The following is a 115,343-nucleotide window of genomic DNA, read 5'->3' as shown; positions in this document are numbered from 1 at the left end:
CTGCCCCGGTGGCACCGATGGCCTCGACCGGCGAGGTGCTGATCTCCTCGATGGCCTCGTAGAGCAGCTTGCCGATGAAACCGACCGAGCGCAGCGCAATGGCGATGATGCCGGCCAGTACACCGGGGCCGAGCATCGCCACCAGCAGCATTGCCCAGATCAATGAGTTGATCGAACGCGACGAGACGATGATCAACAGCGCGGCGCTTCTGATCAGCGGCGATGGCGTGGTGTTGCGTGCCGCCAGAAACGCCAGGGGAAACGCCAGCATTACCCCGAGGGCGGTGCCCAGGGTGGCGATATTGAGCGTATCCCACAGCGGCCTGAGCAACTCGGGCGTGTAGTCCCACTGCGGCGGCACCATGCGCGCCAGCAGCGACGCGCCCTGGCTTCCGGCGTCCGCCACGAACTCCCACAGGGTGCTCTCGGAGATGAACCGCGCGCACCAGACGAACAGCAATGCGCCGGCGAACCAGGCGAGCCAGTGGCCCCATTGCTGGGCGGTGGTGCGGCGGCGCCATTGCGGCTCGGCCGTCTCGGCATGAATGATCGGCATGAGGATAACGCCTTACTGAAGCCAGCGACGTACGTAGCCGGAGAGATATTCCGAGGCCAGCACGATGGCGATGATGATCAGCAACACGGCCGCCGCCGTGCTGTATTCGTAACGATCCATGGCCGTGGCGAGCGTCGCACCGATACCGCCGGCGCCGACGATGCCGATGACCGCCGATTCGCGAAAGTTGATGTCCAGGCGATACAGCGAGAGCCCGATCAGACGCGGCAGGATCTGCGGCTGCACGGCATGGTTGAGCACCTGCAACCAGCTGCCGCCGGTGGCGCGGATGGCCTCCAGCGGCCGCGCATCGATGTCCTCGATCGCCTCGGCCAGCAACTTGGCGATGAAGCCGATGGTCGCGAAGGTCAGCGTGGCGACGCCGGCCAGGGGACCAAAGCCGAACATCACCACGAACAGGATGGCGATGATCACCTCCTGGAAGGTGCGCGACACCATGATGATCCACCGGCAGAGCAGGTAGATCGGCAGTGGCGAGAGGTTGCGCGCGGCGCCCAGGCCTACCGGAATCGACAGGGCGATGCCCAGCACGGTGGCGACCAGGGTCATGCTCAGGCTTTCCAGCAGGCCTTCGAGGATGTCGCCGCCACGGCTGGTGAAGTCAGGCTGCAGGAAGCCGGCAGCGAAGGCCAGCCCGCGCGACCAGCCTTCGGCGATACGATTCCAGTCCAGGTTGATGCTCGAGCCGGCCAGCAGCAGATACAGCAGCAGGCCGCCGATCACCAGCCAGCGCTGCCCCGTTCCCGGCAACAGCGAGGGCGGTTGCCAGTCACCGGCCCGTGCTCTGGCCAGGCGCTCGTGCGCATTCACCTGCCCGGCCATCAACTGGCCACCCGTGGCCAGCCGGAGCGCGGCATGTGCGCGGCGGGGTCGTCGTCCTGCGCCGCGTCGGCGGCATGCGCGTCCCAGTCTTCCTCGCCGTAGATACGCGTCAGCGTCGCGGCATCCAGCGCGTCGGGGGAGCCGTCGAAGACCACCCGGCCGGCGTGCAGGCCGACGATGCGGTCGGAAAACCGCCGCGCCAGCTCGACATCGTGGATATTGATGATCGCGGTCAGGCCGCGTTCCTCGCACAGTTCGCGAATCAGCCGCATGATCTGCCGGGAGGTTTTCGGGTCGAGGCTCGCGGTGGGCTCGTCGATCAGCATCAGCTCGGGATTCTGCAGCAGGGCACGGGCGATGCCGACCCGCTGGCGCTGGCCGCCAGACAGCGCATCGGCACGCTTGTCGATGGCATGGGCCAGGCCGACGCGCTCGAGCAGGCGAAAGGCCTCCTGTACATCGGCCCGCGGGTAGCGGCGCCATACACTGCGCCAGAAGCCGACGTAGCCCAGCCGCCCGGACAACACGTTCTCCATCACCGTCAGGCGATCGACCAGGGCATGATCCTGAAAGATCATGCCCATGCGCCGCCGCGCCTTGCGCAGGGCGCCACCGCGCAGCCCGGTCAGTGACAGGCCGGCGAGCAGCACCTCGCCCTCGGAGGGTTCCACCAGGCGGTTGATGCAGCGAATCAGCGTGCTCTTGCCAGCGCCGGACGGGCCAATCAGCGCCATTACCTGGCCTTTCGGCAGCGTCAGGCGGATGTCGGCCAGGGCCTGGTCGCCAGTGGCGTAGCGCTTGCCCAGCCCTTTTATCTCGAGCAGGTTCATGGCTGTGCTCTCCTCGCTACGACCTCGATCACTTGTCGCACGCGTAGCTCACGTCCATGGCCTGGTCGATCTTGCGCACCACTTCCCAGTGTTGCTGATAGGTGATGGGGATGAACTGCGCCTGGCCGGAGTTCTTGAATTCCGCCTGCAGCGCGGTGCCCTCCCAGTCGAACGTCTCGAAACCCTTGCGCACCTTGTCGGCCAGTTCCGGCTTGAGGTTGTAGACATAGCCGTAACCGGTGGTAGGGAAGGTTTGCGAGGTGTACAGCACCTTGTACTGGTCGGGCTTGACCACGCCGCGCGCCTGCATTTGCGAGAGCACCGAGTTGGCGATGGCGGCGGCGTCGTAGTCGCGGTTCACCACGCCCATGATCGAGTTGTCGTGCTTGCCGGAAAACGCGGTCTTGAAGTCCTTGTCCGCTTCCAGGTTGAACTCGGACTTGAGCAGCGCCGAGGGCGCCTTGAAGCCGGAGTTGGAGGTTGGCGAGGTGAAGGCGAGCGTGCGCCTCTTCAGGCTCGGCACATCATCGATACCGCTGCCGGCATAGGTGATGATTTCCATCTGGTAGCCGAAACCGCCATTCTCGTCGGCCATCATGGTGAAAGGCACGAAGCCGGCGCAGTTGACCGCCAGCGGCACCGAGCCGGTGTTGAAGCCGGCGATGTGCAAACGGCCGGCGCGCATGGCCTCGAGCTGGGCGGCATTGGACTGCACGGGAAAGAACCTGACCTTCTTGCCGGTCACGTCCTCCATGTGCTGCAGGAATTCGTCCCACACCTTGGCATACACGGCCGGGTCTTCCACCGGGGTGTAGGCGAAGATCAGCGTGGCCGGATCCAGCCACTCGCTGGGCTTGGCAGGCGCATCGGCGACCATGTCGTCGTTGCCGTCGGTGTAGCGCGAGGAGAGATCCGCGGCGTGGGCACTGCCCAGCACGGGCAGCAACAGGGCGGGAAGCAGTCGGCAGAAAGGGGCGCGCGGCATGGTCGTGTCCTCGGCGGCTGAAAAAGGCTTCCGGCCACCTTAGGGAGCACCCATGACACTTTTGCTGCAACGCAGCGCACCGCAAAGCCTTGCAACGAAGTGGCAATTGGCCGCTAAACCCAGCCCGCCCACTGCAGCAGCAACAGCCCCACGTTGGTGGTGACCACCGCCGCCAGCGTGGTGATCACGATGATTGCCGCGGCAAGCCGGTAGTTGCCGTTCACCGCCCGGGCCATGACGAAGCTCGACGCCGCCGTGGGGCTGCCCAGATAGAGGAACAGGATCGCCAGGTCGGCACCGCGAAAGCCCAGCGCCCAGGCCCCCAGGGTGGCGAGCAGCGGCAGCCAGACCATCTTCATCAGGCTGGAGCTGACCGCCATGGCACTGCTCTCGCGCAGCGAGGCCAGCGACAGCGTGCCGCCAATGCAGATCAGCGCCAGCGGCAGGGTCATCTGCGCGAAGTATTCGGCGGAAACCATCGTCCAGTGCGGCAGCGGCACCTTCCAGTAGGCCACCGGAATGGCCGACAGCACACCGATGATCAGCGGGTTGGTGAGGATGCTCTTGCACAGCGACCAGGGGTCGGCCTTCATGTTCGGCGCGTAGAGGTTCAGCACGATGGCCGACAGCACGTTGTAGCAGAGGATCACGATACCGCCGAGCACCGCCCCCACCGACAGGCCGTAGTCGCCGTACATGCTGGTGGCCAGGGCCAGGCCGACGATGCCGTTGTTGCCGCGGAACGCGCCCTGGGTATAGATGCCGCGATCAACCTTTGGGCAGCGCCAGATCGACCACGCCCAGGCGAGGCCGAAGCTGGCCACGGTGGCGAACACGAAGTAGCCGATCAGCGCCGGTTGCAGCGCGGTACTCAAGTCTGCCTGGACGATGCTGATGAACAGCAGCGTCGGCATGGTGCCGCGAAACACCAGGGACGAGGCGGTATCGATGAAGGGATCGTCGATCCAGCGCAGCCGCTTGAGCAGCACGCCGAGAAACAGCATGGCGAAGACGGGGGCGGTGATCGCCAGTGTCTGCTGGACTACAGCGAGCATGAGGGTCCCGAAAGGTGAAGAGGCCGTGGCAAGCACCGACGTACCTGCAGCCAGGCACGTCGATAGGCTGCTAATGATAGCAAGGCTTCAGCCCTTCGGGCGGGGGCGTGTCAGGTCGCCCCGCTCAGTGGCGAGGCGGCTCACTTCAACGCCGAACCGGGCGCTTCTGCAATTTGCGCTGCAAGGTACGGCGGTGCATGCCCAGGGCCCGGGCGGTTGCCGAGATGTTGCCTTCGTGCTCGGCCAGCACACGCTGGATGTGCTCCCACTGCAGGCGATCCACCGACATGGGGTTTTCCGGCACCAGGGTGTCGAGGTCGGCGTGCTGGGTCAGCAGTGCGGCGAGCACGTCGTCGGCATCGGCCGGCTTGCACAGGTAGTTGCAGGCGCCGCGCTTGATGGCCTCCACGGCGGTGGCGATGCTCGAGTAACCGGTGAGGATCACCACACGCATCTCGGCATCCAGCTCCAGCAGCTTGGGCAGCAGCACCAGGCCGGAGTCGCCTTCCATCTTCAGGTCGAGCACGGCGTAGTCCGGCAAATCCTGGGTGGCCAGCGCCAGGCCTTCCTCGGCGGAGGCCGCGGTGGACACACGCAGCCCGCGGCTGCTCATGGCGCGCGCCATCACGCGGGTAAAGGTGGGGTCGTCGTCGACCAGCAGCAGATGGGGCTGTTCTTCGCTTTCCAGCAGCGTTTCGTCACTCATGGATCACTCCTCAAAACATGCTCGCGGCCTGCCGGCTTGGCAGTGCGCTGCATCGACAATCCCGCGCCGGGCTCACACCCGGGCGTAGGCACGCGGCAACTTGAGCTCGGTGAGCGTGCCGCCCTCTTCATGGTTATACAGCTTCACCGTGCCGCCGGCGCGGGTCACGCTGGCCTGGCTGAGAAACAACCCGAGGCCGAAGCCCTTGCCTTTGCCCTTGGTGGTGAAGAATGGCCGCCCCAATTGCTCGGCGATGGCCAAGGGTACACCCGCGCCATAGTCGCGGATGCTCAGGCGCACCCATTGATGATCCCAGTCCAGGCTGATTTCCAGGTTGTCCGGGCAGGCATCGGCGGCATTGTTGAGCAGGTTGAGCAGCGCCTGGGTCAGGTCGGCCGGCGGCATCAGTTGCGGCGACTTGCCCACGCCCAGGCATTCGTAACGATAGCTGGCTTCAGGGCGCATCAGGTGCCAGCGATTGAGGGTGGTTTCCAGCCAACTGACCGCCGGCATTTCCACCACGGCCTGGCGACGATCCGCTTCGGCGGCGCGCACCAGCTGCTGGAGGGTTTCCTTGCACAGCTTGACCTGCTCCTGCAGCAGCGCCAGGTCTTCCTGCAGCAACGGGTTCTGGTGCTCGCGGCGCAGCTCCTTGATCAGCACGCTCATGGTCGCCAGCGGCGTACCGAGTTCGTGGGCGGCACCGGCAGCCTGGGTGGCCACGGCCAGCAGCTGCTGGTCGCGCATGCCCTCCTCGCGGCGTTCGGCGCGCAGTTTTTCCTGCTGGCGCAGCTCTTCGGCCATCTTGGCGACGAAGAAGGTGATCAGCCCCGCCGCCAGGGCGAAGCTCAGCCACATGCCGTAGACCAACAGGCTTTCGCGCGGCCCCACCGGCAGTTGCAGCGGGTGCGACCAGACCAGCAGCAGCGTGTAGGACGCCAGCGCCATGCCGCCGAGCATCATGGTGAACAGCCACGGCAGGGTCGCCGCGGCGATGGTCAGCGGTACCAGGTAATAGGACACGAAGGGGTTGGTCGAGCCGCCCGAGTAATACAGCAGCACGCTGTGGATGATCAGGTCGAAGCCCAGGTGGATGGCATACTCGGCCTCGGTCACCGGCCAGGGCCCGCGCAGGCGCAATGCGGTCAGCAGGCACAGCACCAGGGAGGCGCCCAGGGTGATGCTCAGCTGCAACCAGGGCAGTGGCAACAATTCGGATTTGTAGGCCAGGCCAACCGAACCGGCCTGCGCGGCCAGCACCAGAAAGCGAATAAGGGTCAGCCGCCAGAGGTTCTGGCGGCTGGCCGAAAGCAGTTGTACGGGGGCGAGCATCGATACTCCTCTATGGGCGGCTCTAAAAACGTTGGCGAGGCAGTCAGCACAAGGCAAAAACAGGCGAAAAACGATCGGAGTCGCGATCGACTTTACGAGTTGCAAATGAGCATTTTGAGCCTGTTTTTAACGCAGTGATGGCAACGCAGGTAGTTTTTAGAGTTGCCCTATGCTCGTTGGCGAGCCCGGCGAGTATAACCAAGCCCGTCGGCGGCCTGATGCGGCAACGCGCCGCAGTCGTACGACGATTGCCTGCCAGGCACCGGATCAGCGCAGTCACTTGCCGATGCCGGTGGTCAGAGGTGGGGTGAATATTTTTTCGATTGGCTTAACCCGAATCCCCAGCTTGCCTCGTCTAACCCCATGAACACGGTCTTTGTCCGTGCCCGCTATCGATAAGGAATCGTCATGCTGCCACTGTCCCGTCTCGCCACCGCACTGGCTTTCAGCACCGCCGGCCTGCTCAGCATCGCTGCGCACGCCGATGAGCCGCGCTACAACCAGATTTCCCTGAGCACCCAGGTCAGCCATGAAGTGGCCCACGACCTGATGCAGGTCACCCTGTACACCGAAGCCCAGCACCAGGACCCTGCGGCGCTGGCCGCCGAGATCACCCGCACCCTGAATGCCGGCCTCACCCAGGCCCGCGGCGTGCAGGCCGTCAGCGTGTCCCAGGGCAGCCGCAACAGCTACCCGGTGTACAGCGAGAAAGGCGAGGCAATCACTGCCTGGCGCGAACGCGCAGAGATCCGCCTGGAAAGCGCCGACTTCGCTGCGCTGTCCAAGCTCACCGGCGACATGCTGAAAACCCTGAAGATGGGCGGCATGAGCTTCAGCATCGCCGATGCCACGCGCAAGAAGGAAGAAGACGCACTGATCAAGGATGCCGTCGCCGCCTTCAAGGAACGCGCTCAACTGACCACCGAAGCCCTGGGCGGCAAGAGCTACAAGCTGGTCAGCCTGAACCTCAACAGCGGCGGCTTCGTGCGCCCGCCGATGCGCATGGAAGCCATGAAGGCCTCGGCGTTCTCCAGCGACAGCGTGACGCCGGAAGTCGAAGCCGGCACCAGCCAGGTGACGATGAATGCCGACGGCGTGATCGAAGTGCAGCTGTAAATGCTCGGCTCGTAATGGCTCAGGGGAAGCTGCGACCACCGTCGCAGCTTCCCCTTTTCTTTGGTTCTTCGCATTTTAGGGGAGTGCTTGGTTGACACCGGACTGGCAAATAAGTGTTCGCTGTCGATGACTTGGCACTCTCCATTAGCACGCCGCCTGGCCGTATGGGTTTCGCCCCTTACGGGCGCCTTACTTTCTTTGCTTGTGCAAAGAAAGTAAGCAAAGAAACACACCCATACATACGGCCCCGGGCTGCGCCGGGGTTCCCTCATTCCATCACCACTCCAGGGGCCCGCTGCGAAGGGCCATCCCTGGCCCATCGCAGCTCTCGCGACATCCATGTCGCTCAACCCCTTACCTGGTGATTCCACTCGGCCTCCTGAAGGGGAATTGGGCGTCGCCTGTTTGATCGCAGCTCGAGAGCAAAAGCAAAAACAGACGCCGCCGAGCTTGAGTGTGTGGAAATCTTGCAAGCTCGCGCTCCGGTCCCGTCAGGAGGCCGAGTGGAGGTGTCGTGTAGGGGGACGAGCCGCATGGACGCGGCGAGAGGCTTAATGGGCCAGGGATGGCCCATGTAAGCCGGCCCCCGGAGCGGCGCCGGAGCGAGGGAAGTTTCGCGCAGCGAAACCCGGATGTCGGGGTGCCCTTCTTTGGCACACCTTTCTTGGGCAAGCAAGAAAGGTGTGGCGCCCGTACGGGGCGCAACACAAAGGTTCAGTAGACGCGGTAATGGATAGTGCTAAGCCAGTAAGTGATACGCACACAAACTTGCCAGTCCGGTGTCAACCCACACTTTCCCCAAACCGTGCGAAGAACCTCTTTTTTGCCCCGAGCTTTTCGGCACAACCCGTGCATAGGCTGAAACAAGGTCTAGGCTCAAGGCAGGCTCGTCATCATCCGACATGCCCTGTTTCCAAGCAGCAGACCCCTCAGGAAAAAAACACAATAGACATGAGGTAACCATGCACAAGAACGCCTTTATCCAGGCTTTTGTCGTCGCCGGCCTGATCGCCAGCGCCCCCTTCGCACAGGCCGCCGGCAACCTGGTGTACTGCTCCGAAGGCAGCCCAGCGGGTTTCGACCCCGGGCTCTACACCACCGGCACCGACTTCGATGCGGGCGCCGAAACGGTCTTCAACCGCCTCTCGCAATTCGAGCGCGGCGGCACCTCGGTGATCCCCGGCCTGGCCGAGAAATGGGACATCAGCGACGACGGCCTGACCTACACCTTCCACCTGCGTGAAGGGGTCAAGTTCCACACCACCGACTACTTCAAGCCGAGCCGCGAATTCAACGCCGACGACGTGCTGTTCACCTTCAATCGCATGCTCAACAAGGACGACCCGTTCCGCAAGGCGTACCCCACCGAGTTCCCGTACTTCACCGACATGGGCATGGACAAGAACATCGCCAAGATCGAGAAGGTCGACGAGCACACGGTGCGCTTCACCCTCAACACCGTCGATGCCGCGTTCATCCAGAACATGGCCATGAGCTTCGCCTCGATCCATTCGGCCGAGTACGCCGCCCAGCTGCTCAAGGCCGGCAAGGCCTCGGACATCAACCAGAAGCCCATCGGCACCGGCCCGTTCGTGTTCAGCCGTTACCAGAAGGACGCGCAGATCCGCTACAAGGGCAACAAGGAATACTGGAACCCGGATGACGTGAAGATCGACAACCTGATCTTCGCCATCAACACCGACCCCTCGGTACGCATGCAGAAACTGCGCGCCGGCGAGTGCCACGTCAGCGTGTTCCCACGCCCGGCCGACCTGGAAACCCTGAAGAAGGATCCCAAGCTGCAGATGCCCGAGCAGGCTGGCTTCAACGTCGGCTACCTGGCCTACAACACCGAGCACAAGCCGTTCGACCAGCTCGAGGTGCGCCAGGCCATGGACATGGCGGTCAACAAGCAGGCGATCATCAATGCCGTGTACCAGGGCGCCGGCCAGGTGGCCGTGAATGGCATGCCGCCAACCCAGTGGTCCTATGACGACACCATCAAGGACACCCCCTACAACCCGGAAAAGGCCAAGGAACTGCTCAAGGCGGCCGGCGTTAAGGAAGGTACCGAGATCACCCTGTGGGCCATGCCGGTGCAACGCCCATACAACCCCAATGCCAAGCTGATGGCCGAAATGCTGCAGGCCGACTGGGCGAAGATCGGCATCAAGGCGCGCATCGTCAGCTACGAGTGGGGCGAGTACAACAAGCGCGCCAAGGCTGGCGAGCACGACGCCCTGCTGATCGGCTGGACCGGCGACAACGGTGACCCCGACAACTGGCTGAGCGTGCTGTATGGCTGCGACGCCATTGGCGGCAACAACTACAGCCGCCTGTGCAACAAGGAGTTCGACGCCCTGCTGAAAAAGGCCAAGGCGATCAACGACCGTGAAGAGCGCACCGTGCTCTACAGGCAGGCTCAACACCTGCTCAAGGCCGATGTGCAGAACACGCCAATCGCCCACTCCACGGTGTATCAGCCGATGAGCACCCGCGTTAAGGACTTCAAGATCAGCCCGTTCGGGATCAACTCCTTCTACGGCGTGAGCATCGAGTAATATCGCTGCCTGAATGAAAACGCCCGGCCAATTGGCCGGGCGTTTTCGTTTCCAGGAACCTGCTCATGATCTTGCGGATCGACTTCAGCACGTTGCCTGCAAAGTGGCGGGAGCGGACATTTGTAGGGTGGGCGACGCTTCACCTACGCGGCCCGACCCGTCCACCGCTCTGCAATCGCAATGGTGGATGAAAAGAGCGTCATCCACCCTACGTAGATACGTTGCGAAGGCAGCCTTTCTTATCCTGTGGGAGCAGGCGCTAAGGACGGCTCAGGCGTTCAGCCCGAACGGGTCGTCCACCGAATGGCTGGGCTGGGTAAACCAGCGAGGGCCTTCGGCCGTCATGTAGAAGTGGTCTTCCAGGCGGATACCGAATTCGCCGGGCACGCAGATCATCGGCTCGTTGCTGAAGCACATGCCCTCGGCCAGCGGCGTGTCATCGCCGCCGACCAGGTACGGGCCTTCGTGGATGTCCAGGCCAATGCCATGGCCGGTGCGGTGCGACAGGCCTGGCAGCTTGTAGCCAGGGCCAAGGCCGGCGGCTTCCAGGCTGCGCCGTGCGGCGGCGTCCACGCTGGCGCACGGCGCACCGAGTACGGCGGCGTCGAAGGCAGCCTGCTGGGCGGCCTTTTCGGTGTTCCAGAACTCGCGCTGGCGCTCGCTCGGCGTGCCGAAAACGTAGCTGCGGGTAATGTCCGAGAGGTAGCTGTGCACCTGGCAGCCGGTGTCGATCAGCACCATGTCGCCATCTTTCAGGGTCTGCGCATGCTTCACACCATGGGGGAAGGCGCTGGCCGGGCCGAACAGCACGATGCAGAAGATCGAACCCGGTGCGCCGACCTTGCGGTGTGCCTGGCGAATGAACTCGGCCACCTCGGTGGTGCTGATGCCTTCATGGAGAATGCTGGCGGCGGCCTTGTGCACTTCCAGGGTCATGTCCTTGGCGCGCTGCATCAGGGCGATTTCCGCCGCTGATTTACGCTGCCGGCAGGCCGTGGTGATCACCCCGGCATCGACGAAGCGGTAACCGCTGGTCAGCTTGCGAATGCCTTCGAACATGAAAAAAGGCAAGGAAGAACAAAGACCTACCTGAGGCGGCGCACCATCATTGGGCACCACGCCGAGGCGGCGCAGGCAACGCAGCAGCAGTGCGTAGGGGCTCTCGTGCTCTTCCCAGGTATTGATGGTGCCCGGCACCACCTGGAAGTCGCGCACGGTGCCTTCCTCGAAGGTCGGCGCCAGGTATTCCAGCGCGCCGCTGGCCGGCAGAATCGCCCCGACCATGCGCTCGCTGGGGTTCCACTTCACCCCGGTGAAGTACTGCAGGTTGCTGCCTGCGGCGATGAACAGCGCCTCGATGCCCTGTTCGCCCATCAGCGCCTGGGCCCGTTCGATACGCGCCTGATACTCCGCCTCGCCGATCGGCTGTGCGCCGGCCGTCATGTCCTGCAGGCGCGCCAAGGCCTGCTCCGGCGTGCTACCGCCCACTCCCAGTGTCATCTGCACATCCTCGTCTGGCGACGGCAACGGAGATCGCTGCCGGGTCGTTCACTGGGGCAAAATTTAAGTGCAACTTAAATTCCGGTCAAAGTATTTTTCAGTGGGACTTAAAAAGCCCGCTAATCTTCCGGCTCAACTCCGTACGCCGCCTCGCCTAGGTACAGGTATACTCGGCCCATTCGAACAACGAACCTCCACCATGTCAGCAGATCGCATTGGCGAACGCCTGCGCCGCTATCGGCGGGCCGCCGGCAAGACCCTCAATCAGGTAGCGGCCGACGCCGGCCTGACCGCCAGCTTCCTGTCCCAGGCCGAACGCAACCTCACCGGGGTGTCGATCTCGTCCCTGGCGAGCATCGCCAAGTCGCTGAACGTGCCGCTCAACGCACTGTTCGATCAGCCCGAACAGGCGCAGCCCGACTCCCACGTCGACCAGCGGGTACGCTACACCGTCGGCGGCCAGCTGCTGGCCTACGAGCGGCTGTCCAGCTCGTTTCCCGGCAACTCGATCAATGCGGTGAAGATGAATATCCCGGTGGGCTACGAGTCGGAGCTGATCGCCCACGAGGGCGTGGAGTTCTCCTACGTGCTGGCCGGGCAGATCGTCTACACCATCGAGGGTCGCGAGTATCCGCTGGGCCCCGGCGACTCGGTGCATTTCGATGCCGGCAAGCTGCATCGCCTGGCCAACGCCGCCGACGCGCCTGCCGAAGTGCTGACCATGACCACCATGGCACTTTTCGACGACCGCCCCCTCAACGAGTGATTTTCGCCCCAATTCAGGGCAATTATGCGCAATGTTAGTGCTGCTTAATTTTTGTTGACCGAAATTTCAGCATGACTTAATTTCGAGCCCGACCCGGTGAGCTATCCGCTATCACCGCATTCCGAGCTCGCGCTGAACCCAGGCGCGAACAAAAAGAAAAAGAGGTTCGCATGCGCATGTCTCTCCTGTGCAAGGCTCTGCTCACTGCAGGTCTGCTCTCCAGTGTTTCGCTCGCCCAAGCCAGCAATCTGGTGTATTGCTCCGAAGGCAGCCCGGGCGGTTTCGACCCCGGCCAGTACACCACCGGCACCGACTTCGACGCGGCCTCGGAAACCATCTTCAACCGCCTGGCCGAATTCGAGCGCGGCGGCACCAAGGCCCAGCCGGGCCTGGCCACTTCCTGGGACATCAGCGAAGACGGCCTGACCTACACCTTCCACCTGCGTGAAGGGGTCAAGTTCCACACCACCGACTACTTCAAGCCGACTCGCGAATTCAACGCCGACGACGTGCTGTTCACCTTCCAGCGCATGCTCGATCGCAACCACCCGTTCCGCAAGGCGTACCCCAGCGAGTTCCCGTACTTCACCGATATGGGCCTGGACAAGAACATCGCCAAGATCGAGAAGACCGACGACCACACCGTGGTCTTCACCCTCAACGCCGTGGACGCCGCCTTCGTGCAGAACCTGGCGATGAACTTCGCCGCCGTGCACTCGGCCGAGTACGCCGACCAGCTGCTCAAGGCCGGCAAGGCCTCGGAAATCAACCAGAAGCCGATCGGCACCGGCCCGTTCGTGTTCAGCCGTTACCAGAAGGACGCGGCGATTCGCTACAAGGGCAACAAGGAGTACTGGGCGCCTGAGCAGGTGAAGATCGACAACCTGATCTTCTCGATCAACACCGACGCCTCGGTACGTGCCCAGAAGCTGCGCGCCGGCGAGTGCCAGATCACCCTCAACCCGCGCCCGGCCGACCTCAAGGGCCTGCAGGCGGACAAGAACCTCAACGTGCCGACCGCTCCGGGCTACAACCTGGGCTACATCGCCTACAACGTGACCCGTGCGCCGTTCGACAAGCTCGAAGTGCGCCAGGCGCTGGACATGGCCGTGAACAAGCAGGCGATCATCGACGCCGTGTACCAGGGCGCCGGCCAACTGGCCGTCAACGGCATGCCGCCGACACAGTGGTCCTACGACGAGTCGATCAAGGACGCCGGCTACAACCCTGAAAAAGCCAAGGAGCTGCTCAAGGCTGCTGGCGTCAAGGAAGGCACCGAGATCACCCTGTGGGCCATGCCCGTGCAGCGCCCATACAACCCCAACGCCCGCCTGATGGCTGAGATGCTCCAGGCCGACTGGGCCAAGATCGGCGTCAAGGCGCGTATCGTCAGCTACGAGTGGGGCGAGTACATCAAGCGCGCCCACGCCGGCGAGCACGACGCCATGCTGATCGGCTGGACGGGCGACAATGGTGACCCCGACAACTGGCTCGGCACCCTGTACGGCTGCGCCTCGGTAGACGGCAACAACTTCTCCAAGTGGTGCGATGCCGAATACGACAAGCTGGTAGTCGCTGCCAAGCGGGTGACCGACCAGAACGAGCGTACCGAGCTGTACAAGCAGGCCCAGGTGGTGCTCAAGCGTGAAGTGCCGATCACCCCGATCGCCCACTCCACCGTCTACCAACCGATGCGTGCCAGCGTGAAGGGCTTCCAGATCAGCCCGTTCGGCCGTAACAGCTTCATCGGTGTGAGCAACGACTGATCGCGTACCGACCACTTCGCGGATGCCTCTGCGAAGTGGCCGGGCGATGGGTTGAAACAGCTGCGGAGCCTTGCCGTGAAAGCGCTCACCTCCAGCACCTTCGGCTTATCGACCGGTACGCATGACGCCACGTAGCCCACGTGGCGTTGAATATTTTCTGGGCATAGACGTCACGGCCTGCCGCGTGCGGGCCGTGACGTCTATGCTGACCTGATTAGCAGGGGGCACTCCATGCAATCGTTACCGCTCCGCGCCGCCCTGGCCGCCATCGTTCTCGGCGCCGCCGGCAACCTCGCTGCCAAGCCGCTGGTGGTATGCACCGAAGCGAGCCCCGAAGGCTTCGACATCGTCCAGTACACCACCGCGGTGACCGCCGATGCCTCGGCCGAGACGGTGTTCAACCGCCTGGTCGACTTCAAACCCGGCACCACCGAGATCCAGCCGGCGCTGGCCGAACGCTGGGAGGTCAGCGCCGATGGTCTGACCTACACCTTCCACCTGCGCGAGGGTGTGAAATTCCACAGCACCGATTACTTCACCCCCACCCGAGAATTCAACGCCGATGACGTGCTGTGGAGCCTCAATCGCCAGCTCGACCCCAAGCACCCGTGGCACGACAAGGTCAACGTCGGCTACCCCTACTTCGAGAGCATGGCGTTCCGGCAATTGCTCAAGTCGGTGAGCAAGACCGACGAGCACACCGTGGTCATCACCCTGAACCGCCCGGAAGCGCCCTTCCTGCGTGACATGGCCATGGCCTTTACCTCGATCTACTCCGCCGAGTACGGCGATCAACTGCTCAAGGCCGGCAAGACCGCCGAGCTCAACAGCAAGCCGATCGGCACCGGGCCGTTCATCTTCCAGCGCTACAACAAGGACGCCCAGGTTCGCTACAAGGCCAACCCCGACTACTTCCGTGGCAAGCCGCCCAGCGACCCGCTGATCTTCGCCATCACCACCGACAACAACGTGCGCCTGCAGAAGCTGCGCGCCAACGAATGCCAGGTGGCGGTCTATCCCAAGCCCGATGACGTGCCTGCGATCAAGGCCGACGCCAACCTCAAGGTCGACGAGATCGAAGCCATCGTCACCGGCTACATCGCCATCAATACCGAGCACAAGTACCTGAGCGACGTGCGCGTGCGCCAGGCGATCAATCTCGCCTTCGACCGCCAGCGCCATGTCGAGCAGCTGTTTGGCAAGGGCAACGCGCTGGTCGCGGTCAACCCTTACCCGCCAACCCTAATCGGCTACAACGCCGACAACCGCAACCCGCCCCGCGACCTGGACAAGGCTCGCGCCCTGCTCAAGGAAGCCGGCGTGCCCGAAGGCACGGTGATCACCCTGTTCACCCGTAACGGCGGTGGCCAGACCAACCCCAACCCGCGCCTGTCGGCGGAAATGCTGCAGGCCGACCTTGCCGAGGTTGGCCTCAAGGTCGATATCCGGGTGATGGAATGGGCCGAGATGCTGCGCCGCGCCAAGAACGGCGAAGCCGATCTGGTTTCCGCCGGCTGGGCCGGTGACAACGGCGACCCGGACAACTTCCTGAGCCCGCTGCTGAGCTGCGAAGCGGCAAAAAACGGTGAGAACTATGCACGTTGGTGCAACCCTAAGTTCCAGGAACTGATCACCCAGGCCCGTGGCGTGACCGACAACGATGAACGCGCCAGCCTCTATCGCCAGGCCCTGGCGCTCTACGCCAAGGACCAGCCCTGGATCAACCTGGCTCACCCGAAACTGTTCACCGCCATGCGCAAGGACGTCGAGGGCTATCACATCAGCCCCCTGACCACTAACAACTTCGCCACCACCCGGGTGAAGTAGACAAAAAATAACCGCCGGCGGTACACATGCCGGCGGGCTGCCCTGACCGGCCAATGAGGTACCTCCGACGATGTTGAGTTTTATTGCGCGCCGCCTGGGTCTGCTGATCCCCACGTTCTTTGGCGTCACCCTGCTGACCTTCGCCCTGATTCGCATGATCCCCGGTGACCCCGTGGAAGTGATGATGGGCGAACGTCGCGTCGACCCGCAGATGCACGCCGAAGCCATGGAGCGCCTGGGCCTGAACAAGCCGTTGTACGCTCAGTACCTGGACTACATCGGCCAGTTGGCCAAGGGCGACCTGGGCGAGTCACTGCGCACCCGCACCCCGGTGTGGGACGAGTTCACCACGCTGTTCCCCGCCACCCTGGAACTGACCCTCGCCGCGCTGCTGTTCGCCGGCACCCTGGGGCTGATCGCCGGGGTGATCGCAGCGCTGAAACGCGGCTCGCTGTTCGATCACGGTGTGATGGGCATCTCGCTGGCCGGCTATTCGATGCCGATCTTCTGGTGGGGCCTGCTGCTGATCATGTTCTTCTCGGTGTGGCTGGGCTGGACGCCGGTATCCGGGCGTATCGACCTGCTCTACGACATCCAGCCGGTGACCGGCTTCATGCTGATCGACACCCTGCTCTCCGACGAGGAAGGCGCGTTCGTCAACGCCCTGCGCCACCTGATCCTGCCGGCCATCGTGCTCGGCACCATTCCGCTGGCGGTGATCGCCCGCATGACCCGCTCGGCGATGCTCGAAGTGCTGCGCGAAGACTACGTGCGCACCGCCCGCGCCAAGGGCCTGTCACCGGGCCGTGTGGTGTTCGTGCACGGCCTGCGCAACGCGCTGATTCCGGTACTCACCGTGTTCGGCCTGCAGGTCGGCACGCTGCTCGCCGGCGCGGTGCTGACCGAGACGATCTTCTCCTGGCCGGGCATCGGCAAGTGGCTGATCGAGTCGATCGGTGCCCGCGACTACCCGGTGGTGCAGAACGGCATCCTGCTGATCGCCTGCCTGGTGATCCTGGTCAACTTCGTGGTCGACATCCTGTATGGATTGGTCAACCCACGCATTCGCCACCAGCGCTGAGAACCGGCCATGACCTGCTGCGCGTCGGCGATGCCGCGTCAAAATCCCTCTCGAGATGCTCATTGGCTACAGCCAACTGCGCTCTCTCGACGAATTTTTCCTTGCCTCGCGCTAGCTCGCGAGGCCATGAACCGATTCTCCGGAGTCATGATGGCAACTGATACCAATACCTCCGTAGGGTGGATGACGCTTTTCTCATCCACCATGACCGCGCCGCGGTGGACGGATAAAGCGTCGTCCACCCTACGAAATACGTCCGTAGCCTGGGTTGAGCATCGCGATACCCAGGTCGCGCTCTCCCGGGCGTCGCGTCGCTCGAACCGAGCCACGTCCCAATCCAATACCCATGAGGTGCGAGCATGACCTCGACGACCACCACGCCTATCGACCAGAGCCTGGTCTACCCCTCGCCGCTGAAGGAATTCTGGAGCGCGTTCAGCCATAACAAGGGCGCCGTCGCCGGCCTCGGCTTCATGATCCTGATGGTGTTCTGCGCGCTGTTCGCGCCGTGGATCGCGCCCTACTCGCCCAGCGAGCAGTTCCGTGATGCACTGCTGACCCCACCAGTATGGCTGGATGGCGGCCAGTGGCGCTTCATCCTCGGCACCGACGAAGTCGGCCGTGATTTGCTCTCGCGCTTGATCCACGGCGCGCGCCTGTCGCTGCTGATCGGCCTGGCCTCGGTGGTCATCTCGCTGATCCCCGGCCTGCTGCTGGGCCTGGTCGCCGGCTTCTTCCCGCGCCTGATGGGCCCGTCGATCATGCGTTTGATGGACATCATGCTGGCCCTGCCGTCGCTGCTGCTGGCGGTGGCCATCGTCGCCATCCTCGGCCCAGGCCTGATCAACACCGTGATCGCCATCGCCATCGTTTCGCTGCCCTCCTACGTGCGCCTGACCCGCGCTGCGGTCATGGGCGAGCTGAACCGCGACTATGTCACCGCCGCCCGTCTGGCCGGTGCCAGCCTGCCACGGCTGATGTTCGTCACCGTGCTGCCCAACTGCATGGCGCCGCTGATCGTGCAGGCGACCCTGAGCTTCTCCTCGGCAATTCTCGACGCTGCCGCCCTGGGCTTCCTCGGCCTCGGCGTGCAACCGCCAACGCCCGAGTGGGGCACCATGCTGGCCTCTGCGCGCGACTACATCGAGCGCGCCTGGTGGGTGGTGACCCTGCCGGGGCTGGCGATTCTGCTCAGCGTATTGGCGATCAACCTGATGGGCGACGGCCTGCGCGATGCGCTGGACCCGAAACTCAAGAACGCGATCTGAGGAGGCCGCCATGAACTTTTTCTGCACCACGGCCGCCCCCTGCCATTCGATGGAGGCCACCCGATGAGCCTGCTGGAAATCAACAACCTGAGCGTGCGCTTCGGCGACGCCAACGCCGTGCCGGTGGTCGATGGCCTCGACCTGAAAGTCGACAAGGGCGAAGTGCTGGCCATCGTCGGCGAGTCCGGCTCTGGCAAGTCGGTGACCATGATGGCGCTGATGGGCCTGATCGACTCGCCCGGCATCGTGCGCGCCGACCGGCTGGTCTTCGACGGCACCGACATGCTGAAACTCAAAGGCCGCCAGCGTCGCCACATCGTCGGCAAGGATTTGTCGATGATCTTCCAGGACCCGATGACGGCCCTGAACCCCAGCTTCACCGTCGGCTTCCAGATCGAGGAAGTGCTGCGCCAGCACCTCGGCCTCAAGGGCAAGGCGGCGCGCCAGCGCGCCCTGCAATTGCTCGAGCGGGTGGAGATTCCCGGCGCCGCGAGCCGCCTCGATGCCTTCCCGCACCAGCTGTCCGGCGGCATGAGCCAGCGCGTGGCGATCGCCATGGCGATTGCCGCCGAGCCCAAGCTGCTGATCGCCGACGAACCCACCACCGCGCTGGACGTGACCATCCAGGCGCAGATCATGGAGCTGCTGCTCGACCTGCAGCGCGAGCAGAACATGGGCCTGGTGCTGATCACCCACGACCTGGCCGTGGTCGCCGAAACCGCCAATCGGGTCTGCGTGATGTATGCAGGGCAAGCGGTGGAGCTGGGCCAGGTACCGGCGCTGTTCGACGCACCGACTCACCCGTACACCGAGGCGCTGATCAAGGCGATTCCCGAGCACAGCCTGGGCGCCACGCGCCTGTCGACGTTGCCCGGCATCGTCCCCGGCCGCTATGACCGGCCCCACGGCTGCCTGCTGTCGCCGCGCTGCCCCTACGTGCAGCCCAAGTGCCGCGAGCAACGTCCGGCCCTGGAATCCCACGAGCGCGGCGCGGTGCGCTGCTATTTCCCACTCAATCTGAATGCCGAGGTGGCGTGATGACGACTGTCCTGACCGCACGCCAACTGACGCGCCACTACTCAGTGTCACAGGGCCTGTTCAAGCCCAGCGCCACGGTGCAGGCGCTCAATGGTGTGTCCTTCGAATTGCAGGCTGGCAAGACCCTGGCCGTGGTCGGTGAATCCGGCTGCGGCAAATCCACCCTGGCGCGTGCGCTGACCCTGATCGAAGAACCTTCTTCGGGCTCGCTGCAGATCGCCGGCCAGGAAGTCAACGGCGCCAACGCACAGACGCGCAAGCAACTGCGCCGCGACGTGCAGATGGTCTTTCAGAACCCCTACGCCTCGCTCAACCCGCGGCAGAAGATCGGTGATCAACTGGCCGAGCCGCTGCTCATCAACACCAGCCTGTCGCGTGCCGAACGCCGCGAGAAGGTGCAGGCGATGATGAGCCAGGTCGGCCTGCGCCCCGAGCATTACCAGCGCTACCCGCACATGTTCTCCGGCGGCCAGCGCCAGCGTATCGCCCTGGCCCGCGCCATGATGCTCACCCCCAAGGTGCTGGTGGCCGACGAGCCGACCTCGGCGCTGGACGTGTCGATCCAGGCCCAGGTGCTCAACCTGTTCATGGACCTGCAGGAAGAGTTCAAGACCGGCTACGTGTTCATCTCCCACAACCTCTCGGTGGTGCGCCACGTCGCCGATGACGTGCTGGTGATGTACCTCGGCCGCCCGGCGGAGATCGGCCCCAGCGAACGCATCTACGAGCGCCCGCTGCACCCGTACACCAAGGCGCTGCTGTCGGCCACGCCGACCATTCACCCGGACCCGAGCAAGCCGAAGATCAAGATCGTCGGCGAGCTACCCAACCCGCTGAACCCGCCCTCCGGCTGCGCCTTCCACAAGCGCTGCCCGTACGCCACCGAACGCTGCCAGACCGAGCTGCCACTGCTGCGCCCGCTCGACGGCCGTGAAGTGGCCTGCCACCACGCCGAGCAGTTTCTCTGACTGCCCGCCGGGCGCAGCTTCACGCTGCGCCCGGTGCACCAAGAGCCTGTTCACGATCGTCCTGCCGGGCTTTATCTATTTTGGCGGCGACGTGGCGGGAGCGGCCGGTCGTTCCCGCAGGATGGGCTGGTGATTATCTGTGGGAGCGGGCCATGCCCGCGAAAAAATCACGGGCATGGACTGGGCGTCCCCGCCCGTTCCCACAGGTAAAGCAACGATGTCCGCTTCTGCCTCGAAGTTTCCCACAGGCCTGCCCAGAAAGATCGCGAGCAAGGATCTCAATAAACATCCCGCCGATACCGCCCCTGCTCCACCAGCCCCTCGACAACGGCGTCACCCAGCACCTCTCGCAGCACCTGATCCACCCCCGCCGCCATGCCCTGCAGGCTGCCGCACACATAAACCGCAGCACCATCCTCGATCCACGCGCGCAGTTCATCAGCCGCCTCGCGCAAGCGATCCTGCACGTAGCGACGCCGTGCCTGATCGCGGGAGAAGGCCAGGTCTAGGCGTTGCAGTTGGTAGCCGGCCAGCCAGGCCTGCAGCTCGTCTCGGCAGTAGAAGTCGTGCTCGGCGTTGCGCTCGCCGAACAGCAGCCAGTTGCGCGCGTGACCGGCAGCGATGCGCGCTTTCAGCAGGCTGCGCAGGCCGGCGAGCCCGGTACCATTGCCGATCAGGATCATCGGCCGATCATCCTGCGGGGCATGGAAACCGCTGTTGCGCCGCACCCGCGCCAGCAGCTGCTCGCCGACCGGCAAGTGCGCGGTGAGCCAGCCCGAACCAGCGCCCAGCTCACCATTGGCCAGATACTGCTGGCGCACCATCAGCTCCAGCACGCCATCTTCAGGTAGCGAGGCAATCGAGTATTCGCGGCTGGGCAGCGGCACCAGCGCATCGAGCAGCGCCTGGGCGTGCAGGCCGACCAGGTGACTGGCGCTGTACGGCAACTGGCGAGCGGCCAGCGCCTCGCCAAGGGTATGGCCGAGCGGCTCGATGACCACGGATTGCAGCGCCTGCAGACCGTGCTCCTGCAGCCAGCGTTGCACCTGCGCCGCGCCATTGCGCGGGAGGATTTCCAGAATGTCGCCGGCCTGCCACTGCGCCTCGGCCGGCGGCTGCAGGCCAACCAGCCAGGTGCTCTGGCCCTGGCTGCCAGGGTTCAGGCAGGTCCGTTCACGCAGTACCCAGCCATCGAACGGCGCCTGCTGCACGGCAAGCGGCTGCGCCCCCGTCAGCTCGGCCACCTGCCGCTGCCAAGCCTGCAACGCGTGCTGATCATCGCCGTCCACCTCGATACGCTCGCCAAGGCGCTGGGCGCCACGAGCGGCCAGCCAAGCGTCGACACGGCGGGCGAAGCCGCAGAACTGTGCGTACTGGCGATCCCCAAGGGCCAGCACGGCGTAACGCAGGCCGGGCAGTGCCAAGGTTGCCGCCAGCCACTGGCGCTCGACACCGCGCGCGCTGTCCGGCGCCTCACCGTCGCCAAAGGTGCTGAGTACCAGCAGCGCACGGGGCGTGGCGCTGAGTTTGGCGGTATCGATGCGCGCCAGCGGCTGCACCTCCACCGCCATGCCGGCGGCCTGCAACTGCCCGGCGGTCTGCCAGGCCAGCTGTTCGGCGAAGCCACTCTGGCTGGCAAAGCCGACCAGCCAGGGCTCACCGCCTTCGCCACCGCCAAGCGCATGCCGAGCCGCAAGCGCTGCACGCTTCTTGCGACGGCGATCCAGGTACAGCAGCAGGCCGGTGATAAAGAACAACGGCATCAACAGGCTGGCAGCCATCATCAGGAGGCGCCCGGGCATGCCGAAATACTCGCCGGTATGCAGGGCGTAGACGCTGGCCAGCAGCTGCGCCTTGAATGACTTGTCGGCGTAACGCTCGACCTGCTTGGCTTCGCCCGTAAGCGGGTCGAGCTGCATCTGGTTGAAGGCGCGCGAGTGCTCGGCATCGCGCAGCATGAAGAACACCCGCGCCGGCTGGCCGGCCGCATTGGGCAGCTGCAGGCTGTAGGCGCTGAGCGTGTCGCCCGCCGTGCGCTGGATGCCCTGCCAGAGGTTGGCGTAGTCCACCGCCGGCATGGGCTGGCCGTGCACAGGCGGGCCGCGCCGACCACGCCCTTCGGCGGCCGCACGCGGCGCATCGCTGAGCAGGCTTTCCAGCCCGCTGCGGTACCAGTCATAGGACCAGTAGAGGCCGGTCAGCGCCGCGCACAGGTACAGCGGCAGGCACCAGGTACCGACCACCGCGTGCAGATCCCAGTTGAACGCGCGGCCCTTCTTGGCCCAGTCGAAGGTCAGCCAGGCGCGCCAGCTCCACAGCTTGCGTGGCCAGCGCAGGTAGAGCCCCGACAGGCAGAAGAACACCAGGGCGATGGTGCAGGCGCCAGTGATCTGCCGGCCGCTCTGCCCCATGGCCAGGAAACGATGCAGCTGCAGCATCAGGCCGAAGAACTGCAGGCCCCGCGGATCCTCGAACAGCTCGGCGGTGTAAGGGTCGACGAAGCGCACGCCGCCACGTCGTTCACCGGGCGGCGGGGTCAGGAACACCCGCGTCGGCTGGCCGCCTTCGGTGTCGACATACAGGCCGGATACGCTGAGGCCCCCGGCCTGCAAGCGCTCGACCAGCTCGCCTGGCGGCAGCACGTCGCCTGGCTGCGCGGTCACCGTCATCTCAGGATTGATCACCAGCAGGATCTCTTCCTGAAAGCTGTACAGCGCACCGGTCACGCCCATCAGGGCCAGCACCAGCCCGGCGCTGATGCCGAAAAACCAGTGCAGTTGGAACAAGGCTTTCTTGAACACCGCAATCGACTCTGAGACTAGATGCCGCGAACGAGGGAACCGGCTGCCGGCCTGCGCATGTCTCGAGCCTGGCAATCAGGCAGGCAAATCCCCCATGGCCGAAAAGCGGCAGGCAGGACTTGGCGAAAACGAGGCAGGCAAAGGCAACCGTGCCGGAGGGGCGCGAGTCTATTCGATAACGATTGTCATGTACTAGGAATTCGCATCTTTACCAATGTAAAGATGCGCGCGGAGCAACGGCATGCGCTCAGCGCAAACGCCGAACCTCGAACGGCCTGGCCAGCACGAACAGGTCGCGGGCGATGCTTTCCGGGTACTGGTCCAGCGCCGGCGCAGCCGGCAGGTACAGCGCCACGGCATCCAAGGTCGACAGCGAGAACTCCAGCTCCATGCCGCAGGATTGGAACAGATGGAGCACCGCCTCGACTTCCGCCACACAGCTGCAGTTGACCCGGCGATCGGCGTAGAAGGCATTGAGCTGGTCGCAGACCTTCTCGGCGGCCAGGCCGGTAGCCTCTGCCTCGAGCAGCGACAGGCCGAGGGCTTCTTCGCACCTCGCGTCCAGCGCAACCAGGCCAGCAGCCGGTTTGATGATGGCGGACATGCTCGAGCCCGGCACTGCCGCACCGATCTCGATGGGAAACGGCCCCTGCACGCTCTGGTAGAAGCGAACGGCCATGGCGCCTTCGAGCATTCCCGGGATCTGTTTCATGACACCACTCTCATCACTCGCTCAACGAACGCGGCGCCATCCTGCGCCACAACGGGAGGGCATTGTCGGCGCCTAGTGTTTAAGCGATGTGACAGTGGCAATACCTTGCGACCAGCTATTCGCAATACGGCACGGCAGCGCAGCCGGATTGCCCGGCTGCGCCCATGACGATCAGACCACGCCCTGGGCCAGCATGGCGTCGGCCACCTTGACGAAGCCGGCGATGTTGGCGCCCTTGACGTAATTGATGCTGCCGTTTTGCTCGCCATGGCGCACGCAGGCATTGTGGATGGACTGCATGATGCCGTGCAGCTTCTCGTCCACCTCGCCTTCGCTCCAGTGCAGGCGCATGGCGTTCTGCGACATCTCCAGGCCGCTGACCGCCACGCCGCCGGCGTTGGACGCCTTGCCTGGGGCGAACAGGGTGCCGTGCTCGATGAACAGGTCCACCGCGTCCAGGGTGGTCGGCATGTTGGCGCCCTCGGCCACACACACGCAGCCATTGCTCAGCAGCGCGCGGGCGTCGTCCAGGTTCAGCTCATTCTGGGTGGCGCACGGCAGCGCGATATCACAGGCCAGGCCCCACGGCCGTTGTTCGGCCTGGAAGCGCAACGCGCCACCGTCCAGCTCGCGCAGGCGGCCGCGCTTGTGGTTTTTCAACTCCATCACGTCCTGCCAATGCTGCTCGCTGAAGCCCTCCTGCACAGACAGCGTGCCTTCGGAGTCGGAGAAGGAAATCACCTTGCCGCCCAGATCCATGACCTTGCGCGCCGCATATTGCGCCACGTTGCCGGAGCCGGAGATGGCCACGCGCTGGCCGTCGAAGTTGCGCCCGCAGGTCTTGAGCATTTCCTCGGCGAAATACACGCAGCCATAGCCGGTGGCTTCCGGGCGAATCAGGCTGCCGCCATAGGAAAGGCCCTTGCCGGTCAGCACCGAAGAGAACTCGTTGGCCAGGCGCTTGTACTGGCCGAACATATAGCCGATCTCGCGACCACCCACGCCGATATCACCGGCCGGCACGTCGAGGTTGGCACCGATATGCCGGTACAGCTCGGTCATGAACGACTGACAGAAGCGCATCACCTCGGCGTCGCTCTTGCCCTTGGGATCGAAGTCCGCACCGCCCTTGCCGCCGCCCATGGGCAGCGAAGTCAGGGAGTTCTTCAGGGTCTGCTCGAAGGCCAGGAACTTGAGCACACCGAGATTCACGGACGGGTGAAAACGTAGGCCGCCTTTATAGGGGCCAATGGCGCTGTTCATCTGAATGCGGAAACCGCGGTTGACCTGCACCTTGCCCGCATCATCGACCCACGGCACACGAAACAGCACCGTACGCTCCGGCTCGACCAGACGCTCGACGATGCCCGCCTCCAGATAGCGAGGGTTGGCCTGCAGGAACGGCCACAAACTGCGCAGCACTTCCTCCACCGCCTGCTGGAATTCTGGTTGGTGCGGATCGCGTTGTTTCAGGCCTTCGAGGAAATGGTCGACGGACGTGCTCATGGCAGGCTCCCTGGCGTCTTGCTGCGCCGCGCAATGAAAAGTGGCGGGACTCTAGCAAGAACGCCATGCGCTTAAAAAGGGCAAAATGACGCCTTTATGAAACTTTTTGGTGCTTTGTTATAAATACACCCTGAAAAACAGCGCCTTTTAGCCAGCCTGACAGCGCACCAAGCCAGCCTCCCTGCGCACCAAAACAATCACCCGCCCCGCACGGCTTGCCAGCTCAAGCCAAACCGCGCCAGGTACTTGCGTTCGATTTTGCGGGGCTGGCGGCGCCCCTACCTGGGGCGGGCGACATGTAGGATGGGCGCCAGCCCATCAAATGGCCACAGCGCGCAAGGTGGATGGGTGTTTATCGTGGGAACGGGCCATGCCCGTTATTTTTCGCGGGCATGGCCTAGGCGTCCCCGCCCGCTCCCACAGGTACTGCACCGATCGGTGGATCGACGGCAAAAAGACAAGAGCGGACGTTCCCAGCGTAGGGTGGATGACGCTCTTTTCATCCACCATTGCGATTGCAGAGCGGTGGACGGATGAAGCGTCGTCCACCCTACAAATGTCCGCTACCGCCACATTACGGTCATCGAAATGGAGGCAAGTCGAAACCGCGCCAAGGAAACGCAGCCATAAAAAAACGGAGCCCTTGGGCTCCGTTTTCCACAACAGCGCTTACTGCGCCAGTTTCTTGTGCCGTACCCGGTGTGGCTGGGCGGCGGCGTCGCCGAGGCGTTTCTTGCGGTCGGCTTCGTACTCGGTGTAGTTGCCTTCGAAGAAGATCACGCCGTCGTCCTCGTAGGAGAGGATGTGGGTCGCCACGCGGTCCAGGAACCAGCGATCGTGAGAGATCACGATGGCGGCGCCCGGGAAGTCCAGCAGTGCGTCTTCCAGCGAACGCAGGGTTTCCACGTCGAGGTCGTTGGACGGTTCGTCGAGCAGCAGGACGTTGGCGCCCTCCTTCAGGGTCAGGGCCAGGTGCAAGCGGCCACGCTCACCACCGGAGAGGTCCTTGACGAACTTCTGCTGGTCGGCGCCCTTGAAGTTGAAGCGGCCCACGTAACCGCGGGACGGAACTTCGTAGTTGCCGATCTTGATCATGTCCAGGCCATCGGACACCGCTTCCCAGACCGTCTTGCTGCCGTCCAGGTCGTCACGGCTCTGGTCCACGCAAGCCAGCTGCACGGTGTCGCCGATCTCGATGCTGCCCGAATCCGGCTGTTCCTTGCCCATCAGCATGCGGAACAGGGTCGACTTACCGGCACCGTTACCGCCGATCACGCCGACGATGGCGCCCTTCGGCACGCTGAACGACAGGTCTTCGACCAGTACGCGGTCGCCGTAGCCCTTGGTGACGTTCTTGAACTCGATGACCTTGTCGCCCAGGCGCGGCCCGGCCGGGATGTAAATCTCGTTGGTCTCGGCGCGTTTCTGGAATTCCTGGGACTGCATTTCCTCGAAACGCTGCAGACGAGCCTTGGATTTCGACTGGCGGGCCTTGGCGCCTTTGCGCACCCACTCCAGTTCTTCCTTCATGGCCTTTTCATGGGCCGACTGCTGCTTGGACTCCTGGGCCAGACGGTCGGATTTCGCCTCCAGCCAGCCGGAGTAGTTGCCTTCGTACGGGATGCCCGCGCCGCGGTCGAGTTCGAGAATCCAGCCGGCGACGTTGTCCAGGAAGTAACGGTCGTGGGTAATGGCCACCACGGTGCCCGGGAAGTCGTGCAGGAAGCGCTCCAGCCAGGCCACCGAGTCGGCATCCAGGTGGTTGGTCGGCTCGTCGAGCAGCAGCATGTCGGGCGCCGACAGCAGCAGGCGGCACAGCGCCACGCGGCGCTTCTCGCCACCGGACAGGTGCTCGACCTTGGCCTCCCATGGCGGCAAGCGCAGGGCGTCGGCAGCCACTTCCAGCTGGCGCTCCAGGTTGTGGCCATCGCTGGCCTGCAGGATGGCTTCCAGCTTGGCCTGTTCGGCGGCCAGCTTGTCGAAGTCGGCATCCGGCTCGGCGTAGGCGGCGTAGACTTCGTCCAGGCGCGCCTGGGCGTCCTTGACCACGCTGACCGCTTCCTCGACCACTTCACGTACGGTCTTGTTCGGGTCCAGCTTCGGCTCTTGCGGCAGGTAGCCGACGTTGATGTCCGGCATCGGCCGGGCTTCGCCGTCGAATTCCTTGTCCACGCCGGCCATGATGCGCAGCAGGGTCGATTTACCGGCACCGTTGAGGCCCAGCACGCCGATCTTGGCGCCTGGGAAGAACGACAGCGAAATGTTCTTGAGGATCTCGCGCTTCGGCGGCACGACCTTGCTCAGCCGATGCATGGTGTAGACGTATTGAGCCAAAATTCAGACCTCACTAATAAATGGCGACGATGGCGCGCACCCTATGCCAAGACGCCGCGGCAAGCAAACGCAGAAATGTCGCGCCGGGGAGCGAGCCAGGCCGTGCAGGCGGCACCTCTATCAAGAAGACGAGCCGTACGGCGGTGACCGGGCATTTTCGGCGATCTGCGCCAAACTAGGAAGAGTAGCAAGTGTGCGACATTCGTCGCCTGGGCTGGCACTTCGCCATATTTATGGCATGCTAGCCGCCCCGGGAAGCGGACGCCCCTGAACACCCTTATCGCAGCACCACCTGCCTACTCGACCCCGCCGTTGCAGGACGTCATCACGTGTCAGCCGACGAAACCATTCGCCCTCAACGCGATACCACGATCACGCCGATGCGCCGATCCCTCAAGGGCACGCTGATCGTGCTGGTGCTCGGCCTGATGGTGCTGCTGCTCTGGCAACTGCAGTTCGAATTTCGCCAGCTCAAGGACAACCAGCGCGCACTCAACCTGGCGGTCAGCGAGCAACTGGCCAAGCAGCTGAGCCTGAGCATGACCTCGATGGCCGGTGCCGGGTGCGCGGTTCTCTACGCCACCGAAGAATCCTCCCTGGCCGCGCAGCATGAGCGCTACCTGGACAACCTGCGCGTGGTGTTTCCCAGCCTGCAAAGCCTGACGCGCCTGGACGCCAGCGGCCAGCCACTGCCGGGAAGCACGCTGCCGCCCGCCGAGCGCCAGGCGCTCAGCGAACTGGTCGCCCGCGGCGGCGGCCGGCACTACTACTATGCCTTCGACCCGCACGACGAAGGGCGCCTCTTCCTGCTGCTGCACATCGAACAAGGCAACTGGGCGTTGCAGCTGCGTGCCGATGCCCTCAACGACTGGCTGCTCAAGGCGCCGCAGGAAAATGTGTCCTGGTTTCTGGAAGACACCATCAGCCAACGGGTAATCGCCGATTCGCGTGGTTTCATCGCCCGCCAGGACAGTTACCCCGCGGTCACGGCGGCCAACCAGGCGCAGACCATCCTGCTGCAGGCGCTGCCCGGTTCCGACTGGCAGCTGCGCGCGATGCTGGACGACAGCAAGGTACAGGCCCAGGTGCTGCCGGAGATGCTCGGCAAGGTTCTGCTGTTCACCCTGTGCAGCCTGCTCACCCTGTTCGCGCTGTATCGCCTGGTGCGCGAACAAGGCCAACTGCACGCGCTCAACGCCGCCTCGCGGCGCTCGCTGCAGCAGGCCGCCAGCGCCCTGGGCGCCATCGAGGAGCGGGTACTGGTCACCGACGCCAGCGGCCGGCTGACCTACCTCAACCCCCAGGCCGAGGCGATGTTCGGCCTCAACACCCGGCACGCGCGCCAGTGGCACCTGCTCGAGCTGTTGCCGCGCCTCGATCCGTTGCTGCTGCATGCCACCGCCTTCCACAGCGATCAGGGCCCCGACGTGGTGGAAATCTCCCAGCACGGCCAGCGCCGCCTGTTCACCATCAGCCGCAGCGACCTCGGTGATGCCGAGCGCCAGCAGGGGTTCGTCTGGGTGCTGCGCGACGTGACCGAGCAGCAGCAGGCCACCCGTGTGCTGCAGGAAACCCGCCGCCGCTACCAGGACATCTTCGATGGCACCGGCACCGCCCTGTGCGTGCTCGACCTCGCCGGGCTCTACCACTTCCTGCGCGAGCAGGGCCTCAACAGCGGCGCCGAACTGAAACCCTGGCTGGAGGCCCATCCGCAGCGCCATGGCGAGCTGTTGCGCCACATGCGCTTCACCGAAACCAACCAGATCGCCCTGCGCCTGCTCGGCGTGAGCAGCACCGAGCAGGCCTGGGAACAGCTGATCAACCGCGGCGCGGTGCGTGCCGATGGTTTCCGCGCCCAGCTCAGCGCCGCGCTGCTCGACGGCGGCGGCCACCTGGAACTGGAAAGCCATATCGACGGCGCCAGTGGCATGGCCCGCCACCTGTGGCTGGTCATGCGCCTGCCGGAAAGCCCCGAGGATTTGCACGCGGTCGCCCTGAGCATCAGCGACATCACCAGCCGCAAGCGCATGGAGCTGTCGCTGGTCGAGCGTGAGCGCTTCTGGTCCGAGGTGGTGCGGGCGGTGCCGGACACCCTGTACGTCACCGACCTGCCCTCCCGCACGCTGCTGTTCAGCAACCACGACTTCGCCAGCCGCCTGGGTTACGACGACAGCGCGCTAAAGAGCAAGGGCGACGATTGGTGGAAGCTGATCGTCCACCCCGATGACCACGACCTGCACGAACGGGTGCGCAACCAGCAACGCGTGCTGGGCGATGGCGTGCTCCTCGAATCGCAGCTGCGCGTGCGCCACCGCGACGGTTCCTGGCACTGGTTCAGCATCACCGAGCAGGCCCTGGCGCGCGACGCCAATGGCTGGGTCAGCCGGCTGATCAGCGTGGCCAAGGACATCACCGGGCAGATCGCCCGCAACGAATCGCTGCGCGAGAACGAGCACCGCTACCGCATGCTCGCCGAGAGCATCAGCGACGTGATTTTCTCCACCGACAGCCAGCTCAACCTCAATTACGTCAGCCCTTCGGTGCAGACCGTACTGGGCTATTCGGCCTCATGGGTACAGGCCAACGGCTTTGGCAGCCTGGCCACCAACCCGCAACAGCTGGCCGTGGTATACGCCTTGCTCGAGCGCATCCGCGGCGCCCTCGGCATACAACAGCAGATGCACGAGCTGCGTGAGACCCTCACCCCTCAGGTGTTCATCCTCGACTTCCTGCGCGCCGATGGCCGCAAGGTTCCCGTCGAGCTGCGCCTGCTGCCGATGTGGGACGACAATGGCAAGTTCGAAGGCCTGCTCGGTGTGGGCCGCGACGTGACCCAGCAGCGCCGCGCCGAGAAGGACCTGCGCATGGCGGCCACGGTGTTCGAGCACTCCACCGCGGCGATCCTGGTTACCGACCCGGCGGGCTACATCGTGCAGGTCAACAATGCCTTCAGCCGGGTCAGCGGCTACAGCGCCGAACAGGTGCTCGACCAGTTGCCCGGCATGCTCACCGCCGACAGCCAGCAGAGCACCCACCTGCATTACGTGCTCAACCAGTTGCACCAGCGCGGCACCTGGGAAGGCGAGATCTGGCTCAAGCGCCGCGATGGCGAGAACTTCCCGGCGTGGGTCGGCATCACCGCCGTGCACGACGAGGAAGGCGACCTGGTCAGCTACGTGTGCTTCTTCAGCGACATCAGCGAGCGCAAGGCCAGCGAGCAACGCATCCATCGCCTGGCCTACTACGACGCCCTGACCCAGTTGCCCAACCGCACGCTGTTCCAGGACCGCCTGCACACCGCCCTGCAGCATGCCGAACGGCACCGCGAGTGGGTGGTGCTGATGTTCCTCGACCTCGACCGCTTCAAGCCCATCAACGACTCCCTGGGCCACGCCGCCGGCGACCGCATGCTCAAGGACGTGGCCGTGCGCCTGGCCGCCTGCGTGGGCGAGGACGATACCGTGGCGCGCATGGGCGGCGACGAATTCACCCTGCTGCTGCGCTCCAGCGCCAGCCGCGACGCCGCCCTGCACCGCGCCATCCACGTGGGCGAGCAGATTCTCGCCAGCCTGGCCCAGGCCTTCGTGCTCGAAGGTCGCGAGTTCTTCGTCACCGCCAGCATCGGTATCGCCCTCGGCCCGCAGGACGGCAACGAGCCGAGCCAGCTGATGAAGAACGCCGACACGGCGATGTACCACGCCAAGGAGCGCGGCAAGAACAACTTCCAGTTCTACCAGGCAGCCATGAACGCCAGCGCCCTGGAGCGCCTGGAGCTCGAGGGCGACCTGCGCCACGCGCTGGAACAGGGCGAATTCCTGCTCCATTACCAACCGCAGTTCTCCGGCAACGGCAAGCGCCTGACCGGGGTCGAGGCGCTGCTGCGCTGGCAGCATCCCAAGCGCGGCCTGGTGGCACCCGATGCGTTCATCCCGGTGCTCGAAGAACTCGGCCTGGTGGTACAGGTCGGCGACTGGGTGCTGGCCGAGGCCTGCCGGCAGATGAGCATCTGGCACCACAACAAGATCCGCGTGCCGAAGGTCTCGGTGAACCTCTCGGCCCGCCAGTTCAGCGACGGCGACCTGCGCCAGCGCATCGAACGCATCCTGATCGACAGCCGCATACCGGCGGCGTGCCTGGAGCTGGAGCTGACCGAGAGCATCCTCATGCAGGACGTCGGCGCCGCGCTGCAGACCCTCACCGACCTGAAGAACCTGGGCCTGTGCATCGCCATCGACGACTTCGGCACCGGCTACTCGTCGCTCAACTACCTCAAGCAGTTCCCCATCGACGTGCTGAAGATCGACCGCAGCTTCGTCGACGGCCTGCCCCAGGGCGAGCAGGACGGGCAGATCGCCCGCGCCATCATCGCCATGGCCCACAGCCTGAACATGTCGGTCATCGCCGAGGGCGTGGAGACCCAGGAGCAGCTCGACTTCCTGCGCACCCACGACTGCGACGAAGTGCAAGGCTATCTGCTGGGCCGGCCGATGCCCGCCCACCAGTTCGAGGCGCAATTCTGCGGGCGCAGCCTGTTCATGCTCTAGGGTCTGCCTGAAACGGCACCAGACCCTAGTGACAGGCGCCGCTGGGTGAGCGCCACTTGTCCCGGCCATGATCACGCTTCATATGCCTGGTCGGCGCGGATGCGGTAGAATCCGCCCCCTATTTCATCCGCCCAGCTGACTTTCAGGGGATTGCCATGTTCAGCCGTGATTTGACCATTGCCAAGTACGACGCCGAGCTCTTCGACGCCATGCAGCAAGAAGCTCTGCGCCAGGAAGAGCACATCGAGCTGATCGCCTCGGAAAACTACACCAGCCCAGCGGTGATGGAAGCCCAGGGTAGCGTGCTGACCAACAAGTACGCCGAAGGCTACCCGGGCAAGCGTTACTACGGTGGTTGCGAGCACGTCGACGTGGTCGAGCAGCTTGCCATAGACAGGGCCAAGGAGCTGTTCGGCGCCGACTATGCCAACGTCCAGCCGCATGCCGGTTCGCAAGCCAATGCCGCTGTCTACCTGGCCCTGCTGAGCGCCGGTGACACCATCCTGGGCATGAGCCTGGCCCACGGCGGTCACCTGACCCACGGCGCCAGCGTTTCCTCCTCCGGTAAGCTGTACAACGCCGTGCAGTACGGCATCGACGGCAACGGCCTGATCGATTACGACGAAGTCGAGCGCCTGGCCGTCGAGCACAAGCCGAAGATGATCGTGGCCGGCTTCAGCGCCTACTCCCAGGTGCTGGACTTCCCGCGCTTCCGCGCCATCGCCGACAAGGTCGGTGCTTACCTGTTCGTCGACATGGCCCACGTGGCCGGCCTGGTGGCCGCTGGCGTGTACCCGAACCCGGTGCCGTTCGCCGACGTGGTCACCACCACCACCCACAAGACCCTGCGTGGCCCGCGCGGCGGCCTGATTCTCGCCAAGGCCAACGCCGAGATCGAGAAGAAGCTCAACTCCGCGGTATTCCCGGGCGCCCAGGGCGGCCCACTGGAGCACGTCATCGCCGCCAAGGCGATCTGCTTCAAGGAAGCGCTGCAGCCCGAGTTCAAGACCTACCAGCAGCAGGTCGTGAAAAACGCCAAGGCCATGGCCAGCGTGTTCATCGAGCGCGGCTTCGACGTGGTCTCCGGCGGCACCGAGAACCACCTGTTCCTGCTCTCGCTGATCAAGCAGGACATCTCCGGTAAGGACGCTGACGCCGCACTGGGCAAAGCCTTCATCACCGTCAACAAGAACTCGGTACCGAACGACCCGCGTTCACCGTTCGTGACCTCGGGCCTGCGCTTCGGCACCCCGGCCGTGACCACCCGCGGTTTCAAGGAAGCCGAGTGCCGCGAACTGGCTGGCTGGATCTGCGACATCCTCGCCGACCTGAACAACGACGCGGTGATCGACGCCGTGCGCGAGAAGGTCAAGGCCATCTGCGCCAAGCTGCCGGTGTACGGTAAGTAAGCCACCGCGCTGCAAACCAAGAGCCCGGCTGATGCCGGGCTTTTTTATGCCTGCCGTCCCGTTCCGAGCACGCCCGCGAACAGCAGGCACATACAGCTGCCGCAAACGAAAAAACCGCGCAAGGGCGCGGTTTTTTCGGCGGGTCTTTCAGGTGGGGATCATGCGGCTATGCCGCCGCTTCGATCACCGCGCTGCAGCGGCGGGTGCGGCAGCTGCCGTGCACGGTGCACTGGCGCCCAGGCCGGCGGTCATGCTCTCGACGTTGTTGAGCACATCGTTACCCTGGTTGACCTTCTGGGCCTTCTCCGCCGCTTCCATGCGCTGCGCGTAGGTGGTCGAATTCCCCTGGAAGCTCTGCTGGGTTTCCAGCACCGAGTTGGCAATGCTCAGCAGGCTGCGGCCCGTGGAGATCAGGTTGTCGGAGGTGCTTGGCGTGCACGGGGCGGCGCCATTGGCGGCTACCTGGGAGCTGTGCAAGCCCTGGCTTTGCGTGTTCTGCGGCAGACAGCCGACAAGGCTGACCAGTACCGGTGCCACAAGCATAGCCCCAAGCGTTCCTTTGATACCCATGTCAGTTCCCTCGGTCACTGGGCTCCGGCCCGGTGCCGAAGCGATGTCGGGGATTCTAGAAAGCGTGCCGGCCTGGCGAAATAGTACGGATGTGCTAAAGGCACTTTACCCCCCACCCACGCCTTGCACCGCCAAGCGGCGGCGGCCTATGGTGAGTGGATATCCGCAGCAGCGCACCGGGAACCGTCATGCTGGCCACCGCTTCTCCGCAATACGACGTCGAACGCGCCCAGGCGGTGGTACGCCTGGTCATCGCGCCCATAGCGCTCGGCTACACCCTGCTGATGCATCTGCGCTCGGCCATCGACAACGTCCTGGCCGGCTCGATTCTGCTGCTCGGGGCGCTGTTCATGACCGCCTCCCTGGCCCTGTGGATCGATATCCGCCGGCGCCCCGGGCACTATCCGGTGCGCCGCGTGCTGACCATGCTGGGCGACTACACCTGTATCACCGTGGCCATCGCCTTTGGCGGCGAGCCGATGCTGCCGATCTACGCCATCCTGATCTGGGTGACGGTGGGCTACGGCCTGCGCTACGGCTCCAGCTACCTGCTGGTGGCGACCATTCTCGCCACCCTGTCGCTGCTGATCATCGCCGGCACCTCGGCCTACTGGCAGTCGCAGCCCTACCTGATCGTCACCATGCTGCTCACCACCCTGATGGTGCCGGCCTATATGCACGCCCTGCTCAAGCGCTCGCGCCTGGCCGCCGAGGCCGAGCAGGCCGCCAACCGTGCCAAGTCGCAGTTTCTCGCCCAGGCCAGCCACGACCTGCGCCAGCCCATCCACTCCATCAGCCTGTTCACCGCCTGCCTGCGCGACAGCAGCCTGGACGGCGAGCAGCACCGCCTGGTGGAGAATATCGACAAGTCCCTGAACAGCGTCGCCCGCCTGTTCCGCTCGATCCTCGACATGTACTCGCTGGACAGCGGCAAAGTGGTCGCGCACCTGGAACCGCTGCCGCTGCAGGGCCTGCTGCGCCAGTTGATCCAGCAGAACACCGAAGCGGCGCGCTGGGCTGGCGTGCAGATCCGCCTGCACTGCCCGGACGTGCATGTGCTCGCCGACCAGGGCCTGCTGACCACCATGCTGCAGAACCTGCTCTCCAACGCCCTCAAGTACGCCCCCGGCCAGCCCATGCTGATCGGCTGCCGGCGGCGTGGCACCAACCTGTCCATCGAGCTCTACGACAAGGGCCGCGGCATCGCCGAGGCGCACCTGGACAACATCTTCGAGGAGTTCTACCGGGTGCGCCAAGCCCGCGACAGCGACGTCGAAGGCATGGGCCTGGGGCTGACCATCGTGCGCCGCCTGGGCAAACTGATGAACCTGCAGGTGCGCATCCGCTCCGTGGAAGGCAAAGGCACCCTGGCCGCCATCGACGGCCTGCAACTGGCCAGCGCGCCCGCCGAGCAGGCGCCTGCGCAATCCGCCAGGCCCCAGGCGCCGAGCATGCTCAACGGCCTGCGCGTGTGCCTGATCGAGGATGACCAGAACGTGCTGCTGGCCACCGCCACCCTGCTGAAGAAATGGGGTTGCGTGGTCGACACCTACACCTCGCTGCCCGAGGTGGCGGCGGAGATCGACCTGGTGGTGACCGACTTCGACCTCGGCCTGGAAGCCTCCGGTGCCGACTGCATCGCCCATGTGCGCGCCCTCGCCGCCCGCCAGGTACCGGCCATCATCATGACCGGCCACGACGTGCGCCGCGTGCAGGAAGCGGTGGGCGACGAGCAGATTCCGATCCTTTCCAAGCCCGTGCAACCGGCCGAACTGCGCTCCCTGCTGGTAGCGCTGAAACTCAAGGCTCAGGCGGCCTAGCGTAGGCCGGCCTTGGCGCCCATGGCCGCTGCCGCGGCGCGGCTACTGACATCCAGCGTACGCATCAGCGCCGACACGTGGATGCGCACGGTAAAGGGCGAGATATCCAATTCGCGGGCGATTTCCTTGTTGGCCAGGCCGCGCACCAGCAGGCGCAGCACATCCTGCTGCCGCGGCGTCAGCTGCTCCAGCAAATGCCGCGCCTCGGCGAAGGCCGGCACGCCGGGTGGCCCCAGGGTCAGCACGAACTCCCCGTCACGCACCGCCCGCAACGCTTCGGCGATCTCGTCGGGCGGTGTGGCCTTGCCGATGAAGCCATCGGCCCCCGCCGCCATCACCTCGTCGATCAACTCGCGGTTGTCGACCATCGACACGATCACGATGGAGCTGCGCGTGAAGCGCTGACGCAAGCCGCCAATGGCCTGCGGTGATTGCCCGGGGAACAGCAGGTCGAGCATGAACAGGCTGGGCGGCGCACCGGCAGTGGCCAGGGCCAGCACCTCGTCCATATCGCCGGCCTCGAGAATGCAGGCATGGGGAAACACCCGCTGCGCGATGCGGCTAAGCCCCTCGCGGAAAACCGGGTGATCATCGGCCACGATGATGCGTTCCTGTGGGGAGCGGTCGGACAATGGAGCAATAGTGGTCATCGCGTCAGACTAAAGCCGAATGCCTGTCAGTACCAGCGTCTGGTTCACAGCACGTCCCAGCCAACATCCATGACCAGGCACTGCCTGCGCATGGGGCTTGGAACGGCCGTTGGCCTGATTCGGCGCCGCCCTGGCGCCAGAACCGCCAGGACGTACCGGTATAACGGCAGCAAACGCACGCGCCGCTATCGATCGCGGCGCCGCGCCCTTCATTGCCGACGCAGGAAGTGCACGCTGAACAGCTGCGCCGGGTCACGCCACATGGCCACCGAGGCAAAGCCGCATTCGCCAGCCAAGGCACAGAAGCCGCCGGGCGTGTATTTGTACGAGTTCTCCGTGTGCAGGGTTTCGCCGGCGGCGAACTGGAACACACGGCCTTCGATACGCACCTGCTGCGCCTGCCGGCTGACCAGGTGCATCTCGATGCGCGACGCCTGCTCGTTATAAAAAGCCCGGTGCTCGAAGCGCTGCGGGTCGATGTCGCTGTCCAGTTCGCTGCGGATACGTTCGAGCAGGTTGAGGTTGAACAGCGCGGTCACCCCTGCCGCATCGTTATAGGCACGCTCCAGCACCTGGCGATCCTTGACCAGATCCACACCGATCAGCAAGCCACTGTCGGCCGGCAGCGCCTGGTGCAGGTTGCGCAGAAAGGCGCGGGCCTCGCTCGGGTCGAAATTGCCGATACTCGAACCCGGAAAGAACGCCAGCGGCCGCTGGCCCAAGGCTTCAGCAGGCAATTTCAGCGGCTGGCTGAAGTCGGCGCACAGCGCGTGCACATCCAGCCAGCGATAGTCGGCGGCCAGGCGGCGCGTGCAAATATCCAGAAACTCCCGGGAGATATCGATGCCCAGGTAGCGCGCCGGCCGCAGCGCTTCGAGCAGCAAACGAATCTTGCGGCTGGCGCCACTGCCCAGTTCCACCAGGCTGGCGTTGCGCCCGGCCAGCTCGGCGATGGCGCCTGCCGCCAGGCGCAGGATGGTTTCCTCGGTGCGCGTCGGGTAGTACTCCGGCTGCTGGCAGATCAGCTCGAACAGCTGGGAACCGCGGTGATCGTAGAAGAACTTCGGCGACATCGCCTTCGGGCTGGCCGCGAAGCCGCGCAGCACCTCCTCGCGCAGCGCCTGCTTCTCCGGGCTCTGGGATTGTGCCTGGGTACGGATTGCCAACGCCATGCTCAGAGCTCCTTGGCCAGGCGCAGGCCGGAGAACTGCCAGCGCATGGTGGGGTAGAAGAAGTTGCGATAGGTGGGCCGCACATGGTCTTCCGGGGTGGCGCAGCTGCCGCCGCGCAACACCATCTGCCCGGACATAAACTTGCCGTTGTACTCACCCAGGCTACCGCCCAGCGGCCGGAAGCCGGGGTACGGCCGGTAGGCGCTGGCGGTCCACTCCCAGACGTCGCCATACAGCTGCTGCAGCCCCTCTCCCGCCTCCGCGGCCACCGGCTGCAGGTGATCGTTCTCGACGAAGTTGCCCCACAGCGGCTCGTCCTGTGCAGCCACTTCCCACTCCTCCTCGCGGGGCAAGCGCGCCTGCGCCCAGGTGGCGAAGGCCTCGGCCTCGAAGTAGCTGAGGTGGCAGACCGGCGCATCGAGGTCCAACTCGCGCGGGCCGCCCAGGGTCAGCTCCAGCCAGGTGTCGCCCTCGCGCTGCCAATACAGCGGCGCCTGCCAGCCGGCACGCTGGATATGATCCCAACCGTCCGCCAGCCACAGCGCGGTGCTGCGGTAACCGCCAGCGCGGATGAACTCGAGATATTCGCCATTGCTCACCGGCCGGCTGGCGAGCTGGAAGGCCTCGGCGAACACCCGGTGCTGCGGTCGCTCGCAATCGAAGGCAAAACCCTCGCCACTATGGCCGACATGGCGCAGCCCGGCGGGGAATTGAATCCAGCGCAGCTCGGGCGCAGCGGCATTGCTCGGTTTGAGGTCGTGACGGTAAACCGGGCGCAACGGGTTCTGCGCCAGGATGTGCTTGATATCCATCAGCAGCAGCTCCTGGTGCTGCTGCTCGTGCTCCAACCCCAGCTCGACCCGCTGCAGCACCTCGTCGGGCAGCTCACCGCCACGCTGGCTGAACAGCTGCTCCATGCCCAGATCGACATGGCTGCGATAGGCATACACCTCGCTCACCGTCGGCCGCGACAACAACCCCCGCCGCGCCCGCTCGAAGGGCGTGCCGTGGGTCTTGTAGTAGGAATTGAAGAGATGGTCGTAGCGCTCGTCCAGCGGGCGATAGCCCGGCAGGAAGGGCTGCAGCACAAAGGCCTCGAAGAACCAGGTGACATGGGCCAGGTGCCATTTTGGCGGGCTGACATCGGGCATGCTCTGGATCACATAATCCTCGGCCTCCAACGGCTCGCAGAGCCGTTCACTGGCGGCGCGCACGCGCTGGTAACGCTGCCATAGCTGTTCGACGTGTAGCGGTGAAGTGGCGATCCTGCTGGTGCGGTCTCGCATAACACGCATCCTGTGCCGGCGCCGCGGAACGCGGCGGTTCTAAAGCCGACTGGGTGAGTGTGGGAAAGGTTCAGGAAAGTGGCTGGGTGGTGCGGATGGCAGTTACGGCGCGCGGCATAAATACAAAAGCCGCGCAGTGCGCGGCTTTAGAAATGGTGGGCCCACATGGACTCGAACCGTTTACTTCACCTTCAAAAAAACGGGTGTCACTAACGTAGCTTCACCCTTCCGATCATTGCCCTGCCTGCAAGGTTATTCGGGCGTCGACCTTGCCGGTGTCCGCACGATCAAGGTTGACGTCACTCAGACGCACGCCTTTGCTCTGCAAGTCGCTGAGCCACAACAGTAGCGGTTCGAACGGCACCTTGGCCATGGAGATCAGCAGCCCGCCGCTATCGTTGTCCAGGCGTTCCAGGGGCAAGCCGCGCTGCTGGGCGGTGGCGGTCACCAGGCCCTGCAATTGCTCGGGCTCGAGCGTCACCTTGGCAGCGCCCGCTCCGCGAACCTTGGAAGCGTTCTCCTGGATGTAGGTGTAGAGCACCTGCTGGCTCTGGTAGTACTCTCGGGCTCGGTCCAGACGTTTGACGAGCGGTTGCCAGACCATCACGTAGAGCAGCGTCAGGGCGAGGAACCCGGCCAGCACCGACAGCGCCAGGCGCTCACGGCTGGGCAGGTGCTGCCAGCGCTGGATCAGGGGCGATTGCCGCAGCTGGGCCAGCGTTTGTTCTTTCCACAAAGCCAGGGCCTTCATGCACCACCTCCCAGCACTACACGGGCGGTAATGCCCTGCTCTTCACGGCTGGCAGACCCCAATTGCACCTTCAGCCCCCCTTCCACCAGGCGCTGGCGCAATTGCTCCAGTGCGGCGAAATCCTTGGCGCGCACCTGCAAGGCCAGATCGCCACGCACCTGACTGTAATCCACCTGCACAACCGACAACGGCGACTTGGCCTCGGCAATGGCAACTGAAGCCTGCTCCAGCATGTTGATGAATCCGCCTTCACTGCGCTGGCCCTGATTCAGGTGCTCGGCGAACTGCGCTCGGAGGTTGACGATGCGCTGATCCTCGGGGAACAGCTCCTTGTACAGCGCCACACTGGCGGCATTGTAGGCATCGCCTTGGCGCTCCAGCTGCCAGGCCTGAACCATGCCGAAGCCGACGTAGCACAACGCCCACAGCCCCAGCACGGCAACGAACGGCCGCCAGATAGCCCAGGCCTTGTTGTCGCTGCGCGGCGCGAACTCGCCCTGCGCGAGATCGACTGCATGGGCGCGGCCCTGAGCGAGCAAGTGGTAAGGCGCATCGCTAATGCTGGGCTGCACCAGGGTGCCGCAGAAATTGCGAAACTGCGGCCAGCGCTCGGCCGCGACGGCCAGACGTGCCTCCAGTTCACCACCGAGCAACACGCGCTCGCCCAGTTGCAGAGCCTGCTCACCGTCCCGGGGCAGCAGATCGGCGTCCAGATAGATGGCGGCGATGTTCAGTTGCAGCGCCTGCAGGTCGTCCAGCCAGCCACCGAGCAGGGCACGGCGTATCGCAAATACTCGGTAGCGCCCGTCGCTGGTCATTTCACCAAGGGCCAGGTGGAAGAGTTCGACCTCTTCGGCCAGCAACTCCTCCACCGCGTATGGCAGTGCCTGGCGCATCCAACGCGCCTTTTGCGTAGGCAGGCCGATCAGAAACGCACTGGCCACTTCCATCGGCAATACCAGTGCTACCGGTCGCCCCTCCAGGCTCTGTGCGCACTCCTCGGCGGACAACCACTGGCCGTCGCCATTTTCGCGCTGCCAATACATCAGGCTCTGCTCGCCCAATTTGCGGCCAACGGCAGCGGGCAAGAAAAGGCAGTCCATGGTCATTCTCCAGATGGCTCGGCTACCGGGCTCAAGTAGCCCGGCTGGCCCGTGTCTCGGCGCAGCACCCGCACCACGCCCTTGGGGTCGCGTTGCAGGGTGCTGAGCAATACCAAGCGGCGGTCGCCCAGACGTACTTCGCTGCGCACCTGATAATAGGCGCTGCCCACTCCCAGGCCGGCGGCCGTCACCCCGGTGCCGGCCAGGGCCGGCTGATCGAGGAAGCTGCGCAACTCCTTGTAACCTTCACGGCCCCGCCCGGCGAGCAGGCTTTGGGCCGATGCAGGGTCCAGGCTATCGCCCAGGCTGGATAGCACCATGGCGCTGGCGGTGTTGACGTTGAGCGGCACCTTGCCTGGCAGCACCGCGACGTAAGGCAGCAAGCGGCGGTAATGCTGCTCGGTCATGCCCTGCAGCAGACGCAGCTCGGAGATGTCCTGCATCTCATGGCCGGCGGTGCGATAGGGTGGCTGCATGAGCAGATAATGATTGTCTTCTGCACCATATTCACCTGTGGGCTCCTGATCCTTGTCGAGCCAGTCGACCAGCCGCTCGGCATAGGGCTCGTCGATCTTTAGGCGCAGCAGTAGACGCTGGAAGCGTTTTACCGCCAGGTCATTACGGCGCTCGTCCTGCACCAGGCTGTTGAGGTTGAAGCGCCCGGCAAGGTCCTCGATGGCGACGCCTATTTCGCCTCCATCGATGGGAAATACCGGGAGCGGCTTGGCCCAACTTTCTAGAGGGTGGTCGATGGTGGCGCGAGGATCGACGCCCGGGGCTTTCAGATCGCGCAGCAGCACCGCCTGCCCAAGCGCCTCGCCGCCCAGGGCGTATTGCCAGGCCTGGCTGATCGCCAACTGATTGCCGGCATTGCGAATCGACAATTGCTGGCGGGCAATCAAGCCGGCGCACACCAGGGTGACGATGGTCACCACCAGCAATACGGTAATCAGGGCTACACCGCGCTGGCGCTTCACTGCGGGGCTCCGTTGTCGCCGACGCCACTTTCGCCATCAGACGGCTTCTCGGCCGGCGCCGTACCGCCCGGCTCCTCCTCGCCCGGTTGTTCGCCATCGGGCGGCTGCGCATCACGCTCTTCCTCCGCCATGGCCGGTTCCGGCAGCCGATACAGGCGGCTGAGCTCGCCGTAGTGACGGTGTTCGATCTTCACCTCGAGCGCCAGGGGCATGCGCTTTTTCGCATCTTCCGCGCTGAAATTGCCCTGGCTAGGCGGCCACTGCTCCTGCCACTGACCCTGATCGTCGAGAAACCGCAGGTTCATCGACTGCACACCGGTAAGCACCTTCTGCACCCGTGGCTGGCTATCGACCGCCTGGTCGAGCACGTTCCAATACAGGCGTTCCAGGGTTTCTCCAGCCAGGCGCCAGCGCACTCGCTGTACTTGGGCTCGCGCACCACCCAGCGGGTTGCGCCAGCCGTTGCGGCTGAACTCCAGCGCCGCATTGCCATCGCTGGCACCCAACTCGCCAAGTAACGTGGCGCGCTCGTCACCATAGGCATCGCGCACGCTGCGATTGAGGGTCTGGTTGATGTCACGATCCAGCGAGGCGAAGGCACGGCTCAGTTCGCGCAGGTCGCGCTCGTGCTGACGGGTCGCCTCATCGGTCTTCAGCACGGTGGAAAGCATGCGGTAGGTGCCCATGGCCAGCAGGGAAAAGATCGCCACGGCGATCATCACCTCCAGCAGAGTGAAGCCGCGCTGACGGCACATCAGCTACGCACCACGAGAAAACCGACCAGACTGTGCACCGAGCGCTCTTTCACCGGGCCGCTGCTGCCACGCTCGGCCTTGGGAGCCACCCATACGGTGACGCGGCGCATACCCTTGTCACTGGTGCTCTCCACTTCACTGTGGGTTTCCCACTGGCGGCCACCGTACTCCAGGCTCTTGTCTTCACGGCCCTCACCGGGCGTGGGGAATTTCAATTGCAGTTCGCTCACGCGGTTTTCGGCAATCCAGCCAGCCAGGGTCTTGGCCTCCAGTTGCTGGGCCACGATAAGGCTGCGGCTGCTGGCGGTCAGCACCGAGGCGGCTACAGTGGCGAAAATCGCCAGGGCAACCAGTACTTCAAGCAGGGTAAAACCGCGCTGACGGCTCATGGACGGTCGTCCATATCGACACTGGGCAACTGGTAGCCGTCACTCGCCAAGGCATAGGCATTGCCGCCGGCGCGGCGCTCTTCGAGGCGCAGGCGAAACGGCGAGAGCTCGCCACTGGAGAGAATCAGCAGTTGCGGCACCAGGGGTTCTTTCTTTTCCTCGCGGTTGCTGGCCAGGCCGGGCTGATCGTCCTGCACCTCAGGCTCGGGCAACTTGAGTGCTTCGCCGTCCAGCTCCAGAGTAAGGCGCAGGCTGGCCGGGGCACGGTGTTCCTTCTGGCTGTCGGCCTCGCTCCATGTACCGGAGAGGCTGTCATAGATCAGCACCTGATAACTCTCGGGCGTGACCCGCAGGCCGTATTCCTGGCCATCGAGCACGGCCTCGTCGGCCAACACGCCGATCAGCGCGGCCAGGCGCTCGGCTTCGTTACGCAACTCGCGGCTACCACTGCTGCTGCCGATGGACAGCACCGCCATGCTGACCATGGTGCCGATGATGACCAGCACCACCAGCAATTCGATCAGAGTAAAGCCGCGGGCCTGGCGCATTTATGCTCAGTTTTCCCAGTTACCGATATCGGCGTCGCTGTCGGTGCCACCCTCTTTACCGTCAGCGCCCAGCGAGTACAGGTCGAACGGGCCTTTGGTACCCGGGGCCAGGTACTGATAGGGATTGCCCCATGGATCGACCGGCAGGCGTGCAAGGTAGCCGTCCTTGTTCCAGTTCTTCGGTGCCGGATTGCCGCTGGGCTTTTTCACCAGGGCTTCGAGCCCCTGCTGGGTGCTCGGGTAGGCGAAGTTGTCGAGCTTGTACATGTTCAACGCGGCTGAAATCGCTTTGACGTCACCGCTGGCGACGGTGATCTTGGCCTGATCCGGACGGCTCATCACCTGCGGGACGATCAGCGCGGCAAGGATGCCGAGGATGACCACCACCACCATGATCTCGATCAGCGTAAAGCCCGCTTGCTTGAATCTTTTATTCACGTGTCACCCCACGAGTTGGTTAAGAGAAAGAATCGGCAGCAGGATGGCCAGTACGATCACCAGCACCACCGCGCCCATGAATACCAGCATCAACGGCTCGAACAGCCCGACCAGCATGGCGATGCGCGCGGCCAGGTCATTTTCCTGGTTACGCGCGGTGCGCGAGAGCATCTGGTCGAGCTCACCGGACTTCTCGCCGCTGGCGATCATATGCCGCATCATCGGCGGGAATTCGTTGGTCTGCTCCAGGCTGCGGGTCAGGCTGCCGCCCTCGCGCACCTTCTGCGCCGCCACCTGCACCTTGGCGCGAATGGAACGGTTGCTGATCACCTGGGAGGAAATAACCAGCGCATCCACCAGCGGCACACCGCTTCGAGTGAGGATTGCGAGAGTCGAGGCGAACCGCGCGGTATCGGTAGCCCGGGCCAGGCGACCAATCACCGGCAGGCGCAGCAACACGATATGCCAGCGCAGGCGCGTAGCGTCACGGCGCAACGCAGCGCGGGCCATCCCGGCGCCGGCCACGGCGCCGACCAGGAACAACCAGCCCCAGTTCTTCACCAGATCGCTGGCGGCGATCAGGCCACGGGTCAATGCTGGCAGCCGCTGGCCGGAGTCCAGGAATACCTTGACCACGTCCGGCACCACATAGCCGAGCAGAAAGCCGACGATGATCAGCGAGGTGGCCATCAGAATCAGCGGGTACAGCAACGCCAGCTGTACCCGTTGCCGCGACTGCTGACGCTGCTCGGTGTAATCGGCCAACTGCTCCAGGACCAGTGACAGATGCCCGGCATGCTCGCCCGCCGCCACCGTGGCGCGGTACAGTTCGGGAAATGCGGATGGGTATTCCTTGAGGCTGTTGGCCAGGCTGTTGCCCTCCAGCACCCGGGAGCGTACCGCCAGCATCATCGCCTTCACCCGTGGCGTTTCGCTCTGCTCGGCAACAGCCAGCAGTGCCTCCTCGATGGGCATGGCCGCTTGTACCAAGGTCGCCAGCTGCCGTGTCAGCAAGGCGAGGTCGGCCGCCGACAGGCCGCGCTGAAAACTCCAGCCGGCGCCGCTGTTGCGCTCCTTGTGGCTGCGGGTAGGCTTCACATCCAGCGGCGCCAATTGCTTATCGCGCAGCAGCTGGCGCACCTGGCGGGCGCTGTCACCCTCCATTACGCCCTTGCGCTGCTGGCCCCGGCTGTCGAGGGCGATGTACTCGAAGGCGGCCATTATTCCTCGCGGCTCACACGCAATACTTCTTCGACCGTGGTCACCCCGGCCAATACGTTGCGCCGGCCATCATCACGGATGCTGGGGCCGCTGGTGCGGGCGTGGCGGGTCATTTCCTGCTCGGAAGCGGCGTTATGGACCAGGGTGCGCATATGGTCATCGAAGACCACCAGCTCATAGATGCCGGTACGACCGCGGTAGCCGATCTGATTGCAGTGGCTACAGCCCTTGGCGTGGTAGAGGGTGGGCATGGTGTCCGGGTCGATGCCGAGCAGCGCGCATTCCGCGGCGTCGGCCTGGTACGGCACCTTGCATACGGGGCACAGCGTGCGCACCAGGCGCTGGGCCAGCACGCCGAGCAGCGAGGATGACAGCAGAAACGGCTCGATACCCATATCCACCAGGCGGGTAATGGCACCGATGGCCGAGTTGGTGTGCAGGGTAGAGAGCACAAGGTGGCCGGTGAGCGACGCCTGTACCGCGATCTCGGCAGTTTCCCGGTCGCGGATCTCGCCCACCATCACCACGTCCGGGTCCTGACGCAGGATCGCCCGCAGACCACGGGCGAAGGTCATGTCCACCTTGGAATTCACCTGGGTCTGGCCGATGCCCTCCAGGTGGTATTCGATAGGGTCTTCCACGGTGAGGATGTTACGTGTGCCGTTGTTCAGGCTCACCAGGCTGGCATACAGGGTGGTGGTCTTACCCGAGCCGGTGGGGCCGGTCACCAGAATGATTCCGTGGGGCTTGCGCACCACCTCTTCCATCAAACGCTGATCGCGCGGGCTCATACCCAGGTGAGTAAGAGTCAGGCGCCCTGCTTGTTTATCCAGCAGGCGCAAAACCACTCGCTCGCCATTGGCCGAGGGCAGTGTCGACACCCGCACATCCACCTCTCGCCCACCGACCCGCAATGAAATGCGCCCATCCTGCGGCACGCGCTTCTCGGCGATATCCAGCTTGGCCATGACCTTGATCCGCGATACCAGCAAGCCGGCCAACTCGCGACGCGGCTGGACCATCTCGCGCAGAATGCCGTCAATGCGGAAGCGCACCACCAAACGTTTCTCGAAGGTCTCCACATGGATATCCGAGGCGTTTTCCTTCACCGCTTCGGAGAGGATGGCGTTGATCAAGCGGATGATCGGCGCGTCGTCCTCCTGCTCCATCAGGTCTTCGGTTTCCGGCAAACGCTCCGCGAGGCTGGCCAGATCCATGTCATCGCCCAGGCCCTCCACCATCTGCATGGCAGCGGACGAGTCCTGCTGATAAGCCTCGCTCAACGCCTGGTCGAACGTAGCGATATCCACTTCCGCTACATCCAGCGGCAGCCCTGCAAAACGTAACGCCTCCCCCACCGCAGGCAATGACACCCCCGGGCGATAGACCACACGCGCCCCATCTGCCCCGAGGTGCAACAAGACCCCGTGACGCTTGGCAAAAGCAAACGGCAGGCGACGTAATGCGACCGGTTCGACGGAGGCATCAGGCGTATCGAAAGAAGGAGAAACCGACATCGCACAATCCATGTGTAAACAGCGACGGGATCGCAGGCCAAAAAGCCCGCAGGCAGCACCAGACGGGTGCTGGCTATTGGATGGCAATTAAATCACAGGTTGGGGGGCGAATAGGTCGATCACTGCACATTGCCCATCGTCGCTAACGAGCCGCTACGGCCTAAAGACAGCTCGTAGCGGCTCGCACAGCCCTTAGCTAGCTCCTTGCTCAAGCAAATGAAGGATTTCACTTTCGTCGAGCAGCTTGGCAAGTTGAGCAGCCGATACGCCATCATCGTTTACTGAGGATCGGTCTACCACCGAGCAAACTAGGACTGTCGGCACTTGCAAACTCCAGCCCACTAAACTCGGGAAGGTTGAATACCCTACCAGCAGGCGAGAAACATCTTTTTGATTAGCTAAATTGCTCACCGCACTCCCTCCTGAGGGAGTCCTTTAGATTATCAATGGCCTGCCTAGTGCCCTTGATCTATATGACGATTTTTTTAGCCCACAGTGTCAAATGTTAATCAGCAGACCATACTAATTATTCCACTCCCTACATATGTAGGGGGCGCACCAACGTGAACGCCATGCTGGTCTCACTTGACACCTTGAACCGAAAAAACCAGAACGGGCTGCTGGTGAAATTGATACACCTGGCGCGGGTGGCTTTTAGGATTCAGCGGATTCCACGACGCTGAGCGCGCCAGCCGTCATCACTCTTGCTGGTAGGATTCAGTCGGTAGCGCCTCGACTGGGGTATATATAGTCGAGACGTTTAAGCGCAGGGTTGTTGACGGGACGCTACGGCCTAGACGTAAGTCGTAGCGCTCTTTTGCGCCTGATATAAACACCCCATCTTATAAGGCGCTACTCGAAGTATGGCTCACCGGTACTCCAGTAAAAGTTGTATTTACTCTGCATACCCTTCAAATACGGGTCTATATCCACTGCCATTTGAAGAGCATGAATCAAGTCAATTCCATACACATCTATACTCCTTTCACGCAAACCGTCGAACTCAATGGTGCAACTGGCCGCACCAGGATCAAAATTAAAATCCACCGACTCCTTTTCTAAAAGGCATGGCACACCAATGTTGACGGTAAACTCTCTCTGAGCAGACTCTCCCTTCATGGAGTAAAGAAGCTCTCTTTTAGCAATTACGTTCATTATTCCCATATAAATTACTCCCACCCCATGCACTGGCGATACGCTGTATTAGCAGCCTCATAACACCTCATTCTTTTCCTAGGCTCCAAACCATAGCAAGTGTTCAGAATGCTATTTTTGAGAGCTTGACAGTTTTTTCTGTCCTCTTCAGGTTCGCACATATTGTCGCTACCGCTTGTAGACATCGGCGGCGCAAGTGGAGGAAGAGTCAGTCCTTTACCAGGAACCCAAGCTACCCCGCGAGGAGGTAAGGTTACAGATGTCTTTGGCCCGCTAACGATTGATGTCCTTACAGCTGTATTAAAAAGCCCAGACAATAGTCGCAGCGCATTCAACCCCTCAGGATCAATTACATTTATAGGGTTTCCTTCCACATATCCGTAAGTATTGAGCCCACCCGCTAACCCAATCGGATCACTCTCGACATAGCGCCCGGTCTCCGGGTCGTATTCCCTGAAGTAGTTGTAGTGCAGCCCGCTTTCACTGTCGTAGTACTGCCCGGGGAAGCGCAGGTTGATGGCCTGCAAGCCGCTGTTCGGTGCGCTGATCGCATCGCCTTCACCAAAGGCATCCGAGGCCCAGCGCCAGATTTCCTCACCGGCCTGATTGGTGGCCAGACGCGGGGTGTTGAGATGATCGGCGTGCAGGTAGAAACGTGTGCTGTTTGCTACTGCCCCGCTGGCGTTATATGTCAGGGCCAGGCCGCCGATCGGCAGGCTGTCGAGCCACAGGTAGTACTGGCTACTAAGCTTGACGCCGTTAGCGTTGTAGCGAGTTTCGCCCAGCAACTGACCATCCGGGCCATACAAAAAGGTGGTGACGCCGTCGCTAGTAAGCTTGTGGGTCCGTTGCCCGAGGGCGTTATAGCGGTACTCGGCGACCAAACTACCGCTGATCTTGACCTTGGCCAAGCGGCCTTGGGGGTCGTATTCCAGCTCGCGGGTGGCGCGATCCTTGGTCAGATTTCCCGCTGCATCGCTGCTGACAGCCTGGCCGTCGATCTGGGTCAGGCGGTTGCTGTTAGTGGCGTAGCTCAAGGTGGTGGACGTACTGTTCTGAGCCTGGCCATTGCTCAGGGTTGTCACCGTTTTAGTGGTGCGATTGCCCACGGCGTCATAAGCGTATGCCTGGCGCCGCGTGGCCTGCTCTTCCTGTGTCAGCCGATCGAGTTCGTCGTAACCATAGAGCAGGTCACCAAAGATGCCGCCCTGCAGGCTTTCGATATTGCTGTTGGCGTCGTAGCCATAGCTGGCTTGCCAGGGGCCGACACTTTGTTGAGTGAGGCGATAGTCCTGGTCATGGCTGCGCAGGAGTGTCATCCCATTGGCCCAGCTCAGGCTCTTAAGGGGGCCGAACGGCAGGTAGCTGATATCGCTGGCGAACGCAGTCGGCGACTGTGGGTTCTGAGCCGTGGTGACACCCGTGACCTGCCCTGCGCTATTGCGCGAATACGCGACGCTGATACCGCCGGGATAATCGATACGGACCAACTGATTGGCCGTGTCGTAGGCATAGGTCAGGTTGTCGTAAACGTCATTGCCGGCCACGTCGACGGAGCGAACCTGTTCGATCAGGTTGCCGCGGGCGTCGTAGACATAACCGGTAATGCCGCTGGCATCCTGGATGGCTGTCAGCCTGCCGATACCGTAATTGCCTTCGGCGGTGATGTCGTAGTGGTACTGGACATTCAACGCAGGACTGGCCGGATACTGGCGGCCGGTCAGTCGATTGAGCGCATCGTAGGTGTAGGTGGTCTTTACACCCCGGGCATCGGTCTTGCTGATGACGTTACCAGCCGCATCATGGGTGTAGGTGGTGGTTCCACTGTCCGGGCTGATCAGTTTGGTCAGGTTGCCGAGGCCGTCATATTCATAACGGGTGGTTACGCCACGCGGATCAACAACCTGAGTCAGGTTGTCCTGCGCATCGTAGGTCATGCCGGTGACACCCTCGAGCGGATCCGTGCTGGATACCAGGCGATTCAAGGCATCGTAGGCGCTGTTGGTGTCGTGCTGTTTGGGTGTACGGCTCAGCGTCGGATTATCGTTGAGGTCGTAGCCATAGCGGTGTGTCTGCCCTTCCGCACCGACCGCACGCAGCAAACGCCCCAGTTCGTCATAGGCCCAGGTCTGTTGTTGCGCCAAGGTGCCAGAGGCATCCTTAATACGCTGCGAGGTGCGGTTACCCATGGCGTCATAGCTGTAGTCGACAACCTCACCGAGGTTGTTGCTTATCTGGGTCAGCCGGCGGGCGGCGCTCCAGGTATAGGCCAACCAACTGCCGTCGCCCCGGGTTACCTTGGTGATCTGGCCAATCGCATCGTGCTCGAAACGGGTACTGGCGCCGGAAACACTGGTCGACGTCAGCCAGCCCTGAGGGGCGTACGTCAGGGTGGTGGTCACGCCATTGGCGTCCACCAGTGTTTGAGGGTTGCCGTAATTATCGAAGTTCGACAATTGGGTGGTGTGGCCAAGCGCGTTACTGACCTGGGTTAGCCGACCCTGGCTGTCGTAGCTGTAGGTGGTGATGTCATTGACATCAGTCCGCGGCCCATTGGCCGTTTCGATCAGGCCAAGGTCGTTATAGGTGTAACTCCAACTGCGTTCAGCAGCATGCCCAGCCGTAGCCAAGCAGGAAGCCAACGCAACAGCCAGCAGGCTTGCGCGATGCAAGGTTTTCATTGATCAGGTCCTTCTGAATTAACGGTTTTCGACGGTTCGACTGAGCTGTCTTCCCTGGTCGTCATATTGGTAACGCGTAATGCGGTCTGAGTCGGTAACTGCCAGCGGCAAATACAGTGATGGATGCCACTCGGTTGTTACCGTGCGAGCTTGCGCCGTGCCACTCGCCTCGGTTCGAGTGACCTCTAGGCCGCGCTCGTTGTAGCCGTAGGTGGTGACGATGCCCATGTTATCGGTTTTGGTTTTCAGAAGACCACGGTCATCGTAGGTAAAGGTGGAATTGCTACTCGGGCAATTCGGCGAAGGTTCTCCCTCGATCGCCACTACTTTTTTAATCCCATTGACTATCTGATACTGATAGTTTGTGACTTTACCTAAGGAATTAGTAACGCTGGTGGAACCATCAGCGTTATACGCAACACTTGTGTGATCAGCTCCATCCGCATGACCACTGGAAATTGCCCGTCCTGAAGCGTCATAAGTCCAGGTTGCATACCGCTCACCGTCCTCGTCAATGATGCCGGTTAAAAACCTAGAGTACATTTGGTTTTCGTACAAAAAACTCCGATTAGTAATTGAGCCAGCCTGATTCTTTTGAACACCTAGAAGCCGCCAATCACCGTCGTAAGAATACTCAACTTCCAGACCTTGAGCGCTTAGAGTAAGCGGCTGGTATTTTATATCTTGTGTAAATGTTAACTGCTCCCCAACATCACTCGTCACCGTCACATTATTGGCTGAGTAAACGAGCGAAACTGAACGCGCACTAGGAGAGCGTATCTCTACCAATCTGCCTTGCGAGTCGAACTGATAAATTTCCTGTAGATCACTCGAGTAGATCCAACGGTCGCCGACCAACTCAAGCTTCCCACGCTCGTCTGCCTCCGGCGTTGTGGTGGTACCCGACAACGAAAACAACCTCTCACGACCATCGGCTTGTATCAGGCGTATGGAATTAGCCGTCAGAACCAATCGATGAGAATAAGTATGCCGCCAGTAGCCATTGAAACTGTTATAGAAGCGGGCAAAACTCAGATTAGGAGATACGGCACTGACATAATCAACTTCAGCCTGGTACTTATTGCCAACAGCCACATTGATCGGATTACCCTGGCAGGATTCTGGGGGAGGTGCACCATTATTTTTTGACTGAATGAGCTCTGGTTCATAGGAGATAGTCATGGTATCGCTTGCCGAGCAGCCGCCCACGCTTCCTCTAACAAAAAGAAAGTTCAGTCCCGGCCGCAGAGTAACCCCAACACCTCGGCCCTCTAAGAACGAAACAGCCGCGGTAAATGAACCTGAATAATTGAAAAAGCTGGAGCCATTAAGGGTCGCCGTTACAGTGCCAAAGTCGCCCTCGGTTGCGCTTGCGCCGCCCTGACCATAGACAGTAATGCCCGGGCTGCGGACAGTCGCCCCATCACCAGGCGAGGTGAAACTTAATGTGCAAGCTTCAGAGGCTATTGGGGTGAAGCCAATGGCCAGTGCCAGTGGTAGATAACGCATGCATCCATTCTCCTTGCGTAGAGGTCTCTCACTCCCATGAGAGACGGCAAGGCACTCAATAGCAAAGCTGGAATAGAATCCCTACTCACCCGAAACAATAAGAAAAGAAACGGTCTACTCTTCCGAATAAATTTGAAATAGCTCACGTTTTCTGATGCCGCCGACAACCCCTGCCACATAGCTGTAACGACAGCCTGACAACGCTTCTCGGCAGATTCTAGCTTGGCAACGACCTTGATCCACGACACCAGCAAGCCGGCCAACTCGCGCCGCGGCTGGATCATCTCGCGCAGAATGCCGTCGATGCAGAAGCGCGCCACCAAACGTTTTCTCGAAAGTCTCCACATGGATGTCCGAGGCGTTTTCCTTCACCGCTTCGGAGAGGAGCGCGTTGATCAAAATGATCGGCGCATCGTCCTCCTGCTCCAGCAGGTCTTCGGTTTCCGGCAAACGCTCCGCCAGGCTTGCGAGATCCATATCATCACCCAGGCCCTCCACCATCTGCATAGCAGCGGATGAGTTCTGCTGGTAGGCCTCGCTCAACACCTGGTCGAAGGTAGCGATATCCACTTCTGCGATATCCAGCGGCAACCCTGCAAAACGCAATGTCTCCCCCCACCGCCGGCAATGACGCTCCCGGGCGATAAACCACACGCACCCCATCTGCCCCCTGGTGCACCAACACCCCGTGGCGCTTGGCAAAGGCGAACGGCAGGCGAGGCAGCGCGACCGGTTCAGCGGCGGCATCAGGCGCATCGAAAGAAGGGGAAACCGACATCGCACAATCCATGTGTAAACAGCGACGGAATCGCAGGCCCAAAAGCCCGGCAGGCAGCGCCAGTGGGGTACTGGCTATAGGATGGCAATTAAATCACAGGTTGGGGGGTGAATAGGTCGATCAATGCACATTGCCCATCGTCGCTAACGAGCCGCTACGGCCTAAAGACAGCTCGTAGCGGCTCGCACAGCCCTTTAGCGAACTCTTTGCTCAAGCAAATGAAGGATTTCACCTTTGTCGAGCAGCTTGGCAGTTGAGCAGCCGAGACTTCTTAGGTGCAATAGTAATAAATGCATAACAAGCTAATCCTGATGTAGAACAAAGAAAATTCAAATCAAAAACCCAAATAAATCCTCAACAACCCTTGCATACTCCTCATCAGAGCTTATGGAGTCTCGCCTGGCTGACACAAGTCGTTCAAAGTCTTGACTTCCATAACGATAAAAATCTCCTTGGAGTGGTTCATCCTCAGCCGACTCATCACCTTCTACATAGACAACCAAACATTTAAACCACTGATAGTTTCGAGTCCACCGGCTAATTTGGCTCAGGTTCACGTCGCTATCGTGCCAGCTAATTACAGCCGTCAAACCTCGGCATAACATGTTTTGCGGGAAATCAAAGTCCTGCATCAACTGAAAGAGATCGCTCCATTGAGGGGGAACATCCTCAGGGAAATCAGGGCGCGTATCTCGCATCAGAAAACAATTCAACATCGCAATAGTTTCAGCATCTGCTGCAACAATGCCAGCCATGATATTCCAAGACAAAAGTCACTCCTTAAAACGCGAGATGCTGCTCTTCAACCAAGGTGCTGCTGCAGGTGACGCGAACAATTCTTTAAGTTTTTCGACAAGTAATGCTTTTGACTCACTTAGGAAAGAAGCCTGGCTCCGCAAGACGGTAGCCAACAGATCATCCATAACTTCTTGGATATCTTCCCTTATCGACTCTGGATTTTGCACTTTGATTAGCAACTCATTAAACAGTTGCACGGCGTACAGAACGTAAAAATCTTTTTCTTCATCCGAGCTCATTAGGCGTCGCCGCGCATCATACATAAATTTGTAGATCGCGCCTACATAGATATCATTTAAATCATGGGTCAATTCTCTGCGCAATACAACGGGCAAATAAACACCCTCAATAAACAACCGCACCTTTTCATGACGATCAGGAAGAGCGCTTATATTCCTTGCCTTACGCAAAAATTCAGTCAGCACTTGCAGTTGTTGCCCTTGAGAAAACTCATGAAACAGATCAGATACCTCTTCCGCCGTTGAGTAGGGCGTCATGAATAACCTGTCGCCCCCACTTAATCCGGAACTATTAAGTGTGACACCAGAATCAATTGCAGGCAAAGCCTCGCCATAGACAAAGAACTGAGAGAATGTTTTTTGTTGCGACGCAGTAAATTGCATTTCCTTCTTCAGCAACCGCCATTGTTCTTTTCTTTCTATAATCCATTCGGGATCATCAGTCCTCCAAAGCTTTTTAAATCGCTTAAAAGGCGACTCACTTCTTGAAAAATCAGAATCAGTCGTCATGGCAGTTCACAGTAACTATCAAATGAGTCTGGCAATTCAAAATCATTAAGCATATCTTGTGCGCTATCCCCAATTAGCCCATTAGCTGTCTCTTGCAGCGACTCTTCAAGCTCTATAATAATGTCAGGTGTGATTTTGTCAATCGCATCCTGAGCATCCTTTAAATACCCTAAGTTCTTATCAACCTCATCTTGTATTTTTGCCCTAAGAGCAGTTATCTGCGCCTCAGAAATGTTTGCCGGGTCGATATTCATATAAGCAGCCCACTCGGAACCACCAATCTTTTCATATAGCTCTTTTGTTACTTCCTTAGCCTTACCTTCTCCTCCCAGCTCAGTGAAAAATAGGTGCTCCAAAGTAAATGGAACAACAGTTCCAGTCAGAGAACCGACCATAGGCCTGGTATATTTTTCCTCATGTTCAGAGATCTTATAGCCTACGGTTTTTTCAAAATTTTCACCTTTTAGTTTCGATGGCGCCGTAGTGACATACTCTTGCAAAGCCCGGAACTCCGTAGTTAACGGAGATTTAACTATTCCACTGGTATCTATCCACGGTGTCGCAGTGCTCATGTAGATCGGTTGGGGTTGAGCCGCACTGCCTTTCTTCTTAAAAGGTACAAACTTACGAGTCTCAAACCTCCACACTTGAAACCAGCTCCTGTGCCTCGCCGGCTTATATTCTTTAATATCGTTATCTTCCCAAAAGTCTTTCAACGTATTTTTTGAGGCTGCGTAATCCAAGAAATGTTGCCGGTGTCCAGATTGAGTGTATTTCAAGTTAGTCGAAGTGGACTCACCATCCCAAAGCGGAAATGCTTTCATCGTTAACTTTCTATCAGCACCTAAATAGTCTTTATTGTATCGCCAACTCTTCAACTCAACCCAGTAGCGCTTTCGCTCACCATCCCCCACCATAATCAGGTCTGGCTGCCGCTGATGCCCACGTACACTGTCCCCAAAAAAACCTTTAGTCATAACACCTACTTTGGGAGCATCGCCGCCTTTCGGGTCCGCCGTCAGTATCCGTAGATCACCCCGCTCCATAAGCTCATACATGGCGTGATACCCAGCGATGGCAACCAGCTCCAAAGCAGAACCATGCGCCTGATTGGTCAACATGCACTGCCCTCTATTCGCGTCAGCACTGTTTATATCTCCATTTTTTGACAGCGCAAGTCCTGTCATCCATTTGACGATATTTGTATCAACGTTATCTGCAACAGTTTGATCTAAAAGTTCGCAATCCACACACGCAAACTCGCCGGGACTGCGGGACTTTAAATATACAATAGCGGCAATTATCTCCTGCGGCGAAAAACGCGAATTAGTTCCATTTCGTAAGAAGTTTGCTACGTTCACTGGACCATTAGCGGCGGCTGCACGAACTGCAATTTTTAGGAATGTCAGTAAAGGTCGAGCCAGTGCCCCCGGCCCAGCCGCATGCGCCTTGGGTATCAAAGAAAAACCGCTTGAAGCTACTACTGGATTGTTTGGCAAAAACAAGGTGCGTGTTAGTTCAAACGGAGCCTCATGCAAGGCATTGATCAGCTGCCGTACATGATCAGATAGGAACTGAGCATTAGTTACAGAATTAGGCTCCAACAAAGCCCACTCATTCACAAGCTCTGCAATCTGCCTACCTGTAACACGACATGCCGAGCTTGAATACTCAAAGGGAGTTCCAACGTTCACCGTTGGTGTTACTTTGTCACAGGTCATATCAGGGCGCGGAATTGGAATCACCGGCCCGGCCCAACCGTTTCCGGGAAGGCTCATGAAACGCAGCCACGTCCAGAAATCCGCCCTATTGAGAATCGACTCAGCCACGATGCTCGCGGAAGTGGAGTCCTGCTCGATCAGCTCGCCCCATACCACCAGCCCGGTAACGAAGGACTTGAGAATGGCATCATTGCCGGTATTGGCTTGCGCAATAGCCTCGGAAAGATGCTCGGCGGCAAAGTTCAGAATCGGCTTGCTGCCATTGTCCGCGTAATACCGTTGAAAACGCCGAATGCTTGGATATAGGACTTCCAGATCAGGGCGCAAGCGCATCCAGGAAAGACTGGATATCACAACCTCCAAGGGGCCACCTTCAGCGACATCTACATATTTTCCCAGCAGAGAGGAAACGCCTTGATCGACACTGGGAAATATATCGGCGAACGACATATCTTCGGATATGTTCTGGCTAGAAATCTGAGCTAATCCGGTGACATCAGCGTACGCCTGAGCGTATTTGTGAAAGGTGGTTTTGCTGAACACATTCACAGTGATTGTTTCGCCGCTCCCGGTTTGCATGGCTACTGTAATTGGTAGCAATCCGGACTCATATTTCTGGAAGTGCTCACTCGGCGCGATCAACAAACTGGCCTGACCATTACTGCTGTATGTACCAGCGGCTGCTCCCAATTGCAGCAGTGGTTTTTGCGCATGATCGTAAAGTGCCAGGCCACTAGCCAATCCTTTAAAACCGCCGCCCACTATTATATCCGCTTGGCTTGCGGCCAGTTCATCGGCAAAACTTAACTCAACAGCATTACCGTCAATCGCGACATAGGCACTATGATCGCGAACACCAAACCCGACCTGCTGCCAGCTGTTCGTGACCAGTGCGGCGGACTGCACCTGATGCGTCAATCCATCTGCTGTTTTAACCTTTAGCTCCAGACGATTATCGCTCAGTAGCTCGAGCGTTAACCCCGGGCCTGCCTCCAAAATTTTTCCAGCGGCTTGCGGTTTTAACCAAAGATTAAAACCAGGCTGATGGGCATTCAGGGTTGAGTCTCTCTTCAACTCCCACTTACTGGATTCTCCATCGAAGACCGCAGCATAAAATCCTGCTTTGGGCGCGTCGCTGCTGCGCACCACATTCTCTCTCAACGCCCGATGACGTCCAACATCGTCATCCACCACGTTAAAAAAGCGATTAAAATAGAGTGGAACTCTATTGAGCAGATGGTATTGATCGAACGAAACGTTCCACGTCCGTCCTGACTCGCCCTTTAGTGTAAGGGTATCCTGTGCCGAGTAGGTCAATTGGTGCTGCGAATCGTCGTAAGCGTCCAACGTTTCATGGGTTATACCATTCAGACCGCTAAGTACAAATCCAAACTGTGTCGAGGCTGCGTTATCTGGCCTAGTTACGATAAATGTCCGCGTAGTCACGTTATTTAAATCTGCCTTGGCGGCAATTGTCACTTCATTACCCTTCGTAGGTGCATGGAGGGTAAAGCGTATTTCTCCATTAGAGTCGGTTCTGAACTGAGTACGCTGAATCAGGCCTTTACTCGCGCCAATATCAAGAAAAATATTGGCGCGCTCTTCTGCTCCTCCGACTACTCGCGCAATCATCTCGTATTTTTTGCCAGCTACTATGTTGTTCGGAGTATTTAAGAACTCGACCTGAAGCGGGGCAATCGAGATGGTCGCTGTCTTGTTAGCATTCAGAAATTCCGCGAATAATTCATAGCTACCCGATTTGTTGCCCCCTTTGAGTACCGCTTTGGCAACACCAGCAGTTGTTGCGGTCTCAAAGCTTTCCACCAGCGCGTTACCCGTCACCTTAAAGAAAGCAGAGGTCCCGTCAGTTACAAGATTGCCTTGGCGGTCTTTGACCGTCGCTATCACATCTACCTTTCCGTTGCACTGTACATAAGCAGTGCCACTCTGGCTCAACTGGATACTGGAGGGCTTACCTGGTATTACGGAAATTTCGAATGACTTAACAGTTGTCCCTGGGTCGCTCAGCAGTTTTCCTATAAGCCTTACGGTGTTGCCAACCCGAGGGGTTAACTTAACCTTTGCCTGAGCCCGCCCCATTTTATCAACGCGACTGGTGGCCGGAGTTACTTCAGCTTGTCCCTCGACGGACCAAATCACCTGCTCGGGCAATTGCTTTTCAGGAGGTAGATTTTCATAACCCAATAGCCACGCGGATAAATTTAAAGTCGGCTCATCCGCACTCACATAGACCTTTTCGCCATCCAGCTGATCGGTATCGTCATCTAAGTCGATCACGAACTGCATAAACGCAAATTGCCACAGGGTATTTGCCGAATCGTTATTTGCGTAAAGTCTAGCCGTGAGAAAATCATCGACATCAAGATCACCAAGGTGCTCAAAGTTATCGAAACTGATCGTCTGATCTTTACCTATTGTGGCCTTTATTTCTTCCTGGCCTACGGCTAACACGATTTCTTTGGAGCCCTCATAGCCCCAGGCCGCCAACTCAGAGAATTCTGATCGCAGAAGGCTGTAGTAGAACTGCAGGAACTGATCAGAACTGGTGAGTGTCGGCTTATCGGATTCTAGAATTTCAGTGACCTTTCTATCGGCGTCGACTCTACGCAGTTGGTTAACATTCAATTCATATAGGCTGAACTGCATCTCCGGACGATGTCGCCAAGTATACGAGGGCTCAGGGGCCTTAAGACTCAATTCAGGCATATCTTCTTTCGCTTTACGGTACGCTTGGCGGGCTAGTTCGCTGCTTTCCTCATCATGCAAAGGCACCAGCACCGGCACATAGCGTGTAGGACGGTACTTAAGGATTCCTTTGCCTGTTCCTTCGGAGGAGAAATCTGGGTTTCGGTTTTCCGGTTGCCCCGCTACCTGCAGGTACAAATGCTGCTTCGCCAATACCTTCTCTGGCAGTTGGATAACCTGCACCTGCTGCCCGGGCTTGATCTGGAACTGGGACAGGCTGTTGGCACCTACGGGAGCAAGCTGGTTGGCTGCAACGATCTTTGCAAGGCGCCCGGTATAGCCGTAGTCCGCCAGCTCTTCCGGCAGAGGGCTACCATCGGCGTCGCGCCAATCGCTGTAGATGGCGATGCTGATATCGCTGCCGAGCCCTGCCCCTTCATTACCGATGAGCTGTTTCTTCTCATCGCCCTTAGTCATGCCGGATTCGATCTTGCTTTTGCGCTCGGCCCAGATTTTCAGATTCGGTGGCCCCATCTGAATCTGCTGACTATTGAGGTTGATCAGGTTACCGCTGAGGCTGGATTGCAGCTGAAAGGTTTTGCTGCCGATGTAACCGGTCGGCCGGTTGATGGCGATGATGCGAACTTGCTCGCCGGCTTTCAGGTGGTTGGCGGTACGCTTCTGGAATTCTTCCTTGAAGCCGCCGGCGCTCTGCCATTTGGTGAAGTTGGCTTCGCCAGTGCGGCCTGCAACGGAATAGAAATTCTCCGCGGAGCCGCGCAGCTGAATGGTGAAGCGAAAGGCGCCCTGCCCGTCATCGACGCCCGAATAGGTCTTGTACAGTTCGTTCTCGTGAAGCCCTCGGCGCTCTGCTACCAGTTGGCCGTTGGATTCGCGGAATACGTAGATATCGGTGTCTGTGAGATCTTCAGTGGTGATGCTTTCCAGCAGACCGCGGTCCTTGAAGTCGGCCGTGGTATCGATCAGGCGGGTGAAGTCCGGGGCTGTTTCTTCGGTATTGGTAGGCGCACTGTCATAACGGCTGGACAGGTAGATGCCTTGTAGCTCGGCCTCTTCCACGCTAGTGGCGACGAAAACCTCTTTGGGCTTGCCTTCGACCTGCTTGGTAACTTTCTTGCCCGGCACCACGAATTCCGGCTTCTCATCCCCGTCGAAGTCATACTTCTCTTGCAGGGTGCGGGCCCTGTCGGATGTCTCGGCGCTGTAGGCGGTTGAATCGCCGACCTTGGCGCCTTTTACCGCTGCGGCACCATCGATCACCATCAGGTCTACCGGGAAGTCCATGGGCCGCTTGATTGGTGTGGCTGCAGTTGCGATGACCATCGCCGCGCTCAGGCTGTAGACGCCAAGGCCGTTACAGACGTCGTAGTCCTGGCGGGTCATGTAATACGGCATGTACGAGCCGCCACGCGGATTGAAACGCTTGTATTGCAGTTCCAGAAAAGCCGGTGTTGTGTATTCGAAAACGAAGCCCGGGCACGATGGCAAGAAGTAATTCATGCTGTACTTGCCGTTGCTGTCAGTAACCCCGTAGCCGCCAGGGATATAGCCACCCAGGGTGACGCCGACTCCAGCCATTGGCCCGTATATCTGGGCATCTCGGTCGCGGGACATGGTGTCGGAAACCTGACCATCCTTGCCAAAGAAGCCGACACGAAAGCCGATGGCGTTGGCGGTCTGCGCGAGGATGTCGCCTTCCTTCGAAAGCAGCAGGGACTTGCTCGCGGAATCGGGGGTAACGCCGTCTTTCACCGGTAACTGCAGCAGGACGAGGTCCTTGCCGTCGATAGTAAACAGCTCCTTTTCCGCACGCACGATTACGGTGAGCATGCCTTCATCCAGGTTAGGATTACAGAAATCTTTGAAGTACCGAGAAGCTAACAGCTAACAGCTAAATCAATGACTCTGACCCCAGAGATTTCTGACCCCAGAGATTTGGGTAAGCAATGCCCAGGCTGAGAGATAAAACAGCTCAGCCGGAGCGACTCATCATGAAGCGAAGCAGTGCTTCATCATCGAAAAGTTGCTCCTCGCCATCGACGAGGACCGGCGACAAACGCCAACCCCCGCGATCGAGACTAACAATTCGCAGCACTTCCCCAGACTCAATCCATAGCAATGGCGACAATACCGAACAACCCGCAGCCTCTAGTGCCGCGACCAGCTCCTGAACAGGCGAATGGTCGAACTCAACGTCCCATCCCGCTTGCAGGGTATGGCTATCCAGTCGACGGAGCAGGACCGGCTCATTGATAGGCTCCAGCACCCGGTACATAAGCCGCCACTGCATGGCAACGTCTTCCTCGAACAGAGGCTTATTCGTGCCAACACTCAACTCAAACTGTGCGGACGCTGAAGCCGCCTCGTTACGCAGCAGACAATAGAATGCGCTTTCCATCAAAAGTTATCCGCTCAGCTTCACCGACCGACTCATAGACGCTACCGAAGTATGCCTGTAATTCCGGAGCGAAGTCACATCCAAAGAACCTACGGCAAAATTCAATAAACCAAGGATCTTCGTAGGCCGACAGTTCCTCCGCTGCGCCGCGGAAAAGCGTGAACAGAAATTTGCTAGCGCCATCATCAAACTGCTCTGCGTAACGCTCAAGCAGAGCTGCGTTAAAGTTTTTTTCGATATCCGCAAACAAAACTGGGGTCAAACTTTCGGCAGATTTACCTTCGTATGCCAATAGCCAGAATACGCCCTTCAAGCGACGCTGCACCTGATCTTCTGCTGCCAAATATATTCGCTGAACATACGCAATCATATTCCAGCGGTCCAAAAGCAGTGGATATTCCTGGAGCTTTCCGACCTTTATAGGAAAGTCCATCAAATCAGTGATAGTCTCAATCGTATGCCTTGAACCAAATCTATCAAAATATCCTTTAAATTCCTCTTCATTAACACGAGGCGCACAGAGGCACAGGACCAACGGGGCAAAGGCCGGCGTCATTCCTTCCCCTCCTTCTTTCTGCAAGGCCAGCTCACCAGTGAAATGAAGAGTTTTCAGACGCGAATCAAAATCTTTAGACGAACGCCCAACGAATCGCTTACAAAATTCGTAGACCTGATTGTAAAGCTCACGCCGTTCTGCGGACTGGGCATCCTCTAGGCCTTTATATACCTGACAAATAATCTCTGACATCAATCATCCTCCGCACATACACCTGCGCGCTCCGCGACATTCTCGGCCAAGCCTTTGCCTCTTTCAATCAATTCTTCGGCAATTGTATCTTCTATATCCATCCCTAGTATTCGCTCAACGACCGAAAGATACTCCGCCCACTCTTCGTATGTTTCATAAATTGACTGAGCCTTCTTAATCGTTTCGCGAATATCGTCCAGCCCCGCCGGGTCTTTCATTAACTTCTTGACGACATTTTCCAGAATGTAATCATCAACATCCCCGACAAGATCATCAAGCAATGGATTAGAGAAAACAATTTTTAATTCAGCCTCACTCATCTTGCTATTCTGACCGAATACTGGATACATATTTGCGCGATCCGGAGGGTTGGAGAATTTTTCCTTGAGCATGTCGAGATAAGTTCCAGAATCAATGGGGTCAGTATCATTGATTCTTGTTGGCTTCTTGATATTCCGCAGACTTTCTGTCGCCACCTCGCCCCACGGGGACAGCCCGCCACCCCGTCTTGGCTTCAATTTTGGCCCTGAACCGTTCATCGCCCAAAACCCAAGCTTTGTTCGTAGCTTCACGGATCGCCGTCAGCTCCCGCTCCGGCATTCGACCACTGAACAGTGACCGGTAGGAGTTCTGCCGCTCCGAATCCGTTTTACCAAGCAGGAGATACAGAGCATGTGACGTAAGAACCTGGATCGGCTTGCCCAGGGCATTTGATTGGTAACTGGGCCAAGGGTACTCCGAGGCATGGGACACCATGCCCGCTCGCACAGGGTTCAGTTCTATATAACGATACACAGTCAACAGATAAGCGTCGATTTATATCGCCCCTCCCACAAAGTGCCCGTGCGGCCGTGGGTAAAATTGAAGTACTGAACATATTTGCGGCTCAGTGCCTGCATCAACCGACTTAACCCTTGTTCATCGCTGGGCGTGGCCAGCAAATGCAAATGGTTGGTCATCAGCACAAAGGCATGGATGGCGACCTGATATTAGTTGGAGGCCTCCTTGAGAAAGCGCATGTAGGCCTTGTAATCCTCCTCGCCGTAAAAACATGCCTCCCGATTATTGCCATTGCCACGCTGAATCACGTGCTGAGCACAGCCGGGAAAATAGAGACGGGGTAATCGACTCTCCTTGGGTCAGGGAGAAGGCGAAACCTCTTGGCACGCAAAAATCAATGACACTGATCCCATTGATTGGCTGGGAAAACGGGCCATGGCGTACTCCTCTCCTCAGGGTCAGGAAACGATAACGGCCATGACACGCCAAAATCAATGACCCTGACTCTATTGATTTATTGATCAATGCTGGCGCGTCGCCTTTTCAGAGAACCCTAGCGAGGTGACTTAGCCAAGTAAGCGGCGAGTGAATAACGAACTCACATGGCTAATTGAGGTAAATTGACGTTGCGCAGCCACCGTAGTACTACGCAACATCTTGATTCAGCAGACCTTATGGAGCACTACTTTTCCACGTCAAGATAGGTTCAGCGAGTGTGGCTTTGCTTCCTGCCGGAGAAAGCCCTCCAAAATAACGGAAGTATTTTATATATTCCAGCAAAAAAGTACGCTCGAAATTATCTGGCTCATCGGAAGTTGTAAATTCAATATAAAAATTACCATCGAATTTCCTATCCAATATCACATCAGCCTCATTGTAAATACCGCTACATGCTTCACTCAGCAAGCGACCTAACTCTAGAGCAGCCGTGCGCACTGCCCGGTTGGAGGAGGTGTCTTCAATCGTAATCCCATAACCGTGCTTACCTTTCGTAGCAGAAGTAACCTGACTCACTGTGACGGCCCGACTCAAATCATATGCCAATAGCTGCGCATTCAGTGGCTGATTCTCTCGCCAAAGCATGACTGCATTATCAGAGAGCAGGTCTTTACGCCGGAGAGACAGATAGTTCCAACCCGAACGGAACCCGCCGAGCCTCGTGATGCTCCAAGTATTAGACCACGCGAATTGTTCTATCTCACCTTCACCTTGCAACGGCAACGCAAATAGCAGCTGATGGTTTCCCTCATAATTAATAGCTACAAAAACACGAGAATTGTCGTGCCAAACGACGACATCGGCCTGACTCGTAGTCAATATTAAAGAAAAACAATGAAGCGTTTCGAGCTTGGTAGCGGCTCCGTCATACTTTAGGCGTTTAATACCCTCGCCATCGATTAATAAAAAATCTCCATCAGGCATATAAAGCACAGCGAACACAGCACCTATCACGTATAGAGATGCGGTGAACTGCTGTTGCTTTACATCATAAATCTGGTACTCAGCCGCCTCTCCACGACGAAACAAAAAAAATTTTACGGTAAAGTGGGCACGCCCGATTCGTACGTATAAGCCACTGCATATAACTTCCTGTATACATTGCCCGGCAAGATCGAAAATTGACCATTTATCCTTGTTACCCAATGCAATCGCAGAAGAGCCAAAAAAATTTTCCGCATGGAAATACGGAATCTGGAAAATAACGCGCCCACCCCATGTACGCGCTACGTAAAGATCTTGGTCGCCTTTTTCATTGAAGAACCCATAGCTCAGACTTCCGCCCAAGAAAACGTGCTTGGACGTCCACTCCCCATCTGAACCAGATATGGAGAGAGTACCGTCACCATAGCTACTGGTAACTTTTACATCATCCTGCGCAAATTTCACATATGTTTGAGCTTCTGGAACCAGCCTAAACTCATCATCCGAGACAACAATGCGCGACTCCTGGCTGTCAAAGATAAGCTCTTTACCTCTATCTTCTACGCCAAAAATACCGAGGATATTAACAATCATTTGAGGCCACCCAATATCGTTCCCAGAGATTCAACCAATGAATCTCGAACAGAATCAAAACCTCTCCCCCAAACTTTTCAAAACATAAGCTTTAAGACGCTCATCGCCTTCCAATCGATAGGGTCAGAGCCATTGATTTACCTGTTTCCTAAATCGAACACCGCATACGGAAAGCAGACCGATAACCTAAAGTCCGCCAAACGAATTTTTCAGCCTAAATTAATGACTCTGACACTTTTGATTGTGGTACTACGACACGAAAACCATGCAAACCGAAATTGCCAGCAGCATTAGCAATAAAGTGAAAAATATGACCAAGCACTGATTCCAGACTTTATGATATCTAGCCCCTTTCATTTGAGCATCTCCAAGCATGCGACCTTGAGTAAGCTTGCAAACCCCACCCAGCAGAATGGCAGAGAAGACAGGAAACATCTTGTCGTATGCACTCCCAGGGAGTGTAAGGAAAGAAAGAATCATCAGCGGAATGACAAAGCAACTTGCGACGATAGTACCTCGTGCCTTTGATATCTCGCCCAAGCGGCTGTAGTTTCTGAAAATGCCATAGAAACCCGCCAGTGGAGTGCCGAATAACGTCATAAAAGCGATTTGCCCAGGCGAATACAGAAGTGCTGCTTCAGTCACATCCGCCCCTCGACCGTGTCCCTGCTCATCACGCGACGCTTCCGTCACCACTTCTTTCTGCTGAGTCGCCTCGGTAGAATACTTGTTCTTCAAGTACTCAAGGTAGGCTTCACCGATCTGCATCTGATCTTTGATCAGCCCCTGGGAAACACCCCAGACGATAGGGGAAATGGGCTCACCATCCTGCTCGTAGTAGATCTCATGGCACAGGCCCAGAAAGGCCTCTGTCGCGTCCTTATTGTCCCTTAGATAACGGCACACGAGCAGTACGCCTCGTTTGGGCGTACATGCCAAAAGCTCAGGCGAACTCAAAAGCGTATGGGCCTCCTGCATCCGCTCGGGGAGCAAGAGACATTCGGCGGCATTAAAATCGCCTGCAAAAATCAGGACATCTCTATTGCCGCCGTCAGTATGATTCCAGTCTAGATAGGCGAGCCGTTGGCGCAATGCGGCGAATGACCGCTCACGGATCGTCTTGATTCTCTGTAGGTTCGACTCAGTTGCGGGTAGGAATGCCACATTGTCGGCTTGATCCACACCATAGGCGATTACAGGAGAGGCTGAACTTGCCTCAACGCCGTCGACGGGAAGAGGAGAGACAAGCCGATTTTGCCCAACAGCCAAACGTACCCATTCAGCAGATTTAAGCAAAGGAAGGATGTTTATCGTCATTGTTTGTTAGGCAGGGCGCTGTGGGGATATATAGGGCTTCGCCCAGTGGTTACATTGTATATATCCTGCCCCCTGAGAGAAAACCAGCCACTGATCGCCAACTTGTATTTTGTTGGTAGCTGTAGAATTTTTAGTCTGCCAGATCACCTCACCCGAATATTTATCCCAGGCCATGGGGACAGCATTGGACAGCCCATAAATCAGATCACCCTGGCAATTGAACGCAACCACTTTACAGCCAGCAGACCACAACCAAACCCTAGGCTGCTCAGTAGTTAGATCCAGGTAAAGCGCATACCCCCCGATGGAGAAAAGTGTCAGAACAACACTAGTACCACATACGCTTATACTTGAAGCACAGGCATCCGCCATTGAAAGGCGCTCAGCCTGCATATGAACTTGCACTTCCGAAAATTGTAAGTAGTTGATCTCGCGCAATAGCGCACCACTGGAGACATCAATTTGCAGCAAGGTATCGCCGACCAAAACATAGGCAAGTCCCTCACTGACTCTAGAGACAACTCTACACTGTGGGTAAGCGAGACGATAATGCTGCAACGGCAATTCAAACAAATAGCGCTGCTCCCGCAATGAGTAAACAGCAAAATCCCCATTGATGCGCTCGCCATACATTAGCTCACCCTGCCAAGGGCCAGAATAGCGTATATCCAGATCGAGATGATGAATCACGGCCTGCGCATGAACATCAATGACATCAACGCCCTGCTCAGGAACATGATAGCCATAGCCTCTATAGACTTTACCTTCCCAGTAATGCACCCATCCTCCAGGATTCCAAACCGGATTTAATCTACCTTCTGCCTCGTCGTAAACAACAGTAGAGCCATCTAAACTTAATATCTCCGGCGATGCACCGCAGATCACTAGAGCACCATCAACAATATTCAGCGATCTAGGTCCTGGTGTAGTGACATCACGAGCATATACGCTGGGCTGCTGCAAAAAATTGCCATCAAAATTATTAAGATCTATTTTCTTCAAAAAACTAGAAGGACCTAGAGCAGGGTCGGAATTTAGTGAGTAAAGGACATAAAGCACGTCTCCAAACAGGCATGTATCCAATGGCCGCTGCCCAGTTAGAGCTTTATACTTAGCTTCTTTCAGAGGAACACCAGGTAACATTTTAGATTCCCTTAGACGTCAATGGATCAATCAATTCTTCGACAACATAAAAGGTAATATCTTTCTTACAGTCGAAGGCAGGAACTACGAACGCCAAGGCGCCCTTCACATATTGATCACAAATATCTAGCACTGCCTTTTTACGATTAGCCAAACTAATTTCCCTACTAAAACCGTCGCCCATCCATTCAAAATGGAGGTGTGGTTTACCGCCTGCCCACCCATCCAAAGAATCATTCCGCGCCTCAATTATTTTAGTGTCAAAGTGCTTCCTAACCTGCTCCCGAAGATTATCAAGCTTGTATAACGAGGTATAATTTTTCACCTCGATAAACAAAGGCCCACCACTAGAAGTATTGCCTTCAAGAAAACGCCCCTCAGCATCAATCCCTTGTTTCAACGTACCGTTCTCTCCCATCGGCACAGGCTTACCAACTTTTAGTGTATCGGGCTTATTGACTCGCACAAATCCGTCACCCGGCGTCTCTCGCAGCAAATCCGGACTTGATTGCATGCGTTTGAACATCACCGCCTCTCCGTAGACACCGCGTATATTACCTACGTTCTGCGTTGCCAATTGATTAAAGGCCGCCCCACGATTAGCTTCTGGAATATGCTTCATTGCGTCCATCAACAAGTCAAATGGTGTATTACCATCCGGTAAAATCTGACTCATTTTCTCGAACTGGAATCCACCCATTTTTGATTTTATTGCTGCATCCTGCATATTTTCCAAGAATTTTAGAACCTGCGCACCCTGGCCATTTTTTACGAATCCCGCCACTACCTCAAATGTATCTCCAGACATCCGTAGAGCATCCGAGTAATCATCGGCCTTGCCTGTCATTTTCTTAGCAATAGCGGTCATCGCTTCCGCCTGCTCAGTATTGAGCCCAACTCGCTTTACAACCTCCTCAGTAGTTGCATACAGACTAGGACAAGCAGGAGCCGCATATGCGCGCGCCACCGACTGACTTAGTGGTGTTAATCGGGCATACACTCGTTCGTAAGTAAGACTGGCGGAGCCTGGAATAAGGCATGGAGCATTACGCGCCTTCCTCAGCCGAAGAAACGCCTTGAATCCCTCTATACCTCCCCCAACCGCCTTCAGCAACTCCCAGGCAGCAGTTGTTCCATTGGTTATAAGCTCAACGAACACATCCTTGAAGTCCACCAGCTGCTTGATCGCTTCTTCACGACCGCCCTGCTTGCCCAGAATCTTGGCGACCAGATCGAACGACCAACGCGCCGCTGTGCCACCAATTCGCAGGATTTGCCCTGGATCGCTGATGAAGATTTCCTTTAGAGTCTTCTTCAGAACCGTGAGCGCGCCCTTCACCGAGATCATCGCCGCAATGGAGCCTGGCGCCCCTACACCACCCGACCCCACGCTCACTGCAACCGTCACCAAGGTCAATGTGACACCGATACCCGCGAACGCCAGTTCGATCTTGTCGACTTCATCGAAACGGCCATGCATCCATAAGTAGGTCGCTTTGGTGAGCTGCCATACATCCGAGATACTGGTCATCTCGAAGAGAAACTGTGCAGCCGTCTCCAGAGCCTCCAGTGCGGGTTTACCCATCTTTTTGAGCATTTCGATTGCTTCGGCCAGTGCCTGGCCGTCGACAACCGCAATGCCCCCTTCGTGGGTGTTCGCGTTGACCACTCCTTGCGCGTATGACTTCTCGACGGGATTGCCAAACAACGTCAGGCGACTGATCACCGAGCGATAACGCAGCTCCTTGGTTTCTCTCTGCGCCACGGTCGAGTCACTCGTGATTGTGAAACCCACACGAGAGCCCAGCGTATTAAGCTTGGCGGTTCCGCCAGAGATCGAAACACGGGCCTTGCCGTCTTTATCGAAGGTAATCTGCTTCTCGGTGACGCCATCAATCAGCACCAACGATCCGCGCGAATCGTGGATCTGGCCGAGCTTGAGCTCGTTGATATTGCCCCGGAAACCGTTACCAACAACCAGGTCGTTAGCGAACCCCGAATTCTTCGGCACGCCTGGCGCCAAAACAGAATCCCGCACCGAGCCTACCCCCAGTATCAACACACCACCTTTGAGCTGCAGCCCGGCCAGGTACCATCGACCCGACTCGATTGGTGTGCTCGAGAGGACGGTAAAGTCACCTTGGTCGGTAGAAACGCGAGCTTGGAGGCGCGCAACCCCCTCGTCATCCACGATACTCAGCGAATAGCCGCTCGAGTCGTTGCTCCCCTTGCGCAGAAGTACGGTGCCCGCCTCCAGGGACGCTGCTTTGAAACGGATATTGGTAAAATAATCGGTGTTGTAATCGAGGGTGTCGTCATCACTCACCCGGAGGTGGCCGCCATCGAATTTCAAGCTCGAACCACTGCCCAGGTAGGAATCGCTTTCATCCCAAGCTACGTCACCATTCACCTTCGCCTGGAGACCGCCAATGGTATCGAGCGCAATCTGCTTACCCTGCTCGTCCAGATCAAGCCCCGCCATTGGAAACAGCGCGACAGGCTCTTGGTTAGGGGTGAAAAAACCACCTGCGCTCAGAGTTACCGTTGTGTTGGGCTTTCCATAAACGGTGGCATTGGTAGATTTAACAACTGCCTGAAGTTCCGATCCTCGAAGCGTTTCCACTTCGTATGCACTCTGTTCGCCAGTTGCAATGGCCGCGTAATCGAATCGGATGGAGCCTTCCGGGTCAGCAGGAGCGATGTTGTAGTTCAGGGTCTTGACGACACCCCCGATGTTGACTGAAACATGACCACTCGATGAAGTCTCCTCATCGATCCTGAACTGGGCTTGTGCAGTAGTACCTTCAAAGCTTTCAGGGCCGAATATCAGCCCCGCTGTGTTGCTCCAGGCGACACTAATCGCCTCTTGAGGAGCCTGATTCAGCGTTACGGTTAGCGTGCCGGACGTCCCGGGAATGAAGTTCCGCGAGGAGAGCGAAATACTGTAATCCAGTTCTTTTTTGTTGATTGTCGTGGTCGAGCTTAAGCCCCCCGTAGATAATGTTATGTCTGTGGGCAGAGTTTCCAAGCCAACTCGGTAGTCGGCTGTAATCTGCCCCTGCGCATCGACCGACGTAGTAGCTTTCTCAAGCTGCCCGCTATAGCCGGTCTGCCAACTTACCGGGGTTCCCTCCTGGACTGGATTGTTGTACTGGTCGTAAACCTTCCCTGTAAGCGTGGCTTTATCGACCCCCGAGCTCAACAGCTCCGAGGAGTCGCTCGACAGCTCAATCCTTGTTGGAGCACCAGCGACCACCGTCATGGGGCCGATCTTCAACTCCGTACCGACAGGGACGCGCTCGTCCTGTGACTCGATGACCTTAGCCGTAACCGTATGTTTGGTACCCGCAACGGTCGTAGCCGTCAGAGTGTTGTGAAAAATCCCATATTGGGAGTCCGTAACCGAATTCGTCAGTTGGCCGCCGCCGGTCACGCTCCAATGAACTTTTACATGCTTGAGATTCTGTTCGTCAGGCTGTAACGGTAAGTAGGTGACGAGGTCGACGGAGCGGCCGTCCACGCTGATGTAATCAGTGGGCGCCTGACCTAGCAAGTCAGAGCCAAATGCAAATTCCCACAGCGTATTGGCCGTGTCGTTATTGGCATACAGGCGAAGGCTCAGGTAATCGTCGGGGGAGAGCCCACCCAAATGTCCGATATTCTCGAATCGAATTTCCTGCGAAGCACCAATGGTTGCCTTTATCTCCTCCTCACCAAAGGCCAGCACCAAATTGCGCTCACCCTGGTAACTCCAGGAGTCCAACGTGCCGAATGATGATTTGATCAGATTGTAGAGAATTCCTACATAGTCGTTCGCACCGTCTATGTGAGGTTGCGAAGCATGAGAGATATCTGTACTCACGCCTTGCGCATCAACCGTGCGGATTTCCTTAACGTTCAACTCATACAAACTAAATTGCATTTCCGGCCGGTATTTCCACGCATAAATCGGCTCCGGTTTTTTCAGGTTCAGCTCGGGGTGTTCTCTATCAGCTTTACGGTAGGCCTGGCGGGAAAGTTCGGTCGTTTCCTCGTCATGCAAAGGCACTAGTACAGGCACATAGTGTGTAGGCCGGTATTTGAGAATTCCTTTACCTGCGCCTTCGGAGGAGAAATCTGGGTTTCGGTTTTCCGGTTGCCCCGCTACCTGCAGGTACAAATGCTGCTTCGCCAATACCTTCTCTGGCAGTTGGATAACCTGCACCTGCTGCCCGGGCTTGATCTGGAACTGGGACAGGCTGTTGGCACCTACAGGGGCCAGCTGATTGGCTGCAACGATCTTTGCAAGGCGCCCGGTATAGCCGTAGTCCGCCAGCTCTTCCGGCAGAGGGCTGCCATCGGCGTCGCGCCAATCGCTGTAGATGGCAATGCTGATATCGCTGCCAAGCCCTGCCCCTTCGTTACCGATGAGCTGTTTCTTCTCATCGCCCTTGGTCATGCCGGACTCGATCTTGCTTTTGCGCTCGGCCCAGATTTTCAGATTCGGTGGTCCCATCTGAATCTGCTGACTATTGAGGTTGATCAGGTTGCCGCTGAGGCTGGATTGCAGCTGAAAGGTCTTGCTGCCGATGTAACCGGTCGGTCGGTTGATGGCGATGATCCGGACTTGCTCGCCGGCTTTCAGGTGGTTGGCGGTACGTTTCTGGAATTCTTCCTTGAAGCCGCCGGCACTCTGCCATTTGGTGAAATTAGCTTCGCCGGTGCGACCCGCAACGGAGTAGAAGTTTTCCGCTGAGCCGCGTAGCTGAATGGTGAAGCGAAAGGCGCCCTGCCCGTTATCGACGCCCGAATAGGTCTTGTACAGCTCATTCTCGTGCAGGCCTCGGCGCTCTGCTACCAGCTGGCCGTTGGATTCGCGAAACACATAGATATCGGTGTCTTTAAGGTCTTCAGTGGTGATGCTTTCCAGCAGACCGCGGTCCTTGAAGTCCGCGGCGGTGTCGATCAGACGCGTGAAGTCCGGGGCTGTTTCTTCGGTGTTGGTAGGCGCGCTGTCATAACGACTGGACAGGTAGATGCCTTGTAGCTCGGCCTCTTCCACGCTAGTGGCGACGAAAACCTCTTTGGGCTTGCCTTCGACCTGCTTGGTAACTTTCTTGCCCGGCACCACGAATTCCGGCTTCTCATCCCCGTCGAAGTCATACTTCTCTTGCAGGGTGCGGGCCCTGTCGGATGTCTCGGCGCTGTAGGCGGTTGAATCGCCGACCTTGGCGCCTTTTACCGCTGCGGCACCATCGATCACCATTAGATCAACCGGAAAGTCCATGGGCCGCTTGATTGGTGTGGCTGCAGTTGCGATGACCATCGCCGCGCTCAGGCTGTAGACGCCAAGGCCGTTACAGACGTCGTAATCCTGGCGGGTCATGTAATACGGCATGTACGAGCCGCCACGCGGATTGAAACGCTTGTATTGCAGTTCCAGAAAAGCCGGTGTTGTGTATTCGAAAACGAAGCCCGGGCACGATGGCAAGAAGTAATTCATGCTGTACTTGCCGTTGCTGTCAGTAACCCCGTAGCCGCCAGGGATATAGCCACCCAGGGTGACGCCGACTCCAGCCATTGGCCCGTATATCTGGGCATCTCGGTCGCGGGACATGGTGTCGGAGACCTGACCATCCTTGCCAAAGAAGCCGACACGAAAGCCAATCGCGTTGGCGGTCTGCGCCAGGATGTCGCCTTCCTTCGAAAGCAGCAGGGACTTGCTCGCGGTATCGGGGGTAACGCCGTCTTTCAGGGGCAATTGCAGCAGGACAAGATCCTTGCCGTCGGTAGTAAACAGCTCCTTTTGCGCACGCACGATTACGGTGAGCATGCCTTCATCGAGGTTGGGCTTGCTGATCGTTTCGCCGGTGACGGTCTTGAAGGTTTTGCCTCGGTAGGCCGCAGCTGTCAGCACTTCGCCGCTGGGATAACGCTCGAGGGTGTCGCTCTTACGTTTGAGCAACGCGCGATAGGTGTCGCCAGACATGACCTGGGCACGTTCGAACGCCCCCACGGCTTCGCCAATTTCGCGAGCCTCTTTGCCGCTGCTGTTGTATTCCACATACACCGGGCGTCCCGACGGCCCAGGTACCAGCGTTCGGGTATAAACCGCTCCATGTTTGTAATACGTCTGCGGCACATATAATCCAGGAATCATGCCCAGGCTGAAAAACGCCTGCGCCGTGACAGCCCACCCGCTGAGCACCAAGCCGAATAGCAGACCCAGCAACGATACCTTGCGGCGCACTGCGCAACGCGAACGCGGGGAAGTCGACATACGCAACATATCCATCTGTCAGTGATTCCTTGAGCCGCCTCAGCGGTTCTTACTCAAACGGTAGAGCTCAGCTTGCAGCTGACGCAGGTTCATCTTTCCTTCGGCGTAAGCCTGGAGCACGGGCTGGGCCTCGATGCCCGCCAGCGCAAAGCCGAGCAGGTCGAGGTTGCCGGGCTCCAGCACGCCTTTGCTGCGGATGCGCAGGTTGTCGATCTGCCCGGCACCCACCGGCACTACGCGCCCTGCGGTGCGGTCGAGGCCGACCATGACGACGTAGGCGCCGTTCTCGGGCAGGTAGTCGTGGCTGTCGGCCAGCTTCAGGGCGGCGATGTCGACGTTGATCGGGCCTCGCACGTTGACGCCTGCCGGTTGCAGGGCGTACATCCAGAACGGCATTGCCATGGGGTCAACGGGGTATGGCAGCTCACTGAACTGCAGCATCTGCGCATGCAGGTCGCCGTCCTGGCGGCCGTCGGCGAACTCCAGGGTGGCGCTGCCAAGGTCGAGCTTCAGCTCACCGCCGAGCAAGCTCAACTGGCTGCCGCCCTTCACAGGAACGTAGGGCAAGGTGGTGTTGAGTTGAGCCAGCGGCAATTGGCCAATCTCGTTAAGCACGCCGCCTTGAACGGTGATATTACGGCTGTCGCTGCCGTAACCCCGTGTTCCTTGGCCCGGATTCAGCGACAGGCGATAACGGCCGGTAGGAATGTTCTGCTCGGCGCTATCACCGAAGCCGAAGTTGAAAGCACCGTCCTGATTGGTCTGCGTGCTGCGACCGAGCTCATCGATACGCACCTGGACGCCCGCGACCGGCTGCTGCAACTGATCCATCACTACACCGCTGATGAACGTCGGCAGCGGCCGGACGCGGTAGCGGATGCGTGCCAGGTCCTGGCCGTCGTAGGTCACGTCTACCGAGACCTCAGCGTTGTAGGCGAGGTCTTTCTCCGGGTAAAAGGCCACCACCTGACTACCAGGCAACTCAGCCAGATTGCCAACTACTGGCTGATGATCGAAGTTGACATCGACCAGTTGGTAACCCTGCGCCTGCAGCTCGCTGGTGCCGAGACCGTCGCGGTCCTCGTAGGTTTTGCCATGGGCGCTCTGGTGGACTTCGAGCTTCAGCTTGCTGATATCGATGGCCTGGTTGAAGTACAGGCTGATGAAGTCGTTGGGGTTGGCTGCGCGCTCGCCACTGGCCGGTTCGATACGCTCGATGGCCACCGGCACCTGCTCGGGAGTGACCACGGTAATGCTACGACTGCTCTGCGCCACCACTTGCCCACTGCCGTTTTGCAGCACGGCCAGCAGGCGGTATTGGCCGGCTTGCGCGGGCACCAGCAGGTTGGTGCTCTTCAACGTGGTATCGCCGGTCAGCGCGGCATCGGCCAAGGTGTCGCCGTTGGCGGAGAGCAGCAAGGCACGCGGAAGTAACTGGGCGCTCAGGTCTTCGATGCGGGCGGCCACTTGCAGGCTGATCGGCTCACCGAGGTTGAGCAGCTCGGTGCCCTCAGTGGGAATTACCCAATTGATGGCGGCCTGGCTGCTCAACTCCAGGCTGTAGGCCTGGCGAGTCTGGTTGCCGGCCTGGTCGCGGGCTTCAAGGCTCAGCTCGACGCTTTTGCCCAGCGGTAGGCTGAGGCTGGTGGCGAAACGGAATTCGCCAGCCGTAGCGCCCGGCTGCAGGGGTACATCGCTGCCGTTGATCTGGAAGCTGCCCGGGTTGGCCTCACGCAGCGTGCCTCTGACCGGATAAGGCTGCTCGCTCACCCGGTTTTCGGCAGGCAGTTCCACCAGCGGCGTGTCCAGCTGAATCACTGGAGCGGTCTGGTCGAGGCTCCAGCTCAGACGCTGGCGGGTTTCCTGGCCGCTGCGGTCGCGGGCCAACAGCTCAACGCTGTAGGTAGATTGGCCAACCGGAACGCCGAGCGTCTCCTTGAGCTCCAGCAGCTGGCTGCCGGATTCACGCAGCAAAAGGTTGCGGCCATTGAGGCTGATGCTGTCCAGCCCGGCCTCGGCATACACCTGGCCACGCAGTACGAAGCCATTGCCAGGCAACAGGCTGCCATTGGCCGGCGTGAGGCTGTCGAAGCGCGGCGGTTTGAACGTAGTTTGTGCGGTCTGATAGGTGACCTGCACGGTGCGCTGCGTGCTGCGCTGGTCAACCCAGCCCTGGATGGTGAGGGTGTTGGGGCCGACCTGCAGGTTTACCGGTGCCGATTGGAAGGCAAACTCGGTGACCTGGCTGGTGGCGCTCAGGGTGGTCGCCTGGCCATTGACCAGCACCTCCATGCGCTGGGCGGGCTTGTCGCTGCGCAGCACGCCGCGTACGACCACGGTAGCGTCTTTGATGGTGGCGCCGGCCACCGGGTAGGCGATGGTCAGGCCGATATCGCTGGCCGCGGCCAAACGCTCGACATTGCGCACCAGGCTGGCCTGGTTGCCGGCCTTGTCGTAGGCGGTCAGGGTCAGTTGGTTGGCGCCCTCGAGCAACGGCACGCTGGCCGCCCAGTTATCACCTTGCAAGGTCACGGCAAAGCGGCTGTTGGCGAAGCGGTCGGAGACAAACTCCAGACGAGCCACTCCCGCACCGGTATCGCTGACGCTGCCGCGCAGGCTGATGCTGTCTTCGTTGACGCTGACGTTGTCGGCGCCTTCGATGGTCAGTTCCGGCGGTACGCGATCCGGGAAACTGGTCGCATCGTCAGGGTTGGTACCAGTAACGATTTCATCGTCGTTGCTGACGCCATCGCCATCGCGGTCGGTGTCCTTGTTGTCGCCGATGCCATCGCCGTCGAGATCCTTCCACTCGGTCGGGTCACGCGGGAAGGCGTCCTGCTCGTTGGCAATGCCATCACCGTCGATATCGTTATCCAGGCTGTCCGGGATACCGTCCTTGTCCAGGTCCGCAGGCACGCTGGTCTTGTCGTCTGGGTTGGTGCCGACCTGGGTTTCGTAGTCGTTGGAAATACCGTCACCGTCGCGGTCCGGATCGGCGTTATCGCCAATACCGTCACCATCAAGGTCTTTCCACTCGGCGGGGTCACGCGGGAAAGCGTCCTGTTCGTTGGCTATGCCGTCGCCGTCGATATCGCTGTCCAGGCTGTCCGGGATGCCGTCCTTGTCCAGATCCGGTGGCACGCTGTTCTTGTCGTCCGGGTCGGTGCCGGCTTGCACTTCGTAGTCGTTGGAAATGCCGTCGCCATCGCGGTCAGTGTCCTTGTTGTCACCGATGCCATCGCCGTCGAGGTCTTTCCACTCGGTCGGATCATCCGGGAACGCATCTGCCTCGTTGGCTACGCCATCGCCATCACGGTCGCTATCCAGGCTGTCGGGGATGCCGTCCTTGTCGAGATCTGCCGGTACGCTGTTCTTGTCGCCCGGATCGGTACCGACCTGGGTTTCATAGTCGTTGGAGATGCCGTCGCCATCGCGGTCGGTGTCCTTGTTGTCACCGATACCGTCGCCGTCGAGGTCTCTCCATTCGCTCGCATCATCCGGGAACGCATCGACGTCGTTGGCTACGCCGTCACCATCGCGGTCGCTGTCCAGGCTGTCGGGGATGCCATCTTTGTCGAGGTCTGCCGGTACGCTGTTCTTGTCGTCCGGATTGGTGCCGACCTGGGTTTCATAGTCGTTGGAGATGCCGTCGCCATCGCGGTCGGTGTCTTTGTTGTCGCCGATGCCGTCGCCGTCGAGGTCCTTCCATTCGGTCGGGTCATCCGGCAGCGCGTCCTGGGCGTTAGGCACGCCGTCGCCGTCGCGGTCATCGTCCAGGGCATCGGGAATGCCGTCTTTATCCAGGTCCGCCGGCACGCTGTTCTTGTCGTCCGGATTGGTACCCAGCTGGATTTCGTAGTCGTTGGAAATGCCGTCGCCGTCGCGATCTTTGTCGGCGTTATCGCCGATACCGTCGCCATCGAGGTCGCGCCATTCGCTCGGGTCATCCGGGAACGCGTCGTCGACATTGAGCACGCCATCGCCATCACGATCGTTATCCAGGGTGTCTGGAATACCATCGCGGTCCATATCCGGCGGCACACTTGCCTTGTCATTCGGGTCGGTACCGACCTGTACTTCGTAATCGTTAGAGATGCCATCGCCATCGCGATCGGTGTCGGCGTTATCACCAATGCCGTCGCCATCGAGATCCTTCGATTCGTTCGGGTCATTGGGGAAGGCATCGAGTTCGTTGGGCACGCCATCGCCATCGATATCACTATCGAGGCTGTCGGGGATACCGTCCTTGTCCAGATCCGCAGGCACGCTGGCCTTGTCATCCGGGTCGGTACCGACCTGTATTTCGTAATCGTTGGAGATGCCGTCGCCATCGCGATCGGTATCGGCGTTGTCACCGATACCATCACCGTCTAGATCCTTGCTCTCGGCAGGATCGTCCGGGAAGGCGTCGAGGTCATTGGCCACGCCATCACCGTCGCGGTCATCGTCCAGGGCATCCGGAATGCCATCCTTGTCCAGATCAGCGGGCACACTGTTCTTGTCGTCCGGGTTGGTGCCAACCTGAATCTCGTACTCGTTGGAGATCCCATCGCCATCGCGGTCGGTATCTGCGTTATCGCCTATGCCGTCAGCGTCCAGATCCTTGCTCTCGGCCGGATCATCCGGAAATGCATCCTGATCATTCGAAACACCATCGCCATCGCGATCATCGTCCAAGGTATCGGGGATGCCGTCCTTGTCCAGATCCGCAGGCACGCTGCTCTTGTCATCAGGGTCGGTGCCGACCTGAATCTCGTACTCGTTGGAGATGCCGTCGCCATCGCGGTCAGCGTCCTGGTTGTCACCAATGCCATCGCCATCGAGGTCACGGCTTTCGCTTGGGTCATCGGGGAAGGCATCCTGATCATTGACGACACCATCGCCATCGCGGTCATCATCTAGGGCGTCAGGAATACCGTCCTTGTCCAGATCCGCAGGCACGCTGTTCTTGTCATCCGGATTGGTACCGACCTGGACTTCGTATTCGTTGGAAATGCCATCGCCATCGCGATCTGGGTCGGCGTTATCGCCGATGCCATCACCATCCAGGTCGCGCCACTCGGCAGGGTCATCGGGAAACGCATCCTTGTCGTTGTCCACCCCGTCGCCATCACGATCAAAGTCCAGGGCATCCGGAATGCCGTCGCGGTCCAGGTCAGCCGGCATACTGTTCTTGTCGTTAGGGTCTGTTCCCAGCTGCTCTTCGTAGGCATTGGAAATACCGTCACCGTCGCGATCCGGGTCGGCGTTATCACCGATGCCGTCGCCGTCCAGATCGCGGCTTTCGCTTGGGTCGCGAGGGAAGGCATCCTGTTCGTTGGGTACACCATCGCCGTCGATGTCATCGTCCAAGGCATCTGGAACGCCATCTTTGTCCAGGTCGGCAGGTACGCTGTTCTTGTCGTCCGGGTTAGTGCCCAGTTGCACTTCGATGTCATTGGAAATGCCATCGCCGTCACGGTCAGGGTCCGCGTTATCGCCGATACCGTCACCGTCGAGGTCTTTCCACTCGTTTGGATCATCCGGGAAAGCATCCTGATCGTTGGCGACACCATCGCCGTCGCGGTCGCTGTCCAGCGCATCGGGTATGCCGTCCTTATCCATGTCCGGCGGCACGCTGTTGGGATCGTCCGGATTGGTACCAACCTGCTCCTCATACTCGTTAGAAATACCGTCGCCGTCGCGGTCCGGGTCAGTGTTGTCACCGATGCCATCACCGTCCAAATCGCAAAGCAGGCCGAAGTCGACCTTACTCAACTGCGATGCATTGTGAGTCGCACGCGCAAGCGTATCGAGCGTCACGTTGCTGCCCACGGCAGCACCGTAAAGACGCGAGGCATATTGCTGAGTGACTCTGCCTTTGGCGTAGATAAAACCAGCCAGGGTGGAGTTGGAGCCGAGGACTACATTGCCTTCTGCCAATACCAGCAGCCGCGAGGCATCACCCGGTTTCTCGTAGGCTGTGGCGTTCATCATCGCCTGCCATGGCAACTCAAGGTTGCTGCGTACGTGCAAACGCACGGTACCGGTTCCGACCGGAACGATCTTCGCCTCGCTGCCGAGGGTCAGACGGTCGATCCAGTAATCACCTGGTGCCAGTTCGAGGGTGGCGCGATATCCCAGCTCCACATGCTTGAGCAAGTATTCGCCGGGGACGTTGAAGCGCGCCTTGGCCAGACCACTGACGCTCAGGCGCTGCCATTCCTTGCGGCTCCCGTCCAGGGTGAGGCTGCTGGCAAAGCCAACGTCCTGCCTGAACGAATTGTTGGTGGTACGAAACGCCGGCAAGACGGGGACAGAGGCTGGGGTGAAACTGGCCTGGCAATCCTGAGTACCGCAACTGCGCATGTTGGACGCGAAACCGTTATCCACTCGGCGGGTGGCCAGATAGGCCGAGGGAGCATCACGCAACTGTGCGTTCAGGGCAAAGCTGATCCGCCCGGAACTACCATGGGTTTGCAGGCCCCCAGCAAAAGCGGCAACACAGAGGTTTGGCTGTTGAGCTGGCGGCGCCACCGCTGGGATGCTCTTGGCATCCAGTGGATTGCTGCCGGCAACGCGCTCGCGCTCGTCGTCGTAGCCGTCACCATCGGTGTCGTCATCGAACAGGTCGAGGATGCCATCGCCGTCCAGATCACCGCGTTCCCGGCACTGGTTGTTCCAACTGGCGCTGTTGATCGCAGCCATGCGGGTTTCCACCCGGGCAGCGCTGCCGATATCGGCGCTACGTGCATTGACGGCCCCGCTCAGGCGTGCAGCGAAAGCCGAACTGTAGACGCCCTCGACATACACCAAGCCATTGATGACGCTAGCCGACTCCTGGGAAAGGTTGCCGCGTACGAACAGTTGCAGCCCTTCAGGGCGGCCACTGCCGTTATCCAGCGCATTGATGCTTGCCTGATAAGGCAGGCTCACCGCACTGCCGACCATGACCGTGGCGGTACCGCTGGCGACCCGCAGCTGGCTGCTGCTGGCCATATCCAGCCGGCCGATCCAGTAACGGCCCGGAGCGAGAGTAACCTTGGCGCCGTAGCCGAGGGTCAGGCGTTCGATGTAATAAGCTTGATGACGCGAGTTGAAACTCAGGGTCGCGGCGCTTTCCAGTTCGATGGCACGGTAGCGGTTGATCTCATTGCCACCGACTTCGCCATTACCCAGATAGCCCAGACGTAGATCGTGCTGGCCATTGATGACGGGGACTTTGGAAGTACTCAGATCAGCCGCTGGAACACCACTGGCACTGCAGTTCTGGCCGCCGCAACTGGGTGAGCCGAACGCATTCTGCACACGCAGGGTGGCGAGTGCCGGGCTGGGGCTGTCGGTCAGTTGGCCGCCCCACTGGAAGGTGATGCCTCCATTACCATGGGTTTGCAAGCCGGAGCTGAACACTGCCTGGCAAGACTCGGCCGCCTGTGCAACACCCGCAATCAGGCACAGCAGCCCTATAAGCAGCCGGTCACCCGCGCGCTTGCCCACCCGCATCCCCATAATGTTTGCCCCAGCCCTGCCGTCGTCCCTGATTGTTGCCGGCTTATGCGCGGCCCTGGTCTTGCACTCGTCTAGCGCGAGCTGTACTGCACATCCACTGCTTTCAACGCCTCGCTGCTCAGGTTTTTAACCACCTGTTTGAGCGCCTGGGGTGCCAGCTTTTCACGAATAGCCCCACTTACTTCCGCCAGTGGTTTGGCCGGTAGTTGCTGCTCGGCGGTGACCCGCACCAACATCAATTGCCCGTCCACATAAAGCGGCGCAATGCTGCCCGCAGCGGTGGGCTCTACCAGGCTGCGCAGCGGCTGCTCCAGCAGCTCCAGCTTCAGGCGGCTCTGCCGGTACTGCAGCGGCTTGCCGGCCTGGCGCCAGTCGGCTACCAGCTTCTGCCAGTCCTTAGCTTGAACTTGCGGACCGCTGAGCAGAGTGATCAGCTCAGTGCGCTGCGCCGGCTCCAGCTCCTGGTCGCTGGCGATGATCTCGAAGCTTTTCTCCACACCACCGCCAAACTCATCCTGATGGCGGTTGTAGTAATCGGCCACCTGTTCAGCGGTTACCGGCTCGGGGTTGGCGTGCGCCTCCAGGTAGTGGCGCACCAGCAGCTCTTCACGGTATGCCTGGGCCTTGAGATCAAGTTGCTCACGCTCACTGGCGTCGAGTTCACGCTCGGCAAGCAGCGCCATGGCCCGGCTGCTCACCAGGCTTTCGAGAATCTTGCGTTCCACTTCTTCGTTGGCGAACAGCGGCGCCGACTCTCCGAGGGTCCGCTCGATGGTCAACTCCAGCTGTGCTCGAGTAATCGGCGTCTTGTCGACGGTCACCAACGTGGCCGAAGGCTCCACCGGCACGTCGCTCAAAGCCTGCTTGCTGTCGTCCTTGCAGCCTGCCAGCAGCACCGCAAGCGCCAATGCTGCCACGGCGTACTTAACTGGCTGCACGGTTATCACCCGGCGTTTCAGCGTTGTCGCTGTCGGCCTTGGCTGAGGCTTCGGGCTGATCCTTCTTCTCGATCTTCGCTGCTGTTTTAAGCCGCTCCAGTTCGGCCGCTTTGGCTTCCTGGCGCAAGCGGTAGCGAATGTCGCCAGCCACGCTTTCGAACGGCTGCTTGATCACCTGAGGGCCTTCCAGCACCTTGACGATATGGAAGCCGAATGGCGTGACGATTGGCTCGGACAGCTCCCCCGCCTTCATGGCGAAAATGCGAGTACTGAAGGCCGGATCGATCGCACCTTCCTGCAGCCAACCGAGGTCGCCACCATGCTGGGCGGACAACTGATCCTCCGAGTACTCCTTGGCCAGCGCCGTGAAGTCTTCCTGGGAATTGGCTTTGGTATGGATGGCGCTAGCCTTGGTCAGCAAGGCTTGACGCTCGGCTTCACTCAGCCCCGGGTTGGTGCGTACCAGGATGTGAGCGACATGGATCTTCTTGGCCTGGAACTGATCAGGGTTGGTCGCATAGTAGTTACGCACCGCCTCGTCGGTTACCCGCTCCTTGAGGAACTCCTCGAAATAGCGACCGATCAGCATCTGCTTACGGAACTCGGCGACCTCGGCCTCCACCTGTTCAGCGGGAAGCAGCTTCTGCTCTTCAATCTGCCCGGCTAGCCCTTCGCGCTCCAGATAGTCATCCAGTTCGCGATTCACCAGCTGCGTATTCTGGGTGGGCACACGCTTGAACTTGAGGTAGGCGTCGAACTGAGCTTGTGTAACGGGCTGGCCGTTCACTTCGGCGATGGAATCGGAATTCGAGTCGCAGCCAGCGATGGCGATCATCACGGCGAGCACACCCAATTTATGCAGCATATTCATCCTGAGTGTTCCTCTCCTTGGGTGAGTAATGGGGCTATGGCGCGCTATATATAGCATTTAGCCATTGTGATTTGGTAATGGCTCACAATTCTTCAAGTTTGCGGGCCGCCAGATGGGTCGACAATCATCGGATGCTCATGCTGACCTGGCCATTTGGTCGCGATAGCACGCGTACCTGCCGGCAAATCGACCAGTCGGTTAACGGCGCCAGTGGCGCTATCTACATAGGCCAAGCTAACCCGAGCCGTGCCCTGAAATTCATCTTCAACAACTGCGAGCAGACCTAGGCCCCAAGGCTGACGTTCCATCGAGATGATTTTTGGAGCGGTGCCAAAGTCATCACTGAAGTGCAGTTGTGCTACTGCATAAACCTTGCCCCTGGAGTCCATACGCTGCAATTGGCAGTCATGAACGAACAATGGCTGACTACCCAAGGTGGCGATGCCAGAGCCGCATGCTTCCCGCGCAAGCATGCCAGTCCCATACTGTTGATCCGTATGACGGCTGGAGCCGATCACCGTATATGGTGTCTGGTAATAACCGCCATCGGTGGTTTGCGCGCTCACCCAGACTTTGTTGCCCTGGATGCTCATATCCATCACGTTCTCGAAGTCTGACTGATTGTCTGCAGACTCGAGCACGTCACCACTGAGGATATCGACTCGCTCAATCAGGGCCTGGGGCAGTCCATTAGACGGATTAAGACGCTGATGGCTAGTCCATACCTGGCCCTGGGCGTCAAAGTCGAATGCTGTCACTGGATTAGCCAACGTAGAAAGTCGCTCTGGCGTGCCCGTCAGCCCCTGCTGGCGATACAACGTGCTGCGTCCATCGAGATTTCGCAGTGCATAGAGTTCGAAGTCTGGCAGATCGTCACTGGATAGCGGATTGGTGCCCAGGCGAACTTCAATCTCGTCAGGGAACCCGTCACTATCACTGTCCGGGCTATTCGCGCTGGTACCCAGCGCCACTTCACGGCTATCGCATAGCAGGTCGAGGTCGGTATCCTCGCAGGCACTGAAGTTGGCCAGACGCGAGCGCTCAGCCTTGCTGATGCCGCGCAAGGCCTCTTCTCCCAGGCTGGTCAACAGCGCTTCGGTATCCTTGAAGCGGCTTTGTCCATGTTCCAGCGCGGCAAATTGCATAATACTGCGCGCCTCACCTGCTGGAATAACCAACCGGTAGCCGGTTGCAGCTTCTCGCCCATCATCGTATAGGTGCATGCTTGCTGCATTCAGCGAAGAGCGACCTGCGGAGTCGGCAAATACATTAATTAGACGGGCATCGAGTGCGTCTTTCTTGATAACCCAATTGAGGGAACTGTCATCTGTCCCCAGGTTGGCATTTCCGGAAGACGTGCTCAACTTAGCAGTTTGCTGATAGTTATATGACTGGCTAGTGATATAGCGCGGTTCTACCACCATAGGCCTATTGGTTGTATTCACGAAACGATCCACTACACGTAAATAGCCACGACCATTTTCTGGCACGTAAAATTCGCGACTGACTGCCAGTCCATCGCTGGCAGAACGCAAAGGGGTGCGCAGCGCACCTTCCGGGCTTCGAACGAAATCGCCGTTACCGATAGAGTAATCATTTAGCTGGAATAAACGCTGGTTAATTAGCTGCCAGCCGTCACGGTCTACCGCGCCAGCCTCGCCACTTTCCGTCACCCGGTAGCCCACTCCCGCTTCGGTAAATAAATACTGCTCGTCTTGTCTCAGGTCACGAAGATCGTCGCCTTGCTTCAACGGATCGGCGCCGTCTACGAATAGCTCATCACCATCATTGCGACCACCGCCGTCACTATCTACCTTATTTGGCGAAGTTTTGCTTATGCGCAGCTCGTAACTGTCGGACAAGCCATCACCATCACTGTCTCGGCTTGACGGATTAGTACCTGCATGGGACTCCTCTAAGTTGCTCAAACCATCGTTATCGCTGTCCTCGTCTGGAGCGAGATTCCCATAGAGATACTCGAACAAGTCAGTCAGTTGATCGTCATCGCTGTCCTTTTGCAGTGGATCACTACCGAATTGCACTTCTACACCATCAGGCAGACCATCATCATCGCTGTCCGCCTTCTTGGGATTGGTACCCCGCTCTATCTCATCAGCATCATTTAGACCGTCACCATCGCTGTCAGCAGCCATGGGGTCAGTGCCATAGCGATGGAATTCCTCATAGTCACTCAGACCATCACCATCGCTGTCAGCCATATGCGGATCCGAGCCTGCCTGCTGTTCTTCCAGATTACTCAGGCCATCACCATCCGGATCGGCCGTTGCTATACCTGGTTCGGCAACAAGTGGATCGAAACCGCTGTACAACTCGAAGCCGTCCCACAAGCCATCACCGTCAGTATCTCGAGCATCCGGGTTCGTACCCAACAGCATTTCGTTAGCATCGGAAAGCCCGTCCTGATCGCGGTCTGAGCGGCGTGGCAGATACCCGAGTTCAATCTTGTAGCCATTCTGCTCAGCAGGCACATAACTGATTACCCTGCCCTGCAGATGGTTGTCGGAGGTTCCTACGTAATGCTCAACTCCCGTACCATTTTGTACTAAATAGCCATGTAGACGCCTGACATCCATTCTGAAAGAAGCACCATCAGTGGACGTATTGAAGCGGCTGTAACGGGAGTACCAATCGCTCTCAAGCACGTCATAGAACCGCTCCTCGATACGCCCGTCACGATGCAGGATTACTTGAATAGTCATGGTTCCAGCATCTTTAGCAGCATACTGGCTTCGCCAGCCCAGCCATGTCAGTGTGGTGCTATCGGGGCTTTCCTTGAGATACATCTCGCCAACTTGGAAATTGCTACCGAGCGGCATGGCGTCGACAGAACCAATACGCAACCTCTGCTCATATGGCCAAACTTCGACCTTGGCAGCGGGGAAGGCAAAGCCGGGCGGAAGCATAAGCTGGATATCGCCAGCCTCAATTTGGCGCCCGAGCTCACTTTCAAGCGGCTGAGGCACTTCGCTGTCATCCATGACCAATTGCAGTTCGCCAATATCGTTCTCACCGTCACGCTCAAGCTCGACCACCTGCTGGAGACTCAACTGCACACCCAATACTTGATGCTGCAAGTCGATAATCCACTGCGATTGCTCACGACGTGCCAATGAATCAAAGCGGAAGTGGCCGTTAGCATCCGATACCTGCGTGAAAGCTGCTCCGCTACTTGCCATCGCAAGCCGTGCAGCGACAGGCCCGCCCTCACAACCATTCCCCCCACAGTTTTCACCCTGCGGGTCCATAAGAGAAACAACTACGCCAGAAACCGGGCGACCAAGGGCGTTGACCACACGGCCAGTGAGCATGGTGGGTGGTGGCTCCTCGACGACTACGCCAAGCGCCAGCTCGCTACGGTTACCACTGACATCGCTGGCGACGAGACGCAGGCCAAGGTCTCCCGGTTCATTCATGCCAATAGTGAAGCTCAGATCGCCGCCGACAGACGTGCTCTCAAGCAACTTATCGTGCTGCCACAACTCGACGGAGCGAATCAGGCCGTTATCAGTGACGCCCGCCTGAATCTGCAATTCATCACTTAGGTAGAACGGGCCTTCAGGCAAATTGGGCACAATTACAGGTGGCAGGGTGTCGGCCACGTTTGGCTCGTCATCCTGGCCATCAGGAATCGCATCCCCGTCCACATCAGGGTTCTGTGGATCGAGGCCTAAAGGGATTTCATCGGCATCTGGCATGCCGTCATTGTCTGAGTCAACAAGAGTTGGCCAGTTAGCCAAGTCTCGCAGTTCCTCCACTGTCATGCCCGACTCGACGAAGCGCGGGTCTTTCAGCTCTTCGAGAACGCGGCGTACCTCATCAGGACTCTGGTTCAATACCACATAGTGCATAAAAACTTTTCGGCCGCGTGCTGGAATCAGTAGATTTTCCACGCTAGTCCAGTAATTGTTATAACCCCTATACGGTTCCTGCAACTGGAATTCCCCACTGGGAATACCAAACAAAAGCCCAAAGCTATACCCATTGGCACTACCACCCGCGACCCTATCGTCACCAAAAACCAAGTACCCATCTTCGCCCCAATTATTTATAAGGCCACGACGTCCATCCTGATAGAACGAACCGCTGATACTCCACCGAATGGATACAGGCTCATCGGAAGGATTTTCAACGATATCCAGATATCGAATATAACTGGCACCAACAGGAGCATATATTTTGCGATGAACAAGAACATCACCATTCATAGTACCTAATGTTACTTCCTGACCACCTAACCGCAGCTGGTACTGGTTAGTCCCCGTGTAATAGCCATTGCCATTAACTGATAGACTATGAGACCAATCTAAAATATCGCCCGATGCGGAAGAAATTGAGCCGTACGTGCTTGCAATATTCCAAAACTGTTGATTTCGCAACTGCGGATAGCTGTTCCACCCGGTACTCTCGTAAGCTAAATCATCCTCGGAGATCGGTTTAAAACCCCGCCGACCTATGGCCTCAAGACGAATATCACCAATATCGCCCAGGTCAACACTATCTTCCAAAGACTCAATAACCAGCACTTTGCTGCCACGCATCGGCTGCGCACCAAACAGCCCAGTGGCGGACACATTGATTTCACGGTTTATGGTCTGCAGGCTCAGACTGAAACGACCACTGCTGTCGGTAACAGTACCTTCGCCTTCAGCACTTACCGGCATATTCATTAATGGCTGACCAAGTGAATCGACCACACGACCATTAAAGCGGATGCTAGGTGTTTCCTTAATAGCAATCTCTAGTTTGGCCTCTGTACTGTTTCCATTGCTATCAACAGCGCGCAGTACCAGATTACTTTGAGCAGCATTGGGCAGGGTCAAGTTAAATCGCTGCTCACCACCACTGTTGCGCGTTTCTAAGAGAACTCCGTCCTGGAAGAGCTCTACCTTACGGATCAGTCCGTTATCAGTAACAATCGTGGTGATTTCAAGTGCCTGACCAGCATACAGACGCTTAGCTGGCAGCGCTGCGAAACTAACGCTAGGGGCAGTGATATCGACCACCAATGGCTCACTATCCTGACCATCCAGCACACCGTCACCATCTGTATCAGGATTAGCGGGATCAGTACCCAGGCGCGTTTCATCAGCGTCACTAAGGCCATCTTCGTCCTGATCATAGAAGGCGAAGAAGTTCACCACCTTTCCGGCCAGCGTGGCATCGAGGTTGTCCAGGCCCAGGCCTTTGAGGCTGCGCAGCTTGGCAGCGGTGACCATGGCCGCGTCGTTGGAACCTTCCAGGGTAGCGAAGTGCATGATCACGCGGCGTTCGCCAGCCGGTATGCGCAGCTCGTAATCGGCTTGCCACAAACGGCCCGCGTTGCTCACATAGCTGGCGCCCTGGCGGCGGTTGCCGTTGCCGCCAAGCACGTGCAGCAGCACCGGACGTGAGGCGTTGCTGGTGTCACGCAGGGCCAGGAAGTCATCGGCGGTAGTCAGCTGGCCGTCGCCACTGCTGGTCACAACTGCCACTTGGCTGTCGTTGTTTGCGCCGTAGTAAGACTGCAGGCGCACAGTGGTGACCTGCTCCTGGGCGGTAGGGTTGTCGATGATCTCCAAGTAGCGCACGTAGGCGCCGCCGGCACTTGGTACCAGAACGCGGCGGCTGACCACCACGTTGTTGATGCGCCGCGCTTCGTAGTGGTACTCGCGGCCGTTGGCCGAGCTGGTGGCGTGGTTGTATTTGTACCCGTACTGGTAGCTATCAACATAGAGCCTGAACGCGGGGTCGGCGTTGATAGCCGAACCGGTAGAACCGGACACAGAGCCGCTGTTGTTAAACGTCCAGTTACGGTTGTTTTCGTCGTTGACGTTGCGGTAGCCGTCAATATTCGGACGGTCATCGCTGGTCAGTTTCGGATTGGTACCATCGACGAAACGTTCGTTGATATCGCGACGGCTGCCGGCATCGCCGTCAGCCAGCTTCGGATCGCTTGGCGGGCTACCCAATACCTCCCAGCCATCGAGCAGCTCGTCACCGTCAGTGTCCGAGTTGCGCGGGTTGGTGCCAGCTAGAAACTCGCCTAGATTATCCAGTCCGTCGCTGTCGATATCAGCGGTGGCCGAGAAGTTCAAAAGGTCGTTGTCAATCTCGAACTTGTCGGGTATGCCGTTGTCGTCGCTATCGGTCTTCAGCGGGTCAGTACCGTAGGTATGGATCTCAGCATAGTCATCCACACCGTCACCATCGCTATCAGCCAGGCTCGGATTGGTTCCGCGGTTGATCTCATCCTGATCGCTCAGACGGTCAAGGTCGGTATCCCACGTTAGCGGGCTGGAGTGCCAGGTCAGCACTTCCTCGCCATCGGTCAGGCTATCGCCGTCAGTATCAGCAATAAACGGATGGCTGCCAGCTTCCTGCTCTTGTAGGTTGTTCAGACCGTCTCTATCGCTATCCGCTTGCGCTTCGTTACTGTTGGCTTTCGGATCAAAGCCGTATCGCTGTTCGAATCCATCGTTGAGGCCATCGCCGTCGCTATCAGTCCTCAGAGGATCTAAACCCAGAAGTACTTCATCGATATCGACGATTCCGTCCTGATCGGTGTCCACCAAGGTTGTCCAGTTGGCAATATCGCGATGCTCCTCGATGGTCAGGTTTGATTCTTTGACGTTAGCTGCCAACAGTGCTTCAAGCACGCGCTTGACCTCGGCCCGGCTGCTGTTCTGTACCAGATAATGTTGGATGATCCGGCGACTGTGGGCTGGCACAGTCAGCTCATAGCGGACCCGATAGCCGTCGCTATCCGCTGAGGCAGATACGGGCTGAAGGGGCGCGATCTGACCACCGATCAGCAGGCCGGAAGCCGTGCGACCGCCATTGTCTGTGGCATCGTCGGAGACCAGATAGCGGTCCTGCGCGTTGAATACCTTATCGCCCGATGAAGTGGCTGTGACCGAGCGGTTTCCCTCGTTGTAAAAGGAGCCGTTGAGGCTCACCGTCACAGTGATAGCGTCTTCAGTGGCGTTCTCGAACAGCTCAAGATAACGGGCATAACTCTGGTTTTCCGGCACATAGATGCGACGGCTCACCTGCAGAGAGCCCATCGTCTGCGCCGGTAGTTCTAGCTCGCGCCCCTGCTGACGAGACCTATAACTGTGCTGCTCGCTATAATAGTTGCTGCCACTGACCGTCAGGTACGCCGCACGCTGGAATGCCCGATTGGTACCATTTTGGATAGTGCCGTAATAGGTGTTGAAGTCCCAGTAGTAGCGATTGCTTATCTCAGGGTTGTAACGCGTGTCAAAGAGATCGTAGGCCTTGTGCCGCTCTTGGATCGGTTGCACCGGGCGGCGCCCCTGTGCATCGAGCACCAGATCGGCCACCGTGGTAGTACCTCCGATTACCGGCTCTAACACAGTACTGATGGCGCCCACGGCCTGGCCACCGAACAGCGCCGATGCCTTGACCTGTGGATCCAGTAAGGTGGTGGCCGCGCTCAGGGCATAGCGGCCCTGGCTATCTGTGTTCGCGGCATGCGCATCGTCCGTGATTATTCCGCTGCTATTGGCGAAATCAATTTCGTCGACAAAGATCCAGCTGCCTGTGCCTTTGAGAGCCACACGCACGTAGCGGCTCTGGATATTCAGGCTCGATATATCCAGCCAGCGATGAGGATTGGTCGAATTGTTGCTGTTGTTGTTGTACGAACTCTGAGGTATCACCTGAGTGCCAGCACTGACCCAGTTATTGTTCACCAGTTGGAACACTTCCACTGATGGCAGCACCACATTATTTTGATTGTCTTGGGTAACGCCGACCTTAATCGTGTCGATCAGCACCGATTGGCCGAAATCGAAATCGACGTTCACCAATTGGGTGTTCCACCCCAACCACTCGTAGGCGGTGCCCTGGCCGAGGTCAATGTTGAAACCAGCCCGTCCGACCTGATCATCGATCAACTGTCGCCAGGTGTCATCCGCGTAGCTCGAGTGGGTAGCTTGGTCGAAAACATAGCTCTGCGGCACTACCTCCCTTCGAGCGTAGGCATCGATCAGTTGCACCTTGGCCCCGGCTACGGGCGTGCCGTTACCATCGACCACACGGCCAGTCATCTGGGTGCCCGCATCGGCATTAATGGCGAAGCGCTGCACGCTGGTACGGCTTTCGTTGCCATTGGTGTCGCGGGCGCTGACTTCCACGGTCAGTTCGCTGCCCTGCTCCGGCACCACGATTACATAGGCATACGGGGCTTTGTCCAGCGAGCCGACAGCCTCACCGTTGACATAGAAGGTGACGTTGCTGACTCGGCCATTATCGGTAGCGCTGGCGCTCAGGCGCAGTTGCTGGCCATGCACCAGGCTGGAACCGGTGCTCGGTGCGGTCAGCGCTACAACCGGCGGCAACAGGTCTTTGGCAGTCGGCTCGGCGTCTTCGCCATCGAGCAGGCCGTCCTTGTCCATATCCGGGTCAAGCGGGTTCAGGCCAGCCTGGACTTCGGCGCCGTCGGACAGGCCATCGCCATCGGTGTCCTTGAGCTTCGGATTGGTCAGGGTTTCGAGGATTTCCTGCTTGTTAGTCAGGCCGTCCTGGTCGTAGTCCTGCTTGCCGTCGGCCGCATTGCGCGGGTCTAGGATATCCTCGTACGGGCCTTTGATCTCGATGTAATCGGACAGGCCATCGCCATCGGTATCCGCCAGGTCCGGGCGGGTACTGTAGCTATTGATTTCGTCGTAGTCCGGGATGCCGTCGTCGTCGCTGTCGGCCTTGCGCGGGCTGGACTTGTACTGCACTTCCTGGGCATCGAGCACGCGGTCCAGGTCGGCGTCTTCGCTCAGCGGATCGCTATTATGCTGGTTGACCTCGGCACCATCGATAAGACCGTCTTCATCACTGTCGGCGCGCAGCGGGTTGGTACCAAGTTCCTGCTCCTGCAGGTTGGTCAAGCCGTCGCCATCGCTGTCCAGGTTCTGCTCGCCAGTCACCAGCGGATTGAAGCCATACTTGACCTCGAAGCCATCCAGCAGGCCGTCGCCATCGCGGTCGGCAACAAAGGCGCTGGTGCCATTGGTATATTCGTAGACGTCTTTCAGGCCATCACTATCGCTGTCCTTGAGGGTCAGCTCGTGCATCATCACCAAGATGCCCGGATGGTAGATAGTAAACAGTGGATCGTTATCGGCCGGGCGGCTCGACTCAGTCGGCGTAAAGCCGAAGTACACCTGACCGGCACCATAAGTGTAGCGGATTGCGGTCACACGCTTGTCGGCGCGGGCACCTGTGAACATGAGCGGCACGGTATCGGGCGCCAGCTTCTCCATGGGCATATACGAATGGCCGTAGTAGATGCTGTTGCGGTACGGCCACCAGGAACCGATGCGACTTTCGCCAGCTTCGGACCAGCGCAGCACCGGCGTCAAACGAATCCAGCCGCCTGTCCACACTGACTCGGCGGGCTGACCCGGAACGTCCACGAGCGCAGTATTGGAGCCGGTGTTGTAGTCCTCGCTGAACAGCAGCGTGCCGCCGTGCTGGACGAAAGCGAATATCTTGGCGCGATTACTGGAGTAGCTGCTATTGCCCCAGTTATTCCGCGAACTGTCCACCATCAGCATATCGATCTGCGACAGGTCGAAGCTTGCCAGGTTGCTCACCTGTACCGGTTCGTAGCCGGCACGTTCGATGATGAGCCGCTGCGACGGCTGGCCGGCGTTGAAGCGCGCATTGAAGTACCCAACCCGTACCTTCGGCGATACCAGGGTAATGCTGCCCACATCGGTAGTACCGCCCCAGACCGGTTCAACGTCCGCCGAGGTGGCAGTCACGCCCTGGCTGCCCAGAACGCCATTGGCGATCACCTGCACATGGCCCGGCGCAACCGGTACGCCGGTGAGCACGAAGCTGCCGTCTTGAGCGGTGACGCCGGTAACGCCGAGGGCTTCCACTTGGGCACTGGCGACTGGTTGGTTGCCGCTGTCGACGACACGACCGATCACGGTGGTCAGCGGGTCGGTGACCAGGGCAAAGGTGTGCTCGCCGCTGCTGCCCTGGTTGTTGTTGGTGTCGGTGGCGATCAGTTCCAGGCGCAGGCTGTTGGCATCGGCCGGCAGGGCCATGGCATAGGTGAATGGCGCGCTGGTGACCAGGGCGACCTGGGCACCGTTCAGGCGTACCGAGACCTTGGTGACGCGACCGTTGTCCTGCGCGTTCGGGGTAATGACCAGGTTCAAGCCTTTGATCAGCTGTTTGCCCGGGGCCGGGTTGACCAGCGTTACGGTCGGCGCCTGGGTATCTTTGACCAGCGGCTCTTTGTCTTCGTCATCACGCAGCCCGTCGCCGTCGGTGTCGGCTTTCAGCGGGTCGGTGTGCAACTGGTCGACTTCCACGCCGTCCTTGAGGGTGTCGCCGTCGGTGTCCGGGTTGTTGATCAGGGTACCCAGCAGCACTTCACGGGCGTTGCTCAGGCCGTCGTTGTCCTTGTCGCCATTACCGTCGCCGGCATCGCTCGGGTTCAGGCCCATGTCCAGTTCCAGTTTGTCTGGAATGCCGTCGCCGTCGGTGTCTTTCTTCAATGGCGAAGAGGCTGGGATATTGCTGACTTCCTGACCATCGGTCAGGCCGTCGCCGTCGGTATCCCGATTCAGCGGGTCGGTGTGGTGGGTACGCACTTCGGCGCCGTCGGAGAGTCCATCACCATCGGTGTCGTGCACACGCAACTTGGTACCGGCGGCTTGCTCTTCCAGGTTGGTCAGGCCGTCGCCGTCGAAGTCTTCCGCGCCGTCTTCGATGCCGTTGCCATTGGTATCGCGCAGGGTCGGGTCGAGGCCGACGGTTTCCAGCTCCAGTTTGTTGTTAAGCCCGTCGCCGTCGAAGTCGCTCAGCGGATCGAATACCTGCAGGCTCAGGGCATTGCCCACCACGACTGGCGCGGCCGGCGTGCCTGGCAGGGTGCCGCTCAGGGTCAGCGGCAGCAGGGCACCGTCGACCACTGTGTTGTTGGCTTGGGTGAAGAAGGCCGGCACGGTCAGGGTACGGGTCGGGCCGTAGTACCAGTTGAAGCCCTGGCTCTGACCATTCAGCTCAGCGCGGCCATTGTTGATGTTCCACCAGCTCAGGTTGTCGGCCAGCAGCATCGGCACCTGGTAGCTCTGGCCAGCCAGCAGTTTTACCGGGCCAACGGTATTGAAGAGCACGTGTGGCGCGCATAGCTGGCCGCCCTGCTCGCGTACGTCGTCGTTGCGGGCCACGCCACGCAGGCCGGAGCCGGTGGTATCGAAGCTGTAGCAGCGCCCCAGTTGCAGCACGGGCTGGGCAACGAAACTGAGGGTACGGCCATCGCTGCTCAGGGTCGCGGTGCCGTTACGCACAGCAGTGCCTTCCAGGAGCTTGATGGCGTTACCGCCGTCCAGGCGCACCGGCTCGTCGTAGTCGAAGTAGGCGCGCAAGGTGGTGCCATCACGGGCTTCGATCACGCTGCGGATGATTTCCGGCGGTTGCAGGGTAAAATTGATGCGGAACTGGCTGGCCAGGTTCAGCTGCGGCAAGGCCGCTACCGGGCCGGCCAGGCTGACGGTGACTTCTTCGAAGGTTTCGTCGCTGATAGCCAGCCACGCCTGGCCCTGCACCAGCTGCACGGTGGTGCTGCCAGCCTGGCCGTCAATCGCCGCTGCGCCACTGACACGGGCTTCAACACTAAGGTTGGCCGGTTGGCCGTCGAGCTGGCTGATACGGTTGCCGAAGCGGTCCTGCAGCATTACTTGCAGGCGCACATCCTGTTTCACGCCACGGGCCAGTACGTCGCCTTCGGCCTGGGCGCGGCCCTGGTCGTTGAGCAGGCGCAGGTGGCTGGCGGCGGCCGGCAGTACGTCCAGGGTCACTGTACTGACACCACTGTTGACAGCGCCTGCGCTGTTGTAGGTATAGCGAATCTGGTTGTTGTTGCTGCTCACCGGCATGCTGAACTGGCCAACGGTGTTGCCGGCTTGCAGGTTCAGTTGGGCGCGGCCGTCCTTGAGGGTGACGCGCACTTGCTCGACGGTCTGGCCGTTGGCGGTGGTGCTGCCAATCTGGATGCCGCTGCCCGGCGCCACATGGAATTCGCTGCTTGGCAGGGTCAATTGCAGCACGCTGGCCTGGTCGTTGAGCACATTGTTCAGCACCAGATCCTGAGCCTGGATGGTCAGGGTGGCGTTGCTGCCGGCGGCCATGGCCGGCAGGTAGCCCAGCAGCAAGTGCCGGGTCGGGCCGGCCGCTACGGCGAGGCTCTTCTCGGCACGGGCAATCTGGCTGAACTGTGGCAGGTCGGCCCACAGTTGGTAATCGCCCAGGGTACGGTCGGCGTTCAGGGTCCAGCTGGCATAGCCGCTGGCGTCACTGTTGCTGGTACCCAGGGTTTCCACATAGCCGTCGCTCAGGCGACGCAGGCGCCACTGCACCGGCTGATCCGGCACCGCACGAGCGGCAGCGTCCAGCACCTGCACGCGGTACAGCGGCCGGCCTTGTACCGCCACGGACGCGGGGTTGTCGCTGCCTTGCAGATTCTGGAAGCGCACCAGGTTCGGTGACTGGGTCAGGGCCACGTTGTAGTCCTGGCTCAGCACCTGCTGGCCCATGCGGTCGGTCAGCTCCACCTGTACGCGGAACAGATCATTCGGCAGCGCGCTGTCCGGCATACGCAGATCGCGGGCGTAGCTATCCCAGTAATTGCTGTTGGCGCACCGGAAATAGTCATTGCTGCCGCGCAGGCAACTGAACAATTCCTGACGCACATCGCCGATACGTTGCAACACGCGTAGGCTGAGGCCGCCGGTATCGTCGAGGGCTCTCAGGTTGCCCAGATTCAGACGTGCCAGGCCACCGTATACACCGCGGGTCGGCAGAGCGACTTGCAGGGCGGAGGCATTCGGCGCCTGGTCACGCACCACGCGCAGGTTCTGCGGCGCGGACTCGCTGACCTGGCCACGGCTGTCGGTAAGCACCACCTTGAACGGCTGGCTGACGCTATTCGCCACGCGCTCGGTGCGTTTGTCCTGCACGGTGAAGCTGCGACCGGCAATGCTCTGGCCAGTCACATCGTAGTGATCGGTAAAGCCATTCCACAGCAGATCCACGGCTTTCAGGGCCACATCATCCTGGGCCGACAGTTGCACGTTAAAGGTGCTGCGTTCGATGATCTGGCCTGGCAGCATCAGGTTGGTGACCTCCGGGAATGCATCATCAATCACGTTCACACGCAGTTCCGCCGTGGCCGGGTTACCGGCCTGGTCGGTGACTTCGATGTTGTACACCTGCTCACCCAGGGTGGTGGCGGCATCCTGATACGTCAGCAGATTCTTGCCAAAGGCCACGGCAACCACCTGACCATTGCGGGTCAGGGTGGCCTTGTCGAGGGCGCCGTCGGTGTCGGCCATCTGCGCCTTGATGGTGATCGGGTAGCCGCGTACCGCTTTCTTGCTGTCGAGGAATACGGCGGCGCCTTCGTAGCTGAGGCTGACGGTCGGGGCCTTGGTGTCCTGATGGCGGTAGAAGCGCTTGGCAGCCGACTCGGCGCTGTTGCCAAACACGTCCACGGCGCGGACTTTGAGGTATTGGCCGGTCAGGCTGGTGTCCAGCGCCAGGCTGGCCTGGAACGGTTCGGCCTTGCGTACGGCCACGCGCTGCCATGGGCCATTGGTGCTGGCCGAGAGCAGGAATTCCACTTGCGCCAGCGGCTGCTGGCTGCCGCTGATCTGCGCGCTGGCAATCAGCGGTAACGGCAGCCAGGAGTGTTCGTCAGCAGTCAGGCTTACGGTGAAGGGGTTGGCCACGCCGTCGCCCGGCATCAGGAACAGGTCCCGCGCCACCGACTCGCGCACCACACCAAAGACGTCTTCGCTGCGCAGGCTGAGGGCCACGCTCTGCCCGCCCGGCAGGTTGGCCGGCAGGCGCAGGCTGGTCTGGCTCAGGGCCTGTTTCAGGCTGCCGACGGAATGGCCATTGAGGCTGAAGACGGCGCTGCGCAGGCCATCGGTGTTCAGGCCCAGGTTCAAGGCCTGGGCGGGCAGCAGGCGGCTGTCGGCCAGCGGGGTGACCACAGCGGCATCGGCGGCGCCCAGGCCGTAGGGCAGCTGGAACACCTGCACGCCTTGGGTGCCCTGGCCGACGGCCAGGCGGTTATTTTCCACGCTCAGGGCGGTGCTGCGCTGGGCTAGCAGCAGTTGGCTGTCTGGTACCACCAGGCCGGTGCTCGGTTCCAGGGCATCCAGGCGTACGCCCTGGGCCTGCGGTTGTTCCAGCCACAGCAGGTTACCGGCCAGGTACAGCTGATTGATGCTGGTGCCGCTCAGCAGTTGTTTGCGTTGCCCGTTGCGCAGGTCATAGCGCCAGGCGCTGTCGCCAAGCAGGTAGAACAGGTAGTCGCCGCTGAAGGCCAGTTGGCGAACTTCACCACCCAGCTGGGCGCTGAGTTCGCGTACTGGGGTTTGCACGTCGCTACCCAGGTCGACCAGGAACACCCGGCCGCTTTCGCTGAGCACGGCAGCCTGCCGCCCACGGGCCGACAGTTGACGGAGGTTTTCCTGGGCAGTGATGAGCAGGCTGCGTTTGCTGTTCAGGTCGTTCAGCGCAGCCAGTTGCAGGCTGCCACCGGCGGACACGATCAGGTAATCGCTGCTCACGGCCAAGTCGCTGCCAGCCACATTGCTGAATACGCTACGGGCGCTCAGGGTGCTGCGATTCAGCGCCAGCACCTGCTGGGCCTGGTCTTGCAGCAGGAACCAGGTGGCGCCGCTGGCGGCTACACGGCTGGCGGCCTGGGTAAAGGCAGTTTGCGGGTACAGGCTCGATTGCCAGTTGCCGGCGCTGTTCTGACGCAATACCTGGGCGCCGAAGTTGTCGGCAGCCACGATCAGTTGACCGTCACGCAGGGCCACGCTTTCCACGGTACCGCGGGTCGGGCTGGTGGCGCTGCGGCTGTCGTACAGGCTGACGTAGCCGTCGGCACCACGGACCGGTGCAAGCACCTGGCCTTCGCTGCCGCCCAGCCACAGTTTGCCGCCGGCCCACTGCGCGGCGTCTACCGACGAGGCCACCAGCGACCAGTTGCCTACGCGCTGCTGGGTGGCGGTGTCGATCAGTTGAATGCGTTGCGGCGCCACCACCAATACCTGGCCGGGTAAGCTGAACAGCCGCTTACCGCCCACGCCCAGCTGGGTCGCGGTGCCTTTGAGACCGGCATCCAGGCGCCACAGGCGACCGGCGTTATCCAGCACCTGCAGGTAATCACCAGCACGTACCACGCTGAGCAGGCCTTCACCGGTAAAGGTGGCCAGGGTCTGACCGCTGGCAGACAGGCGTAGCAGTTGCCCGCTGGTCAGCGCCAGGAAGCCATCGCCGTCGGCCAGCAGGCCGCGTACTTCGGCGCCCAGGGTCTGGGTGCCGGTGGCTTTCAGTTGATTGCCCAGGGCATCGAACCAGTACAGGTCCCGCGCGCTGGCGCCGAGGATGCGCTCGCCCTGCACCGCCAGGTGTTGCAGCGGTGCCGCCACCGCCAGGGTGCCGGCGCTTTGCAGGTTGTTGTTCGGGTCGAGCAGGGTCAGGCCGAAACCCTTCACGCTGAGCAGCAGGTATTGCTGCAAATAATCCATGGCGGCGATATCGCCACCCAGGCGGGCACGCAGGCCACCTCCGTCATGCAGCTCGGCGCCACGGGCCAGCCACTGACCGCCCACTTGTGGCAGCAGCACATCGAACGGCACCCGCACGGCGTCGCTCTGCAAGTGCCAGCTGTCCACCACCGGGGCGCTCCAGCGTTGTTCCTGGCGGTTGCCCAGTTCGTCGTCGATCAAGGCCCGTACGCGCAGTTCTTTGAGGCCCGCCGGCAGACGCAGGGACAGGCTGTCACCGCCGCTGGCCAGCAGTTGCTCGGTGCCATTCAGAGCTTCCAGGGCGAGGCGATAACGGCCAGCGTCGACGCCAGTCAGGCGCAGTTCCACCTGGCTACCGGCAAACAGCACGCTCGGCAGGCCGCTGAGGATCGGTTGTGGCAGTTGCTGAGACGGAGCCACGCGCAGGTTCAGTTGCTGCTCGCTGTAGTGGAAGTTGCCAGCGAAATAGGCACGGGCGCGCAGGCTGTAGCTTTCCTGCACGCTGACCTGCGGCAGACGCAGGCTGAACTGGCCTTGCTGGCCGGCCACCAGCAGGCGTTGCAGCGGCTGGCCGTTGAAGCTCAGCAGTTGCAGCTCGACCCAGGCCGGCACCGCGCCCACCTGGTAGCTGAGGATCAGGTTGCTGCCTTCGGCAAAGACCTGGTTGTTGCCGGCGCCACTCAGGGTCAGCGCGGCACCCGGCTGGTTGGCCTGGGTCAGCAGGCCCAGCTCACGGCTGCCCGCGGCGTCCTGCCATTGCAGGGCGGCGCTGTCGCCCGCCGGCAGGTTCAACCAATGGAAGCTGTTGCGCAGGCCAAGCACGGCACGCTGGGTTTCCCCGGCGGCGCTCAGGCGTACGCCACTGCCATCGGCACCGGTAGCGAAACGGGCGGCCAGTGGCAGACGCGCACCGGCGGCCAGCAAGGCACCGTCGTCTGGGCTCAGGCTGGCGGCTTGTGCGCCGTTGCTGGCCACATCGATAGCCAGCTGCTGGCTACCGGCGTGGTCCTGCACGGTCAGGTTCAGGCGGTTGGCGTCGGTGGCCACCAGCCAGGCACGGCCTGCGGCAAACGGTGCGCCCAGGTAGCTGTCCAGCTCACCCTGGTAGAACAACGGCTGCGCGGCCAACAGGTTGCCTTGTTCATCGCGCAGGCTGATATCGGCGCCGCCCAGGGCGTTTTCGGCGCTGGCCGGCAGGCCCCCGACCAGCACGCCGAACGGCAGGCGCACGCTTTGTGCAGTCAGGGCAATACGGGTTGGCGCGGCGACAGCCAGTGGTTCGACCACCAGTTGTTGCGCGCCATCGGCGTTTTGCAGGCTGACCAACTTGCCAGCCACAAAGGCCAGGGCCTCGCGCTCGCTGCCCAGTGCACCGACGCGCTCGCCGCCACGCCAGGCCTGCCAGCTATCGCCGTACAGTTCTTCGCTGACTTTCAGCCAGGCCAATTCGCCATCGAATACCACCTGGCTGACCTGGCCGCCCACTGGCAGCATGGTGGCTGCCCCCAAACTCAGGCCTTGATCTGTCACGCTGACCAACTGGCTGCTGACCGCCGTGGCTGTCCAGCTCAACAGGCGGTTGCCCTGCAGGACGAAGCCGGTACGGTCGGCCAGCTCGACGCCGCCACTGCGTACCAGTTGCGGCAGCGTGCTGTCATCCAGTTGCAGCCAGTTCAGGCCTTTTTCGGTGAGCACCAGCAAACGCTGGCCATCGACCTGCACCTGACGAATTGGCTCAGCCATGCTGACCCCGATCAGGTCGGCGAAACCGGCAGCAGTCAGCGCATACCCGCCGATCTGCTGGCCGTGACGGACGAACAGCAGCTCGCCACTGCCACCCAGCAGGTCGCCGGCAATCGCTTGTTCCACGGCGGTTTGCCAGGCGTTGTCGCTCCAGCGCCAGACACGCAGGTAGTCCTGCCCATCGCGACGGATCTGCGCGGCCAGCAACGAACCGCTGTAGCTGAGCTGACGCACCTGGCCGCTGTCACGGCTTTCCAGCACGCTGTCCAGGGTGCGGATACGGTAGCCATCGCGCTGCTGGTTCTCGGCCCAGACAGCAGCCTCGGCGTGGCCCACCAGCGCGGTCAGGAAGCTGGCGCGGTAGCCGGTTTCAAGGCTGTCGCGGCGGCTGGCGGCTTGCAGGTAAGCGAGTTTTTCCAGGCTGCGGCTGGCGTTTTTCTCGTGGCCGGAACGGTCACGCAGCACGGCATCCAGGCGCAGGGCGGTGCCCTGTTCGCGGCTGTTCCATACCTGACGGGCGCTGCTGAATGGCAGAACGGCCGGGCTGGTGGCATCGCTCGGGTCGAACAGGTTGAGGTTCGACGCGTTGTTGAAATCCCCCATGGTTGCTGGCGGTGGCACTTGCAGCCACAGCTGCGAACCGGCCAGCAAGGTGGTTGGCGGTTGCAGGTCGAGGCCGATGGCTTCGCTGATGCCGGTGTCGGCATGCAGGTTGAGGGTGCGTTGGCTGCGCAAGGTCTGGCCCTGCCAGGTGGCTTGCAGACGCAGCACCAGCACGCCATCGGCGGCCACCTGCGGCATCGGCACACTGAGTTCGATGATTTCTTCGCCATCGGCGGTACGCGTGATGCTGCGCGGCGCCGGGTTGCCGGCGTGCTGCGGATCACCGGCGATATCCAGGTACAGGTTGGCCTGTTCCAGTTTGCGCACCCGCACCCGCACCCGCACGGTTTCGCCGGCCTGTACGTTCTGGCCATCAGCCGGTGCCAGGAAGCTCAGCTCCGGCGCGCCGACCTGGCTGTCATAGGGTTGCAGGGTGACCGCCGCCGGAGCACTGGCCAGGCCATTGAGGTCGATGGCGCGAGCCACGATATGCAGCGGCCCGGTGGCATCGGCAGCCACCGGCACGCGGAGGCGGTTCGGGTCGAGCAGGCGCTGGCAGTTGGCGGCATCGCTGAACACATCGCCGGCCTGGCTGTTGATGCACGCCTCGACATGATCGATGCCGTAACGGTCGTAGCTGCGCAGGATCACCTCGGTGACTTCGCCACGCGGTACGAATTCGCCATCCAGCGGCGCGATGATCGACAGCTGCGGCGGCGTGCGGTCGGACAGCAGGTCGTAGCCCACCTGGAAGTAGCGGTAGCTCTCCTGGCCGGCCAGGCCGAAGCCCACGCGCAGTTCAGCAGTCAGCGGTGCCTGTTCTTGCGGTGCGCCAGGCAGCTCTTTGAGTCGTGGGTGCAGGAAGTTGAGGCTGGCCAAGCCGCTGCTGCGGTCAAAGTTGGCGGCAGCGTAGCGGCCATCCAGTACACGGATTTCGGCGCTGCGTACCAGATCCAGGTCGCCAAGGATCTGGAAGCGCAGGTCGGCCGGGGTGCTCTCCTCCACCGGCGTCGGCTGGGTGCTGAACTGGCCAAGGGTCAGATCCGGGGCGCTGACCTGGGCGTTGAAGCGGCGCTCGCTGGTATTGCGGCCATCACTGGCACGCAGCAGCAGAGCAAAGCCTTGGTAATCGCCCTGGATATCCAGATTGAACTGGCCTTTCTGGATGGCGATCCAGTCGGTTTTCCAAGTCTGGCCGCCATCGGCGGAGACGCGGTAGGCGAAGCCGAGTTTGTCGCTGGCCTGCACGTTATCCACAGCGCTGACGCTCAAGGCATAACGGCTGCCCAGTTTCAATTGGGTAGCGGCGGTCAGCGGCTGGCCTTGCAGCAGCACTTGCAGCGAATCCTGACGCGGCGCCAGGCGGTCTTCGGCCTGGTAGCTGCCGCTGTAGGTGCCAGCCAGGGTCACGCCGTTGTCGCGGGCCAGGTTGTTGGCGGCATCACGCACCCCGGTGAGGGTCACTTGATACAGGGCGTTGGCTTCCAGCACCGCGTCGCTGCGCAGGCGCAGTTCCAGGCGGTTGCCCTGGCTGATGATCGGGTTGAAGCGGTTGCTGATGTCTTCGCTTGGCTGGGCGTGGGTGTCGTAATCCTTGAACACCTTGACCACGCTGAAACCTTGCGCGCTCAGCGGCTCGCCTGCTTCCAGCACCAGCGACTGCGAGGCGCTCAGGGTCGAGACCAGGCGTACGGTTGGCGCGGTGTCGTCAATGGCGGCCAGCCACTGGTCGGCCACGCTGTCCACGCGTTCAGCGCTGGCATCGCGCAGCAGGGCCACCTGGTACTGCCAGCCTGGCTGGCTGCGTGGGGTGACAAAACTGATGCTGCTGTCATTGAGGGTGAACGCCACCTTGTTGCTGGCGCTCGGCAAAATGCCCTGGCCAGCCGGGAACCAGTGCAGGCTCAGGCCTTCGGACAGGCCCTGGGCCTGGATAGTGACCGGCGTACCACCGGCGTCGCTGACCACCTGGCCCTGGGCATGGGCGGAGATCACCGACTCGATGGCCAGCGGCGTGACCACCGACAGCGCGGTCGGCAGCACGGCGCGTTGCTGGCCGTAGCGTACTTGCACGTTGTACAGGCCGGCCTGGTCCATTTGCAGGCTGAAGCTCAACTGATCGCCAGTGGCATTCACTTGCAGTTGTTCGCGGCCCAGCACGCGCTCGCCCACTTGCAGCTCGTCGATCAGGCTCAGCTGACGGCCACGCAATACATAGGTGCGCGCCACACCGCTAACGCTGCGGTTCGGTTGCAGGGCGTCCAGGCGTATCAGGTCGGCACCGAAGAAGTCCACGGCATCCACCAGCCATGGCAGGTCCAGGTGCACTTCTGCGCCTTTGAGCCAATCCAGCGGCGCCTGGCTGACTTGCAGGCGATACAGCCCAGCCGGTTGGTAAGCCGCTTGTTGCTGGCTGAGGGCGCGCAGTTCGCGGCCCAGTATCTGGGTGCTGGTGGCCACGGTTTCGCCCGCCAGACCGCTGACCGCCAACTGCGCTTCGCGCCAGGCGTAGTCGGCACCGGTAAAGCGCAGGCCCACCGGCTCGTTGGCCGCTGCCAGGGTCTCGGGGTTCAACGCCCAGGTGTTGTTCAGCGGGATTGCAGCATTCAGGTAGCTGCCGCCATTGCGCCATTCCAGCAGGTCGCCGTGCAGTTCCAGCTGCGCCAGATTGCCCACTTCGCTGTTGCCCACGGCCAGGCTGGCCACTTCACGGGCGCTCAGTTGCCGCTGGGCATCGACATCGAGGTCGAACACCTGCAGGCGACCGGCATCCAGCCAGGCGAGCAGTTCGCCCTGGGCGGTCAACTGGCTGATCCGGCTCGGCAGGTCGAACTCGCCCAGCACCGGCTCGCCACGGCCACGCAGCAGGGCAGCGCGTTGCACCAGTTGCAGGGTGTCGCTGCCTTGCAGGTACACGCGGGTGCCGTCCAGCCACAGGCGCTTGGCGCCGTTCAAGCCATGGTTGTGCGTGCCGAGTACCTGGCTGCCGTCGCGGGCATTGCGCACTTCCAGGCGGTCGCCGAATAGCAGGTAGGCGCCACGGCTGTCCAAGGCGATATCCACCAGACCGGCCGGGTTATCCAGGATCAGTTCACGCAGTTCCGGCCCTTGCACCTGCCCCTGGAACACACGCGTGCCGGCCTTGAGTAGCAGCACATCGCCGGCCAGACGCACCGTATCGAAGGCGACCTGACGGGTATTGGTCAACGCTGGAAGTGCTTGCGGAGCGTACAGGTTGCCGAGATCGAACACCTGCACCTGCGCCGTGTCGGTGAGCAGCGCGGCGTAGCTGTCGCTCAGGGCAATGTCGCGCAGGCTGCCGCTGGCTTGCCATTTGGCCAACAGTTGCGGCGTGCTGCCATCGCGCAGGCTGGACAACTGCACATCACGGCCAGTGACAGTGAGCAGCAGGTCGCCAGCACGGCGGTACAGGCTGACCCCGGCCAGTTGCTTCTGCACGGGTAGCTCGATGCGCAGACTGGTATCACTGGCCAGGTCATCAACGAAACCGAGGTTGCTGACGTCCACCTGCAGCGGGCCGAGATGATCCTGCGGCACGCTGAAGCTGAGCAGATCGCTACGCTCCATGCGCACATCGGCAATCTGCCGGCCATTGACGCGCACCACGGTGGCTTCGCCGAAACCACGGCCCTGCAGGCCAATGATTTCGCCGGCGTTGAAGACAAAGCGCTTGCTCTGCGCCGCCAGGGTGCCGCTCAGGCGGTCATACAGGCCGGCCTGGTCGATACGCGGATCAGCCACATAAGTAATGGCGGCGGCGCGGAACAACTCCAGGTTGCCCTGCTGCACCTGCACCCCGACCGGAAGGTTGCTGCTTGGGTTGGCCAACAGGCCCGGCAGGCGGAAGCGGATCTGGTTGTCGTCGCGGTACAGCACATCGCCGGCCGCCACACGCTGGCCGCCCACTTCGATAACGGCATTGGTGCTGAAGTCATGGCCACGCAGGGTGATCTCGGTGCCGCCGCGCCAGCTGGCCTGACGCGGAGAAATGCTGTCCAGCTGCGGCTGTAGGGCATCATCACTGACAAAGCCGAAGCGGTAGTCGTTGCCCAGCGTTTTGCCTTGCTGGTCACGCAGGGCGCCGCTGAGGCTGACCTGATAGAGCTTGCCACTCTGCAAGGAAGCGACCGGACGCAGCACCAGGCGGCCCACGCCGACCTGCGCCACCTGGCTGGCCACCGGCGTGCCGTCGAGCAACAGCTGCACCAGCTGGCTGCCGGAATCGCGCAGCTGGGCGTTGTCCAGCAGGCGGTTGAACTGCACTTCGATACCGGCATCTTTCGGCAAACGGCCCGACGGTTGCGGCTGTTGGCTGAGGATGGTGAGGTTCTGGTAAGCCAGGGTATTCAGGCTTCCGCCCAGGTAGCTAGCGGCGTCCAGGCTTGGCAGCGGGTTCTCGGCCGGGGTGCCGTCGACATAGACGAAGGCGCTGCCGGCATACAGGGCCTGGCTGCCCAGGGACAGGCTGTTGACGTTGCCGATCACACTGAAATAGTCGCGCAGGCCGATGCTGTCCTGGGTGCGGCCATTGAGCCACGAGGAAATATCGAACAGCTGCACATCGCCCTGCCCGCCCGCAACGTACAGGGTCTGACCGGCCAGTTGCAGTTGACCGGCGAACAGGCTACCGCGGCTGACCAGGTAAGTCAGTTTCAGGTCGGCGACCGGCGTGGCGTTGCTATCGGAGTCGAACACAAAGCGCTGCACGGTGGCGTTTTCGCCGCTGGACACCAGCAGGCCGCCGCTCGATACCAACAGGTCTTCGGGGGTGAACGGGTTGCCGGCCTGGTCGCGAGCGGCCACGCGGCGCAGCACGCGGAACTCGCCACTGGCCAGCTCCACTTCCACCAGTTGGCGCTGTGCTGGCAGGGTCAGCCACAGGCTTGAGCCGAACAGGCGCAGGCGCCCTGGCGTACCGCCCAGTTGGCTGGCGCTGATCAGGCCGAGGTCGACCAGTTTCAGTTCGCGGCTGATGCGGTACTGGCGCACGCCTTCCTTGCTGGCCAGGTACAACAGGTCATCGCGGGTGGCCAGGGCGGTGATGTCGCCCGCCAGGTCCAGTTCGTTGAGCTTGTTCGGTTCGGCCGGCAGGGTCAGGTCGAAGTGCAGCAGTTTCTTGCCGCCAACGGCGAACAGTTGGTGATCGTTGATCGCCAGGTCGACAAAGCCGGTGCTGCCCAGGCCGTTCGGCGCTTCGTAGTGGTATGGCTTGGTCTGGCCTGCGAAGTCGCGGCTGACGATTACCGGGTGTACCGGGTCGCTGATATCGGCCACCAGCAGGCGTGCGGCGTTGCTGGACACGCGAGCTACGCGGCCTTGGCTGTCGACCTTGTCGAAGCTGCCGCCGGTTACCGCGTAGAGCAGTTGGCTGCTGCCGTCATCGAGGCGGGCAATTGCCGATACCGGGCTGGCCATATCGCCCGGCAGGTTGACCGAGCCGGTGGGGATGCCGGTGTAGAAGTAGTCCACTGGTGACAGGCTTTGCTCGCCGTCGAACAGTTGGCTGGTCACTGCCACCTGGGCTTTGCCAAAGGTGCCGGACGGGGCGCGCACTTCGGCGCGGTTGCTGCTGAGAATCTTCAGGTCGCCGGCCAGGGCACCGGCGAAACGCACCTGCATATAGTGGTTGAAGCCACGGCCATACAGGGTTACCAAATTACCACCCTGTGGCGGGCCGGTTTGCGGCTGCAGGTCGTCGAGCTCGATCTGCGGCAGCACGGTCATCGCGCCCTGGCGCAGGTAGGCGAGGTTCTGGTCCACGCGCTGCACTTTCACCGCCAGGCTGGCGCTGACATTGCCGAGTTGCAGATCAGGCACCGCCACACGCAGCTCGCTGTCGGTAACGCTCTGGATCTGCTGGGCCTGCAGGCGGGTTTCACCCAGCCAGACTGCCAGTTGCTCAGGCGCCACACCGAACCCGCTGCCTTTGATCAGCGCTGTTTCACCACCGGTGGCATGGAAGTAATGCAGGCCCGCCGTATCGCCCACCACACGTTGTACCGCGCTGACCAGCGGCCGGATGCCGGTGCGGCGCTCCAGCTGCAGCACAAAGGCCTGACGCAGGGCATGGCCGGCCAGGTCGGTGAGTGCGGTGGTCACTTCGATGCGCAGCGGGCCCTGGTAGTCGCCCTTGAAGCGCAGATCCAACTGGCCGCCACGCAGGGTGTTGATGCCGGTCATTTCGAACGCAGCCGCCGGCAACGCCTGACCGCCCTCGCCCACAACGCGGATCACCTGCGCCAGGTGCGCCGGGTCGGTATTGATCAGGTTGTTGAAGGCAATGGTCACGCCTTCGTTGCTGCCCAGCACGGCGCCATTGCCCGGGGTACTCGAGGCCACGGCGAGGTACGGCGAGGTATTGATCTGCACGCCTTTGCCGTTGCCCTGCATGATCTGCCCGCCCACGCTGAGCAGTTCACCGCTGGCATTTTTCTGTTGCCAGTAGATGGTCTGGAACTGGCCCTGGGCGTCGGCTTCCAGCAGCAGGTAGGTATCACCGGTACCGACGCTGATCAGGCCTTGCTGCACTTGCAGGGTGATCTTGCCGATAGCTTCAGAGACCGACGACGCCGCTACAGTGCCGCGCTCGATGGCCTGCACGCGGTAGTCCAGTTGCGTGCCGAAGTCTTTGAAGCTGGCCAGGTACAGCTGCTTGTCGCGCAGGAACAATACATACAGCTCACCATTGAGCCACTGCACATCCACGGGCGCACCCAGCAGGTCCGGCTTCATGCTGCCGTCGAAGGCGATGCTTGGCAGGGGCGCCTGGGCGCCCAGCTCGTTGCGGCCAATCGGCAGGAAGCGGATATAGCCGGTTCCCAGGTCGTTGGCGGCGGCCACCGCCAGGGCGCCACGCTCGGTTTCCACGGCCAGGTCGACGGCGCGATGGTTCGGCAGGCTCAGGCTGGACACCAGCAGCGGCTTGCTCAGGTCGTTCACATCCACCACGCGCACGCCGTCGCGGTCGTTGGCCAGGTACACCAGGCTGCCCTGCACTTCCAGGCCCAGCACCGGTTCGCTGAGGCGCAGTTGCGACAGGCGGATTGGCCTCTCCCACAGGCCGATGTCGTAGATTTCCAGGCCGGCAGTCATCAGGTAGCGGTTGCTGGAAGTCGGCTGCATACCCGCCTTCACCCCGACGAACAGCCGGTCGCCGACAACTTGCGCGGCACCGATCTGCATCGGCGGATAGTTCGGCAGGATGATGCCCAGGCCCTGCGGCAGGGTGTAGGAGAGCGCGCCCACTTTGACTTCACGGGTGGCGGCGCCACTTGGCACGCGCAGGTAGACGTCGTAGATATCCGGATCGATCACGCCCGGCAGCACAAAACTGAATTGGCGCTGGTTTTCCACGTTGTCGTGCAGATCGATGCTGATGCTGCCGGCATCTTCAACGATCGGGCTGCGGCCCGTGTAGATCTCGGTATCGCCATGGCGGGCGCGCAACACCACTCTGGTGCCCGGCATCAGCACCTCGTGGCTGGCGCCAATGGTGACCTTGGCGCCGCCTTTCTTGCTGGCCGAATCCGGGCTGACGGTGAACTTGACCTGGTTCAGCGCTTGCTCGGCGCCGACCATAAAGGCCCCCAGGTAATCATTGCGCAGGCCGCCGTCATCCAGGCGCAGGTGCCATTGGCCAGGGCTCAGCGGCAGCAGGTCGAGAGCGTGCGGAGCGATTTCCAGGCGCGTAGCGCTGACCCATTGCAGCTCAACCGGGTATTGGTTGACGTAGCCCTTCACGGTACTGCTGAAGCCGCTGCCGTGAATCACCACGCGGTCTTGCGCGCCACGGTGGAAGCTGGCGTTTTCCAGGTACTGGATCGCCGGCTGGCTAGCACCACTTGGCGCCACCTTGAAGTCCACCTGATACGGCGCCCACAACCCGGCACCGCGCAGGTTGCGCGCCTGCTGCACGCGCAGACGCAGCTGCGCGCCCGGTGTCGGGGTGAAGCGCAGCACCACACGGCTGGCCGACTGGCCATCGCCGTTCAGGTTCTCGATGGTCGGCACGGCCAGGGCCTGCTCGCCATTGCTGATATCCAGCAGGCTCAAGGCACCGGCAGCACGCAGGGACTCCAGCGTCACCGGCTCGTTGAAGGTCAGTTGCAGCGCCTGCTCGCCGGCCGGCAGCACGCCGCCCTGTTTGACGCTGGCGTCCAGCACCAGCGCGCCGGGCAGTTCCAGCAGGGTCATGCCGTTGGTACCAGAGCCGGCCACCAGACGGTTATTGAACAGGTCCAGCGCTTCAATGCGCTCCTGGTTACCCGCCGAGATCACCCGTGGCTGCAGCGGCTCGCGCAGGTCGACCACCACCACGCCGCTGTCGGCAGCCACAAACAGCAGGTTGCCGGCCATGCGCAGACGTACGCCACGGCCCGCCGTGGCTTGCAGCTTCTCGTCGAGGCTGAGCAGCGTGCGCTCTTCGGGTTCGTCGCGGTTGATGATTTCCACACCACGGCTGCCAACGGCTGCCACCAGGTAACGGCCATAGGCGACCATGTCCTGCGGGTTGGCAACAAAGCTGTAGCTGCGCGTTTGCGCTGGGTCGAACAGGTTGAGGGCGCGGATTTCACCGGTCTTGCCATCTACTGGTACGCCGAGGGACTCGTCCCAGCCCGGACAGTTGGCCCACTTGGCACCACGCACCTTGCCACCGGTGAACAGCCAGCCATCGTTCAGTTGTAGCAGCGCACCGCCCTGTAGGCCGCTGGGCGGCGCAACGCGTACCGGGTCGTCGCCACTCTGGTAGTTGAGGGCGAAGAGATCGGACGGCTCCGCAACATCGATATTGAAGGTGCATTGGTCAGAATTTGGCGGCTTGGCGGTGACTTCCACCGAGGCCGCGATCAGGCCAGGGCCCTGCTTGACCACACGGCTGATCGGCGCAGACAGGTCTTCTTCCTGGATGGTTTGCAGGCCGTTCTGTTCGTCCAGGTTCAGGCGCGCCACGCCGCCCACGCCGCTGGCCACGTATAGGCGTTTGCGCCAGGTGTTCTGTTCCCACTCCACGGTGGGGCTGACGCGCAGCGAGTCGAAGCCCACGTTGAAATCCTGCGCGGCCTGGCGGTCGAGCAGTTCCTGTTCTTCTTCGGTGGGCTCAACGGGATTGAGCCCTTCCATGCGCTTGTAAATCGCGGCGGCCTGTTGCTTCAGGCTCAGGCGCAGGTTGTCGCTTGGCAGCGAAGAGGCGCCGCCGACCAGGACTGGCTTGCTGGCGTCCTGCACCGAGAACGAGGCAGCGCGGTACAGCTCCGGCAACCAGCCACCGCTGGCCAGGGTCTGCTTGCCATAGCCGTTGACCATATGGCCGCCGTTGGTGATGGCCACGCCGGTCTGTTGGTCGATCCATACATCGCTCGGGTACAGCAGCGACGGATGCAGTTCCGACTGTTTGCGCAGGCCGTAGCCGAAACCACGGTCGCCGGTCAAGCTGGCCTGGTTGCCGTAACGGTCTTCACCCAGCACATCGACTTTGCCCGGCGCGCCACGGGGCGAGGTCACGCGCATGCGGTTGCTGGCCAACACCTCGATACGGCCGACCGGCAGGCCGCCGAAGCGCACCTTGAGGCCATCCATCACGGTGTTGCCCGGCTCGAAGCCGTCACCGGTAATGGTCACCACGGTATCGCCGGCCACCGGGCCCCACAGCGGTACCAGGGCGTCGAAACGGATCGGTGCGTCCACCAGCAGGGCGCCTTCCAGCACGGTCTGCTGCCAGATGCCGTCGCGCTGCACTTGCAGGGTCAGGTTGTACTGGCCCGCAGCTGGCAAGGCCGGCACGCTGACTTTCAGCACCGCCGCAGCGGCGGTGTTATCGCGGGTCACGCCTTCGATAGACAGCGCGCGGTCACCCGCATACAGACGCACCTGCGCCAGGTTGGCCGGGATTCCCAGGGCGCTGACGGTCACCAGGCTGACAGTGTTTTGTGCAACGCGACGCGGCGTAACGGCTTCAATGGACAACGCATCATTGCGCGCGCCACGGTAGGTCAGCGGCACGCGCTGATCCTGGGCCAGGCGCTGCAATACCACGGTGTCGCTGGCAGTAATCGGTTTCACCGAGGCGAGGCCGGCCTTGGCCACCAAGGTCAGGCGCTCACCCACGGTAAGGCGGTCAACGCTGCTGGTCGGCAGCACCAGCTTGGCGTCGTTGTTGACGATCTGCACGGTGGCCGGCAAGGCCTGGCCCTGACTGTTGAGCAGCTGGAACAGGGCGCTGTTGGCCGGGTACAGGTCGATGGCCTTGTTAAAGCGCGCCATCACTTGCACGCTGCCGTCCACCTGACGGTCGAGGATGCCGTTGGCCGGGTCGACCGCGTGCAGCTTCAGCACCACGTCTGGTACCACCTGCAACAGGCTGCCCTTGCCATCCACGCCGCCCGAATGCGCCGAGTAGTCACCCGCCACCACGCTTTCCACGCTGCCGCTGGAGGTCATGCTGCGACCAGCAACCGGTTTGAGCGGGTTGGTTACATCAACCATCAGCACACCCTTGTCGCCACGGGCGACATAGAGGGTGTTGCCGTTGAAGTCGAGATCGTAGACGTAGCCGATGTCGTTGATCCGCGCGACCACGGTTGGCGAGCTCGGGTCGAGCAAATCAACCACCGCCACACCGCTGGCGCCAGCCGCCACGTAGGCGTAGCGGCCTTGCAGCGACACGCGGGTACCCGGCAGGTCGAGCTGGCCAAGGCGTTTCAGCCCCGCGTTGGCGGTCTGGCTGTACACCTGCAGGCCGCCGCTGCCAATGGCTTCCTTGGTCAGCAGACGGTTGGTGCGGTAATCAAAGGCGCCACCCACGGCGACGATCAGGCCGGCGGCGGTGCCGTCCCCGGCCTGAGTGCCGATACCGGTCTGGATGGCAATATCCAGCATGGGCAACTTCGGCGCGGCGGCCAGGCTTTGCACCAGGTAGGTCTTGTTCGGCAGGAAGGAGTCGACGATGCCCAGGCCTTCTTCACCCATGGCCAGCAAGACACGGGCGTTGCGCACACGTAGGCCGCGCACCGAGGTGCCAGGCAGTTCCAGGCTACCGATAATGGTGGTCTTGGACGGATCCAGCTCATCGAAGGCCACGGTGTACAGGCGGGCGGCATCCGGGTTGCCGGCGCCGTCCAGGTGCACCGCAGTGATGTACACACGGTCGCTGCCGCGCTCGAAGAAAGGCTCCACGCCTACGGCGATGAAGTTCGACGGCAGGGCGATACGCGAAATGATGCGGTCGTCGGACTTGTCGCCATTGCGGTCGATCAGGCGCAACAGGTCATCCGGGTTCAGCGGCTTCTGCGGGTCGGCGGTGTAGTTGCCGGCGTTGATGTCGTACACCAGAACGCCGCTGGTGCCTTGCGCCGAGAACAGCAGGCTGCCGGACGGGTCCAGCGCCATGTCGTAGATGCGCCCGCCGTCATCACGGATCTGCGATTGCGGTGGCTGTTGATAGGTAAAGGCCTGGTTCAGAGTGCCCTGCTGGCCGTTGCTCAGCTGTACACGCACATCGACGGTGCCAATCGGGCCGGCGGGCGTCACCACTTCCAGGGTTTCAGCGTCCAGCACCTTGTACTGGGTGACCGGCATAGCGCCGAAGTACACGCTCATGGCGCCGGTTTCGCTGCGGAAGCCCTGGCCTTTGATCTGCACCTTGGTACCGCCGTTGAGCGAGCCCAGGGCGGGGGTCAGCGAGCGCAGCAGCAGCGGTTCAACAAACTGCACCGCGCCGACTTTCGACGCCTTGCTGCCGTTGCCACTGACCACTTGCAGGCTGGCGGCGCCCGGCAAGCTGGACGGCGCCTGTACGCGGTAGCGAGCGGTGCCGTCTGCCAGGGTCTCGACCTGCGAACCGTTGGCGGCCTGTCCGGAGACGCTGAACTGCACCTGGCCACTGGCGCCACGCAGCACCACATCCAGCTCACCGCCGCCGACGTCGAGCATGCCCGGCGCGGTGCTGACGATCTGTACCTGGGCGCCACCGGCCACACCGGCACGCAGGCGAATGGCATGATCCAGCAAGCCACGGCTGCGGCGGCTAGACAGGTCGCCTTTGAGGATCAGGCGATAGCTGTGGTTGGCTTGCAGGCTCTGCGCCGGCTGCACGCTGAGTACGCGACCGTCGGTGCTGCGCTGCAGGGTGTACGGCAGTTCGCTGGCCGGCTGGTTGTTCTGGGCGTCGTGTTGCAGCACCAGGAACTGACGCAGCTGCTCGTCATCCAGAGCGCTCAGCGACCGGGTGAATTGCAGGGTCAGCGGGCTGTCCAGCGGCACACCGTCGGCGCCATCGGCCGGAATGGAGCGCACCAGCTCCTGGGTCAGCAAATCGACCAAGCCGAGGTTGGAAATGACATCGTCGCCCGACGCGGTATAGGTGGCGAACGCGGCGATGCCCTGGTCGGTGAGCGTCGATGGATTGACCCGGTACGGTTTCATCAGCAGCCCGGCGGCAGGCAGGCGGATACAGTACGGCAGGCCGAGGGCATCGAGCAGGCTGATGTTGTCGGCGCGGCTGAAGTCATAGAAGCCCAGGTAACCGATAGAACCTTTCTCGCAATCGGCCTTGTCGCTGCCCATCTGGGTCAGGTTGAAGGCCGTGCTGACCTGGGCACGGATACCCACACTCTCGCCCGGCACGCTGAAACCACCGGAGAGGTAACGGCCCTGTTCGCGGATAAAGGCCGGACGGCTGGCATCGTAAAGGTTCAAGCCGTTGCCGGTGACAAACTGGCTGCCGTCGGCGGTGATGCCAGTGAGCCCGGTGACGCGCGAATCGCCCAGTTGCGGCAACGACGGTTTGCTCAGGTCGAAGATCACCCGGCTGCCGCTGTTGACCACATGCAGGGCATCGCCGATCACGCTGATATCGGTAACGTTGGTCAGTGCCAGGGTACGACCATCGACGGTGGCCGAGGTGAGACGGCGCACCACACTCGGGCGCAGCGGGTCGGCGATGCTGACCACCACCACGCCTTCCTTGCCGGCGTTGATCAACAGCAGGCCCTGATGGGCGACCACCTTCTCGGCCACGGTACCGTTGGGCAGCGGCAGGCTGTAGCGAATGTCGCGGTCCTTGCCGGGCGGCTGCTCGGTGAGCACGTCCGGGTCACGGGTTTCGCGGTCGTACACCAGCAGCACGCTGCGGCCTTCGTATTCGGTGTCCAGGTACGGGAAGTCGTAGCCACGGGCGGTGACGTACAGCTGCTTCTCGGCCAGGGCCATGGCGCTGGGTTGCAGATCCTGCGGTAGGTTGTAGTACCCCAGGCCATGACGCGGTGCGGCCTCGGCGATCTTCGCCGGGTCGTACTTGACCAGGCTGATCCAGCCCGGCGCATAGTAGTGCTGCAACTGCTCGAGGTTGAGCAGATTGCCTGGGGCCTGGCCTTTCAGCTCGCCACGGCCAAGCACATAGAGCATGTGCAGCTCGCTGTCTGCAGCCAGGTCGACGATATTACCCGGTGGCAGTTTCAGCGGGTCGGGCACGTAGCTGGTCAGTTGGCCATCAGCGAGGGTTTTCAGGCGCGCATCGATTACCTCCCTGGTCATCGGCGGCTCGCTTTCCAGGCTGCGGTCCAGTTGCAGGCGGCCATAGAACAGGGCATTGCGTTGTACGTAGTGGCGACCGAGGTCGTCAGCCAGCTCGATATCGATAAAGCCGCGATAACCGCCGCCTTCGTCGTCACGCAGGTCCGGCACCAGCAGGCTCATGCGCTCGGCGCTGTACAGGCGCAGGTCATCGGAGCCGACCTTGAAGGTCTTGGCGGTGCCCGGCTCGCCGCTCTTGTAGGCGGTGAGGGTCATGCCGGAGTGGAAGCCCTTGCCCACCAGTTCGACGCGATCGTTCTTGCCGGTTTGCGCCACGCGCACCACAGCTGGCGTCAGGTGGGAAATGCTCAGCTCATCGACGAACACAAAGCCGCCGAGCACGGTGTCGCTCAGGCCGGCAGCGGTGGTGACGGTGACCGAGGCCGGGCCTGGGTAGTTGGGTACGGTTTTGGCGTAGATCGTGACGATGCCGGTGTCGGCATCCACCACACGGTTTTCCACCACCAGCGGCTCGCCACCCACGGACAGGCGTGGCTGGTCACCGAAGTTGCTACCGCGCACCACTACCTGGGTACCGCCGCGCACATCACCGACGTTGACACAGCCATGGCGCTCGGCGCTTTCACGGGTACAGATGCTGATGATGTCCGGGTACTGCGCATCAGCCGAGGCGGTGCTGAAGGTGAACACGTAATCGGAGGCCAGTGGTTGGCCAGTGACCGGTTTCAGGCCCTGCTTGATGCGCACGTAGTAGCGCTGACGCGGCAGCAGGTTCTGGCCGTCCTTGCGCACCAGCTTGATACGGCGTTTGGTGGTGTCGGTGCCACGTGGGGCGAAGGACAGATCGAACTGCACGGTGACATCACGGCCGATTTGCGCATCGCCTTCCAACACCTGTACGAAGTCGCTGAGGTTGGTGTCGCCTGGCAGCACGGCGGACAGCTCGATCAGCACCTGCGACAACTGGGTGCTGATATCGGTCTCGCCCACTTGCGGGCTGTGTTGCAGCACGGTCAGCGCCGGCAGGTCGATGCGGCCGATACCGCCCTTGCCGGCCGCCACCTGAATGGCACCACGGGCCAGGGTAA

At 60.6% G+C, this 115,343-nt stretch carries 56 protein-coding genes and 1 pseudogene (2 of these 57 cut by a window edge); 12 read left to right on the top strand and 45 right to left on the bottom strand.

The window, feature by feature from the left end; translation table 11 throughout:
* From phnE (QYS36_RS15265) to QYS36_RS15235, 7 genes are all read right to left on the bottom strand, one after another.
* Positions 1 to 556, bottom strand: partial view of a phosphonate ABC transporter, permease protein PhnE gene (gene phnE / locus QYS36_RS15265; RefSeq protein ID WP_308840288.1) — the 5' portion only. It extends 260 nt beyond the left edge of the window; the window shows 556 of its 816 coding nt (coding positions 1-556); the start codon lies at positions 554 to 556; the stop codon falls past the left edge of the window.
* A 12-nt stretch (positions 557 to 568) separates the two neighbouring features.
* A complete protein-coding gene (phnE, locus tag QYS36_RS15260) occupies positions 569 to 1,399 on the bottom strand; it encodes a phosphonate ABC transporter, permease protein PhnE (protein WP_308840287.1) in 831 nt (276 codons plus the stop codon).
* Positions 1,399 to 2,229: a phosphonate ABC transporter ATP-binding protein gene (phnC, locus tag QYS36_RS15255; protein ID WP_308840286.1), complete on the bottom strand. Its 831-nt coding sequence runs from the start codon at positions 2,227 to 2,229 to the stop codon at positions 1,399 to 1,401. Before phnC ends, phnE (QYS36_RS15260) begins: the two co-directional genes overlap by 1 nt.
* 28 nt (positions 2,230 to 2,257) lie before the next feature.
* Positions 2,258 to 3,214 (bottom strand): phosphate/phosphite/phosphonate ABC transporter substrate-binding protein, encoded by a 957-nt coding sequence (phnD, locus tag QYS36_RS15250; RefSeq protein ID WP_308840285.1) that lies wholly within the window; start codon positions 3,212 to 3,214, stop codon positions 2,258 to 2,260.
* A 113-nt stretch (positions 3,215 to 3,327) separates the two neighbouring features.
* Positions 3,328 to 4,269, bottom strand: a complete 942-nt coding sequence (locus QYS36_RS15245) for an AEC family transporter (RefSeq protein WP_308840284.1) — start codon at positions 4,267 to 4,269, stop codon at positions 3,328 to 3,330.
* A 145-nt stretch (positions 4,270 to 4,414) separates the two neighbouring features.
* Positions 4,415 to 4,975: a response regulator transcription factor gene (locus QYS36_RS15240; protein ID WP_070884366.1), complete on the bottom strand. Its 561-nt coding sequence runs from the start codon at positions 4,973 to 4,975 to the stop codon at positions 4,415 to 4,417.
* Positions 4,976 to 5,047: 72 nt separating this feature from the next.
* Positions 5,048 to 6,307: an ATP-binding protein gene (locus QYS36_RS15235; protein ID WP_308840283.1), complete on the bottom strand. Its 1,260-nt coding sequence runs from the start codon at positions 6,305 to 6,307 to the stop codon at positions 5,048 to 5,050.
* A 408-nt stretch (positions 6,308 to 6,715) separates the two neighbouring features.
* On the opposite strand from QYS36_RS15235, the gene QYS36_RS15230 reads away from it, so the two are divergent.
* Both QYS36_RS15230 and QYS36_RS15225 read left to right on the top strand, forming a co-directional pair.
* A complete protein-coding gene (locus QYS36_RS15230) occupies positions 6,716 to 7,423 on the top strand; it encodes an SIMPL domain-containing protein (protein ID WP_308840282.1) in 708 nt (235 codons plus the stop codon).
* Positions 7,424 to 8,385: 962 nt separating this feature from the next.
* Entirely contained in the window at positions 8,386 to 9,984 is a 1,599-nt protein-coding gene (locus tag QYS36_RS15225) for an ABC transporter substrate-binding protein (RefSeq protein ID WP_308840281.1), read from the top strand.
* 270 nt (positions 9,985 to 10,254) lie between these two features.
* On the opposite strand, the gene QYS36_RS15220 is transcribed toward QYS36_RS15225, so the two are convergent.
* Complete coding sequence (locus QYS36_RS15220) at positions 10,255 to 11,484, bottom strand: Xaa-Pro peptidase family protein (RefSeq protein ID WP_308840280.1); 1,230 nt, start codon at positions 11,482 to 11,484, stop codon at positions 10,255 to 10,257.
* A 199-nt stretch (positions 11,485 to 11,683) separates the two neighbouring features.
* On the opposite strand from QYS36_RS15220, the gene QYS36_RS15215 reads away from it, so the two are divergent.
* From QYS36_RS15215 to QYS36_RS15185, 7 genes are all read left to right on the top strand, one after another.
* A complete protein-coding gene (locus tag QYS36_RS15215; protein WP_308840279.1) occupies positions 11,684 to 12,250 on the top strand; it encodes a cupin domain-containing protein in 567 nt (188 codons plus the stop codon).
* A gap of 170 nt (positions 12,251 to 12,420) precedes the next feature.
* Complete coding sequence (locus QYS36_RS15210; protein WP_308840278.1) at positions 12,421 to 14,016, top strand: ABC transporter substrate-binding protein; 1,596 nt, start codon at positions 12,421 to 12,423, stop codon at positions 14,014 to 14,016.
* A 231-nt stretch (positions 14,017 to 14,247) separates the two neighbouring features.
* The gene (locus QYS36_RS15205; protein ID WP_308840277.1) at positions 14,248 to 15,843 is read left to right on the top strand and encodes an ABC transporter substrate-binding protein; all 1,596 of its coding nucleotides are present in this window, start codon (positions 14,248 to 14,250) and stop codon (positions 15,841 to 15,843) included.
* Positions 15,844 to 15,913: 70 nt separating this feature from the next.
* Entirely contained in the window at positions 15,914 to 16,924 is a 1,011-nt protein-coding gene (locus QYS36_RS15200; RefSeq protein WP_308840276.1) for an ABC transporter permease subunit, read from the top strand.
* Positions 16,925 to 17,283: 359 nt separating this feature from the next.
* A complete protein-coding gene (locus QYS36_RS15195; protein WP_308840275.1) occupies positions 17,284 to 18,192 on the top strand; it encodes an ABC transporter permease subunit in 909 nt (302 codons plus the stop codon).
* 63 nt (positions 18,193 to 18,255) lie between these two features.
* On the top strand, positions 18,256 to 19,230 hold the full coding sequence (locus tag QYS36_RS15190) for an ABC transporter ATP-binding protein (protein WP_308840274.1): 975 nt from the start codon (positions 18,256 to 18,258) through the stop codon (positions 19,228 to 19,230).
* Complete coding sequence (locus QYS36_RS15185) at positions 19,230 to 20,198, top strand: peptide ABC transporter ATP-binding protein (protein WP_111460923.1); 969 nt, start codon at positions 19,230 to 19,232, stop codon at positions 20,196 to 20,198. Before QYS36_RS15190 ends, QYS36_RS15185 begins: the two co-directional genes overlap by 1 nt.
* Positions 20,199 to 20,476: 278 nt before the next feature.
* Here the strand turns inward: QYS36_RS15185 and QYS36_RS15180 are convergent, their stop codons facing one another.
* The 4 genes from QYS36_RS15180 to ettA form a co-directional block, all read right to left on the bottom strand.
* Positions 20,477 to 22,999, bottom strand: coding sequence for a sulfite reductase flavoprotein subunit alpha (locus tag QYS36_RS15180; RefSeq protein WP_308840273.1), 2,523 nt, complete (start codon positions 22,997 to 22,999; stop codon positions 20,477 to 20,479).
* A 247-nt stretch (positions 23,000 to 23,246) separates the two neighbouring features.
* Positions 23,247 to 23,711 (bottom strand): hypothetical protein, encoded by a 465-nt coding sequence (locus QYS36_RS15175; RefSeq protein WP_308840272.1) that lies wholly within the window; start codon positions 23,709 to 23,711, stop codon positions 23,247 to 23,249.
* Positions 23,712 to 23,882: 171 nt separating this feature from the next.
* Positions 23,883 to 25,217 (bottom strand): NADP-specific glutamate dehydrogenase, encoded by a 1,335-nt coding sequence (gene gdhA, locus QYS36_RS15170; RefSeq protein WP_308840271.1) that lies wholly within the window; start codon positions 25,215 to 25,217, stop codon positions 23,883 to 23,885.
* Between the two features lie 669 nt (positions 25,218 to 25,886).
* The gene (ettA, locus tag QYS36_RS15165) at positions 25,887 to 27,551 is read right to left on the bottom strand and encodes an energy-dependent translational throttle protein EttA (protein ID WP_308840270.1); all 1,665 of its coding nucleotides are present in this window, start codon (positions 27,549 to 27,551) and stop codon (positions 25,887 to 25,889) included.
* A 380-nt stretch (positions 27,552 to 27,931) separates the two neighbouring features.
* On the opposite strand from ettA, the gene QYS36_RS15160 reads away from it, so the two are divergent.
* Positions 27,932 to 32,095 (top strand): EAL domain-containing protein, encoded by a 4,164-nt coding sequence (locus QYS36_RS15160; protein ID WP_308840269.1) that lies wholly within the window; start codon positions 27,932 to 27,934, stop codon positions 32,093 to 32,095.
* 155 nt (positions 32,096 to 32,250) lie between these two features.
* Positions 32,251 to 33,504, top strand: coding sequence for a serine hydroxymethyltransferase (glyA, locus tag QYS36_RS15155; RefSeq protein WP_308840268.1), 1,254 nt, complete (start codon positions 32,251 to 32,253; stop codon positions 33,502 to 33,504).
* A 183-nt stretch (positions 33,505 to 33,687) separates the two neighbouring features.
* Here the strand turns inward: glyA and QYS36_RS15150 are convergent, their stop codons facing one another.
* On the bottom strand, positions 33,688 to 34,047 hold the full coding sequence (locus QYS36_RS15150) for a hypothetical protein (RefSeq protein ID WP_308840267.1): 360 nt from the start codon (positions 34,045 to 34,047) through the stop codon (positions 33,688 to 33,690).
* 215 nt (positions 34,048 to 34,262) lie between these two features.
* Here QYS36_RS15150 and QYS36_RS15145 point away from each other — a divergent pair, with 215 nt between their 5' ends.
* A complete protein-coding gene (locus QYS36_RS15145; RefSeq protein ID WP_308840266.1) occupies positions 34,263 to 35,894 on the top strand; it encodes a hybrid sensor histidine kinase/response regulator in 1,632 nt (543 codons plus the stop codon).
* Here QYS36_RS15145 and QYS36_RS15140 read toward each other — a convergent pair.
* From QYS36_RS15140 to QYS36_RS14985, 32 genes and pseudogenes are all read right to left on the bottom strand, one after another.
* A complete protein-coding gene (locus tag QYS36_RS15140; protein WP_308840265.1) occupies positions 35,891 to 36,544 on the bottom strand; it encodes a response regulator transcription factor in 654 nt (217 codons plus the stop codon). The genes QYS36_RS15145 and QYS36_RS15140 overlap by 4 nt on opposite strands.
* 209 nt (positions 36,545 to 36,753) lie before the next feature.
* Positions 36,754 to 37,716 carry an L-histidine N(alpha)-methyltransferase gene (gene egtD, locus QYS36_RS15135; protein WP_308840264.1) on the bottom strand — a complete coding sequence of 321 codons (963 nt, stop codon included), beginning with the start codon at positions 37,714 to 37,716 and terminating at the stop codon, positions 36,754 to 36,756.
* Between the two features lie 2 nt (positions 37,717 to 37,718).
* Positions 37,719 to 39,002 carry an ergothioneine biosynthesis protein EgtB gene (gene egtB / locus QYS36_RS15130; RefSeq protein WP_308840263.1) on the bottom strand — a complete coding sequence of 428 codons (1,284 nt, stop codon included), beginning with the start codon at positions 39,000 to 39,002 and terminating at the stop codon, positions 37,719 to 37,721.
* 232 nt (positions 39,003 to 39,234) lie between these two features.
* A complete protein-coding gene (locus QYS36_RS15125; RefSeq protein WP_308840262.1) occupies positions 39,235 to 39,753 on the bottom strand; it encodes a type II secretion system protein M in 519 nt (172 codons plus the stop codon).
* The gene (gene gspL / locus QYS36_RS15120) at positions 39,750 to 40,856 is read right to left on the bottom strand and encodes a type II secretion system protein GspL (RefSeq protein ID WP_308840261.1); all 1,107 of its coding nucleotides are present in this window, start codon (positions 40,854 to 40,856) and stop codon (positions 39,750 to 39,752) included. The genes QYS36_RS15125 and gspL overlap by 4 nt, the downstream gene beginning before the upstream one ends.
* A gap of 2 nt (positions 40,857 to 40,858) precedes the next feature.
* Positions 40,859 to 41,833, bottom strand: a complete 975-nt coding sequence (gspK, locus tag QYS36_RS15115) for a type II secretion system minor pseudopilin GspK (RefSeq protein ID WP_308840260.1) — start codon at positions 41,831 to 41,833, stop codon at positions 40,859 to 40,861.
* The gene (gspJ, locus tag QYS36_RS15110) at positions 41,830 to 42,588 is read right to left on the bottom strand and encodes a type II secretion system minor pseudopilin GspJ (RefSeq protein ID WP_308840259.1); all 759 of its coding nucleotides are present in this window, start codon (positions 42,586 to 42,588) and stop codon (positions 41,830 to 41,832) included. The genes gspK and gspJ overlap by 4 nt, the downstream gene beginning before the upstream one ends.
* A complete protein-coding gene (gene gspI / locus QYS36_RS15105; protein ID WP_308840258.1) occupies positions 42,588 to 42,977 on the bottom strand; it encodes a type II secretion system minor pseudopilin GspI in 390 nt (129 codons plus the stop codon). The genes gspJ and gspI overlap by 1 nt, the downstream gene beginning before the upstream one ends.
* A complete protein-coding gene (gspH, locus tag QYS36_RS15100; RefSeq protein WP_308840257.1) occupies positions 42,974 to 43,525 on the bottom strand; it encodes a type II secretion system minor pseudopilin GspH in 552 nt (183 codons plus the stop codon). Before gspH ends, gspI begins: the two co-directional genes overlap by 4 nt.
* Before the next feature lie 6 nt (positions 43,526 to 43,531).
* The gene (gspG, locus tag QYS36_RS15095) at positions 43,532 to 43,918 is read right to left on the bottom strand and encodes a type II secretion system major pseudopilin GspG (RefSeq protein ID WP_070884678.1); all 387 of its coding nucleotides are present in this window, start codon (positions 43,916 to 43,918) and stop codon (positions 43,532 to 43,534) included.
* Between the two features lie 48 nt (positions 43,919 to 43,966).
* Entirely contained in the window at positions 43,967 to 45,184 is a 1,218-nt protein-coding gene (gene gspF, locus QYS36_RS15090) for a type II secretion system inner membrane protein GspF (RefSeq protein ID WP_308840256.1), read from the bottom strand.
* On the bottom strand, positions 45,184 to 46,701 hold the full coding sequence (gene gspE, locus QYS36_RS15085; protein WP_308840255.1) for a type II secretion system ATPase GspE: 1,518 nt from the start codon (positions 46,699 to 46,701) through the stop codon (positions 45,184 to 45,186). Before gspE ends, gspF begins: the two co-directional genes overlap by 1 nt.
* 192 nt (positions 46,702 to 46,893) lie before the next feature.
* A complete protein-coding gene (locus tag QYS36_RS15080; protein ID WP_308840254.1) occupies positions 46,894 to 47,112 on the bottom strand; it encodes a hypothetical protein in 219 nt (72 codons plus the stop codon).
* A 441-nt stretch (positions 47,113 to 47,553) separates the two neighbouring features.
* On the bottom strand, positions 47,554 to 47,865 hold the full coding sequence (locus QYS36_RS15075) for a hypothetical protein (RefSeq protein WP_308840253.1): 312 nt from the start codon (positions 47,863 to 47,865) through the stop codon (positions 47,554 to 47,556).
* A 5-nt stretch (positions 47,866 to 47,870) separates the two neighbouring features.
* Positions 47,871 to 50,537: an RHS repeat-associated core domain-containing protein gene (locus QYS36_RS15070; RefSeq protein ID WP_308840252.1), complete on the bottom strand. Its 2,667-nt coding sequence runs from the start codon at positions 50,535 to 50,537 to the stop codon at positions 47,871 to 47,873.
* A gap of 18 nt (positions 50,538 to 50,555) precedes the next feature.
* Positions 50,556 to 52,046 carry a DUF6531 domain-containing protein gene (locus QYS36_RS15065; protein WP_308840251.1) on the bottom strand — a complete coding sequence of 497 codons (1,491 nt, stop codon included), beginning with the start codon at positions 52,044 to 52,046 and terminating at the stop codon, positions 50,556 to 50,558.
* 200 nt (positions 52,047 to 52,246) lie between these two features.
* Positions 52,247 to 52,824: pseudogene (locus tag QYS36_RS15060) on the bottom strand (ATPase, T2SS/T4P/T4SS family); the annotation flags it as partial.
* 329 nt (positions 52,825 to 53,153) lie between these two features.
* Positions 53,154 to 53,594 carry a hypothetical protein gene (locus tag QYS36_RS15055; RefSeq protein ID WP_308840250.1) on the bottom strand — a complete coding sequence of 147 codons (441 nt, stop codon included), beginning with the start codon at positions 53,592 to 53,594 and terminating at the stop codon, positions 53,154 to 53,156.
* A gap of 3 nt (positions 53,595 to 53,597) precedes the next feature.
* A complete protein-coding gene (locus tag QYS36_RS15050; RefSeq protein ID WP_308840249.1) occupies positions 53,598 to 54,371 on the bottom strand; it encodes a hypothetical protein in 774 nt (257 codons plus the stop codon).
* Complete coding sequence (locus QYS36_RS15045) at positions 54,368 to 60,649, bottom strand: hypothetical protein (protein WP_308840248.1); 6,282 nt, start codon at positions 60,647 to 60,649, stop codon at positions 54,368 to 54,370. Before QYS36_RS15045 ends, QYS36_RS15050 begins: the two co-directional genes overlap by 4 nt.
* A 142-nt stretch (positions 60,650 to 60,791) precedes the next feature.
* Positions 60,792 to 61,217 (bottom strand): hypothetical protein, encoded by a 426-nt coding sequence (locus QYS36_RS15040; protein ID WP_308840247.1) that lies wholly within the window; start codon positions 61,215 to 61,217, stop codon positions 60,792 to 60,794.
* The gene (locus tag QYS36_RS15035) at positions 61,186 to 61,965 is read right to left on the bottom strand and encodes a hypothetical protein (protein WP_308840246.1); all 780 of its coding nucleotides are present in this window, start codon (positions 61,963 to 61,965) and stop codon (positions 61,186 to 61,188) included. The genes QYS36_RS15040 and QYS36_RS15035 overlap by 32 nt, the downstream gene beginning before the upstream one ends.
* A complete protein-coding gene (locus QYS36_RS15030) occupies positions 61,965 to 62,537 on the bottom strand; it encodes a hypothetical protein (RefSeq protein ID WP_308840245.1) in 573 nt (190 codons plus the stop codon). Before QYS36_RS15030 ends, QYS36_RS15035 begins: the two co-directional genes overlap by 1 nt.
* A 225-nt stretch (positions 62,538 to 62,762) precedes the next feature.
* The gene (locus tag QYS36_RS15025) at positions 62,763 to 62,924 is read right to left on the bottom strand and encodes a transposase (protein ID WP_308840244.1); all 162 of its coding nucleotides are present in this window, start codon (positions 62,922 to 62,924) and stop codon (positions 62,763 to 62,765) included.
* A gap of 493 nt (positions 62,925 to 63,417) precedes the next feature.
* On the bottom strand, positions 63,418 to 64,761 hold the full coding sequence (locus tag QYS36_RS15020) for a hypothetical protein (protein ID WP_308840243.1): 1,344 nt from the start codon (positions 64,759 to 64,761) through the stop codon (positions 63,418 to 63,420).
* A gap of 249 nt (positions 64,762 to 65,010) precedes the next feature.
* Complete coding sequence (locus QYS36_RS15015; protein ID WP_308840242.1) at positions 65,011 to 66,078, bottom strand: hypothetical protein; 1,068 nt, start codon at positions 66,076 to 66,078, stop codon at positions 65,011 to 65,013.
* A 6-nt stretch (positions 66,079 to 66,084) separates the two neighbouring features.
* On the bottom strand, positions 66,085 to 67,221 hold the full coding sequence (locus QYS36_RS15010) for a hypothetical protein (protein ID WP_308840241.1): 1,137 nt from the start codon (positions 67,219 to 67,221) through the stop codon (positions 66,085 to 66,087).
* A gap of 1 nt (position 67,222) precedes the next feature.
* Positions 67,223 to 73,495: an Ig-like domain-containing protein gene (locus tag QYS36_RS15005; protein WP_308840240.1), complete on the bottom strand. Its 6,273-nt coding sequence runs from the start codon at positions 73,493 to 73,495 to the stop codon at positions 67,223 to 67,225.
* A gap of 24 nt (positions 73,496 to 73,519) precedes the next feature.
* Positions 73,520 to 80,956 carry a thrombospondin type 3 repeat-containing protein gene (locus tag QYS36_RS15000; RefSeq protein ID WP_308840239.1) on the bottom strand — a complete coding sequence of 2,479 codons (7,437 nt, stop codon included), beginning with the start codon at positions 80,954 to 80,956 and terminating at the stop codon, positions 73,520 to 73,522.
* A gap of 83 nt (positions 80,957 to 81,039) precedes the next feature.
* Complete coding sequence (locus tag QYS36_RS14995) at positions 81,040 to 81,906, bottom strand: peptidyl-prolyl cis-trans isomerase (RefSeq protein ID WP_308840238.1); 867 nt, start codon at positions 81,904 to 81,906, stop codon at positions 81,040 to 81,042.
* A complete protein-coding gene (locus QYS36_RS14990) occupies positions 81,893 to 82,741 on the bottom strand; it encodes a peptidylprolyl isomerase (protein WP_308840429.1) in 849 nt (282 codons plus the stop codon). The genes QYS36_RS14995 and QYS36_RS14990 overlap by 14 nt, the downstream gene beginning before the upstream one ends.
* A gap of 128 nt (positions 82,742 to 82,869) precedes the next feature.
* A protein-coding gene (locus QYS36_RS14985; RefSeq protein ID WP_308840237.1) for an Ig-like domain-containing protein crosses the window boundary here: on the bottom strand, positions 82,870 to 115,343 show its 3' portion. The gene runs 10,288 nt beyond the window's last position; the window shows 32,474 of its 42,762 coding nt (coding positions 10,289-42,762); the start codon falls outside the window, past its right edge; the stop codon is at positions 82,870 to 82,872.

The sequence above is a fragment of the Pseudomonas sp. G34 genome (genome assembly GCF_031119625.1).
Taxonomy (GTDB): domain Bacteria; phylum Pseudomonadota; class Gammaproteobacteria; order Pseudomonadales; family Pseudomonadaceae; genus Aquipseudomonas.
Note: the sequence above shows the minus strand (reverse complement) of the source record. Positions and strands in the feature narration are given on the sequence as shown.

Coding starts and splice junctions, on each gene's coding strand:
- phnE (WP_308840287.1), bottom strand. CDS start 1,399: ATGGCCGGGCAGGTGAATGCGCACGAGCGCCTGGCCAGAGCACGGGCC.
- phnC (WP_308840286.1), bottom strand. CDS start 2,229: ATGAACCTGCTCGAGATAAAAGGGCTGGGCAAGCGCTACGCCACTGGC.
- phnD (WP_308840285.1), bottom strand. CDS start 3,214: ATGCCGCGCGCCCCTTTCTGCCGACTGCTTCCCGCCCTGTTGCTGCCC.
- QYS36_RS15245 (WP_308840284.1), bottom strand. CDS start 4,269: ATGCTCGCTGTAGTCCAGCAGACACTGGCGATCACCGCCCCCGTCTTC.
- QYS36_RS15240 (WP_070884366.1), bottom strand. CDS start 4,975: ATGAGTGACGAAACGCTGCTGGAAAGCGAAGAACAGCCCCATCTGCTG.
- QYS36_RS15235 (WP_308840283.1), bottom strand. CDS start 6,307: ATGCTCGCCCCCGTACAACTGCTTTCGGCCAGCCGCCAGAACCTCTGG.
- QYS36_RS15230 (WP_308840282.1), top strand. CDS start 6,716: ATGCTGCCACTGTCCCGTCTCGCCACCGCACTGGCTTTCAGCACCGCC.
- QYS36_RS15225 (WP_308840281.1), top strand. CDS start 8,386: ATGCACAAGAACGCCTTTATCCAGGCTTTTGTCGTCGCCGGCCTGATC.
- QYS36_RS15220 (WP_308840280.1), bottom strand. CDS start 11,484: ATGACACTGGGAGTGGGCGGTAGCACGCCGGAGCAGGCCTTGGCGCGC.
- QYS36_RS15215 (WP_308840279.1), top strand. CDS start 11,684: ATGTCAGCAGATCGCATTGGCGAACGCCTGCGCCGCTATCGGCGGGCC.
- QYS36_RS15210 (WP_308840278.1), top strand. CDS start 12,421: ATGCGCATGTCTCTCCTGTGCAAGGCTCTGCTCACTGCAGGTCTGCTC.
- QYS36_RS15205 (WP_308840277.1), top strand. CDS start 14,248: ATGCAATCGTTACCGCTCCGCGCCGCCCTGGCCGCCATCGTTCTCGGC.
- QYS36_RS15200 (WP_308840276.1), top strand. CDS start 15,914: ATGTTGAGTTTTATTGCGCGCCGCCTGGGTCTGCTGATCCCCACGTTC.
- QYS36_RS15195 (WP_308840275.1), top strand. CDS start 17,284: ATGACCTCGACGACCACCACGCCTATCGACCAGAGCCTGGTCTACCCC.
- QYS36_RS15190 (WP_308840274.1), top strand. CDS start 18,256: ATGAGCCTGCTGGAAATCAACAACCTGAGCGTGCGCTTCGGCGACGCC.
- QYS36_RS15185 (WP_111460923.1), top strand. CDS start 19,230: ATGACGACTGTCCTGACCGCACGCCAACTGACGCGCCACTACTCAGTG.
- QYS36_RS15175 (WP_308840272.1), bottom strand. CDS start 23,711: ATGAAACAGATCCCGGGAATGCTCGAAGGCGCCATGGCCGTTCGCTTC.
- gdhA (WP_308840271.1), bottom strand. CDS start 25,217: ATGAGCACGTCCGTCGACCATTTCCTCGAAGGCCTGAAACAACGCGAT.
- QYS36_RS15160 (WP_308840269.1), top strand. CDS start 27,932: ATGCGCCGATCCCTCAAGGGCACGCTGATCGTGCTGGTGCTCGGCCTG.
- glyA (WP_308840268.1), top strand. CDS start 32,251: ATGTTCAGCCGTGATTTGACCATTGCCAAGTACGACGCCGAGCTCTTC.
- QYS36_RS15150 (WP_308840267.1), bottom strand. CDS start 34,047: ATGCTTGTGGCACCGGTACTGGTCAGCCTTGTCGGCTGTCTGCCGCAG.
- QYS36_RS15145 (WP_308840266.1), top strand. CDS start 34,263: ATGCTGGCCACCGCTTCTCCGCAATACGACGTCGAACGCGCCCAGGCG.
- QYS36_RS15140 (WP_308840265.1), bottom strand. CDS start 36,544: ATGACCACTATTGCTCCATTGTCCGACCGCTCCCCACAGGAACGCATC.
- egtD (WP_308840264.1), bottom strand. CDS start 37,716: ATGGCGTTGGCAATCCGTACCCAGGCACAATCCCAGAGCCCGGAGAAG.
- egtB (WP_308840263.1), bottom strand. CDS start 39,002: ATGCGAGACCGCACCAGCAGGATCGCCACTTCACCGCTACACGTCGAA.
- QYS36_RS15125 (WP_308840262.1), bottom strand. CDS start 39,753: ATGAAGGCCCTGGCTTTGTGGAAAGAACAAACGCTGGCCCAGCTGCGG.
- gspL (WP_308840261.1), bottom strand. CDS start 40,856: ATGGACTGCCTTTTCTTGCCCGCTGCCGTTGGCCGCAAATTGGGCGAG.
- gspJ (WP_308840259.1), bottom strand. CDS start 42,588: ATGTGCCGTCAGCGCGGCTTCACTCTGCTGGAGGTGATGATCGCCGTG.
- gspI (WP_308840258.1), bottom strand. CDS start 42,977: ATGAGCCGTCAGCGCGGTTTTACCCTGCTTGAAGTACTGGTTGCCCTG.
- gspH (WP_308840257.1), bottom strand. CDS start 43,525: ATGCGCCAGGCCCGCGGCTTTACTCTGATCGAATTGCTGGTGGTGCTG.
- gspG (WP_070884678.1), bottom strand. CDS start 43,918: ATGGTGGTGGTGGTCATCCTCGGCATCCTTGCCGCGCTGATCGTCCCG.
- gspF (WP_308840256.1), bottom strand. CDS start 45,184: ATGGCCGCCTTCGAGTACATCGCCCTCGACAGCCGGGGCCAGCAGCGC.
- gspE (WP_308840255.1), bottom strand. CDS start 46,701: ATGTCGGTTTCTCCTTCTTTCGATACGCCTGATGCCTCCGTCGAACCG.
- QYS36_RS15075 (WP_308840253.1), bottom strand. CDS start 47,865: ATGGGAATAATGAACGTAATTGCTAAAAGAGAGCTTCTTTACTCCATG.
- QYS36_RS15070 (WP_308840252.1), bottom strand. CDS start 50,537: ATGAAAACCTTGCATCGCGCAAGCCTGCTGGCTGTTGCGTTGGCTTCC.
- QYS36_RS15065 (WP_308840251.1), bottom strand. CDS start 52,046: ATGCGTTATCTACCACTGGCACTGGCCATTGGCTTCACCCCAATAGCC.
- QYS36_RS15050 (WP_308840249.1), bottom strand. CDS start 54,371: ATGACGACTGATTCTGATTTTTCAAGAAGTGAGTCGCCTTTTAAGCGA.
- QYS36_RS15045 (WP_308840248.1), bottom strand. CDS start 60,649: ATGCTCACCGTAATCGTGCGTGCGGAAAAGGAGCTGTTTACTATCGAC.
- QYS36_RS15040 (WP_308840247.1), bottom strand. CDS start 61,217: ATGGAAAGCGCATTCTATTGTCTGCTGCGTAACGAGGCGGCTTCAGCG.
- QYS36_RS15035 (WP_308840246.1), bottom strand. CDS start 61,965: ATGTCAGAGATTATTTGTCAGGTATATAAAGGCCTAGAGGATGCCCAG.
- QYS36_RS15025 (WP_308840244.1), bottom strand. CDS start 62,924: ATGACCAACCATTTGCATTTGCTGGCCACGCCCAGCGATGAACAAGGG.
- QYS36_RS15020 (WP_308840243.1), bottom strand. CDS start 64,761: ATGATTGTTAATATCCTCGGTATTTTTGGCGTAGAAGATAGAGGTAAA.
- QYS36_RS15015 (WP_308840242.1), bottom strand. CDS start 66,078: ATGACGATAAACATCCTTCCTTTGCTTAAATCTGCTGAATGGGTACGT.
- QYS36_RS15010 (WP_308840241.1), bottom strand. CDS start 67,221: ATGTTACCTGGTGTTCCTCTGAAAGAAGCTAAGTATAAAGCTCTAACT.
- QYS36_RS15005 (WP_308840240.1), bottom strand. CDS start 73,495: ATGGATATGTTGCGTATGTCGACTTCCCCGCGTTCGCGTTGCGCAGTG.
- QYS36_RS14990 (WP_308840429.1), bottom strand. CDS start 82,741: ATGATCGCCATCGCTGGCTGCGACTCGAATTCCGATTCCATCGCCGAA.